A 114,351-nucleotide genomic window follows, 5' to 3' on the forward strand; every position below is an offset into this window, starting at 1 on the left:
TCCTGCACAGCAAACAGATCCTGCGCGACTGCATGGCCGGCATGGTTCCCGACGAGGTCCTCAACCGCCCAAAGATCGGCTTCAAGGTGCCCGTCGCCGAATGGTTCCGCGGGCCGATGAGCGATTATGTACGGGACCATCTGTGTTCGTCCCATTCGGTCATCCGTAGCTATTTGAGCGCCAAGAAGCTGGACCAGATTGTCAGGGAGCACGCCGAGCGCGCCGCGGACCACGAAAAACTGATATGGGCGCTTTTGAACCTGGAGATATTCCACCGCGAATTCGCGCTTGGCCCGCCGCAGTGACGACAATGAAGGACAGCGTCAGCGCTTGACCGATCGCGCCTCCGACGCGACCGATCTCCAGACATCGCAGATCGCGTCGACAAACGGTGCAAGCTCAAGCCTTTCCCGGTGCACCGCCATGGCGGCGGCGCCAAGCCGCGCGCGCAGCGCCGTATCCTCGACCAGCCGAGTTAACGCCTCGGTCAACGCCGCCACATCGCCGGGCGGCACCAACAGACCGGATTGTTCGTGGGTGATGATGTCCTCGACCGCGCCAACCGGGGTGGCCACGACAGCCAGGCCGGCCGCCATGCCTTCGATCACCGACATTGGCAGATTTTCGGCGAACGAGGGGAGCACCAGAATATCGGCCGAAGCGATCAGTGATGCGACCTCGTCAGGTCCCACCCAGCCCGGAAAAGCAATACGGTCGGCAATCCCTAGAGCGACCGACCTCGCTCGTGCCGGCTCGACCTCACCATCGCCGGCGATCGTGGCACGCCAACCCCTGAGATGTTTCATCCGCTCCAGCGCCTCGCCCAACTGCGGCACGCCCTTTCGCTCGCCGATGCGGCCGAGGAACAGGATGTGCACGTGATCGCCTCCGCCGACATGCGCCAGGGAAGGAACTGCCGTGGCGTTGGGAACGATGACAATATTGCCGCCGTTCGCCGGTGCCCGGCTGGCGACGAAATCGCGCCAAAGCCCCCCCAGGACAATCACCCGGCCGGCATGCTCGAACAGAGCCCTGATACGGCGGCTCATGAAACTATGATCATCTTTCCAGAATGTCTGATACTGCGCCCCATGCAGATGAAGGACATATGGTATCGACAACAGCCTGGCGCAGGCGGCGATCATCATCTTGCGATAGGTGCTGCCGGAGACCGATATATTGATGTGAATGACGTCGGCGCGTCTGTCGAGGCGGGCCGCAAGCATCCGCGCGCAAAAACCAAGCATGTAGAAGATCGAAAGCCCGACATGTCCCGGGCCACGGCTGGAAAGAAAGCGCAGATCGATGTCGGCGATCTCTTGCCGTTCGAACTCCTGCTTCAGCGCCCCCATGATCCGGTCGATGCCGCCTTGTCCCGAAACGCCCGAGGGCGTTGCGACCAAGACATGTATTTTTCTATTGTGGGCGAGACGCTGCAACATGACACCATTTGGATTGCGGATGCCGGGTGACCCTAAAGCAAACGTTCCAAAAAAGGTTTACGACAAATCTTTTGGTTCAAACTGTATCCGTTCACCCTTTGCCGTCATCATGCTGGAATTCCCGTCGGTCAACGATTAATCGACGGCAAATTTTCCGGGAACAACCCTTTGCTGCTCCGTTCCACACTCATCTATGGCCCAGCTATTCTGCTGACGCGGGTTTCCGCTCTGCTCCTGCTGGTCGTCATGACGCGGCTGATCGACCAGACGGAGTATGGCCTGCTGACCCTGGTGGTCACCGTGGGCGAAATGACGGATGTTGCCGTTACCAACTGGCTGCGCATTGCCTTGTTGCGGCTTGGCGGAAAAGGCGACGTCAGCCGTGGCAGCCTGATGCTTGCCGGACAGGTATTGCTTGTCACCACGGTGCTGGCCCTGATCATATCCGTGATCGCCTCGGCGGTGATCGTGCCGGAGCGCTGGATCGAATTTGCAATCGCCGTCTGCAGCTATCTGATTGCCGGCTCCATCAGCCGGTTCGCGTTGACGGTGCTGCAAATGCAGCAGCGTCATTCCCTCTATTCGATGCTTGAATATCTGCGCGGCCTGCTGCAACTCGCCTTGCCGATCGCCGCCATCCTTATCTTCCAACGCTCGTTTCTGACGGTATCGCTCGGCTCGAGCCTCGCCGTGCTGATTGCCGGCATCGTGGCGTGCGTGGTGGCATCCGGGCGCGTTATTGGCGGCCCGCCGCGCTTCACCCACAAGGAGTTTTTTGCCCTCGGCGTGCCCCTGGTCATCATGGCGCTGGTCGGTTTCGGTCTCAACAGCGCTGAACGCGTCTTCCTCAAGCTCTACTACGATGCCGGCGCGGTGGCCGTCTTCGCAGCCGCCTACGCATTGGCTCGGCAGCCGATCGATATGGTCGCCAACGCAATCAACATGGGCGCATTTCCAGAAGTGGTCAGCCGCTTCGACGAAGAGGGATCCGAGGCGTCCGGGCGGTTGTTGTCGCAACTCATGGCCTTGATGATACGCCTTTGCCTGCCGGTCGCAGCAATGCTTATCGCGCTCAGCGGCGACATCACGCGACTCCTGCTGCCCGCGGAATATCATGGTCGCTTCGGCCTGCTGTTCCCGATCATCGCCTTCAGCGTTCTTTGTGCCAATCTCACAAGCTTCGTTTATGGCGTCGTGGTGCACGCACATAAGCGGCCGTGGTTGCTGATCATCGCCAATTCCTTCGGCTCGGTGGCAACGATTTCACTGTCTTTTCTGTTGATTCCCACCATGGCGGAGGTTGGCGCGGCGTTGGCGTTGGCGGGCGGATCGCTGGCAGGTCTTGCAGCCTGCATCGTCATCGCCGAGAGGCTCACGCCGGTGCCGGTGCCCTGGCGCGACATCGCTGTCTCAATCATAATTTCTATCTGCACCGGATTGGCCGCCAGCCTCGCCAGCACTGCGCTGGGCTATATGCCGGCGATCTTTCCGCTCGCGGCGGGCGGCGTCGCCGGCGCTGCGGCTTTCCTGGGACTGACCTGGTTGTTTCACCCCGCGGCCGTGACGCATTTCATCGGCAAGCTAAGGGCACGGCTCCGGATCGCATAAATCCCGCGCTATGAGGCATGCTTGTCTGAAAGTCGCGAGCTTACGGATTGACGTTTCGGCGTCCCCGGCGAGACCAGAACTCACGCCACAGCAGCAGTGCATAGGCGGTGTTGGTATCGTAGTAGCGGCGCCACAAGCGTCGCGGCTCCTGCGCCACGCGAAACAGCCACTCCAGGCCCGCCGCCTGAACCAGTCTCGGTGCCCGGGCGACCTTTCCACCATAGACGTCGAAGCTGCCGCCCACGCCCATGACGAAACTCGGAGCGAGTACGTCGCGATAGCGCTTGAGAAAGCGCTCCTTGCTCGGCGTCGGCATCGCCACAAACAGACAGTCGGCACCTGAAGCGTTGATGGCCTCGACGATCGCGGCCTCTTCCTCCGCCTTGAAATACCCATTGCGCCGGCCGGCAATGGCCAGGCTCGGATGATCTCTGGCAAGTCGGCTTTCAACTGCGTCGAGAATGTGCTGTTCAGCGCCCAGAAGGTAGGGGCGATAGCCACGCCTGGCGCACAGCGCAAGCAGGTTGATCATGACGTCGACGCCGGTCACACGCTCCGGCAACTCGACGCCGCAGAGCCGCGCGCCCCAAAGCACGCCTTTGCCGTCGACATTGACCATATCCGCCCCGACGACATCCTCGCGCAGTTCGGCATTCTTGCGCATGTTCACAAGCTTGGCGACGTTCACGACAACATGATGAAGCGGTCGCCGCGTCGCCATCGCCTCGTCTGCGATGGCCAGCGTCTCGGCCATGGTCAGCGCATGGATGGTCGCACCGAGAAACTCGCGGCGGCGTGATGCCAATAGAGAGTGTTGCGCCCATGCCGGGTCATGCGAGTTCATGCCGCTTCTCCGGTGCGAGCGAGAGACTGCGAGCGTTCCATTTCGGATTTCTTGCCTTCGATGCGGGCGTCGGGCTTGCGCGCCTTGCGCCAGGTCCACAGGCCCCGTGTGTCGACGAGCTTCTTGTCCTTGAGCGCTTCGGGATCGATCAGATTGAATTGTCGATGGTCGACCAGCAGGACGACGATATCGGATTGGTCAATAGCGGAAAGTGCATCGGTGAACATGACGCCGCTGCCCTCGAGCTCGTGTGGCAACTGACGCGCATTGGGCTCGGCAGCGACGATCTTGATATTGGGAATCTTGGACAGAAGCTTAACAACCTCGACAGCCGGGCTCTCGCGCATATCGTCGATATTGGGTTTGAAGCTGAGGCCAAGACAGGCGATCGTCTGCTTGCGGGTCGGGTCGAGCAATGCCTCGATGTCCCTGACCACCGACAAGGGTCGCTCGGAATTGATGCGCCGTGCCGAACTGATCAGCCGCGTATTGTTCGGTGCGGCGTCGATGATAAAATACGGATCGATCGCAATGCAGTGGCCGCCCACGCCCGGGCTCGGCTGCAGGATGTTCACGCGAGGATGCCGGTTGGCGAGATCGATTACCTCCCAGACATTGAGCGACAGATCCTGGCACACCGCCGCAAGCTCATTGGCGAAGGCGATATTGACATCGCGGAACGCATTTTCGGTCAGCTTAACCAGTTCCGCGCTTTCGGCCTGGGTTATGAACAGGTCGCCGGCGACGAAGCTTGAATAGAGTGCCGCTGTCCGCTCCGAAGACTTTCGGGACAGTCCGCCGATCGAGCGATCATTGTTGATCAGCTCGGTCAGCACCTTTCCCGGCAGCACGCGCTCGGGAGAGTAGGCGACCAGGACGTCAGCTTCCTCGCCATGCGCGACGGGAAATTTGAGATCGGGTCGCAGTTCCGCGAGCAGCGCTGTCATGACGCGCGTCGTGCCGACCGGCGATGTTGATTCCAGCACCACCAGGTCGTCCCGTTTTAGCACCGGAGCGATGCTTCGCGCTGCCGCAAGCACGTAGCTGACATCCGGCTTGCGGTCCGGGGTGATCGGAGTTGGAACGGCGATAATATAGGCATCGGCCGGCTGAGGCGTGCTGAATGCCTTGAGCTTGCCATTGGCGACGACTTTCTGGATCAAACCATCCAGGTCCGGTTCGATGATGTGAATTTCGCCGCGGTTGACCTTCGCGACCACCGCCTCGTTCACATCGACACCGATGACATCGAGTCCGCGGCTGGCAAAAATGGCACAGGTCGGCAGGCCGATATAGCCCATGCCGATAACGGAAACGGTTTTGATTTCAGCCATGATTCAGCAATTCCTCAACGATCCGGCTCGCAGCTTGGCCATCGCCGTATGGGTTGTGCCTCTCCGCCATGCCGCGATAGACGCTCTCATCATCGAGCAGGCTATTGGCATTGGCCAGAATTTTTTCGATATCGGTGCCGACCAGCCGGGCAGTACCAGCGGCGATCCCTTCGGGTCGCTCCGTGTTTTCCCGCATCACCAGCACCGGCTTGCCGAGTGAAGGCGCCTCTTCCTGCACGCCGCCGCTGTCGGTCAACACCAGGTAGCTCTGTTTCTGCAGGTACAGGAATGGCAAATAGTCCTGCGGGTCGATCAGGTGGATGTTCGGCACCGTCCCGATTTCGGCGTCGACCACGGAGCGCACATTCGGGTTGGGATGGACCGGGTAGATGATCTGCACATCCCTGCGCGCCGACAATGCCTTCAGCGCGGTGCAGATTCTCTGGATGCCGCCATCGAAATTCTCACGGCGATGACCGGTGACGAGGATCATTTTCTTGGTCGGATCGATGAAGGGGAAACGAGCGGCGAGCTCGGCGTTCATCAGCTTGTCGGCATCGATCTCGCTGGAGAAATGCAGCAGCGTGTCGATCACGGTATTGCCGGTTACGAAGATGGTGTTCGCAGCCTTTCCTTCGGCGATGAGATTGTCGCGCGCCTCGGTGGTCGGCGCAAAATGCCAGGTGGCGATGTTGCCGGCAATCTTACGGTTCAGTTCCTCCGGAAAGGGAGAGTTGATGTTGTGGCTGCGCAATCCCGCCTCGATATGGGCAACCGGAATGCGCTTGTAGAAGGCAGCTAGAGCCGCGGTCATCGCGGTGGTTGTGTCGCCCTGGACGATGACGATGTCCGGCTTCGCCTTCTCCAGCACCCCCGCCATTCCGAGAAGCACGCGCGAGGTCACGTCGAACAACGTCTGACCTGGCTGCATGATGTTGAGATCGTAGTGCACCGGCAGGCCCGTCAGTTCAATGACCTGATTGACCATCTCGCGATGCTGGCCCGTCACACATATTTCCGTGGTGAAGCCTGGATGGGCGAGCGCGGCCCGCGCCACCGGAAAACATTTGAGCGCCTCCGGCCTCGTGCCGAACACGATCAGCAGTTTTCGCCTTGAGGGCAAGTTCGGATGTGAAACGGCGTTCATGGTTGACCCTGGTCACCGAAAGCGTGGGCGCCCGGCTGACATGTGCTTTCAGCCTAACAATAGCGCCCTGAACCGCCTTCGTATTCAAAAAAATTAACGTATGATTAACGCTAGAGTCCGCAGCCCCCCTTGGGCAACCCTTGCCAGGAACTGTGGGGAAAGATACCAGAGCAAAGCCATTTTTTGCTTTAACGAGAATAACTTGGGTTGACTAATATTTTAATCATCGGCCACGCCGTCGCATCCCGGCGCTGGGAAAATGAGCTTTTTAAGCGGTTGGATGCGGCAGGTTACGTGGTCTCGAGTTGCAACGCGCCGGCGGCGGCGCCAACCGCTCGGGGGCTGGACACTGTCTTGGCGATCGAGAGCCGGCGTTTCGGTCCCTCGCTGGCGGGCCGGTCCGAGCCGTTGCCGCCCATCGATCGCGGCCCTCCGGACCTCGTCATAGATCTCACTGCCAGCGCAACGGGGCAAGACGCGCCAGTCCTGAGGCTCGAATTTTGCGGTCGCAACAGCTTTCCAGCCGGCGTTGCCGCAATGTTGGCGAGCGGACAATTGCCTGAACTTGGCGCTCGCCTCGATGGCGTTGTCGTGGCCCAGGCTAGACCGATGCTGGCAGACAGGCTCTGGCTATCTCGAAGCTGCAACGACCTGCTCGCCGGCGCCATGTCGCTGATCATGCAAACCGTAGCCCGCTTCTTTGCGGGCAAGCTTGTGCCGGTAAGCGACAACCCGGTGCCGATCCTGAAGAACGACAGTTTTGTTCGACACTATGTGCCCTTTTTTGGCAGGGCTTTGATCGATCGCGCCGTGCAAAAAATCAGGCGGGGACGACGCCCCTTCTATTGGCAGGTCGCCTATCGGGTGATCGACGGACCAGGCATCGCCGAAACCGGGCAACTCGACGGCAAACCGTTCACAGTCCTGCCGGACGATGGCCAACGCTTCTATGCCGACCCGTTCGTCTTCGAGGTCGACCGCCGCCATCATCTGTTTGTCGAGGAATTTCCCTACGCGACGAGTCGCGGCGTGATTTCCGTCGCCGAGCTCGGTGACGATGGCACTTTCGGTGTTCCAAGGGTTGTATTGGAGGAAGCGCACCACCTGTCGTATCCGCAGGTGTTCGCACACGATGGCGAGATTTTCATGATCCCCGAAAGTGGTTCGGCTCGCGAACTTGTGCTCTATCGCGCCGCGCAGTTTCCCGACCGCTGGGTCCGCGACACGGTGCTGATGGCGGACAGGGATTTCAACGACGCGACGCTGCTCGAATCCGACGGTCGCTTCTGGCTGGTTGGAACGGAGCGGTTCGGCTACGGCAGCGCGTCGGACACGATGGCGGTCTATTGCGCACCCTCGCTGCGCGGGCCATGGGTCGCCCATCCGCTCAATCCCATTGCCGTCGATCATTCGGCCACCCGGCCGGGCGGCGCCTTTATCCACCACGACGATGCCCTGGTGCTGCCGGTGCAGAACGGATCGAGGGCCTATGGCGGTGGTCTGGGGCTGATGCGGCTTGAGCGACTCGACGCGTCCGATGTCCGTTTTGCCTCGCCCCGGCCGATCGGCGCGGGTCCGGCATGGGCACGCACGGGCATTCATACGCTTAACCGCGCCGGCAATGTCGAGGTCGTGGACAGCGCGGGCTGACTGAAGCGCTGAAAGCCGTGAGCGTCCCGTTGCGTGGCCTGCTTATTTGTTCTCCGTGGCAATATGAGGAAGCGGTGTGTTTCTCGTCTTCCTTCTGCCGTTCAGGGTCTGAAGAATCGGCTTCTCGATCATCTCGTAAATCACCAGACTGACGAGGCAGGCTGCCACGATGCTGACCACCGACACCAACAATACCGTTGTCGGATGCTCGTATCCGACGGTGCGTCTGGCCAGGTACGCCACAGCGCCGATCACGAAGATATGCGACAGATAAAGCGCGTAGGAAGCGTCGCCCAACTGCTCGAGAAGGCTCCAGTGCTTGAGTTTCGGCTCCAGAATGAGGCTGAGATGAAGCAGGCCCGCCGCCCACATTGCTTGTCCCGCGAAGCTGATCTGACCCAAGAGCGGCGTACCGTCATCGACGAATGAAAGCACCACGCCTGCAGCGGTCATTACGCCGAATATCCAGGCATGGCGTATGTCGGAAGTGAAATCACCGTCCAAATAGCGCCGCCCTATCCACATGCCGATTACGAATGCCACCGGAGAAGGGTTGAGATAGAACTGGATAACAGGGTTGGTGGGAGCCAGCCACAGCCCGGCTATCCACATCGCAATGAAAAAGACCGTCAGCACAAATACGCGCGAGGTCACGGACAGGAATGCGAACACCGCAAAAGCGATATAGAAAAATACCTCGTAATTGAGCGTCCAGCCGAGTGAGAGGATTGGACTGGCGCTATCCCGTCCAGGCGCTTCGTGAACAATGAAGAGGAGCGACTGAAGATAGTGGGGCCATGTAAAGACGGTCTTCTGGAAGAGACTTGGCGCGAGCGCCGCCAGAACCGCGGCGAGGCTGGTGAAAAGCCAGTAAAGGGGGATGATCCGGATTGCTCGGCGTTTCAGGAAGGTGGCAGCGGAAAACGGACCATCTCCCGTAATATGGACCATTATGAAACCGCTGATGACAAAGAACAGAACGACGCCCAGGCGGCCCGCCGTCACAATAATCAGATTGTCCACGCCAATCTGATAGGAAAAGGCGTGTGCGAACAGAACCAGCAAGGCGGCGCAGGCGCGAAGATACTGAATCGAATAGAATTTCTTCACCTTGATCTCCTGCGCTTTGCCGGCGCCTGATGCCATTGTGCCGTCCACAGGCAGCGCGTCGGGCGCCGTGCAAAGCATCGCCATCAATACGACCGGCCAATTAAGTGTGGGTTACCGAGTTCACGAAATAGCGTAAATCCGGCTGCCGATGCATGTCACGCAAGTGCATTGCGTGCATTCGTTCCCACGCGGCGCACTTTGGTGAGATTTCAATGAGCGGTGTCCGGCTTTTCGGCAAAGCTGACATGTGGCGACCCATGCCCGGCATCGCCACTGTTAAGATCGGGTTATCCATATTCCTTTACGTTCGTCCAGGAAAATGTACCCGGGGGCGCGTGCGTCCCCTGCCATCTCAATCGCAAGCCGCAACGCTGGTCGGATAATCGTGAGTGTCACCCCCACAGAGCAACAGTTCGTGACCGCGCAGGCCAGCCGCCAAGACGCCCTCACACTCCTGTTCTTTCTCCTCGCGGCCTTCGCTTTCCTGCTCCGCTCGACCATCTCTCCGCAGTTGATGAATATGGTGATGTCCTATTCGACGGAGGGGGGTCGTTTCCCGAAAAGCTGCATATCGGGACCTATGCGATCTTTCTGCTGCTTGTCGTCATCGCCACGACCCGGCCAATTCGGCTCGAAGGCGATGAAGTCAGGCTGTTCAAGGCGACATTGTTATATTCGCTGCTGCTGTTGTGGCTGGTGCCTTATCTCTTCGTGATAGGCCGTGCCGGCTCGGCCGGCTTCATAATCGATTCCTATCTGGTCTCTTGTGCCGCGGCGATGATCATGCTTGCCCTGGGTGACCATGTGCGCAGGGCGCTTGGCAATGTCATCGTCGGCATGATCGTCCTCAGCGCCATCATCGGAACGATCGAGGCCGTCACCCAGCATCGATTCCTGCCCTATCCCCTCGTTGAGCTGGACTTTCGGCCGATCGGACTGTCGGCCCATCCGCTGGCGCTGGGCGCGCTTTGCACCACCGCCATAGGTTTCGTTGCATTGACGCGGTGGCGTATCTGGGTGTGCGCGCTTTGCATCTTCATTATCTTCATCGGCACGGCCGCTTCGGGCGCGCGCACCGCCCTGCTGCTCGCTTGCGGCGAGATCCTGTTCCTGCTCGTGTTCCTGCCTTGGCCGGACTTGTCACCCAGACATCAACGCCAGGCCAAACTCCTGGTGCTGATGCTGACGCTGGCCGGTGGCGCCATAATGATTGCGATACTCTTTTCGGCGGGGCTACTGAACCGCTTCAGCAACACGCTCTTTGATCAAAATTACGACGCGCGCGTCAAGATCTACGATGTATTCAAGTTTGTTGAATGGAGGGACATCCTGCTTGGCATGAATCCCAACGAGTTGTTGAAGATCGTCAACGAAAAGCTCAACCTCCCCTTCATCGAAAGCACGCCGGTCGTTCTTACGCTTTTGTTCGGCCTGCCGATCGCCCTGCTCTTCGCCTTTGCTTTCTTCCGGTTCCTTTTCAAGCTCCTGCGCAATACGCCTCGGGCCGCCCATATCGCAGCGGCCGCGTCCATTCTCGCGGCATTGTCAAACAATGCCCTTTCTTCGAAGGCGCCGGATATCATGCTGCTCGTCATCTTGTTGCTCGCTTATCGAAAGCCGGATGGGCGCCAAACCGGCACGCCCCTTCAAGGCCAACCAGCATCAACAGCGACATGACGCCAAGCCCGCTCCTTGCGGGTGCCCTCGCGACGACCTCTTGTATTTCCATTTGAAACGCCTGCACGCTTTGCCAGGCTACGACGGGCGTGGCAGAATACCGACCAAGGGTGGATAGATCGCTGTTCCGGAACGCGCCTGACACGCCTGGAAAATGAAATGTTAACGATGTTTCCGTAAAGCAGGCTGTGCGTATTGAATATTAAAGGGTTAGCATGATGTCCGCCGCTTCCGGTCCTCCTCCAGCCGCGGCCGCCGCCGGCATTAGCCCCTATGAACGGATCGAAAATGCGCGGCGCGCCAGCAGGCCAAAGCCGCAACAAACCGCGCCGATCATGGCACATGCGGCGGCACCCGCTGTAACGTCGGCCCCTGTAACGTCGGCCCCTGTAACGTCGGCCCCTGTGTCGCCTGCACCCGTGGCGCCGCCTGTAGCCGAGCCCGTCACGACGGTGACGCTCAACAAGATCGGAACCTTTCTCGAACTCGATTTCGGGCGTCTGTTTGTCTGGCTGCGCGCCGGCCTCGCTCTGGTATGCCTGCTGGCAATAGCCGGCGGGATCATCGGCGGTGCCTACGCTCTGCTGAGCAAGCAGCGCTACACCGTGACCACGGACATCCTCATCAATCCCGCCAATCTTCAGGTTGTTCCGAATGATCTTTACCCGCAATCGGCCCAGGTCGATGGACAGCTGCTCAGCGCGCGCAGCAAAGAGCGCATCTTGACCTCGGGCAGCGTGCTTTCACGTGTTGTAGACGATCTTGACCTGGCCAGTGACCCGGAGTTCTTCGACGCGGACCGAAGCCGCACAGGGACGGACGGCGCCAAACCCGACCCAAAGCTTACCGCCCTGAAGAACCTGGCGGAACGGGTTAGCAGCATCGCGGATGAAAAGTCGTTTGTCACGACCTTGATGGTATCGGCGGAAACCCCCGCTAAGGCGATCCTGATTTCGCAGGATATCGTCAAGACTTTCCAGGAAGAGCTGGCCAGCGCCGAGGCTTCCGGCGCCAGCCGTGCCGCGGCCGCGCTGGACGGGCGGCTGGGCCAGCTCAAGAGCGATGTGCAGGCGGCCGAAGAGAAGGTCGAGGCCTATAGGCGCAGCCACAATCTGGCCACCAGCAATGGGCAGCTTGTTTCCTCGCAAACCATGACCCAGCTCAACGGCCAGATCGTGGAGACGCAATCGCGCGTCATCGCCGCGCAGGCAAGTTACGACGCCCTGCTTGCCGCCGGCGCAAACGGCACCAATTCCGGTCCCGCCACGTCGGAGGCGCTTGTGGCGCTGCGCGCAACGGCCAACGGCCTGCGCCAGCAGATCGATTCGCAGTCGATGACCTTTGGCCCCCGTCATCCGTCGATCGTCAGGCTTAAGACGGAGTACAACACGGTCAGCGCGCAACTCAGCGCCGAATACGCGCGCACCCTGCGCTTGGCGAAGGTCAATCTCGATGCCGCCAAAACCTCGTCGGCCTCCCTCAATGCCAAGATGAATGACTTGAAGGGCAACGTGTTCTCGGATAGCGATTCCGAGGTCGCCTTGCGTGAGCTTGAACGTGACGCCGCGTCGAAGACGGCTATCTATGAGAGCTTCCTGTCGCGGGCACGCCAGATAACCGAGCGCGAACAGATCGACAGCACCAATGTGCAGGTGATTTCCACCGCAGTGCCGCCAAAGGGCCGTTCATGGCCCCCGCGCACCGTCGTGATGATCGGCCTGGGGGCCATTGGCGGCATGATCCTCGGCATGTTGCTCGCCATTACCCTGGGTATCGTGCGCGACATGCGGCTTCCGCCGAACCGCCCGGATGTCATTGCCAGCCGCGCCTGAAATGGCGAAGCGGATTGTCTTTCACATTGCCAGCCTCAGGGGCGGCGGCGCCGAGCGTGTGTTCGTCCTGATTGCGAACGAGCTGGCATCGCGCGGCCACAACGTCACGCTTTTTACCTGGAACGCGCAGGGGCCCAATGCCGCCCTGCTTTCGCCTGCCGTGCATCTGGTCGATTTCGGCCTCCCCATTCGCGGCGAGGGTTATGGCAAGTGGGCGACATTGAAAGGCATCGTGCGAAGCGCGGGCCTGCTTGGCCGCCTTTCTCCCGACGCGATCTACAGCGCCCCGGAATTCGCCAATCTGGTCGTGGCGCTGGCGCTTTCCCTCGCGCGAAGCAGGGCGCGGTTCTTCCCGAGTTTCCACGCCGCCGCCTCATTGCCTTCCGGCAGCCTTGGCGCGAAAATGGCGGTCTGGCTTTCGGCCCTGGTTGCGGCCCGCGCCACCAGGGCCATCGCGGTTTCTGAGGGTGTCGGCGGCGATCTTGTGGCCCGAGGCTTCCCGAAATCCAAGGTCGTGGTCATCAACAACCCGCTGCCGCCGGCTGCGGCATCCCAGCAACGCTCCTACGCCTGGCAGGCAGAGCTCGCGGCGATGGGCGACGGCCCCGTCATCATCACCGCCGGACGCCTGGTGCCGGTTAAGGATCATTGGACGTTGCTGCGGGCCTTCGCTGTGCTGCGCGCCGGCCGCCGGGCCCGGCTTGTCATCTTCGGCGAGGGTCCGCTGGCCGACGAGCTGCGCGCCTATGCCGAAGAATCCGGTATCGGCGCAGACGTTCTGTTTGCGGGCTATGTCAATGATCCGGCGGCCTGCTACGCCGTAGCTAACTTGTTCGTCCTATCATCGACCAGCGAGGGCTTCGGCAATGTTCTGGTCGAGGCCATGGCAGCGGGGATTCCGGTGGTCTCCACGGACGCGCCGCACGGCCCGCGCGAAATACTTGATGACGGCCGCGTCGGCGCCCTGGTGCCGGTCGGCGATGCCGGGGCCCTGGCAGTGGCGATGGCCAGAATGCTCGACCAGCCGACAACCGCCGCGATCCTGAAAAGCAGGGCGGCGGATTTCGAAATTGAAAAGATCGGAGACCGGTACGAGGCGTTGCTCTGAATTAGCGCATGGATCGGCTTGCGGCGGCACAGGAATTCGCCATTGATGGGACAGGACGCCGCCAACATAGGCCGGTTACTCCCAATCCAATCATGATCTTTAACATCAATTTACCCGGAGTTGGTAACAACAGGGAACCCGCGTTTTATCCTCAGGATAGGGATTTTCCTTGCCGCAGCATCACAGCCTTCCTGCCGGCCGTGCAAACGATCGCAATTGGCTGCGATTGCACCGCTTCATGCGGGTTGAGCTGGAACTCGCGCCTGACGTCCTGGTGCCGCGAGCCGAAACGGAACTGCTTGGCCGAACGGCCGCGGCCATTCTTGGCGAACAGGCGCACGAAACGATCCTGATCGACATGTGCTGCGGCAGCGGCAATCTTGCCGTGGGCATCGTCAGCGAATGTCCTCGGGCTCGGGCATGGGCGGCGGACCTGACCGACAGCACGGTTTCGCTTGCCCGCCGCAATGTTGTGCGCCTCGCCCTGCAGGACAGGATCAAGGTCCGGCAAGGCGACCTATTTGCCGCGATCGAGGGTGACGGCCTCCACGGCGCTGCCGACATGGTTGTGTGCAACCCGCCCTATATTTCCTCATCCCGTCTCGATAGCGAAAGCGCGCATCTGTTGGAGAACGAACCTCGGGAAGCTTTCGACGGCGGCCCTTACGGTATTTCGATCCTCCAAAGGCTGGTCCGGGATGCCGCAGCTTTCCTCAAGCCAGGCGGATGGCTGCTGTTTGAGTTCGGCGAAGGTCAAGATCGGCAGATAGCAACCCTTTTATCGAGAACGAAATCCTACGAAACCCCAACCTTTGCCGTGACGGCCGACGGCCAGCCCCGTGTCGCCATGGCGCGCAAACATGGTGGCCGGGTTCCCGGAACCGGGAGCCCGGCGTGAGCGTCGTCCGCGCCCTCGATCAGGCCGACCTTGCGGCCGTCGCGGGCATGTTTCAACGCATGCTGCGCAAGAAGCGGGGGCCAGCGCCGGCCTCCCTCGTCGATTACATGAGGCGGTTTTATCTGGACGCACCCGACTGGGGCAGCGGGCTCCGTTCGCTTGTCCATGTCAATGACGCCGGCCAGGTTTCCGGCTTCGTCGGCGTTCATGCGCTGCCAATGAAATTCAACGGCCGGCAGCTCTACGCTGCCATCTGCAGCTCGCTGATGGTCGAGGATCACGAGACCGATCCGATGGCCGGTGCCCGCCTGTTGAAGGCCTTCCTCGATGGTCCGCAGGACATCTCCTTCAGCGAAACCGCCAATGATACGTCCGTGAAACTGTGGACGCGGCTTCGCGGCGTAGTGCTGCCGCAATACAGTCTTGACTGGGTTCGCGTGATGCGGCCGGCGACCTTCATGCTCAGCCTTTTTGCCAATCACATGAAGCTTGCCTGGATGTTCAACCCGCTCGCCCGGATGGTCGACCGGCTCTACCTTCGCAAAATGGAGGGCGGTCAACGACGCTGGACCGGCGTCGTCGCCAACGCATCGAGCCGGGGGGCATTTCGGACCTCCGAGATCGACAGCGGCAGCTTTGCGGGGCTGCTGGAGCCGCTTTGCGCCCAGTTTCCGCTACGTCCGCAGTGGGCGGAAGGTCAGCTCAACCATATTCTGGGCGATGCGGCGCAAAAGCCGGATTTCGGAGAGCTTGTCTGCGTGTCGGTGGCATCGCCGAACGGCGCCAATGTCGGCGCTTTCGCCTATTACGCGCGACCGGACGGGATCGGCCGCGTGCTGCAGGTCCTCGCTCTTCCCGGCCAGGCCGGGCCGGTGATCGATTGCCTGGTCGAGCATGCCGCCCGGCGCGGTGTCTCCGGCTTGCGCGGCCGCGTCCAGCCCGCGCTTCTGGAGGCCATGCTTGTAAGACGCATAGCCTTCATACCGGTCGCCTCGACCGTCGTGCATTCACGCGATCCCGAGCTTCTCGATGCCATGAAGAACGCGCAGGTCTTTCTGAACGGGCTTGCGGGCGAGCAGTGGAGCCAGTTGATCGGCGGCCGCTTCACCTGAAGCGTTCCGCCTAGAGCAATTCCAGGAAAGGGTGCGCGGTTTTCCGTCCGAATCGCGTAAAAACAAGAGCTTAGAGCGCCTCGCATGAAATCGGGTTCATGCGAGGCGCTCTAAGTTTTTCTTTGATGCATGTCGTATCGCAGAACCGGATCACTTTTGCTCGATATGCATCAGGTCAGGAGCCGACTTCGTCCACGCCGCCAACGAGCTGCGGGCGCAGGTGCAGATAGCGCGTTGCCTTTCGCTTGGCGGCGATGTCGGCCCAGACGCGTTCGATCTGTGAGGCGGTCAATCCCGCCGCTTGCCCTACCACCTCGGCGGACACGCCGTTGTTGAGGCCATAGAGACACAGATCCATCCGATCGTAAGGCAGGGAAAAGTAGAATTCTTCCTGCGTCTGCGCCAGCGAGTAGGTGTCGGTGGTCGGCGGCCGGTTGCGGACCTCTTCCGGAATGCCGAGATAGGCGGCTAGCGCATAGACCTGCGTCTTGTAGAGATGCGCGATCGGCTTGACGTCGGCGGCGCCGTCGCCGTTCTTGACGAAGAACCCCTGGTCGTATTCCAGCCGGTTCGGTGTGCCGAGCACGGCGAAGTTCAGCCGGTCGGCATGATAATATTCGAGCTGCTTGCGGGTGCGCTGCTTCATGTTGGTGGCGGCAACGATGCCGAGATAGACCGCCACCGGCATCCGCAGTTTCGTCTGCTTGCCTTGCGGGTCCTGCACCACCAGCGAGGAGATGTTGTAGCCCTCGCCTTCGAGCACGTTCGCGATCACGATCTTTGAGGCCCAGCCCTTGCCATAGTCCGGGACCATTTCGCGGATGAAGGCGTCGCGGCGTTCATAGCAGCCCATTGCCCGCAGGGTCGGCCCGATATCCTCCACAACGGCCTCGACGCCGAAAGTGTCGGCGACCAGATGGCCGAGCCGCAGGCTTTCGGGGTCGGAATCGCTTTCCGGCATGAGGACGCACAGCACATTCTGGTGGCCGACGGCCCGCGCGGCCAATGCAGCCGAAACGCTGGAATCTATACCGCCCGAAAGACCGAGCACGAGGCCGCGCTTGCGAATGCCGCGCAACTGCTCGCGCACGGCCGCCACGATCCTGTCCGTTTCGGCGGCGGGATCGATGGCCAGGGCTTGCGTGAAGGCCGGCGCATCCTGGGTTGAGCCGATGTTCATTGCTCGGCCTCCATCATCTCAGCCGCGAGCCGGCGGCTGACCTTGCCCGACTCCGTCTTCGGTAATTCGCTCCGGAACTCTATGATTTTGGGGACCATGAAATCCTCCAGGTGGCGCGCGCAGTGACGAATGATGTCCTTTCCGCCAAGCGCCGGATCGGACCGCACGACGAGCGCGCCGATCGCATGCCCCAGCACCGGATCCGGCACGCCGACGACCACCGCTTCCGCGATACCTGGATGGGCGTGGAGCACGGCCTCCACCTCCTTGGGGGCGACCTTCTCGCCACGCGTCTTGATGATGTCGTCCTTACGCCCGACAAAATAGAGAAAGCCGTCCTCGTCGGTCTGGAACAGGTCGCCCGTATAGAGCACCTTTTCCCAAGGGTTAGGCCCCGGCCGGAGCGCTCGTTCCGTCGCGGCCTTGTTGCGCCAATAGCCCTGCATCACGTGCGGACCGCGGATGACGAGCTCACCCGCCACGCCCGCCGGCACGCGTTGTCCAAGGTCGTCGACGACAAAGGCTTCCGTGTTGGGGATAGCTATGCCGACCGACCCTGGCCGGCGGTCAAGTTCCTCGGGTGGCAAATAGGTGCAGCGCTTGCATTCGGTCAGCCCATACATCGAATAGATCCGGACGCCGGGCAGCAGCGAGCGCAGGCGTTCTATGTGGGCTGGCGGCAAGGCGGCCGCGGTGTTGGAAATATAGCGGAGGCTGGGCAGGAAACCCGGCGCCAGATCACGCATCTGCAGGATCATCGCCGCCATGGTAGGCACCAGCGGAAGGCCGGTGACGCCCTCTTTGCGGATGCGTTCGAAGATCTCGTGCGGGAAGGCGAAGGACTTCTCGAGCACCAGCGTGGCCCCGAGCCTGACTGCAATCAGCAACTGGTAGAGGCCATAGTCGAAGGCAAGCGGGAGGACGTTCAGTATGATGTCGTCCGGCGCGTTGCGCAGATAGGTGGCGATCGACCCCGCGGCAGCGTCGCAATTGCGATGCGTCATCATCACACCCTTGGGCCGGCCGGTCGAACCTGACGTGTAGATCAGCATCGCAAGGTCGACGTCGATGCCGCGATGGTCTACCTCCGCGCCATCGAACGTCAGGCAGTCAGTCAGGGACGCGGCCCCTGCCGGGCATTGCCCATCGGCCCCAGGAGTGGAAGCCACGAAGATGCCGGTCTTGCCTTGCGATGCGCAGGCTTCGGTGACCACGGGCATCAGCTTCGCCTGCGTCAGGACCGCCCTGGCGTCGCAATCGGCGATGATGTAACCGAGCTTGTCGGCCTTTGTGGAGGGGTTGATCGGACTGAAGGTCGCACCTGCCTTGAGTGCGGCAAAGATCGATACGGCGGCCTCCCAGCAATTGTCCATGAAGATCAGGACGCGGTCGTCGCGCCTGATCCCATTCATGAAGAGAGCGGTGGCCAGCCGGCTCGAAAGGTCGTCGAGTTCTTCGTAGCTCAGCTTTTTGCCCCTGGTGACCAATGCCGTCTTGGCCGGGTGGGCAGCAGCCTTCGCCACCAGAAAATGCTCGATCCGCACTGGACGTTCCTCGCCGTTGGCGCTTACGCTGCCAGTGTTTGTGCTCTCGCCTCGATGAAGGACGAGATGCGGTCAAGCGAGTCCAGGTTGGCCGGAACGATGTCGGCATCCACCATCGCGATGCCGAAATTGTCCTCGATGAAGGCCACCAGCTCAAGCACCGCAGTCGAGTCGATAATGTCGTTCTCAATCAGCGAGGCTGAATCCGACAGTTTGTGGGAGGTGTCGCCGAACAGGAAGTTGTCGACGATAAAGCTTCTGACCCTGTCCTTGATTGCCGTCATCATGTCTTTCCTTTTCCTCGCCGTCTCAGGCCGCTCTTACCGCGCCGACCGCTTGGCCGGCGAAATTCTTCTGCCACAGCTGCGTCGACAGAATGCCGACGAAGGCGGCGTTGTCGCGAAATCCGGTCGCGGTCTCCATGCGGCATTTCTCGTGGAGCTTGGCCACCGCCTTGGCGTTGAACAGGCCGCCGGCGGTAATGCTCGCCTCGCCCAGGCAGTCACGAACATAGTCTAGTTCCTCCGCCCCGACGAAGGAGCGGGCTTCCGGGGCGCGGTAAGGTTGCTTGGTGCGTTTGCCGATTGCCGCCGGAAGGTGGTGCCTGGCCACCTTGCGCAATATGTGCTTCTCCATCAAGCCTTTCAGTTTCATCTCCGGCGGAAGTCTTGCCGCGAACTCTACCACGCGATGATCCAGGAAAGGAAACCGCCCTTCGATGCCGTGCGCCATGGCCATCCGATCGCCTTGGCTGGAGAGGATGTAGCCGGGCAGGAGGAAGCGGGTTTCGAGATATTGCGCCTGATGCAGCGGATGCCATAGGGAAAACGCCTCGGGCAGGCGGCTGGTCAGCTCTTCAGCTGCGTCATAACCCTTCAACGTCGCGCGCAGGTCGCCGGAAAAGAAGATTTTCGCCGCCGCCGTGGTCTTGAAGCGTGGCCGATGCGAGAACAGCGGATCGTCGAGGGCAGCGTTGCTGGTGCCGAAGAAGGCAGCCAGATACTCCACCGATTGCTGTTGCAGGCCCGGCAGATACGGGTAAAGCCGGCGGAACAGCTGCGGCCTTATGCGCGATGTGGGCTGCCGCCCGCAGAACCGGCGGACACGCGCCTCCTTGAAGACGTCGTAACCGGCGAAGACCTCGTCGGCGCCTTCACCCGTCAGCACCACCTTCAGGCCGGCCTGGCGAACCAGGGCGGACAATTTGTAGAGTGGCGCTGGCGCCGTGCGGATGATCGGCCGCTCGGCAAAGCGGATGACCTCAGGAAAGACGCTGGCGATATCGCGGGTGCCGCATTCTATGGCGTGGTGGCGCGTGCCGAGCGCCGAGGCCATTTCGGTCTGAAAGGCGCTTTCGTCATGCTCGGCGCTGTCGAAGGTTACGGAAAATGTCTCCAGTCTCCGAGGAGTCATGCCGGCGGCAAGCGCCGAAACGAGCGACGAATCGAGCCCTCCGGAAAGATAGGAACCGACCGGCACGTCGGCCCGCATGCGAAGCCTCACCGCATCGGTCAGAAGGGCTTGCAATTCCTCTGCCGCGTGGTCCTCGTTCGTGATCTTCGACGGCTCATCACGATGCGGATAGTCCAGGTGCCAGTACCGTCTGACCGTGACCTGCCCCTGCGTCGCGATCATCACACTTGCCGGTTCCAACTCGTGGATATTGCGGAACGCCGTGCGCGGAGCGATCGGCGCCCACAGCGTAAAGATCTGATCCAGCGCAATCGGATCAATTTCAGCGGAGACGCCCGGGACCGTCAACAGAGCTTTGATCTCCGAGGCAAAGTAAAGCACCCCGTCCTTACTTGTGTAGAAGAGCGGCCGGACACCCATCCGGTCTCGTGCAAGCACCATTCGTCGCTGCCGATTGTCCCATATCGCCAAGGCGAAATCACCGTTCAGGAGAGACAAGCAGTGTTCGCCCATCTCCTCATAGAGCTGAAGGATGACCTCTGTGTCGCTCGACGTCCGAAAGTGTCGGCCCTTGGCGATCAGCCCTTCGCGCAGTTCTATGTAGTTGAAAATCTCGCCGTTGAACGCAATCGTCAAATTGCCGGCCTCGTCGGACATCGGTTGCTGGCCGTCTCCGATGCCGATCACCGACAGCCGCGCATGCCCGAGCCCGGCATCGGGTGCTACGAATTTCCCTTGCTCATCCGGCCCACGATGGGCAATTGCGGCTACCATGTGCGTGAGCAAAGCTTCCGCATCCCGGATTGACCCGAAATAACCCCCGAATCCACACATCCCTTGAACTCATATTGAACGCTAAGGTACGGAACATAACCTCGATAGTGGCATCTGAGGTTAATCCGATAATTTCACCGAGCATGTGGTTAACAAGAAGTTTGCCACGATGTGGTCTCCCGTGGCTAGGACACGATGGCTCTCCATCACCTCGCGTTGCGTGTGTGGAAAACAATTTTGAGGCCGAGCCCTTCCAGGGCGTGCGGCCGTAATAGCCGGAACGATAGCCCAGGCGCTCCAACGTGGCGAACCGCCCTGGATACAAACGGACCGCGCAACGTGCTGGCGATCTTGAGGCAAATTCAACCGCAGGCTGCCGGGCTGACTATTATTGCGGTAGGTTTTTCAACGGTTGCAATGGCTTAGCGTTTTCCGACACGCCCTAGGCGCGAACGGACCAGAGCGTTTCCAAAAAAGTGTGACACGGTTTTCTCTGCAGAAGCGCGCGGCGCTTCTCAAGCAATTTGCCTCGAAATCAAGAGATGACGGGGGTTTCAACGTGTCTGTGGAACGGTTGATCGCTCTAGGCCTTTTGTCCGGGTTGGCATGGCTGGACGCGGGCGGCTAAGGCTGGAAATGTGATTGCACGTCTTCGCTGCCGGGGGGCTGGCCGGAGGACGAGGAGGATGGCGCTGAATTTCGAATATATTGCCGGCCATCCGGCGCTGCACCGTCATGTCGAGGCGCAGTCGAAGGCGCTGCTGCATATCTATGAAACGAGCCCACGCTTGGCCGCCGTATTCGCCACGCAACAGCGCTGGCTGCTGGCTCACACCGGCCTAGCCCTGCATTTCGCCCGCGACCCGCGCGATCCCCGCACGGAACTGACACTGGCCCGCTTCATCGATGCAGTGCTTCACTATTCCGTCGCCAGCCGCAACACGGCTGAAGCCTTCATCAAGGAGATGCTGCACTATCACATCATCGAATACCTGCCGCACACCGGTGATGGACGAGCCCATCCCTTTCAGGTGACGGCAGCGACGCTGAAGGAATTCGATGGCTGGGTGGTTGCGCATCTGCGCACGCTCGACGGTCTCGACAGCGGCAACCGCCTCGCCGCGTTTCTCGAGCAGCACGGCATGATTGCCAGGCTGCAGCCGATGGTGGCGGAAGGCCTGCTCTCCTCCAACCCTGTGCGTGAGCCCAAGCAGACGTTTTCGCTGTTCATCTGGCTCAACAATGGCGGCATCGTCATGGATTGGCTGATGTCCGGCATCGATCCCGACAATGCCGCCCTCGACCGGATCCCGACCAGCGTGGTTTCGATCGGCGAATTCGCCAGTTGGCTAAAACTCTCGCGCACCCATCTTGCGCGCAAATTGCGCGACGCCGAAAAGCTCGGCAGCGTCGGCTGGCTGGGCCGGCGCGGGCATTCCGTAATGTGGGTCTCGAACAGCTTCTACCAGGAATACATGACCGTGCAGGCCGCCAAACTTGCCGTCATCGATGCCGCGTTCGAAGCCTGCCGACCGGCGTCGCCGCACGCTGGCTGAACGTTCGGCGCAGACGCTGTTGCGCAGCCGATCGTGTCGACCGCGAGGACCCGTCCGGGCGCATGGCCGAGGTGGCCTTTCCGCCGTCGGGATACGGACATCTGGACAGCGGGGGCGAAGCCTGAAAGCGGAACGATCCGCGCGAGCGGCAGCGATCCGCCCGACGGGTTCGGGTGGATCAACTGGTCAAAAGCCGGGCGCAGCATCTCAATCGATGTCGAATGACACGCCCTGCGCCAGCGGCAGCGCCTTGGAATAGTTCACCGTGTTGGTGGCGCGGCGCATATAGGCCTTCCAGGCATCGGAGCCGCTCTCGCGCCCGCCGCCGGTTTCCTTCTCGCCGCCGAACGCGCCGCCGATCTCGGCGCCCGACGTGCCGATGTTGACGTTGGCGATGCCGCAATCCGAACCATCGACGCCGAGGAAGCGCTCGGATTCCTGCAGGTCGCGGGTGAAGATCGACGACGACAGTCCGGCGCCGACCGCATTGTGCTCGTCGAGCACGGCATCGAAATCGGAATATTTCATCACGTAGAGGATCGGCGCGAAGGTTTCTTCGGTGACGGGAGCCACCTGCTTCGGCATTTCGACCAGCGCCGGATGCACGTAATAGGCATCGGGATGGCCATTCTCGACCCGCGAACCGCCGGTCAGCTTGCCACCGTGAGCGGTGGCTTCCTTGAGCGCCTTCTGCATGGCGTCGAAGGCCGCCTTGTCGATCAGCGGCCCGACGAGCGAAGACGTCTCCAGCGGATTGCCGACCGAGACGCTCTCATAGGCCTTCTTCAGCCGCGGCAGCAGCGCGTCATAGACGCTGTCATGCACGAACAGGCGCCGCAGCGTCGTGCAGCGCTGGCCGGCGGTGCCCATGGCGCCAAAGGCGATGGCGCGCAGCGCCATGTCGAGATCGGCGGTCGGGCAGACGATGCCGGCATTGTTGCCGCCGAGTTCGAGCACGGCGCGGGCAAAGCGCTTGGCCAGACGCGGGCCGACATCCCGGCCCATGCGGGTCGAGCCGGTGGCCGAAACCAGCGCCACCTTCGGGTGGTCGACCAGGATCTCGCCGACGGAGCGGTCGCCAATCAGCACCGGTGCCAGGCCCTGCGGCGCATCCGCGCCGAAGCGCTTGACCGCGCCGGCAAAAATCGCCTCGCAGGCGAGCGCCGTCAGCGGCGTCTTTTCCGAGGGCTTCCACACCACGGCATCGCCGCAGACCAGCGCCAGCGCCGCGTTCCACGACCACACCGCGACCGGGAAGTTGAAGGCCGAAATGACGCCGACGACGCCGAGCGGATGCCAGGTCTCCATCATGCGATGTCCCGGACGCTCGGTGGCGATGGTCAGACCGTAGAGCTGGCGGGAAAGGCCGACGGCGAAATCGCAGATGTCGATCATTTCCTGGACTTCGCCGAGGCCTTCCGACGGGATCTTGCCGACCTCGATCGACACCAGCCGGCCAAGCTCGGTTTTGTGCGCGCGCAACTCCTCGCCGAGCAGCCGCACCAGTTCGCCGCGCCGGGGACCCGGCACCATCCGCCAGGCCTGGAACGCCGTGTGCGCGGCATCGATGGTCTTGGCCGCATCGGCCGGCGAAATCGTCTTCAGCGCCGCGATCTGTTCACCCGTCACCGGGCTGCGCACGACGAGGTCGCCGCCGGTCAGCGCGTCCTTGGCCACACCCAGTTTCGCCAGAAGTTCGGCCGTTTCCTTCGCTATCGTCATTTTTATCCCTTTCAGATCCGCTCGCCGTCATAGGGCGGCGGTCGAGCCTTGGCGCCATTATCGCCCGCATGCCGCAGGCGCTGTCATGGCGTGCCATTACTCGTTTCAGGGGAAAATCGCCACCCCGGCATGGTCCAAGCCGGGATTGCACGATTGAGCCAGAGGAGAAACAGGCTTAGTGCGCTGTCTTCGCCGGCGCCTTCACGGCTCCGTCTCGCATCAGCCGGTCGATATGCATGCGGATATGGGCGGCTTCCGCTGCCGTGTTGGCCAACGCAATGGCGCGATCGAAGGCGACACGCGCCTCTTCGCCACGGCCGAGCTGCATCAACAGACCGCCCTTGAGGCCGAAGAAGTGGAAATAGCCGGACAGCCTCTCGCCTAGCGGCTCGATCATGGCAAGGGCAGCTTCCGGCCCGCGCACCTTGGCGACCGCAACGGCACGGTTCAGCGTCACCACCGGCGAAGGTTGCATCGCCTCCAGCAGGCTGTAGAGCAGGTCGATCTCTGTCCAGTCGGTCTCCTCGGGGGTTGCCGCCCGCGCATGAAGGGCGGCGATCGCCGCCTGCACCTGGTAGGGTCCGGGCTTCTGGTGGCGCAGGGCCTTGTCGACCAGCGCCAGGCCTTCGTCGATCATCTTGCGGCTCCACAGCGAGCGGTCCTGGTCGTCGAGCAGCACGATCTCGCCATTCTCGTCGAAGCGGGCCGGCGCGCGCGCATGCTGCAGCAAAAGCAATGCCGTCAGGCCCATGATCTCCGGCTCGGTCTGGAACAGCCGCAGCAACAGGCGAGCCAGCCGGATCGCTTCCTCGCAAAGCGGCGCACGCGCCGGCGCCTCGCCGCTGTTGGTGGAATAACCTTCGTTGAAGATCAGATAGACCATGGCGGCGACGGCGGCGAGCCGCTCCGAGCGCTCGACCGCGCCGGGTGTCTCGAACGGCACGCCGGCATCTGCAATGCGCGCCTTGGCGCGCGTGATGCGCTGTTCCATGGCGCTTTCGCCGACCAGGAACGCACGCGCGATCTGCTTGACGGTGAGACCGGAGACGATGCGCAGCGCCACCGCGATCTGCTGCGTAGGCGGCAGATCCGGATGGCAGCAGATGAACAAGAGCCGCAATATGTCATCGCGGTAGTGCGCGCCGTCCAGCCGTTCGGCGATATCGCTCTCGGCATCTTCCAGGTCCGAGATCTGGTCCTCTTCCGGCATCGGCGCCTGCTTGGCGCGCTTGCGCACCGCGTCGATGCCGGTGTTGCGGCCGACAAAGATCAGCCAGGCCGCAGGATCGCGCGGCGGCCCGTTCTGCGGCCAGTTCTTGAGTGCCCTCAGGCACGCGTCCTGGAAAGCTTCCTCCGCCGTATCGAGATTGCGGAAATAGCGCAGCAGCGCACCCATAGCCTGCGGGCGGGCAGCGCTGATCGCCGAGCTTATCCAGGCGAGGTCTGTCATGTGGCTACTCTGGTTGGGTTGAAGACGGAAACCGGTCGGATCTCATAGGATCCGCCGCTGGGATTAACCTCGGAAAGCTCGCGCGCGAAGTCGACGGCTTCGTCGAGATCGGCGCATTCCAGCGTGTAGAAGCCGAGGAACTGTTCCTTGGTCTCGGCAAACGGGCCGTCGATGACGACCGATTCGCCCTTGACCTTGCGCAGCGTCGTCGCGGCGGTGGTGGGCAAAAGCCGCGCCACCGGCCCAAGCCGGCCGGCTTGAGCATATTTTTCCTGCACATGCATGAGCTTTGCCATGACCTCGTCATCCTGTGCCTTGCTCCAGGAGGAGACGACATCTTCGGAGGCATAGCAGAGGATAGCGTAGAGCATGGGACGTCCTTTTCTGTCTCAAAGGACGAAACAGTAGGGCCTGTGCCGACATGGCGTCGACAAAAAAGTTACGCCATTTTTGTCAGCCTTCGCTTGCCTTCAACCATCTCAGCACAAGAGCCTCTTCATCATCGAGACCGTCGATCGCTCGCTTGCGCTTGTTGGCCTCGGTCATTTCGCTAAGCAGCCGCCCTTCCACCCAGGCTTCGAAAACCTGTGGATGGATGTAGCATTTGCGGCAGACGGCGCGTGTGTTGCCGAGCCGCTCGGCCACCTTGTCGATGACCGCGTTCATCACACGCTTGGTCTGCGCCTGGCTTTCGGGAAGCTCCGTCCGCGCAAACAGCGACGCGGCATGGATGGTGCCGCCCCAGGTGCGGAAATGCTTGGAGCTGAAATTGGCGCCGATCGCGTCGCGGATATAGCGGTTGACATCGTCGGAGCGCACTCCATGCCTCTCGCTATCCTCGTCGAGATATTGGAACAGTTGCTGCCCCGGAATATCCTGCGCGCCGCGCACGACCCGGGCGATGCGGCGGTCGACCAGCTTCAATTTCCATTCCTTGCCGGACTTGCCCTTGAAGGCAAAGCGCAGGCTCGATCCCTTGATGTCGACGTGGCGGTCGCGTAGCGTCGTCAGCCCAAAGCTCTTGTTGTCGCGGGCATAGGCGGCATTGCCGACCCGGATCATCGTGTTGTCGAGCAGCCAGACAATTGCCGCCACGACGCGCTCGGCCGGCAGGCCACGGCGGCGCAGATCGGCATCGATCCGGCGGCGCAGCTCCGGCAGGCTTTCGGCAAAGGCGACAAGGCTGGAGTATTTGGCGCCGTCGCGCTCGGCGGCCCACAGCGGATGGTAGCGGTACTGTTTGCGCCCGCGCTGGTCGCGGCCGGTCGCCTGGATGTGGCCGGCGGGATCGGGCGAGATCCACACATCCGTCCATGCCGGCGGAATGGCCAGCGCCTTGATGCGGGCAATGGCTGCCGCGCCGACGGCCTGTCCTTTCGCGCCCTTGTAGGAAAAGCCTTCGCCCGCCTTCAGGCGCCGGATCCCCGGCTCGCTGTCGCTGATATAGGTGAGCGAGGCCTGTTCGGCAGCGGTCTGCGCGCCGTTCTTCGGCGCTCCATCGTCCCCCCGTCCGGCAGCCGACCGGCCGGATGGCGTCCCAGATTTGTCAAGCATGCCCGCTCCACGAAATTTTTCTCGTAGATAAGCGCTAAGCCGACTGCTGGTTCCACCCCGTTGCTATGGAATGTGGTCGGGTCCACCAATGGTGGCACCAGCCGGCACGGCCATCCAGAGGCCGCCATCGTCGACGTGAGGCGGATGGTAGTCGCGCCCGGGCGGAATCTGTTCGAACACGGCCCCTGCCTCATCGGCAAGGTAGTCATAGCCCACATCCTGCAGGAGCCCCTTTGGATCAAGGTGGTGGTAGAGATTGCGGCGGGCGATCCGCCGCTTCGGCTCCATCATCTTTAAATGATAGAGGTTGAGCCCGCTGTTGCGGGCCTTGAAACCAAGATCGGGAGGATACCAGAGCCCGTGCAGGTCCTCTGGTCGGTACTTCGCCGGATCGTAGGCTCTGAACAGACGATACTGGAACTTTTCGGCCCACAGCCCGTCGACCCGGTACTCAGTCGGCGAATACAATTCGCGGAGCCGGAACCCCCAGGCCATGCGCCTGTAATCCCCCGTCAGCTGTCCGATCCGCTCCGCGGTACCGCGTTCCAGCCGCTCATCGGGATCAATAGCCAGGATCCAGTCGGCGGCAGCTTCATGCGCTGCGTCGAGCAAGATCCGCCGCCGCTGCGGCTCGCTGCTGAACACGCCGGTCGCCCCGCGATCGTCATAGGCAATCCAGCCGTCAACGACCGGATCGATATTGGTGATCAGATCGGCAACCAGATGCGCGTCATAACGATAGCTGAAAACTGCGACCGTTCTCTGGCGCGTCCAGAACAGTCGGCTCCGTCGCCAGCGTCGAGGCTTGATTTGGCTCGTTATCATTTTCTTGTTGCCGCTTTCACGCGATTTCGCACGCCAATATAGACACCCACGGATTTGACCAGCAGGGCAAGCCAGACAATTGGCATCGACATCATCGCGAAAGTTCGATCCCGATCGGAAAGCCCGATCTTCGCCAGCTTGCGGGCATTCCGCCGATCGCGAAACGTGTCGCGAAAACACCGAAACGGAGTGTTCAGGGCGGACGCTGCGAGGTAATCGCCGCGGCGACAGCCGCGCCTGTACTGATCGGCAAGCAATCTGGACAGCCGGGTTTCGTTGCGATGAACGGTTTGCACCTTAGGCTCCCAGACCGGCTGCAGTTCCTGCGGCAGCCGCCCCAGAAATTCGGTGTCTTCGGCAGCAGGCATGGTTTCATCGAACAAGCCATATTCATCGAACAGCCGCCGATCGAACGACACGCCGTAACGCAGCGCACGATCCGACGGCAGACCGGGAAGCCGTCGCATGAACATGATCAGATGAGCCGCACAGGCGATCAGATTGCGCGGATGGCTATTCACCATCGCGCTCGCCACGGCGCGGTCGCCAGCCAGATGCCGCTGCATCCGTGCCTCGGCCCAGCCCGAACAGGCGAGGCAATCATCGGCAAGAAAGGCAACGAAAGGCGCTTTGGTGGCCGCAATGCCGAGATTGCGGGCTGCGCCGACAAACAGCCTTCGACCGACCTCGATCACTGGCACCTTGACCCCGGCGCCGGTCAGCAGCGCCAGGACCTCGCCTCCGCCCGAGTTGACCACCATGATCTCGAGCGGCGCATTCTGATCAAGCAGGGATGTCACCGCCTCGACGATTTGAGCCGGCGCGCGATAGCCGATGACAATGACGGCAAGCTGCGGCGGGGCTGATTCAGGCACGTTGCAACTGGACGCGCGGAGAGGAAAACCAGCGCCGCAGCGCCAGCTTCAGCTGGTAGCGCCTGCAACGCCAGGTGTTCGACCGCACCTTCGGCGCCGCCGCCGCGATCCTCAGGAACCGCGCCGCCGTCTCCAGATCGCCGCGCGCATAGTGAACCCTGGCGATCTTGAGGGCGACCAGCCCCTCCCTGGTTTTTAGCGACGATAGTGGGATGCCACAGTCAGTCAGCTCGCGCAGCGCCAGCCGCCAGTCGAGAAAGCGGCGCACCGGCCTGGTGATGAAGCGATCATCGGAACGCACTGCCGAAACGTGGTAGATCATGACGGGATGCACGATCAGGGCAAGCGACGCCCTGCCCATCAGCCTGGACCAGAACAGCGTGTCCTCGTCATAGGCAAGCCCGGTCGGGAAGCGCGTGTCGCCGACGACGCGCCGGGAAACCAGCGCACTGCCCACGGCGATCGAGCGAATGTGACCTTCCAGATAGGCCGAGGCATTGGCTACACCATCTTCTATGTAGCCGGCTGGAAGCTTGAGGTTCCGGTTCTCGCCATCGGTGCGCCGACGGTAGGCGCCGATCACCATGTCGGCGGCCGGCTGCGCCCCCGCCCGGACCAGCATCGACCGCAGCCCGCCCTCCAGATGCAAGTCGTCGGCGTCGATCAGGTAGATCCAGGAGCATTGCGCCTGCGCCAGCGCCACATTGCGGGAGCCGCCCGCGTCCCGGCAGTTGCTCATGAGCACGCGCAACGGCAACGAGAATTGCGTGGCGGCATTCAGCGCGGCTTCTGCCGTCCCGTCCGAGGAGGAATCATCGACCAGCAGCACCTCGCCGATAACCTCGGCTTCGGAACGAAGCGAGGCCAGCGTGGCCGCTATGGTTGCCGCCGCATTGTGCGCCGGGATGATGACACTGATTGCCGTCAATACCGAACTCCGCATCAGCATGCCTGCCGACCGATCCTCCCCGAAGGTTTCAACCGAGCATAACGGGCAGCGCCGTTGTTGAGAAGCTGTGCTTCGAGGCTGTCAGGCCTTCTCAAGCGCGACCGGAATGACGTCGACGGCCTGGTCGCCGACCTGGCCGCCGGTGGTTTTCAGCACGCCGACGATCGGAGCCACGTCGGAATAGTCGCGGCCATAGCCAACGGTGATGTGGTCGTTGCTGGCCCGCATGCCATTGGTCGGGTCGAATTCCTGCCAGCCGGCATCGCGCCCACACCACACCTTGACCCAGGCATGCATGGCATCGGCGCCTTCGAGCCGCGGCTTCCCTTTCGGGGGAATGGTGCGCAGGAAGCCGCTGACATAACCCGCAGGAATACCTAGCCCGCGCAGGCCGGCGATCATGATGTGGGAGAAGTCCTGGCACACGCCCCGCTTCAAACGGAAGGCATCGCTGGCCCCGGTACGCACCGTGGTCGCTTCCCCGTCATAGGTGAAGTCGCGGTGGATGCGGTTGCACAGATCGATGGCCATGCCGACCGTCGAGCCGCCGGCGCTGTCGCGGGCATAGGCGGTGATCGCCGCATCGATGCCGGCATGATCGCTGGCGGCGAGAAAGTGATGCGGTGCATCCGGCGCCAGTGACCGTACGGCGCCGAGTTCTTCCCGCAGGCGCTGCAGATCGGGCGACACGTCGAGCCCAGGCTCCGGCCGTGACACCGACACGCGCGCGCTCATTCTGATGTCGAGCCCGTCATGGACGTCGCGAAAGGCGATCGCGGTGACATTGTTGCCGAAGAAATCGGCAAAATCCGTGCGCTCCGATGGGGTCGGCACAAACGAAAGCGAGGCCGCGATCACGCGCTGCACGCCGGCAATGGTCGGCGGCAATACACGCACCTGATGCCGGCTGCCACCGGCCGCGGCGTCATAATCGTAGCTGAGATGAAGCCTGATATCGTACAGCATGTTAACCGAAATACGCTTTAGCCAGGCTGCTATAGAGGTTGCCGATCTCAGTTGCGAGATCGTCCAGCACCTCCGCCGACATCTCCGATGGCTCCATGACGGCAATTGCCGTGTTGAGCTGCAGGATTTCCTTGGCCGCGACCGACATATGCCCCTCCGGCCCAACCGATGGCAACAGGCCGATCTCCGCCTTCAGCCGTTCGAGCTGGAACAGGATCGAGCGCGGGTTGAGTGGGTCGAGCGCCAAGAGGTCGATCACCGTGCGCCGTCCGGCCCGCACCGGATATTGCCGGCGGTGGGTCATGACGCTGTCGCCGATCTCCAGCATCATGTCGAGCGAGCCGTCCGGCGCACCGGACCTTGTCAGTCGGGCTAGCGTACGGGCGATCTGGATGCCGCGCTCGATCCGCCGGCCGATCTCGAGGAAACGCCAGCCGGTGAAACGGTACATATTCTCGTGCAACAGGCCAGAGAAACCGGCGAGCTTGCGCAGCATGACCGTCATCGCCCGTGTCGCGTCGTCACCCGGCGCCACCGTGGTGGCGAACTGATGAATGGTCTTCGACAGGTCCTTCAGCGCCAGCCAGCCATCGGGCGAAAAGCGGTCGCGGATCTGTCCGGCGCTGTAGACGGCGCTGTCCAGCGTGCCGATCAATCCGGGCGGAATGGCCGCTTCGAGATCGATGCCGAAGGGTTCGAGATAGTCCCTTATATCGGCGAGCAGCAGCATGTCAGGATCGGATGTCTCGGCCAGCCGCACATGATAGGCGCGCAGGATGCGAACCGTATCCTCCGAGCGCTCGATATAGCGGCCGAGCCAGGTCAGGTTTTCCGCCGCGCGGCTGGGCAGGCTCCCCGGCATGGTGCGGACGAAGCTGTCATGCTCCTGCGGCAGCAGCGTCTCGCGCTCGACCGACCGGTCGCTGACCACCCAGACGTCGGCCGCCTGGCCGCCGCGCTGCATGGCGATGGCCGTCGGGTCGAGCGAAAGGCCGACACGGGCGAAACCGCCCGGCATTACCGTCCAGCCATCGGGCGTGCGCGCCAGATAGACGCGCAGGCTTGCCGGTCGCGGTTCCAGCCAGCCGCCGACATAGACCGGCGTCGTCGACAGCGTCACCGCTTCCTGGCCGACGAAACCGCTGCCATCGCTCTCGATGCGCGCGATCAGCGCGATGCGTTCCTCCGGCGTCAGTGCCGAACCGAGCCTGGTCTGGCCGTCATCCTCGAAGGCCAGCCGCGTCGACAGCGCCGGACCGATCACCATGCGATCGATGTTGGCAAGCACATGGGCCCGTTCGGTTGCTTGCCCGCACCACCAGGTGGCGACGCTTGGCAACAGAAGTTCTTCGCCGCGCAATGCGCGCGAAATCTTCGGCAGGAAGGCGAGCAGCGCCCGGGTTTCCATTAAGCCCGACCCCAGCGCATTGACCGTAGACACGGTGCCGCGGCGGATCGCCTCGACCAGCCCCGGCGTGCCGATATGCGAGTCCGACCTCAGTTCCAGCGGATCGGCAAAGGCGGCATCGAGCCGCCGCCACAGCACGCTGATCGGCATCAGCCCCGAAACCGTGCGCACCATCAGCTTGCCGCCGGAGACGGTCAGATCCTCGCCCTCGAGCAGCATGATGCCGAGATAGCGGGCGATATAGGCGTGCTCATAATAGGTCTCGTTGAGCGGCCCCGGCGTCAGAATGGCGACGCGGCCGTCATTCTCCTTCGCCATGCCGATCAGCGCATCGCGAAAGCGGCGGAAGAAACCGGCCAGGCGGTGCACATGCATCTCGCCATAGACGTCGGACAAAGCCCGCGTCGTGGCGACGCGGTTTTCCAGCGCAAAGCCGGCGCCCGACGGCGCCTGCGTGCGGTCGCCCAGCACCCACCAGCTTCCATCCGGCCCACGGCCGAGCTCGAAGGCGCAAAAATGCAGGAAATGACCGCTGGCCGGCATGGTGCCGACGACGGGGCGCAAAAATTCGGGGCTCGCCGCAATCAGGCCTGCCGGCAGGATTCCCTTCTCGATCAGCCGGTTCGGGCCATAGATATCAGCGACTATCTCCTCGAAAAGCTCGGCGCGCTGGACGAGACCGGCGCTGATCCCGGCCCATTCCTTGTCTTCGATCAGCAGCGGGATATGCGCCAGCGGCCATTCGCGCTCATTGGCGCCGGCCTTGTCATAGACGCGGTAATAAACCCCGGCGTCGCGCAGATACTGGTCGGCGCGGGCAAAGCGCTGGCCGAGCTTTTCCGGGCCTAGTTCCTCCAACGCCTCGATGAAGGGTGCCCAGGCCGGACGCGGACGGCCCGAAGCATCGACCATCTCGTCGACGACGCCGTCAATCGGCTGGTAGTGCTCCAGCAGACTGTGCCTCAGCGGCTTGCCGCGTATCTTTTTCTGATTCCCCTTTGCCATCGCTGATCAGAGTCTTGCTGGCCGCCTGAGGTCAAGGGTCATGGGGAAGTCTTCAGAGGCTTCTTCATTGCGCAGCACATAGGCCGACGGCGTATGGCCGCGCGGCTCGAAGCGGGCGAGACGCCTCGCCTCGGCCTCATTGCCGTTGACCGGGAACGTGTCGTAGCTGCGCCCACCTGGATGCGCGACATGGTAGACGCAGCCGCCCACCGCCCGCCCCGACCAACGGTCGTAAATGTCGAAGACCAAAGGCGTGTTGACCGGCAGCGCCGGATGCAGGCCCGACGAAGGCTGCCAGGCCTTGAAGCGCACACCCGCCACCGCGACCTCGCGATTGTCGGTGACCTTCATCGGCACGATTCGGCCATTGCAGACAATGGCATGACGTTCCGGGTTGAGGCCTTCGGTCCTGACCTGCAGCCGTTCGACCGAGGAGTCGACGAAGCGCACGGTGCCGCCGATGGCGCCTTGCTCACCCATCACATGCCACGGCTCCAGCGCCTGCCGCAGTTCCAGCTTGATGCCGGCATGCTGGACTTCGCCGCAGAACGGAAAGCGGAACTCCAGCTGGGCATCGAACCATTCCGGCCGGAATTCGAAACCGTTGAGCTTGAGGTCGTCGAGCACGTCGAGGAAATCCGCCCAGACATAATGCGGCAGCATGAAACGGTCATGGAGCGAGGTGCCCCAGCGCACGAAGCGGCCATCAAGCGGGTTCTTCCACGCACGGGCGATGATGGCGCGCACCAGCAATTGCTGCGCCAGCGACATGCGCGCATTGGGCGGCATCTCGAAACCGCGGAACTCGACAAGCCCAAGCCGGCCGGTCGGGCCATCGGGCGAAAACAGCTTGTCGATGCAGATTTCCGAGCGGTGCGTATTGCCGGTGACGTCAGTCAACAGATTTCGGAACAGTCGGTCGACCAGCCAAGGCAGCGGTGGGTTGCCCTGGCCCGGATGCGGCACCTGCGCCATCGCGATCTCGAGTTCGTAAAGCGAATCGTGCCGCGCCTCGTCGAAGCGCGGCGCCTGGCTGGTCGGGCCGATGAACAGGCCGGAGAATAGATAGGACAGCGACGGGCGCCGCTGCCATTGTAGCACCAGGCTCTTCAACAGATCGGGCCGGCGCAGGAACGGGCTGTCATTGGGCGTTGCGCCGCCGACGACGACATGGTTGCCGCCGCCGGTACCGGTGTGGCGGCCATCGATCATGAACTTGTCGGCGCCAAGCCGTGTCTGCCGTGCTTCCTCGTAAATCGCCGTCGTCGTCGCCACGCAGTCCTGCCAGTTGGCAGCCGGATGGATGTTGACCTCGATGACGCCGGGATCGGGTGCCACCCTGATGACGTTGAGGCGCGGATCGTGCGGCGGTCCATAGCCTTCGATATGCACGGGAAGGCGGATCGCCTTGGCCGCGTTTTCTGCGGCTGCGACGAGCTCGAGATAGTCTTCCAGCGCCTCGACCGGCGGCATGAATACGCACAGCCTGCCATCGCGCGGCTCGACCGAAAGTGCTGTACGCACAGCGCCGCCGATCTCGGTGATCTCCTGTTCGACCCTATCCTGCTGGCCGGTCGTCGCCGTGAAAGAAATCGCCTGCTGGCGTCGCGCCATCTCGTCGGCGCCTTCCAGCTCGGCCGGAGCCGGTTCTGGCAGTATGGCTTCCCGCGCCGGCAGCGGTCCACGCGGCAGCGACGGATCGACCGGCACGATATAGGGGAACTGCGCCGGCGGCACATAGGGCAGCGTGCCCAGCGGCAGGCGGTAACCGACAGGGGAATCGCCCGGCACCAGGAACAGCCGCCCGCGCCGCGTCTTCCACTTCTCCGAGCGCCAGCGCGGGTCCGAAGCCTGGCTGTTCCAGCGCTGCACCGGCAGCACGTAGCCGGACGGCCTGGTCAGCCCGCGCTCGAACACTTTCGCCATGCGGCTGCGCTCTTCCGGGTCTTCCAGCTTGGAGTTGGACGGATCGACATTGTCGGGCAGCTTGCCTTCCTTCAGCAGCCATTCGGCCGGGTCCTCATAGGCCTCGCTGACCATCGCCTTGTCGATGCCGAGTTCGCCGGCGATTGCCGTCAGCAAGCTTTCGGCTTGCTGCGGCCCGACCTCCGCATCGCTCTTTTCGTGTGCGATCAGCGACGGATCGCTCCACACCGGCTGGCCGTCGGTGCGCCAATACAGCGAGAAGGTCCAACGCGGCAGGCTCTCGCCCGGATACCATTTGCCCTGGCCGTAGTGGAGGAAGCCGCCCGGCGCGAAGCGTTCGCGCAATTTGCGGATCAGCGCATCGGCCTTTTCGCGCTTGGTCGGGCCGACGGCGGCGGTGTTCCACTCGGCGGACTCGAAATCGTCGATGGAGACAAAGGTCGGCTCGCCGCCCATGGTCAGCCTGACGTCGCCCGCTTGAAGTGCGGCGTCGACCTTGTTGCCCAGCGCATCCAGCGCCTGCCAGCTTTCGTCCGAGAATGGCTTGGTGATGCGCGGATGTTCGGCGATGCGGTCGACACGCATGTCGAAGCCGAATTCGACATTGGCGAAGCTCGCCATGCCGGAAATGGGTGCGGCGTTGCGGAAATGCGGCGTGGCCGCCAGCGGCACATGGCTTTCGCCGGTGAGCAGGCCGGACGTCGGATCGAAGCCGATCCAGCCGGCGCCCGGCAGATAGACCTCGCACCAGGCGTGCAGGTCGGTGAAGTCTACGGCGGTCCCGGCTGGGCCATCGAGCGCGACCAGATCGGGCTTCAGCTGGATCAGATAGCCGGAGACGAAACGAGCGGCGATGCCGAGATTCCTGAGGATTTGCACCAGCAGCCAGCTCGAATCCCGGCACGATCCCTTTTTCGCGGCCAGCGTTTCCTCCGGCGAGAACACGCCGGTTTCCATCCGCACGATATAGGCGATTTCGCGCTGCAGCCGCGCATTGAGGTCGACGACGAAGTTGACGGTGTTGGTGGCGCTACGGTCGATGTTTGCGAGGAAAGCAGACAGCAGCGGCCCCGCCGGCTCCGGCGTGCGGTAGATGGCGAGATCGTCCCTGATGTCTTCGGGGTACTCGAACGGGAAGGTCTCGGCCGATGGTTCGACGAAGAAATCGAACGGATTGTAGACCGTCATGTCGGCGACGAGGTCGACCTCGATCTTCAATTCCGTCACCGGTTCCGGGAAGACGAAGCGGGCGAGGAAATTGCCGTAGGGGTCCTGCTGCAGATTGACGAAGTGGTTCGCCGGCCCGACCTTCAGTGAATGGCTGAGCACCTTGGTGCGGGAATGCGGTGCCGGCTGCAGCCTGATGACCTGGGGCCCGAGAACCACCGGCCGGTCATATTTGTAATGGGTCAGGTGGTAGACGGCTGCCAGTATTGCCATGGGGCCCCGGAGATCGGCGTTTCTTCAGCCGAACCCTGACACATCTATTGGCCATTCTCCAAGCAGAGATGTTGCGCTGCACCTAAATTAAGCAGCCGAAGCCGGCTACGCTGTGTCGAGATTCAGGTCAGGCCGAGTCGAAAATGGCTGATACCGAGAACCGGAGCAGAGCGTACTTTTCGTACGCGAGCACCGGAAGCGCAGGCATCGGCCATTTGCAGGCCGGCCTCACCTGAACATCGGCCCAGCTTTAGAAAAACGCCTGTATCCCCGTCTGAGCCCTGCCAAGGATCAGCGCATGCACGTCATGCGTACCTTCATAGGTGTTGACCGTCTCCAGGTTCTGCGCGTGGCGCATAACGTGGTAGCCGATCTGGATGCCGTTGCCGCCATGCATGTCGCGGGCCTGGCGGGCGATGTCGAGCGCCTTGCCGCAATTGTTGCGCTTGACGATCGAGATCATTTCCGGGGCCATCTTGCCTTCATCCATCAGCCGCCCGACGCGCAGCGAGCCCTGCAAGCCGAGCGCAATCTCGGTCTGCATGTCGGCGAGCTTTTTCTGGAACAGCTGCGTGCCGGCGAGCGGCTTGCCGAACTGCTTGCGGTCGAGTCCATACTGCCGGGCCCGGTGCCAGCAATCCTCGGCCGCGCCCATCGCGCCCCAGGAAATGCCGTAGCGGGCGCGGTTGAGGCAGCCGAACGGGCCGCCGAGGCCCTTGGCGTTGGGCAGCAGCGCGTCTTCGCCAACCTCGACGCCTTCCATCACCACTTCGCCGGTGATCGACGCGCGAAGGCTGAGCTTGCCGCCGATCTTCGGCGCCGACAGCCCCTTCATGCCCTTTTCCAGCACAAAACCGCGGATTTCGTCCTTGCCGTTGTCGCCCTTCAGCTTCGCCCAGACGACGAACACATCGGCGATCGGCGCGTTGGAGATCCACATTTTCGAGCCGGAAATCCTGTAGCCGTTCGCGGTCTTCTCGGCCCGCGTCTTCATGCCGCCGGGATCGGAACCCGCATCCGGCTCGGTCAGGCCGAAGCAGCCGATCCATTCGCCCGAGGCCAGCTTCGGCAGGTATCTCTTGCGCTGTTCTTCCGAGCCATAGGCATGGATGGGGTACATCACCAGCGACGACTGCACGGACATCATCGAGCGGTAGCCGGAATCGACACGCTCAACTTCGCGCGCCACCAGCCCGTAGGTGACGTAATTGGCGCCGAGCCCGCCATATTCCTCGGGAATGGTGATGCCGAGCAGGCCGGCCTCGCCCATCTCACGAAAAATGCCGGCGTCGGTCTTTTCCTCGAGATAGGCCTCCTCGATGCGCGGCGCGAGCTTGTCGGCGGCAAAGGCGGCTGCACCGTCGCGCACCATGCGCTCATCCTCAGAAAGCTGGTTCTCGATCAGGAAAGGATCTTCCCAGACGAACGCGTTCTTGTCGGCGGCCATGGCTTCGCTCTCTCCCAAATCTTGAAGTGCTCGGGCTTATCCGCCTTCGCTTCGGAAAAATCAAACAAAATTGCATCACCGATCAATGAGGTTTAGTAATGGATAATGAACGTCCAACGCCGGCTTTTGCCCAGCACCAGCGCCCTTGCCGCCTTCGAGGCCGTGGCCCGCCTTGGCTCCTTCACCGCTGCCGCCCAGGAACTCGATTTGACCCAAGGGGCCGTCAGCCGCCAGATAGCCCTTCTGGAGGAACAGTTCGGCCGCCGGCTGTTCGAGCGCGACAGCCGCAATGTTCGGCTGTCCACGGCGGGCGAAATCTATGCCGAAGCCGTGCGGGCGGCACTCGGGCAATTGCGCGACGCCGCGCTCGGATTGATGAGCAATCGGCATAGCGGCATGCTGAACCTCGCCATCCTGCCGACCTTCGGCACGCGCTGGCTGATGCCGCTGATCCCGGATTTCGTCGCAGAAAACCCTGACATCACCATCAACTTTGTCACCCGCATAGGCCGCTTCGACTTCGCCCGCGAGCGGCTCGACGCCGCCATCCATCATGGCCAGCCGGACTGGCCGGACGCCGATTCCACATTGTTGATGCGCGAAACGGTGATGCCGGTGGTCTCGCCAGACTTCCTTGCCAGCCGCGACATCACTGCTGCGGCCGACATCAGCCGCCTGCCGCTGCTGCACATGGCGACGCGTCCCGGGGCCTGGGGCGAATGGTTCGAGGAACAGGGCTTGAGCGCACCGATCGGACCCGGCATGCAGTTCGAGCAATTCGGCACCGTTGCCCAAGCCTGCATGGCGGGGCTTGGCGTCGCGCTCCTGCCGCAAGTTCTTATCGCCGGCGAATTGCAGCGCGGTCAGCTCGTGCCGGCGCCGGGACAGCCGATGCAAAGCCGCAGCGCCTACTACCTCGTCGTCCCGAACGACAAGCGCGGCCACCCGCCCGTCGTCAGCTTTCGCGACTGGCTGCTGGGCCAGGTTGAGAAGGAACCGGCCGTTCTGGCCTGGTAGCTACTTCCGCTTCATCGGCTCGGTTTCCGGCTGGAAGCGCAGCGTTTTTGCGACTTGCGTTCGGCAACTTTCGCATCGAGCTTGCTTTTGATCCGGGCGAAAGCCTGGTCTCCATCGACCGAACTGCCACTCGCCATGCCCCCGTCCCAAAGACGCCCCAACTCTTGGACACTCACTTTCTCGAAACTTGCCATATCGCGCGTATCTCCACACAAGGATGGTAGATAACGCTCTAGCGATTGCAAGGAACCATTCGAGGCTACTTCCGCTTCAAGGCATCGGCCAGCGCCGCACCAAACGCACCCTGCGCCGGCTGCTCCGGCTGGCGCCGCGGCATCGGCGAAGGTTGCGCCGGCTTGCCGCCGCCATTGTCGCGCGGCCCCTTCGGCGTCCCGCCCTCGCCGCCGTCCTTGCGCATGGACAGCGCGATGCGCTTGCGCTTGATGTCGACATCGACGACCCGCACCTTCACCACGTCGCCGGCCTTCACCACCTCATGCGCGTCCTTGATGAAACGATCGGCCAGTTGCGAGACATGCACCAGCCCGTCCTGGTGCACGCCGATATCGACGAAGGCGCCGAAGGCAGCGACATTGGTGACGGTGCCTTCCAGAAGCATGCCGGGCTTCAGATCCTTGATGTCGTCGATGCCATCGGCAAAGGTTGCGGTCTTGAAGCCGGGGCGCGGGTCGCGGCCGGGCTTTTCCAGCTCGGCAATGATGTCGCGCACCGTCGGCAGGCCGAACCGTTCGTCAACGAAGACGCGCGGATCGAGCGCCTTGAGCGCGGCACTGTCTCCCATCAGCGAGCGCACATCGCGACCGCAGGCGGCGACGATCTTCTTGGCCACGCCATAGGCTTCCGGATGGACCGACGAGGCGTCGAGCGGCTCGCTGCCATTGGCAATGCGCAGGAAGCCTGCGGACTGTTCGAACGCGCGCGGTCCGAGCCGCGCTACCTTGAGCAGCTCCTTGCGGCTGGCGAACGGCCCGGTCGCATCGCGATGCGCGACAATGGCGTCGGCAAGCGAAGCGCCCAGGCCTGACACGCGGGCCAAGAGCGGCGCCGAGGCGGTGTTGAGATCGACACCGACGGCATTGACCGCGTCCTCCACCACCGCTTCCAGCGAACGGCCGAGCCGATACTGGTCGACATCGTGCTGGTATTGGCCGACGCCGATGGATTTCGGCTCGATCTTGACCAGTTCGGCGAGCGGGTCCTGCAGGCGCCTGGCGATCGACACCGCACCGCGCAGCGACACGTCGAGCCCGGGAAACTCAGCCGCCGCTGTCGCCGAGGCCGAATAGACCGAGGCGCCGGCCTCGCTGACGATCACCTTGAGCGGCTTTGGCCCACCATCCGAAGGCATGTCGGACAGCATGTCGGCGACCAGCTTTTCAGTCTCGCGGCTGCCGGTGCCGTTGCCAATCGAGATCAGCTCGACCTTGTGCAGGCGGATGAGCTTGGCGAGTTCCGCCTGTGTGCTGCGCACATCGTTCCGCGGCGGAAATGGATAGACCGTCGTCGTCGCCAGCACCTTGCCGGTGCCATCTACCACCGCGACCTTGACGCCGGTGCGGATGCCGGGATCGAGTCCCATGGTCGGCCGCGAGCCGGCGGGTGCTGCCAGAAGCAAATCCTTGAGGTTGCGTGCAAAGACATGGATCGCCTCTTCCTCCGCCCGCTCGCGCAGATCGCGCATCAAATCGAGCGTCAGGTGCAGCGAAAGCTTGATCCGCCAGGTCCAGCCGGCGACTTCCATCAGCCAGCGGTCGCCCGGCAGGCTGCCGCCGATGGCGTAGGCATTGGCGATCATCCGCTCGACCGGCTTCACCGGCGAGGCATGGTCGGCATCGACCTCGATGTCGAGCGACAACACCTCTTCGTTGCGGCCGCGCAGCATGGCCAGCGCACGGTGGCTCGGAACATTTGCCCAACGCTCGACATGGTCGAAATAGTCGGAGAATTTCGCCCCGGCCTCCTGCTTGCCGTCGACGACACGGGCACGCATGAAAGCGCGCTCCTTCATGTAGGTTCGCAATTTGCCGACCAGATCGGCATTTTCCGCAAACTGTTCCGACAGGATGTCGCGTGCGCCTTCCAGTGCGGCCTTGGCGTCGGCCACATCCTCGGTCACATAAGCCAGCGCCGCCTCGGCGGGCACCAACGACCGGTTGGCCAAAATAGCCTCCGCCAATGGCCCCAGCCTGCGCTCCCGGGCGATCTCGGCCTTGGTGCGGCGCTTGGGCTTGTAGGGCAGGTAGATGTCTTCCAGTTCAGCCTTGGTGGCGGCAGCCACAATTTTGGCCTCAAGTTCGTCGGTCAGCTTGCCCTGCTCGCGAATCGAACCAAGGATCGTATCGCGCCGCGCATCGAGCTCGCGCAGATAGGCCAGCCGCTCGGCAAGGTCGCGCAATTGCGTGTCGTCGAGCCCGCCGGTGACCTCCTTGCGGTAGCGCGCCACGAACGGCACCGTCGCGCCCTCATCGAGCAGCCCTATAGCTGCCGATGCCTGCTCCGACCGCGCCCCGATCTCTGCCGCGATGATGGATGCGATGCGTTTGCTGTCTGCTGCCATGCTGGTCCCTGTCGCAAAGAGCGGCGACCATAGGCGCTGATGTCCGTCCCGCCAACCGCAGTGTTCTCAAGCGTCAAAGAGGTCCACAGGAAAGCGCCTTGCTTTGGCTCGTCCTCAGACCATCCCGCTCAGCGCCTCGAAAAAGGCAACGATCTCGCGTTCGAGCGGATAATCTTCAGGCACCGGCTGCGACCCCATTTTTGCAATCACCACTTCCGTCTTCGGGTTGACGTAGAGCCATTGGCCGTGGATGCCGATGCCGCAGAAGGCGCCGTTTGCCGCCCCCGTCTGGTACCATTTGTTACGGTAACGGCCCTTTGGGAACAGATGCACCATTGTGCCGCGCTGCCAGGCCTCCGCGCTGCCGCCGGCAACGGTCGTATCGCGCACCCAGCCTTCTGGCACGATGCCGCGGCCATTGGCCGTGCCGCCCTGCCGCATCATCTCGCCGATACGCGCCAGGTCGCGCGGCGTCACCGAAATGCCGCCGGCGGTGCGCGCCGTACCTTCCATGTCGACGCCGATCGAAGCCTCGCTGACAGCACCCAGCGGTAGCCACAGTTTCTCGCGCATGAGGTCCGGGAAGCGCTGGCCGGAAGCTCGTTCGAGCAACAGGCCGAGCAGATCGGAATTGGGCGAACGGTAGCGGAAGGTTTTGCCGTGCGGTTCTTCGAGCCGCTGCAAGGTCAGAATGAATTCGCGCAAGCTTTCAGTGCCGCCGCCCGGATTCCACAGCGTAGCGCGACGGTAACGAGCAAAGGCGCTTTCGGGATCGAGATAGGCCTCCTCGAAGTCGAGGCTGACGCTCATATCGAGCACATGCCGGCAGCTTGCATCGGCATAGGCCGAACCGGCGGCTTCCGGAATGTACTGGGTCACCGGCGCTTCCGGGTCGAACACGCCCTCGCCTTCCAGTATTCCGGCGATGATCGCGGTGACCGATTTGCTGATCGAAAAGATGATGTGACGGGCGCCGAAATCCATATTGGGCGCGAACCAGTCGCCGATGACCTTGCCAGCCTTCATCACCGTCAGCGCGTCGCTGCTCGAACGTGTGAGGAATTCGGCCACCGTTTCCGGGGCGCTGGCGATCGAAACCTTTTCGCCGAGCAGGCCGCTCAGGTCCCGCACCGGCGCTTCGACGCTTCCCGGCGTCGCCGCCACGGGAGCGGTCGGCACCAGCTCGCCAAGGTTCTGGAACGACCAGCGGTTGAACGGGCTTTCGCGCCAGTTGGAGAGCAGCACCTCATTGCGGGCAAAGCCGTAGCGGGTCTCGAACGCAGTCTTGCCGGTCATGAACGTTTCCTCAGAGGGATGGTTTGTTGTGGGTCAACCAAGCGCCTTGGCGATGGCGTGCACCGCCTTCAGCGTTGCCACCGAATAGGCGACATTGCTGAAATCCGGATAGGTCGAAAGCTTGACCACGACCATGCCGGTGTCCCAGTCGATATGGATCATCTGCCCGAACACGCCTCGGCACATCAAAGCGCGCGTGCGCGGATTCTCGATCCAGAACTGGTTGCGATAGCTGCCCTCCGGCAGGCTCGGATTGAAGTCCGGCCCATGCTTGCCGTTGCGCGTCGCCTCGATCCAGTCGGCCGGCACGATGCCGCGGCCCTTGTCGAGGATCAACTGGCCGAAGCGGGCGTAATCGCGCAGCGTCGCGTTGAAGCCGCCATCGGCCAGCGCATAGCCGGCGCTGTCGACCGTGAAGCAAGCGCTTTCGTCGGCGCCGAGCTTCTGCCACAGCTCCTCGGACACCAGCTGCGCCAGACGTTTACCGGTGACCCGCTCCATGATGAAGGCAAGCACGTCGGTCTCGATCGAGCGGTACTCGAACGCGGCGCCATGCGGCCGCACCTTGTCCTTCAGCTGCAGGATCAACTCGAACAGATGCGGCGGCCATTGGAAATCCGGATCGCTGTCCGGCGGCACCGGCTTCCAGCCCGTGGCGACATCAACCTGGCCGATGTCGGAGTAACGGTCGGTGTATTCCTCGGAAAACCGCACGCCGGTGGTCATATCCAGCACATGCTGCACGCTGGCGCCGTCCCAGCCGGTCGCGCCGAGCTCCGGCAGATAGGCGCTCACCGGTTTGGCCGGGTCGATCAAGCCGCGCCCAACCAGAATACCGAACACGGTGCCTGTTACCGACTTCGCCATCGACTGCGACAGATGCAGCGTGCGCTCGGCCATGCCGTTGAAATAGCGCTCATAGGCGACCTTGCCGTCTTTGAGCACCAGGAAGCCGTCCGTGTAGGTCTCGTCGAGCAGGCCAACGAGCGTCGTCGGACGGCCCTTGCTGTCTTCCACCGGCAGCGCGTCGAGATCGGTCTCTGCGCGCTCAAGACGATGGCGATGGCCATTACCGCGCCAGACCTCGATGGTCGGCAGGAATTCGCGGATGTGTTGGAAGGCCCAGCGATTCCATGGCGGCCGGTCCCAGTCGAGCTTCGGCAGCACCATTTGAGGCGGCGAGCCCTGCATGATCGACGGCCGCGGATCGCTGTTGCGATAGGAGTCCATGAAAGCCATTCCGGAAAAGAAAAGACCCGGCGGCGCATGCCGCCGGGTCTGTCAGACTGCGGTTATTTCTGCAGTTCGGTCCAGATCTTGGTGTAGATGTCCTGGATCTCAGGCGCGCACATCTTCTGGAATTCGCCTTGTGCCTTCGCAGCCTCCGGAATGACGACTTCCGGGGCATCCTTCATATCGGCCGGCATGTACTTGTCCGAGCCGGTAATGGCGTTTGCGTAGCGATGGAAGGCCGAGAGGCCGGCCGCGTTTTCCGGATCCATGATGAAGTTCTGGAACAGCTTGGCGTTCTCGACATTTTTGGCTTCCTTGAGAACGACGACGTTATCGCTCCACAGGCCGTAGCCTTCCTTCGGATAATTGTAATGGATGGCCGGATTGGCCAGCCGCTGACGCAGCGCCGAACCGTTCCAGTCGCTGGTCGCCTTGAAGTCGCCGGCGCCCATCTTTTCGATGGTGTTGTATTCCATGGCGATCCAGTTCGGCTTGGCCGCGACAAGCGTGTCGCGCACCTTCTTCAGCACCGTCTTGTCGTCGGTGCACTGCTGGCCGCCGACATATTTGATTGCCGCGAAGATAACGTCATTCATCTCGGGAACGACATTGGTCTTGCCCTTCAGCTCGTCCGGCGTGTTGAAGATGATGCCCCAGCTGTCGGCTGGTCCCTTGTAGGCATCGGTGTTGACGACGACGCCGACGGTGCCCAGCGCCCACGGCACGGAATATTTGCGGCCGGGGTCGAAGTCTGGATTGGCCCATTCCGGCGCCACGTTCTTGAAGTTCTCCATCTTGCCCGGATCGGTCTCCTGCACGAGGCCCTCCTTGATCCAGATCGGCACGTAGGTTTGCGACGGAACGGCGATGTCGAAGCCGGTGCCGCCCTGGCGTACCTTGGCGAGCGCCGTATCGTTGGAATCGTAATCGGTGATGGTCACCTTGACGTTGTATTTGGCTTCGAATTTCTTGATCACGTCGGGGCTGGTATAGTTGCCCCAATTGTAGATGTTCAGCTCGCCATCGGCGCTGGCCAGGCTCGTCGTTGCGAGCAGCGCCAACCCGATGGCGGCTGTCGTTGTTTTCCAGTTCATGGTTTTAGCTCCCATTTGTCGGTTCAGTCTCTTTTCCTGCTGACGAAGAAAAACAACGTGACGATCGCGACCGAAAGCAGCAGGAAGGCGGTCGATATCGCGTTGATCTCAGGCGTGATGCCGCGGCGGATCTGGCCGAGCATGTAGGTGGGCAGCGTATCCTGGCCGCCCGATTTGACAAACTCGGTGATGACGACGTCATCGAGCGAGATGACGAAGGCCAGCATCAGTCCGGCCAGTATGCCGGGCCACAAAAGCGGCAGCGTGATGCGGCGGAAGGTCTTCCACGGCGTCGCGTACAGATCGGCGGCCGCGCGCTCCAGCGTCAGGTCCATGTTTTCCAGCCGCGCCCGGATCGGCAGATAGGCGAACGGGATGCAGAACGCCGTGTGCGCGGCGATCAGATAGCCAATGCCGGAATAGCCGGTGAAGATCTTGATGCGCGAGAAGAAGATCAGCAGCGCCACGCCGGTGACGATCTCGGGCACCATCAGCGGCTGGTTGATCGCCGCATATTTGAAGGTGAGGCCCGGATAGGACGCGGTGCGCGTGGTGGCGAGCGCGGCCATGGTGGCAAAGATTGTCGACAGCACCGCAGCGACGGCGCCGATCTGGAACGAGCGTAGCGTCGCGTCGATAACTTGCACGTTCTGCCAAGCCGACTGGAACCAGCGCATCGAAAAGCCGCCCCATTCCGACGTCGAGTTCGCCGCGTTGAAGGCATAGGCGACCAGCACGATGATCGGCAGATAGAGCACGATAAAACAGGTCGCAGCGATCACCGTGAAGCCGGTCTGGTGCTTGATGGAAAAGTTCTTAGCCATGCCGCGCCCCCGACTTGCCGGCATTGCGCACATAGGCAAGCAGCGCCACCATGACGATGATCATCACCGTGATCGACAGCGCCGAGCCGAGCGGCCAGTTGCGGCCTTGGCCGAACTGCAATTCGATCAGGTTGGACAGCATCATATTCTTGCCGCCGCCAAGCACGCTCGGCGTCACATAGGCGCCAAGGGCTGGAATGAAGACCAGGATGGAGCCGGCAATGACGCCGGGTTTGACCAGCGGGAAAATGATCTTCCGCAATACCTTGAATCGGGTCGCGTAGAGGTCGTAGCCCGCCTCGACGAGGCGAAAATCAAGCTTCTCCATGCTGGCATAGATCGGCAGCACCATCAGCGGCAGATAGACATAGGCCATGCCGATCAGAATCGCCGTGTCGGTGAAGAGGATCTGCACCGGCGCTGAAACGATACCAAGCTTGATAAGGATGGTGTTGATGATGCCTTCGTTGCGGATGATCTGCAGCACGGCGAAGGTGCGGATCAGAAGGTTGGTCCAGAACGGAATGGTGATCAGGAACAGCCAGAGATCCCTGGTTTTCTCGCTGCGCGTCGCCATGAAATAGGCGGTTGGAAACCCCAATGCCAAAGTGGCGATCGTCGTTATCACCGCCAGCTTGATCGAGCGCCAGAAGATGGTGACATGCGCTGCCGCAAGCGAAAGCGTATCGTCGAAAATGTCGCGTTCCATGAACACCGACAGCCAGGCATCGGGCGAAAACTGCCACTTCACATCGCCATAGGGGCCAGGCGTCAGGAACGAGTAGATCAGCACGATCAGCAAGGGGCCGGTCGCGGCGAGGAAGATCACCAGCAAGGCTGGCGCTGACAGCAGCCACCGGTCGCGCACATCGCGTCGCTCCGCTGCCTTGGCGACTTGTTCCGCGGTCGCCATCATCAGTCCTTCAGCACTTGCGCGGCGTCGTTGCCGATCATGATGCCGATCTGGCCGCCCTGCACGAAGCCGTCACCGGCGCCGCGGCTGTTCTGACGCCGCACGATGAACGGCTCGCCACCGGCAAGGCGCAGATGGAAGTGCGTGTCGGTGCCGAGATAGACGATGTTTTCGACGGTACCGGACAGCGAAGCGCTCGGGCTGGCCGTGCCCAACTGCGCATGCTCTGGACGCACGACGATGGTGACCTTGCCGCTGGGGCTGAAGCCTTCCGGCAGCGAGGCTGGGATTTCCACACCAGACGGCAGCTTCACCGTCGCCCGGCCACCAGTCGCGCTAACCACATCCGCCTTGAGGAAGTTCGACTCGCCGATGAAGTCGGCGACGAAACGCTCGGCCGGCCGGTCGTAGATGTCGCGCGGCGAGCCGACCTGCAGGATCTTGCCCGACGACATCACCGCGATGCGGTCCGACATGGTCAGCGCTTCCTCCTGGTCGTGGGTGACGAAGATGAAGGTAATGCCGGTCTCGTGCTGCAGCCGCTTCAATTCGATCTGCATTTCCTTGCGCAGCTTGTAGTCGAGCGCCGAGAGCGGTTCGTCGAGCAGGAGCACCTTGGGCTGCGGCGCCAGCGCCCGGGCGAGCGCCACGCGCTGCTGCTGGCCGCCGGAGATCTGGCTGGTTCGGCGACCCGCCAGCGCCTCCATCTTCACCAGTTTCAGCATCTCGGCGACGCGCGCCTTGATCTCGGCCTTCGGCTTGCCCAGCATTTCCAGGCCAAAGCCGATATTGTCGGCGACCGTCATATGCGGGAACAGCGCGTAGGATTGGAAGACGGTGTTGACCGGCCGCTTGAAGGGCGGCAACGGCGCGATGTCCTGGCCGTAGAGGAGGATTTCGCCGGCGGTTGGAAAGTCGAAGCCGGCAATCAGCCGCAGCAACGTGGTCTTGCCGCAGCCGGATGGTCCCAGCAGGGTGAAGAACTCATTCTCGCGGATGGATACCGAGACCGTATCGAGGGCAGCAACCTGCCCCTCACCCGATCCGAAAATTTTACTGACGTTTACGACTTCAATTGCATTCCGATCCGGTTTTTCCGGCACGATACGCCTCACTGTTGACCCCGCTCTTGCTGGCGGAATTTTTCCCCTGTTCGATGTGACCACACGGCCGGTAGGTTGGCAAGTCCGGCATTGAATCACAGTTCAGTCGGTCATTTCGTCTTGCAAGCGGCAAGCTGTGCAAGCCGCATGCCATTGTCAGGCCTGGTAGATGACCTTGCCACCGCAGACCGTCGTCACCGGCCGCAGCTTGTGTAGATCGGCCGGCGCCGTCTTCTCGATATCGGCCGACAAAACCACCAGATCCGCCATATAGCCGGGTTTCAGAACGCCTTTGCGATGCTCGGCGAATTCGGCATAGGCGCCCTCGACCGTGTAGGCGGCCATCGCTTCCTGCAGCGAGAAACTCTGGTCAGGATCGCCTTCTGCCCATGGTTTGCGCTGCACTGCCGCCTGAATGCTCAGGATCGGGTCGATCGCCGCCACCGGCCAGTCCGAGGCGAACACGACATGGGCGCCGGCGCTTTTCAGGGTGCGCCAGGCATAGCTCAGCGGCCAGCGGGCCGGCCCGATGCGTGACACCGTCGGCTCCAGCGGAAAATCCATGGCGCCGGGCGGATGCGACGGCTGCATCGAGGCGATGACGCCGAGTTCGGCAAAACGCGGCACGTCGGCTGCTGTGGTGACCTCGATGTGCTCAACCCTGTGCCGGCTGTCGCGCTTGCCATTGACCTTCTGCGCCGCCTCGTAACCGTCGAGCACTGCGCGCACCGCGCCGTCACCGATCGAGTGCACGGCGATCTGCAGCCCGCGTTTGTCGATAGCCACGGCGAGATCGATAAATTGCTGCGGCGTGAACAGCGGCTCGCCGACCCAGTCGGGACGATCCGCATAGGGTTCGACCATAACAGCGGTCCAGGAATCGAGCACGCCGTCATAGAACACCTTGACCATGCCCGATGACAGCCACTCACTGTGGTAGCGCTCGGCCATGACGGACGCCTTCTCGAGCATGTCGAGTGTCATGAAATTCTTGTAGTGGAACGGGATCTTGACGCGGCAGGGCAATCCCTCCTCGGCCTCGATCTCGGAAAGCAGTTCGAGCTGATAGAGATTGCCGTCCATGTTCTGGATCGAGGTGATGCCGTGGCGCGCGCACCATGCAAGCCCGCGCCGCATGATGTCACGGTCAGCGGCCCGCTCGGCGGCCGACGGCATTGGGTCGGGCTCACCGCCGGTCGACAGCCCCAGCCGCACCCGGCTTTCGCCGGCAAGGTCGAGCACCGGACCGAAGGCCTCGCCCTCGCGCAATTCGCCCGCGGCCAGGCCGTCGCCACCCATCACGATCTCGTTGCCCGGACCGAGCGTGCGTCCCTTCAGGATGCCGGCTATCTCCAACGCCTTGGTGTTGGCCCACATCGTATGGTGGTCGGGCGCTGCCATGCAGAAGGGGCGGTCGGGCAGGATGGCGTCGAGATGATGGCGTGTCACCCGCTCGTCGCCGAGCACGGTGTAGTCGACGCCCTGGCCCACAAGCATTTTCGCCTCGGGCCGCGTCGTTGCGTAGTCGCGGATGGCGCTTTGAAGCGCCTCGAAGCCATGGATACCGCCGAGTTGAAGATGCGCGAGCTCGGCCCCTCCCGAGAACAGATGCATGTGGGCTTCGATGAAACCGGGCAGGACCGAACCGCCCTTGGCGTCGATCACCTCTGTGGTCGTTCCCTTGAGTTTTTCGATGGCGGCGTGGTTGCCGATGGCGATGATGGCGCCGTCCTTGACGGCAATCGCCTCGGCGGCGGGATTGTCATCGTCCATGGTCCGCACGCGACCATTGATGACGATCAGATCAGCATTTTGACCCGCACCCGTGACAGACATCGCGACTCCGCGCTTTTGACGACTGGCTGAGACCGACAACCCTCTTGTCCGACAAGCTGCCACTCCGCTGGAGCGGCGTTATCGGACGAAAACTGATGCCAGTGCGCTGCTTCGAAATTCCCCTTGTGATCTCTCAAAACAGCGTGGATAGAAGAATGCGACTAATTATTCGCGTTTGTCAACGTGCCGAATTTCGAATGTATTGTGGACAACACACCACGCCAATGTTGAGACCGGGACCTGTGTTGAAACCGGCAGGGAACGAAGGCATCAATCCGTGAAGCGCAGTCTCAGCCGCGAAACCAGGATGGCGCTCGAACCGCGCAAGCAGCCGCGGCAGGAACGGTCGAGCAAGGTGGTCGACCGGATACTCGACGCGGCTTTGATCCTGACGCGGGAGCAGGGAACCAAGACGCCGACGACGCTCGCCATTGCCCGGCGCGCGGGCCTGTCGGTCGGTTCGGTCTACCAGTACTTTCCCAACAAGGAAGCCATTCTCCTCGACCTCGCCCGGCGCTGGCTGTCGTCGTTTCCCGAGGTGATCGCCAGGCGCATCGAGGTCACCCCACCCACCAACCGCGACGAGTTTCGGCAGGAGGTGCGCAAGCTCTTCATCGATACCTCCAGAATATATCTCGAAAACGCCACCCTGATGCCGGTGATCGAGGCGATATCCGGCAATGCCGACCTCAGGCCGATCCAGGACGAATATGACGAGCAGATCATCGCGCTTTACGCCGCGTGGCTGCAGCATGTGAACCCGGCCCTTGAAGACAAGATCGCCAGCCGACTCGGCGTGCTGATGATGGATGTCGGGCACGCCTGCCGGCTTGTGGGGTTGAAGCGGGATCGCAAGACATACGACCTCATCGAGGACGATGTGGAAAGAATGTGGCTCGCTCTGGTCACCCCCTATCTCAACCTTGACTGATTTCGCTATTTCGAGAGGAAATTCATGAAGACTGTCTATTCGCCGCTTCATGCCGGCCATGCCGGCCAGATGGAACTGGTCACGTCGGCAATCGTGCCGGGTTTCGAAAAGCCGTCGCGGGCCGAGTTCATCAAGGCGCGGGTCGAGAGCGAGAAGCTGGGGCCGATCATCGGACCGGTCGAGCACGATCTCACAGCCGCCAAGCGCATCCACAAGGCCGACTATATCGACTTCCTGCCAACCGTCTGGCCGGCGTGGAAGGCCGCCGGCCTCGATGGCACGGCGATGCCCTTCACCTGGCCGACGCGCGGCCTGCGCGGCGACGTGCCACCCAAGCGCGTCGACGCCTTGCTCGGCTACTATTCCTTCGACGCCGGCGCCACCTTCGTCGAAGGCACATGGACCGCGATCAAATCGTCCTATGACGTGGCGCTGACGGCGGCGGCCTTGGTCAAGGGTGGTGAGCGGTCGGTCTTCGCGCTTTGCCGCCCGCCCGGCCATCACGCCGGTGCCGGGTTCATGGGCGGCTACTGCTACATCAACAATGCTGCGGTCGCCGCGCAATGGTTCCTCGATCAGGGCGCAAAACGCGTCTCGATCCTTGACGTCGACTATCACCACGGCAATGGCACGCAGGAGATCTTCTATGAACGGGCCGACGTGCAGGTTCTCAACCTGCATGGCGATCCCATGGTGGAGTATCCGTTCTTCCTCGGCCATGCCGATGAACGCGGCGCCGGCGCCGGCGAAGGTTTCAACGTCAATTATCCCATGCCCTTCGGCACCAATTGGGACGCCTGGAACGCCTCGCTGGAGGATGCCTGCGTCAAGCTCGCCACCTACGCCCCCGATATCGTCATCGTCTCGCTCGGCGTCGACACCTTCGAGAAGGATCCGATCAGCCAGTTCAAGCTGAAAAGCCCGGACTATCCGAAGATCGGCCGGCGCATCGCAAAGCTCGGCCTGCCGACGCTGTTCGTGATGGAAGGTGGCTATGCCGTCGAGGAGATCGGCATCAACGCCGTCGGCGTGCTGACCGGCTTCGAGGACAAGTAGGAAAGCAATTCCAGGATAAGTGTGAGGCGGTTTTCCGGCCGGAATTGCGCCAAGGAGATATGGGGCGGCTCCGGCCGCCCCGACCATCTAGGCGGCCGCAGCCGGGTTGGGTGCAACCACCGGAACGGCTGGCCTTCGCGACCGGCCGATGCGGTAGACAATCACCGCCGCAATCACGCCTGCCGCCAGGATGGCGAGCGCCAGCAACGGCCGGTACCAGAACCAGGCAATCGCGATCGTCACCGTGCCGACCAGGATCGCCAGAACGAAGGCGATGATGCCGGTGCCCATCCGCGCCATGCTGCCGAGGAAGGGTATGACGTCGAGGATCACCCCGATCGGGCTGAGGAACAGCGCAAAGCCTATAGTCAGCAACAGCAAGCCGGCGCCGCGCAGCAGCCAGGTGATCAGCGTGTTGGCGCTGACCGCGTCGGCGAACATCTTTTCGGCCGGGACGTTGCCGGTATCGACCATCAGCAGCGCATCGCCGGCTTGCGTCTGGTAGGGCTCGAAGCGGCTGCCGGCCTGGCGCGCGATGATACTGATCACGCCCAGCGGCGCCAGTTCGTAGCCGATGCGATAGTCACCCAAAGCGGGCGTCGTATTGTCATTGCCGAGAAAAATCTTGCCATCGACGATGCTGAGCGGTTTCGTTCCGGTATAGGCAGCCTTTATCGCCGCCGACTGGTCGGCTGAGAGCGAATAGTCCTTGTCACCCTCGATACGGTCCAGCACCGGCGTATCGAGATCGAAGGCGACAAGCTTGCCCTCAGGAATCTGGAAGGTCCGGCCGTGGATTTCCATCGGCGGATTCTGGTGGCCGTCCGGCTTCTTGAAGTCCGACGAGTCGATCTGGCTGTCGTCCCACACCTTGGAATAGCTGTAGGTGGTCACCGTCTCTTCGCCACCGCCGAGCTTCTTGGTCGTCTCCGACTTGGACTCTTCCTTCCACTGATACATCTCGACACTGCGCGACAGCCGCAGCCCTTGCGTGGCGATGCCGAAATCCGGATCCGCCAGGCCGCTGTCCGCCGTCACCAGTCCGCTGACATGAACCAGCTTGCCGTCATTGGCGGTATCGACGCTGTCGGCGCCGACCGAAACCACCGCTCCAGAACCTTCGGCCAGCGAGCGCGCCGTCTGCACGGCGCGGCCTTCGTTCCAGAACAGCCCGATCACCATCAGCACGATCAGGATAAGGCCGAAGATGACCCCGCCGACCGCGCGCTTGATCCGCCCGAACCACGAGACGGACGTTACTTCCCGAAATGAATCGCTCATCGTTTCCCCCGAAACAAAGTTATCCCAAAATTACAACGCCGCCGGCGGCTGCGCGTTTAGCCCGTCAATCGGCGTGGATCTGCGCGCCGCAATCCCTTTCGCCGGCGCAGGCGTGCACCGCGCGCGTCGTGCCGCCATCCCAACCCGCCACGGCGAGGCAGACAGCGGCGCCTGGCGATTGCCCCCGAGAAGATCGAGCGCCCGCATCGCCGTCTCTTCACCAGCCTCGTCACGCTTGACGATCTCGACGTCCTTGAGGCCGATCGCGGCAAGCTGCGGCATCACCACATCGGGGTCGCCCGCCACCACGATCAGCGACGGATCGAGCGACGCCAGGGCCAGCGCCTGTTTCTGAACCGCATCGAGCGTCAGCTTTGTGCGCGCCGCCATGCGGGTTTGCTGGTCCTCCAGCGTCGATCCGCTGCCGACCGCGCCAATCAGCGAGGAGAACAGACCAGCCGACGTCTCGGCCGATCCAGCCAGCGCCCGGCGATAGACAGTCACCGTGCGGTCGACTTCGTCCTGCGCCACCGGCAAGGTGGTCAGGCCGGCAAATCCTTTCAGGATTTCGGTAATCGCCGGCCCGGTGTTGGCGCGCTCGACGGTGGTTGCCACGACCAATCCCGAGCCGGCCTTCATCGGGCTCATCAGATAGCTCGACACGCCATAGGAGTAGCCCTTCTCCTCGCGGATCACCGAATTCAGCCGGCTGGAGAAATCGGCGCCAAGCAGGTTGGAGACCGCGGTCGATTCAGCGCGCTCGCTCTCGTCGGTGCCGGGCGCCGGCCGCGCCACGAACAGCGCCGACTGGCTGGCGCCGGGTTCGGGCACCAGCAGCACTTTCTGTCCCCCGTTGAAATGCGCCGCCGGCGACGGCTCGACGGCATAGCCGGCGGTGTCGCTTGTCCACGCGCCGAATGCTTTTTCAAGGCTGGCGGCGACGGTCGCGACCGGCATCGGGCCGACGCTGTAGAAGGTCACCGCCTTCGGCGTGAACTCCGCCTTGAATGCGTCCCTCGCCTCGTCGAGCGAGATCGAGGCCAGCGCCTTTGCCGACCAGTCCACCGCTGCCTTGCCCGGCACCTGCGGGATCAGCGTCGCCTTTGCCATGCGGCCGGCAACGCCGGGCAGATCCGCCTCGCGGCCGTTTAGCCAGTCGACTGTCTGCGCCATCAGCACCGTCCATTCGGTCTTGTCGAAACGAGGCTTCAGCACCGCGTCGGCGAGCAGGCCAATACCCTGGTCGAGCTTTTCCGGCGGCACGCCAAGCGTCATCATCGTGGTCAGCGTTCCGGCCTGGTGGCCGACGCCGGCGCCGATGTCGCTGGCCGCCTTGGCGAAATCAGCCGAGCCGCGATCGGCGGCCCCGCGTGTCGCCATGCTTGCTGCAAGCTCCAGCAATCCCTCCTTGCCTTCCGGCACGCTGTTCCAGCCGCCGGCGGCACTGGCCGCGACATACACCATCGGCGCTTCCGGCATTGTGTAGTGGACGAGTTTGATGCCATTCGAGAGCGTCGCCGTTTCCATGGCGGGCAGTGTTGCCGAAGGCGCTTGCTCGGCCGCATGCTTCGGAATGTCGATCGCCGCTCGCTCCGGCGCGGTGAACGGCTGCGGTGTGCCGGACGAGCCGATCAGTGCATCGGGATAGCCGCCGCGCGGGCCGGGCTTCAGCACCAGTATGCTGGCGTCTTCCGGTTTCAACAGCCGCTTCATCGTTGCCTCGACATCCGCCACGCTGGCGTCCTTCACCCGCGGGTCGTCGACCAGCGCGCTCTGCGCATCGCCGAGCACGTCGGCATTGTAGGAGACGACGCCGGCGCGATCCTTCAGTGCTTCGCTGCCGAGCCGCGCTGCCTGCAAGATGCCCGTGCGCGCACGCTCGACATCGACCGGATCGAGCGGGGTCTTCAGGAAATCCGCAAACGCCGTTTTCATCGCGCTTTCCAGCGCTTCCGGCGCCACACCTTCGGCGGCACCCGCCTCGAACGTAAAGCGGCCACCGAGCAGACCGCCGGTCCAGCTCGCGCTGGCATAGGTGGCAATGCCCAACTGCGAAACCAGCCGGTTGCGCAAAAACCCATATTCGCCGTTGCCGAGCAGTTCGGCGGCAATGCTGAGCGCACCATTGTCGGGCGACTGCGCCACCGGGCCACTGAAGCCGACCACGACGATGGGGCTTGGCACACGATCCTCGAGCACCAGCTTGAGCCGGGCCTGCGTCGGTGCCGGCACCGCGGGCCGCGCCACATCGGCGCCGCGCGCCACGCGGCCGAACGTGTCGGCAATCAGCGCCTTGGTGTCGTCGATCTCCAAGTCACCGACCAGCACCAGCACCGCATTGTTGGGCAGATAGTAGCTGTTGAAGAAACCCCTGACATCGTCGAGCGTCGCCGCATCGAGATCGGCGACCGAGCCGATGACCATGCGGCTATAGGGATGCGGCTTCGGGAACAAGCCGGACCAGAAAGCTTCCCAGCCGGATGCGCCGGCCTTGTCGAGCACGTTCTGGCGCATCTCGTTCTTGACCACCGAGCGCTGCAGATCGAGCTTGGCCTGAGTCACCGAGCGGCCGAGATTGGCCATGCGGTCTGCCTCAAGCGACAAGATCATCGGCAGTGACGACGACAGCCCGTCGACATAATAAACCGTGCCGTCCTCGGTGGTCCAGGCATTGATCTCGTTGCCGAGTGCGGCGTGCGCGCCGAACACGTTCGGCCAGGCCGGCGTGCCGGAAAACATCAGATGTTCGAACAGATGCGCAAAGCCCGAGCGTCCCGCGGGTTCATTCATCGACCCGACGCGGTAGCGCAGGTTCATCACCACCTTCGGCACGCGATGGTCGGGCACCAGCACCACCTGCAGCCCGTTGTCGAGCGCATAGGTAACGGTCGGCTCAGCCTTGGCGGGCGCTGCCATGCCGGCAAGAACCGCAAGCACCACCGTGAACGCCAGGAAAACCTGCTTCATCATGACCCCCGATGCTGATGGCCGCGAGCAAGCGCCGCCAAATCCGCCGTATGACCGAAGGGATGCCCACCCCTCCCGGCTGCCGAGACCCTATCGGAATCGATCGGCCCTCGATACGGCAGTATCGCAACACCCTCTGGCTTTTTCGTGTCGGCGTTTCAGGCCTTTTGCGGCGGAAAAGGCCGCGAAAGCCGCCCCTGAGTCGCTTGAGTCCAATAATATTGATTTTGTCAAATCGCGTTTGATGTCGGATTCATCTGCGGGTAGATTAGACCCGAATCAGCCGGTCCTTGGGGGGCGCGGCAACCACCCAAAGTCTCAAGTTCCGGCCAATGACCGGCACCAGACGCGGACGGCTTCGCGTTCCCTGAATGGATTCGGCGATCAGCGCGACCGCCGCGCCGTGTGAGTGCTTCGTAAACGTGATGCGTCTTCAAGTTCGGCCGCTGCCAACCCCAGCGTCCGGGCTCAAGAAAAGACTCCGGCCATGACATACAACCAAAGCATCCAATGAGCAGTTCCGCCGCGCTTCTCCAATCCGATACGTTAGGCTCGCGCCTTGAATCGCGCGGCGATCTCACCTCCTTTTTCATGCAGCTTGCCGCCGAGATCGGCGCCGACAGCTACATGCTCGTCGCCATCGTCCACGACCAGGATCGCAACGACGCCCGCATCGTCTCATCCAACTGGATCTTCGACGCCATTGAACTGATCGGCAAGCGGCTGATCGCCGGCCTTGCCCAGGGACCGCTGACCGTTGCACCTGGCATCCGCCCGAGGCCGCTGGTCGCCGCCGCGGCGCCCGACGCCGGCGGACTGCTCACCGGCGAAGAGGCGCGCCTGCTCGACGTGCTTGGCCATGCCGAAGTCTATTCACTGCGGCTCAATGTCGGTCGCCAGCGGCTGTTTGCGCTTTTCTCGGCGGCCGAGGCCGGCAGTATCGACCAGCCGGCGCTGATGAAGGCTCAGTTGAAGTGCTGTTACGCGCTGTCCGCCATCCCGCAATTGATCGCCGCCGCCGCCATGCAGGACCCGCTGTCCGACCGTGAGCGCGAATGCCTGTTCTGGGTGTCTGAAGGCAAGACCACCGATGAGGTCGCGGTGATCCTCGGGGTCTCGTCCAACACCGTCAACAGCTACATCACCCACGCCATCCAGAAATTCGCGGCCTCGAACCGCGCGATGGCCATCGCCACGGCGATCAGGAGCGGCATCATTTGAAACACGCTGACATCAAGGCGGCGGCCGAAGCCCTTTTCAACGAGCAGCGCAATCCGTTCGGCGCCTTCTCCATCGGTTCCGAGACGCACCATGCCGTTACCATCCCGGACGCGGTGCGCCGCTGCCGCTGGATCGCCGTCGACATCAACGCGTCGGCGTTTGGCCTCTATTTCGTCAGCCCCTCCCCGGAACGGGCGCGCCTGGTGCCGAGCTTCGATTCCGACTATCCAGCCACTGCTGTTGCGACCAAATTCATCGCCGGCGCCAATGGCGAGGAGATGGTTCGCCACAGCGGCGCCTCGACAGCGCCGCGCTGGTGGGCCGATGACGGCATCGCCGGCTCGGACGCCGTCTTCAAGAACCTCGCCTGGGCGGAGCGGACGGCGCCGCTGGCGCCGGGCACCAACGGCATTGCCTTTCCCGTCCATGCCGATCGCGGCCATTGCGGGCTGGTGGTGTTCCTCGGCTCGACGATCGCTCTGCCGGAGGACACGCTCTACGAAATCCACGCCCGCTGTTTTTCGCTGTTCGCCGCCGTCGCCCGCATTCGTCCGAACGATGCCGGCCGGATGCGGTCGATCTCCAAGCGTGAACTGGAGTGCCTGAAGCTGACCGCCAACGGCAACACCAGCGAAGAGATCGCCAGGCTGCTGAAGCTGTCGGTCCACACCGCCAACCAGTATCTCACCCAGTCGACGCAGAAGCTCAACGCCGTCAACCGCAACCAGGCGGTGGCCAAGGCGCTGCGCCTGGGTCTGATCGAGTGATCAAAGCCGCGTCCGGCGATTGGGATAAGACAAAAGATCAGCGATAGGCGAGCGGCTCGGTCCGGCGAATGCGCGCCTCTTCGATGACCGTCTCCAGCAAGGCGGTGTTGTGCTCGGGGTCTTCGCCGGGCTTCTCGAACGACACATAGTTGACCGCGACCGAAGACCTCTCCTCGCTCAGCGTCAGCTGGAAATAGACGGTGACGCCCGGCGGCCGAAGCTCGAGATCGAGCACGATGCGCGGGCTGCCGCTCCAGTCGACATGTGCCTCTCCGCCATGGCCGAGCCTGAGCGTGCCCGGCAGGAAAAAAAGCTCCACAGCCGAATCCACCAGATCCGACAGGCAAGCGAAATGCTCGAGCCGGATGAAGGCGATGTAGTCGGCGACGTCGATCAGCCGCAACTCGTCGACCACCTGCTCGATGGCCTTGGCGACAATGAGTTCGCGGGATTTTGCGTGCGGTTGGCGGTTCATGAAATTTGTCTCCGCTCAGCCTTTTTTTTTGGAGTAGACGATCCGCACCAGTTCGGCGACGGCCTGGTAGAATTGCGACGGGATCACGCTATCAACCGAAACTTGCTTGTACATGGAGCGGGCAAGCGCCACGTCCTCGAAGATCGGGATGTTGTGCTCCTTGGCAATCTCGCGAATCTTGAGCGCCACCAAGTCCTGGCCCTTGGCCAGCACCAGGGGTGCTGAATCCTCGTCGCGGACATATCTGAGCGCGATGGAAAAGTGCGTCGGATTGGCGATGATCAGCGTCGCGCGCGGCACGGCCGTCATCATCCGCTTGCGCGCCCGGTCGCGCGCCAGCGAGCGCAGCCGCGACTTGATGATCGGGTCGCCCTCGGACTGCTTGAACTCGTCCTTGACCTCCTGCTTGGTCATCCGCAGATCCTGCTTCCAGTGGAAGCGCGACCAGACGACGTCGACCGCCGCGATCAGCCCCATGACGAAGACGATCGCCACCAATATGTCGACGGTGATGCTTTTGATGACGAGGCCGAAAGCGACGGGGTTGGTGATCATGCCGGCCAGGAGCTGGCGGTAGTCCTGCGATAGCGTGAAGTAGAGCACGATGCTGGCGAAGCCGAGCTTGCCCAGCGACTTCAGGAACTCGACCCAGCCCTGAATGCCGAACATCCTGGTCCAGCCTTTGGCTATCGAGATGCGCGACAGTTGCGGCCGGATCCGCTCGCCGACGACTTGCGGCATGTTCTGCAGCACCGAGGCGCCGATGCCGGCCACCACCAGCAGCGCCAGCAGGCTGACAACGGCATGGCCGATCTCCATCATCACGGTCTTGTAGAGCGCGATGACGTCGGTCTCGGTGTCCATCGGCCACGCCTCGGGCTTCTCCAGGAACATCGACAGGAACATGCCGAGATTGACGACCGCGTCCTTGGCGTAGAAGACGGTGAACACCAGTATAGCGATGAAGGACGCCAGAAGTGCGGCCTCCCTGGAATGGGGCAGCTTGCCCTGTTCGATGGTGTCGCGGATCTTCTTTTCGGTCGCGTCTTCGGTTTTGGAGTCTTTGTCCGCCGCTTCAGCCATTGTGGGGTCTGTTGCTCAGCGTCAGGCCGCTTCGCTCTGCTGCGATGAAGGGAGTTCAAATGCCCCCTCTCGCGACAGCCGGATTGTAGCCACGGCAACGGTCTTGCGCGCCGTCATGATGTCGGCAAGCTGGATACCTTCCGAGCCTTGGCCGAGCTCGGACTCGATCATGCGCCGCGACCGGGCGCCGATCGCCGACAGCACCGACTCCGTCAATGCGGGCGCCGCACCGCGCAGCGCCAGCGTGATCAGTTCGGTCGACAGCCCGTCGAACAGAAGTACCCTCGCCTTCTGCGTCAAAAGCGGCAGATCGTCGAAGGCAAACAACCTGGAGCGGACACCGCCGAGGTCCGGCGTGCCGGCCTCTTCCAGATCCTGCATGACCTCTTCCAACTGAGGCTTGTCCATCTCGTTGAGCATACTGGCGACGCGCGCCTGTCCCGCCGAGATGTCCTTGGTCGCAGTCTGCGCCAGCACGCTGGCGCGCAGCTGGTTCTCGATGATCCTGGTCGCCGCGTCCGGAATGGTCGCCATCGTCACCATGCGCTTGATGATCTGGCTGCGCATCGGCTTTTCCATGGTCAGCAAAATGTTGGCGGCGGCCTGCGGCGCAAGCTTCGACAGCACCATGGCCGCGGTCTGGGGATGCTCGGCGGCAAGGAACGTGCCCAGACGCGTCGGCTCGAGCTTTTCCAGCTCCGGCCAGATCGGCGGTGGTCCTTCCGGCGCAACCTCGAAGCGCTTGTCGCCCATGATGGCGCTCATCTCTTCGGGCGACAGCGATTCATTGAGGATCGTGTCCATCCGGTCGGCGGAATCGAGCAGGCCCGCGCCTTCGGTGAACTCGGCCTCGAATTCGGCGACGATGCGTTCGAGGTCGCTTTGCGGAATGGTGCGCAGCAGCCGCGCCCCTTCGATCAGCGCCTTCAGTTCTTCCTGTTTGAAGAATTTCAGCAGCCGGCTGGCCGAAGGCTTGCCCATCGCCACCAGGATGGCGGCGGCCTTTTGCGGGCGCGTGAGCGTCACCGGCGTCGTCATGGCATAAGCTCCGATCGCTGCTGAGACCGCATGTCGTCTAATCCTCAGGCGCTCTTGGCGGCAGCGATAATTTCGGTCAGCCTGATGCCGAAGCGCGACGGATCGCTTTCCAGCACGGTGATCTCGCCGCGCGCGATCTTGCGGCCGTTGACCACGACATCGACCGGTTCGCCGATGCGCCGGTTGAGCGCCACCGTCGAGCCCTTCTGCAGCGCCATCAGGTCCGACACCGGCATTTCCGTACTGCCGAGGATGATCTGCACATCGACCGGAATGCTCATGATGATGTTCGAATTGGCGCCGGACGTGGCAGCCCGCAAGGCGGCGTCGGGGCGCTTTTCCTCCTCCTGGAGGACACCGCGCAATTCCTCGATGGCGCGGTCGAGCTGTTCGTCCGGCTGGTCGATATTGGCTTCCACCTTGGTCTTGGCCATCAGTCGTCTCCAAATGCTTGGGCTTGCCCGGCGTCAGCCCGGCATGAGCCCATCGATAAAATCCTGACCGGCATCGTAAGGATGCCTGATCCGGACGGTGTAGTTCTGCCCGAGTTTACCGAATTCGCAGACAAACAGCGTCTTGTCGCGCGCGCTCAGCTTGGCCTGCGACTGCGCGGTTTCCTCGAACTCGATGATCTGGCCCGGCTCGAAGCCGGCGAGGTCGCCGAGCGTCAGGCGTTCCAACGGCATGGTCGCTTCGAGCATCACCGTCGAGCGCATCACCTCTTCGGAAAAACGTGCCCGCCAGTCGGAGGTCGTGCCTTCGCTGTCGTGGACATCGGCGATACCGCGTGTGGCCAGCAGGATGCGCTGCGGGATCATCACCGTGACCGTTCCGCTGTCGGTCGGCGTCGAGATGCCGAAGACGATGCGCACCGCCGCGCCATCGCGCAGCACGCGGCGCTTGGCTTCGCTGCCCGAAAGCGCCCGCGGCACCGGCAGCCGCAGCTCGAGCGAGCGCCGGCCCGATCCGTTCAACGCCTGCGCAACTTCCTGGAAGACCGTGGTCGCGACATCGGTCTCGATCTGCGACAGAGCGCGCTCGATCGGCGAAACCGGCTGATCCGGATCGCCGCCGAACAGCGCGCACACCATCACGGCGATGGCCGGCGCATCAGCCACCAGCGTCATCGCATCCGAAGACGTCGGCGATGCTATGATGGCCATGGCAAAGGCATCGCCGGCATTCGTGCGGGCATCGGGAACACGGCTGATCTCGACCGCGCGCAGGTCGACGGTGACCGGTGCGCCGAGTTCGCCGGCCAGGCTCTTCTGCAGCAGCGGCAGGGCGCGCTCGCCCATCGAGCGCCCGGTGCCGATGACATGAGCGGCCTCACCGCTGTCACCGACCAGACGCTCAATGATCAGCGAGCGGGCTTGCGAGGGGCTGCCAGGACTTGTCATGACGGCGTGCGGTCCTGTCTGTCGTCATGCATGGCTCAAGCCGCTTTCTTCTCGGCGGAAGCTGTGTTCATCGTGCTTTGCTCGACGGCATCGATCGTCGGCCGCTCATAGGACGAGATGGTCTTGCGACCGAACTCGATGGCCACCTGCGGCAGGGCGCCGTTCATGTAGGCAAGCAGCGTCTGCTTGACGATGATATAGAGGCGGTTCTTCTTCTCGCGCACCGTCTTGATCTTGGTGGCGACCGGCCCGACCACCGCATAGGACAGGAAGATGCCGAGGAAGGTTCCGACAAGGGCAGCGCCGATCAGGCCGCCGAGGATTTCGGGCGACTGGTCGAGCGCGCCCATCGCCTTGACCACGCCGAGCACGGCGGCGACGATGCCGAGCGCCGGCAGACCATCGCCCACCGCCACCAGCGCATGGTAAGCCTTCATCTTGTCGGACTTGATGGTCTGGATTTCCTCGTCCATCAGCGCCTCGATCTCATGCGAGCGGGCATTGCCGATGATGATGATGCGGCAGTAGTCGCAGATGAAATTCGTCAGGTCGTGATTCTTCAGCACGGTCGGGAATGCCTGGAAGATCGCCGATTCCTCCGGATTGTCGATATGTGCCTCGACCTCGCTGCGCGACTTCGAGCGCAGTTCGCGCATCAGGCTGTGCAGCACGCCCAGCGTCTCCAGATAGTCGCGCTCCTTCGGCACCGCCTGCTTGAACGCTTCGAGGATACCCCTGCCGGTGTCCTTGACCGTCTTCATCGGGTTGGCGACGAGAAAGGTTCCAAGTGCGGCGCCACAGATGACCACCGCTTCCCAAGGCTGCATCAGCACATGCAGATGGCCGCCCATCGCCATGAAGCCGCCGAGAACACAGCCGAGCGTCACCACAAGTCCGATCAGAATGCCCACGCCAGATCCTTCCGCATCACGTCAGGCCTAACCGATAGCCCCCGTGCCTTGTGTGAGGCTTGAATCATGCAAGGTGAAGCGATTCAGCCTCGCGCAAGCAAGTCCGCATAGTCTTGCTTTTGAAGCTGCGACCGGAGGCATGTCGTGTTGAGCACTTTTACCAGCTACCAGCTCATCGCCAGGGACATCCCCAAGGCGATCGACCGCATCGAGGCGGAGCCGATCACCAAGCGCGACACCGACTGCTATCTCGCCAACATCGGCAGCGTGAAATCGATCGACGATTTCGTCAAGAACGACCGGCTGTTCAAATATGCCATGAAAGCCTTCGGTCTCGGCGACATGGCTTACGCCAAGGCCTTCATGGTCAAAGCGCTGAAGGAAGGGGTGTCGGATTCCGACAGCTTCGCCAACAAACTGAGCGACAAGCGTTATGCCGAGTTCGTGTCGGCCTTCAATTTCGCCGCACTTGGCGCTAATGCCACGAGCTACAATTCGGCACAGCAGGGCGTGACCAACAATTACGGCCTCCAGGTCTCGGTCGGCCCTTCGCAGAACGGCTTCACCTACTACAAGGGCGAAACCTCGTACTACCTGAGCAACATCTCCAACGTAAAATCGATCGACGACCTGATGGGCAACGATCGCCTGCTCACCTATGCGATGGCCGCGTTCGGCCTGGACGCCGACGCCGAGCCGGCTGCGACCGTGCGGGCCATGCTGGAAGGCGGCGTCACCGACCCGAACAGCCCCGCGAACACGTCGACAAACAAGGGCTATGCGGCTTTCGTCGCGGCTTTCGACTTTGCCCAATATGGCGACCAGGCTACGGCGCGCGACGCCGTCCAGCAGGCGGTGCCGAAGGCTGTGATCGGCGGAACCGGACTGTTGCTCGTCAAGCCGACCGCGCAATACATCAAGGGCGAGGCCGACTACTACGCAGCCAACATCTCCAAGGTGAAGTCCATCGAAGACCTGCTGAAGGACAAGCGCCTGCTGACCTTCGCCATGGCTGCCTATGGGCTTGATGCATCGACCCAGACGACGAAGCAGATCCGCACCATGGTCAATGGCGGCGTCACCGATCCGTTGAGTCCCGCCAACCTGTTGACCGACAAGAGCTACGCCAACTTCGTCAGCGCCTTTGATTTTGCCCAGTATGGCGATCAGACGACCACGCGCGACGCGGTGCTGAAGACCACGCCGAAGCTCTACACGACCGAGTCCAGTCTTGGCCTCATCAAGCCGAATGCGGACGCCGTCCAGGCCGAGACCAGCTACTACCTCGCCAACATCACCAAGGTGAAATCGGTCGACGACCTGATGGCCGACAGCCGCCTTTATAACTATGCTCTGTCCGCAAGCGGGCTCGATCCGGCGACCACCAACAAGGATCTCGTCCGTGATGTCCTTGAGGGCGGTGTCCGCGATCCCGCCAGTGTCGCCAACAAGCTCTCCAACAAGGCCTATGCCAGGCTCGCCACCTCGTTGAATTTCGAGGCCTACGGCGAAGCGGCAACGACCCGCAGCCCGTCGCAGCAGCCGGTGGTCGACAAATACATGCGCCAGACCCTGGAAGAAGACGCCGGCAAGACCAATGAGGGCGTGCGGTTGGCGCTCTATTTCGAGCGCAAGGCCTCGACCATCACCAACTGGTACGACGTGCTGGCCGACACGGCCCTGGCCAGCGTGGTACGCACCGCCATCGGCCTGCCCGATTCCTTCGCTGCCGCAGATATCGACAAGCAGGCGCAGGCCTTCGAGGCAAAGCTCGACCTCACCGATTTCACCGACCCGGCCAAGCTCGAGAAATTCCTCACCCGCTTCACCAGCCTTTGGGAAATCAATCATCCGACCTCGACCGCCCAGACATCGATCGGTGTGCTGTTTGCGCAGCCGACCACCGTCGGCATCTCGACCGATCTGATGATGGCCATGCAGAAACTGAGATTCTGAGAACACCATGCAGGACAGCCTTTACGTCGCCCTTTCCTCGCAGATCGCGCTTGAGCGCCGTCTCGACACCATCGCCGATAATGTCGCCAACGCCTCGACCATCGGCTTTCGCGCCACCGGCGTGAAGTTCGAGGATGTCGTCTCCGGCAGCGGCCCCAAATCGGTGTCCTTCGCCTCCTCCGGCAAGACCTATTTGTCCGGCGCGCATGGCGCGATGACGCAGACCGGCAACCCGTTCGACTTCGCCGTCCAGGGCGATGCCTGGTTCGGCATCGACACCCCGGCCGGCACCGTGATGACGCGCGATGGACGTTTTTCGATGAACGAGAACGGCGAGTTGATGTCGCTCGAGGGCCATCCGGTGCTGGATGCCGGCGGCGCGCCGATCCAGCTTGACCCGCGCGACGGTCCGCCCAAGGCGGGCGCCGATGGCTCGCTGCGCCAAGGCGACAAGCTTGTCGGCGCCATCGGCCTGTTCAATTTCGACCCCGGTCCGAACTTCGTCCGCTACGGCAATTCTGGCATCGTGCCCGCGCGTGCGCCGGAGCCGGTCACCGACCGTTCCGATCTCGGCGTCGCGCAGGGCTATGTCGAGGAATCCAACGTCAATCCGGTGCTGGAGATGACGCGCCTGATCATGGTCCAGCGCGCCTTCGAGAACACGGCGGCGCTGATGCGCCAGACCGATGCCTCGACCGACGACGCCATCAAGACGCTCGGCTCCAAGTCGTAGCAGCATGTCGAGCAGCAAATCATCGATACGCGCGCTTGAACGGCAACCGGAGACAGCACCGGAAAACCGGCTGGCTGCGCTGGAGCGGATCTGGCGCCGCTTCGATGACACCGAGACGTTGCTGCGGCGCGGCGGCCGTGTTTCGGAGGTTTCGCCAACGCATTACAAGGTGCGCGGCCTGTCTGAAGTCGCCAGGCTTGGCGACCTCGTCGAACAGCGCGGCAATGCCGGCACGCGCCGCGGCGAGATCGTCAGGATCCGCCGCGACGAAGTCGTCATCGCCCCTTTCGAACGCAGCGCCGACGCCGGCATCGGCGACGCCGTGTTTCGCCGCGGCCCGCTGACGGTAACGCCGCATGCTTCGTGGCGCGGGCGCGCCATCGACGCGCTGACCCGCGTCATCGACGGCGGCCCGCCGCTGATCAGGATCGGCGAGGCTGCGAGCGGCGACGGCACAACGCCCGGCGCCATGGCGCGGCAGCGCGTCGGCACCGCCTTCACGACCGGGGTCAAGGTGATCGACATCTTCACGCCGCTCTGCCTCGGCCAGCGCCTCGGCGTCTTTGCCGGTTCCGGCGTCGGCAAGTCGACGCTGCTCGCTATGCTGGCCGGCGCCGACGCCTTCGACACCGTGGTGGTGGCGCTGATCGGCGAGCGCGGCCGCGAGGTACGCGAATTCCTCGAAGACACGATCGGCGCAGAGAGCATGGCCAAGACGGTCGCCGTCGTCGCCACCAGCGACGAGAGCGCCATGATGCGCCGGCGCGCGCCGGATACCGCCATGCGCGTTGCCGAACATTTTCGCGACCAGGGCCATCGCGTGCTGCTGGTGCTGGATTCGATTACCCGCTTTGCCCATGCGCTACGCGAGGTGGCGACCGGCACCGGCGAGCCGCCGGTCGCCCGCGGCTATCCCGCTTCGGTTTTCACCGATCTGCCGAAGCTGCTCGAACGCGCCGGACCTGGCGCTGAAGGCCCCGGTATCAAAGGACAGGGATCGATCACTGCCATCATCTCGGTGCTGGTCGACGGCGACGACCACAACGACCCGGTTGCCGATTCGGTACGCGGCATCCTCGACGGCCATGTCGTGCTCGACCGCGCCATTGCCGAACAGGGCCGCTACCCCCCGGTCAATCCGCTGTCGTCGATCTCGCGCCTCGCCGACAAGGCATGGAGCCCCGAGCAACGCATGCTGGTGACCAGGCTGAAATCGATGATCTCGCGCTTCGAGGACACCCGCGACATCCGCCTGCTCGGTGCCTATCAGGGCGGCGACGCCGAGCTCGATGTTGCCGTGCGCCAGGTGCCGCTGATCTACGAGGCGCTGACGCAGTCGCCCAGGGATCGCGCCTCGAGCGACGCATTCTCCGACCTCGCCCGTCATCTGAAAGGCAAGCAAAGTGTCGATGCAGGAGACTGAGCTTCAGTACACCGAGCGGCTTTTGCGCGAGATGATCGCAGAGGCCAGTGCCGCCGAGGAAGCCCGGGCCAACGAAGCGAGAGCTGTCAGGGCAAAGGCCGATCTCGACAAGGTCGCCAAGGCTGAGGCCATTCTGGCCAGGGCCGCCAGGCCATTCTTGCCCAGGGCAGCCAGCGTAGTCGAGTCCACTGTGCCTCGCTTGGCCGAGCCTGCCTTGCCCAGCGTCGTCAAGCCTGCATTGCCAAGGACCTCTCGCGCCGGCCCCAAAGAAGCGATCGAGACCAGTCGTGACTCGCTTCTTGACGGGCTGTTCCCGGTCACCGAATGGCCGCAGCCGCCAAGGCCGCAATATCCCAGGCTCGACAAGAAATCCGACCGCCGCAGCGATATCGTCTTTGCCGCGCTCGGCATCACGCTCGGCCTGATCTGCGCGCTGTTTCCCTGGTATATCTTCTTCAATCAGGACCAGTTCGGCGTGCAGGCGATCAAGTTCGGCGGCAGCGGCACCAATGCAGGGCGGGTCAGCGGCGGTTCGCAGATGGAAAACAGCGGTCAGCCGCTGACGGCAAACGATGTTCCCGATGTCGACCTGTTCGCCACCGGCACGCTGCAGGACCCCGAGGACAAGACCCAGTCTCCCGGCGTCGACGAGCAGCCCTTCCCGGCGGATCCCAAATTTCGCATGGTTCATGCCGCCAATGGCCGCGCCATGATCGAGGACGATGCCGGCCTGTGGATTGTCCAGCGCGGCTCGAAGCTGCCCGACTCCAGCGTCGTCTCGTCGATCGAGCAACGCCGCGGCAAGTGGGTCATGGTCACCAGCACCGACCAGGTGATCGAACTCTCCAAATAGCGGCACACCGGCTTACGCCTGGCCCTCGCAAGGTCCGCGCAAGACTGGCAGCCTAGTCTTGTTCGTACCAGCCCGGAGATCCCCATGGAGCCCGTCAATCTTTTCGATCTCGCCGCCAAACAGTCGCAATGGCTGTCGGTGCGCCAGTCGGCCATTGCCGGCAACATCGCCAACGTCAACACGCCCGGCTACACGGCCGGCGATGTCGAGCCGTTCGAGAAGGTGCTCGACCGCACGGCAGTGTCGCTGACCGCCACCCAGGCAGGCCACCTCGGCACTGCCGCCACCAATGCCGGCTTCACGGTCAAGCCAGAAGAGACGACCGGCGCCATCATGCCCTCGAAGAACACGGTGGTGGTCGAGAACGAACTGATGAAGGCCGGCGAGGTCCGCCGCTCCTTCGAGCTCAACACCGCGATCGTCAAGGCCTTCCATTCGATGATGATGATGGCGGTGAAGAGCTGACAATGGACGCCTTGACCTCAGCCCTCAAGATCGCCGCGTCCGGCCTCAGCGCCCAGTCTGACCGTTTGCGCGTCGTTTCGGAAAATCTCGCCAACGCGCAGTCGACCGGCAACACCCCGGGCGCTGACCCCTATCGCCGCAAGACCATCAGTTTCGTCTCGGAACTCGACCGTGCCTCGGGTGGCACGACAGTTGAGGTCAACTCCATCGACCGCGACCCCAGCGACTTTCCCGTCGAATTCCAGCCCGGCAACGAGGCCGCCGACGACAAGGGCTACGTCAAGATGCCCAATGTAAACGTGCTGGTCGAGATGGCCGACATGAGCGAGGCCAACCGCTCCTACGAAGCCAACCTTCAGGTCATCAAGCAGGCGCGTGATCTGATCTCCATGACCATCGACCTGATGAGGAACCAGTAATGATCAGCGGCATTGGCGGTATCGGATCGCTTCCCCTCAAGCCGGAGATCGGTGGCGCCGATACCACGACCGACCTGTTCCAGGGCACCAAGGCGCCGATGGCCGGCAGCGAAATCGGCACCACCTTTGCCGAGGCGCTGAGCCAGGCCGCCTCGAAGACCGTCAACACCTTGCAGAATGCCGAGCAGGTGTCGATCCAGGCACTCAGGGGCGACGCCGATACCCGTCAGGTCGTCGACGCCGTCATGAGCGCCCAGCAGGCCCTGCAGACCACGATCGCCATCCGCGACAAGGTCGTCTCCGCCTATCTCGAAATCAGCCGTATGGGCATCTGAGGAGAACTTGCCGTGAAAGCACTCGCCATCGCAGCGACCGGCATGAATGCCCAGCAGACAAATCTGGAAGTCATCGCCAACAACATCGCCAACATCAACACCACCGGCTACAAGCGCGCGCGCGCCGAATTCTCCGACCTGCTCTACCAGGTCGACCGCACGCAGGGCGTGCCCAACCGCTCCAATTCATCGCTTGTGCCGGAAGGCGTGTCGATCGGCCTCGGCGTCAAGACGACGGCGGTGCGCAACGTCCATACCCAGGGCGAACTGACCTCGACCGGCAACAGTTTCGACATGGCGCTGACGGGCCGCGGCTGGTTCCAGATCGAGGGCGGCGACGGCGGCACGCTCTACAGCCGCGCCGGCGCCTTCAACACCAACGCCACCGGCCAGCTGGTGACCGTCGACGGCGCCAATGTCATCCCGGCCATCACCGTGCCGACCGATGCCATCGAAGTTGTCGTCAACAAGACCGGCCAGGTCTTTGCCCGCATCGACGGCCAGACCGACCTCCAGCTGCTGGGCCAGCTGCAGCTCGCCAACTTCGCCAATGAAGCAGGCCTCGCGCCGCTCGGCGACAATCTGTTCCAGGAGACGCCGGCCTCCGGCCCGGCCAATGTCGGCGTGCCCGGCGATCCCGGCTTCGCCTCGGTGGAGCAGGGTTATCTCGAGGCCTCCAACGTCGATCCGGTCAAGGAAATCACCGAGCTGATCTCGGCGCAGCGCGCCTATGAGATGAACTCCAAGGTCATCCAGGCCGCCGACGACATGGCCTCCGTCGTGTCCAAGAACATCAGGTAAGATTTGATGGTCTCTCCGGCCTTCCGCTCCGCGCTTTGCCGCACCGCGCTGATCCTGGCGCTGGTGGCCGGCAGTGTGCCGGCGTTTGCCCAGGAGAGCGCAGACCAGCAGACCACCACTCAGGTCGCGAGCAGTCAGGCAACCGGCGAGATCGTTCTGATCCCCAACCGGGTCATTTATCCCGGCGAGATGATCGACACCGGCGTGCTGAAACCGGTGACGCTGCTCCCCGGCAAGCACAGGCCAGATGCGGTCGCCACGCGGGCCATGGAACTCCAGGGCAAGGTCGCCAAGCGCACGCTGCTGCCCGGCCGCTATATCCCGGTCGCCGCCATCCGCGACGCCTGGCTGGTCGAACAGGGTGCCGCCGTGCAGGTCTATTTCATCGCGGGCGACCTCACCATTTCGGCCACGGCGGTGTCGCTGCAGCCGGGTGCCGCCGGCGATTTGATAAAGGTCCGCAACACAGACAGCGGCAAGATCTTTTCCGGCACGGTGATGGCTGACGGCACCATCCGGGTCAGCGCGTCATGAGACGCGGAGCTGCCCTTCTGCTCGCGGCCGTTGTCGGCCTGCAGCCGGCGCTGGCCGACGGTCTTACGCCGAAGCAAAAGCGCGATCTTGCCGGCCAGAATGGCGGCGCCTTTGTCGATCCCGAATACGATCCGGCCACCACCAACCGCATGTTCAGGGTCTCCAACGGCCCAAGCTCTCTGCCACCCGGCCAGGTCGCATCGCGCATCAAGGACATTGCGCAGCTGCAGGCTTCGCGCGACAACCAGCTCGTCGGCTACGGCCTCGTCATCGGCCTCGCCGGATCGGGCGACAGCCTGCGCAATTCGCCCTTCACCGAACAGTCGATCCGCGCCATGCTCGAAAATCTCGGCATTGCCACCGAAGGTGGCAGCGCGCGGGCCAAGAACGTCGCCGCCGTCATCGTCACCGCCAACATGCCGCCTTACGTGCAGTCTGGGGCCCGCATCGACATCGACGTCTCCTCCATGGGCGACGCCACATCGCTTGCCGGCGGCACGCTGATAATGACGCCACTGAAGGCGGCCGATGGCGAGATCTATGCTGTCGGGCAAGGCTCGGTCATCGTTTCCGGCTTCACTGCCCAAGGCGATGCCGAAAAGCTGACGCAGGGCGTGCCGACGGCCGGCCGCGTGCCCAACGGCGCCATCGTCGAGCGCACTGTGCGCGCCGAATTCGAGGACCAGGCGCTGCTCACCTTGCAATTGCGCAACCCCGATTTCTCCACTGCCGTCCGCATCGCCGACGCCATCAACGGCTACACCTCGCAACGCTTCGGCATGCGCGTGGCGGCGGAGCGCGATGCACGTACCGTGCAGATCAGGCGGCCGAAGAATGTTTCGGCGGCGCGCTTCTACGCCGAGATCGAGAATTTGGTGGTCGAGACCGACACGCCGGCACGCGTCGTCATCGACGAACGCACCGGCACCATCGTCATCGGCAACGAGGTCAAGATCTCGCGGGTGGCGATCAGCCACGGCACGCTCACCGTGCGCATCACCGAACAGCCGAAGATCGTCCAGCCGGAACCGTTCTCCAAGGGCATGACAGCGGAGGAACCCTTCACCACCATCGATGCCACGCGGCCTGACGCCCGCGTCAATGTGCTCGACGGACCGAACCTCGAAACGCTGGTGTCGGGCCTCAACCGTCTCGGCGTCAAGCCGGACGGCATCATTGCCATTTTGCAAGGCATCAAGTCGGCCGGCGCTTTGCAGGCCGATCTGGTTCTCCAATAGGCCATGCCGATGATCGATTTCTTTTCCCAAAAGCAGCACCGCCGAAGCGCAGCCTTGGCAGCTTGCGTCATCGCCGCCACCGTCCTTGCCGGCGGCACTGTTCGCGCGGAAGAAGCGGTGCGGCAGGTTCTGCCTGGCGGGCAACAGCCGGCGGCAATGCAGCAGCTGGTCCGCGAGAAGGTGCCCGATGAAAGCGAGATCCAGCGCTTCTGCTCCAACATCGCCGACGCCGCCCGCGACCGCCGTTACGCGCTGCAGGCCGAAGAGTTGAAGCAGTTGCAGGCTGGCATCGACCAGCGCATGAAGGCGCTGGACGACAAGCGCGCCGAATACGAGCAATGGCTGAAGCGGCGTGAAGTTTTCCTGGCCCGCGCCGAGGATGGCGTCGTCAAGATCTATGCCGGCATGAAACCGGATGCCGCGGCCGAGCGCCTGGCCATGGTCAACACCGATCTCGCCGCCGCCATCCTGATGAAACTCGATTCGCGCAAGGCCGGCGTCATTCTCAACGAAATGGACCAGAAGGCGGCAGCCACGCTCACCGGCATTATGGCCAGCGCGGCGCGAAGGGTAGACCCGTCATGAAGTCGCATATACTCGCCCTGGTCGCCACCGCTTCACTTGCCGGCTGCGCCTCCGACCCCAGGGAGATCGGCAGGGAGCCGGCGCTGTCGCCGGTTGGCACCGGCATTACCGGCAGCGTCAATGCGCCCTACTCCTATCCCGAAACGCCACCCGCGCCAGTGAAGAAATTCTCGCTGTGGGATGATCGCCAGAGCCGGTTGTTCACCGACCCACGCGCGCTGCGCGACGGCGACATCCTCACCGTCAGGATCAAGCTCAACGACAAGGCCAACTTCAAGAACCAGAACGACCGCAGCCGCACCGCCGGGCGCAAGCTCGGTTATGACGTCAACCTCGGATGGGAAGGTGCCACCACCAGCGGCAAGGGCGACGCGGGGCTGAGCTCCACCACCGAAACCAATGCGGACGGCGAAATCAAGCGCTCGGAGAACCTCGAGCTCAACGTCGCCGCCGTCGTCACCGAAGTCCTGCCCAACGGCAATCTGATGATCCGGGGCTCACAGGAGGTGCGCGTCAATTACGAGCTCAGGGTGCTGACCATCGCCGGCATGGTGCGTCCATCCGATATCGGCGCTGAAAACACCATCTCTTATGAACGCATCGCCGAGGCGCGCATCTCCTATGGCGGCCGCGGCCGCGTCAGCGAAATCCAGCAGCCCGCTTACGGTCAGCAGATCCTCGACCAAGTCCTCCCCTTTTAGGACTGGAGAACGGCGCCGTGGCAAATGTCGAACAGGTTCAGCAAAAAAAGGGCCCGTCGCTTGTCATCCAGCTTGCGATGCTGCTGGCGGTGACGGGCGCCGCGATCGGCATGGGCTGGATGTCCGGCGGCTATCTGAAGGGCGTCGGGGGACCGGTGCCTGTGCCCGCCGCACCGGAGAACCAGTCCAATGCCGAGCAACCGAGCAAGGCGGCCGAACATGCTCCCGGCACCGGGCCGACGCTTGTCCAGCTGGCGCCGATCACCACCAATCTGGCTTCGCCTGCTGACACCTGGATAAGGCTGGAAGCGTCGGTGGTCTACGATGCGCCGCAGCCGCCGGAACTTACCGAAAGCATTCACCAGGACCTGCTTGCCATGGTCCGCACCCTGAAGATGCATCAGATCGAAGGCGCCAGCGGCTACCAGCATTTGAAAGCCGACCTCGAGGAGCGCGCCGCAATCCGCAGCGGTGGCCATGCCAAACAGGTTCTGATCAGGACATTGCTGCTCGAATGAGAAAACTCGTCCTCGCCGCCGCGATCGTCGTCGCCGCCACCTCTGTCGCCGCCGCCCAGCAGCTCGATCTCGGCGGCATCGGCAAGGCCGACGGCGCCACCGTCGGCTATATCATCCAGATGTTCGGTCTGATCACCGTGCTGTCGGTGGCGCCGGGCCTGTTGATCATGGTGACGAGCTTCACCCGCTTCGTCATCGCCTTCTCGATCCTGCGCGCCGGCATCGGCCTGCAGTCGACGCCGGCCAATCTGATCCTGATCTCGCTGTCGCTGTTCATGACCTTCTACGTCATGGCGCCGACCTTCGACCAGGCCTGGAACACCGGCGTCAAGCCGCTGATGGACAACCAGATCAGCCAGACCGAGGCGTTCGAAAAGATTTCGGACCCGTTCCGCACCTTCATGCTGCACAATGTCCGCGACAAGGACTTCGACCTGTTCGCCGATCTCGCCCGCGAACGCGGCCAGGTCGTTGCCAGGGACACCGTCGACCTGCGCATCCTGGTGCCGGCCTTCATGATCTCCGAAATCCGCCGCGGCTTCGAGATCGGCTTCCTGATCGTGCTGCCGTTCCTCGTCATCGACCTGATCGTCGCCACCATCACCATGGCCATGGGCATGATGATGCTGCCGCCGACCGTCGTTTCGCTGCCCTTCAAGATCCTGTTCTTCGTCCTCATCGACGGCTGGAACCTGCTTGTCGGCAGCCTGGTGCGCTCCTTCACCTGACCGTCCGCGCGCCCTTGGCGCCTTGCTAAAATTTTATGCAATATATTTCCGGTTAACCGTCCCGTTTAGCCCTTTGGTAGGGACTTGCCCGCATATTGCTCGCAGATGGCGGGTGATCGGGTCTCACGATCATTGGCATGATGCCGCTCCGTCATACCGGAAAAGCCGGTATGTCAAAAACACCCTGTAAAAATCAAGGTACGAGTAGCCATGTCCAGTATCATGACGAACGCCTCGGCGCTGACCGCGCTGCAGAGCCTGAACAACACCAACAAATCCCTCGAGCAGACGCAGGCCCGCATCTCGACCGGCTACCGCGTTGCCACCGCTTCCGACAACGCCGCTTACTGGTCGATCGCGACCTCGATGAAGTCCGACAACAAGGCCAACTCGGCCGTGCAGGACGCCCTCGGCCTCGGCGCCGGCAAGGTTGACACCGCCTACACCGCCATCAACGACGTCAAGGACCAGGTCGACCTGATCAAGACCAAGCTGGTCACTGCCCGCAGCGCCTCCAAGGAAGACCAGCAGAAGATCGCGACCGAAATCAACGCCATCCAGGCGCAGATCAAGTCCTCGGTCGCCAACGCCAACTTCGCCGGCTCGAACCTGCTGCAGAACGACGCTGCCGCCGCGTCCGACCTGAAGATCGTTGCCGCTTACAACCGTACCGGCGCGACCGTCACCATCGACACCATCGACGTCAAGGCTGCCGATACGCAGGTTCTCGATGTCGCCGGCACGGGCGGCATCGTCGGCGGCCTGCTCGCCGCTGCCTTCTTCGACCCGAGCACCACGGCGGTTACCCCCGCCGCCATCGACACCGCGCTCGGCACTGTTGAAACCGCGCTTGCCAAGCTGTCCACCGGCGCTGCCTCGCTCGGCGCCGCCAAGTCGCGCATTGACACCCAGAAGAGCTTCCTGTCGAACCTGTCGGACTCGATCGACAAGGGCGTCGGCGCTCTGGTCGACGCCGACATGAATAAGGAATCGACCCGTCTGCAGGCCCTCCAGGTCCAGCAGCAGCTCGGCATCCAGGCGCTGTCGATCGCCAACGGCAACTCGCAGTCGATCCTGTCGCTCTTCCGCGGCTGATCTCTCGACATTACGACTGACACCATCCGTCGGGCCGCGCCAACAGCGCGGCCCGATTTCTTTTTGCGGCTGTTGATTTTCTTGCTAAATGGCTGCCGATTTTTGCTCTTGGCCAGCGCCCTGAATGGCTTGGTTTAACAGGCCGTTAACCATATCCCGGTAGTCATGGTTAACCATTCCATGGCGGGCAGACCATACGGTCGATGGGCTTATGCCTACCCCCTTGATGAAGTTGTCCGGCGTGTTCGGGACACGCCAGTGTTTTAAAAGGGGTAAATATCTTGGCTAGCATCATGACGAACGCTTCGGCTCTGACCGCGCTGCAGAGCCTGAACAACACCAACAAGCAGCTTGAAACCACCCAGTCACGCATTTCGACCGGCTACCGCGTCGCCACCGCCAGCGACAACGCCGCCTACTGGTCGATCGCCACCACGATGAAGTCCGACAACAAGGCGCTTTCGGCCGTTCAGGACGCGCTTGGCCTCGGCGCCGGCAAGGTCGATACCGCCTACACCGCCATCACCGACATCAAGGACCAGGTCGACCTGATCAAGGCCAAGCTGGTCACTGCACGCAGCGCCAGCAAGGACGACCAGCAGAAGATCGCGACCGAAATCAAGGCCATCCAGGACCAGATCAAGTCGTCGGTCACCAACGCCTCCTATGCCGGCTCGAACCTGCTGCAGAACGACGCTGCTGCGACCTCCGACCTGAAGATCGTCGCGTCCTATAACCGCACCGGCACGACCGTCGCCATCGACACCATCGACGTCAAGGCGGCCGACACGCAGGTTCTCGATCTTCCTGGCACTGGCGGCATCGTCGGCGCTCTGCTGGCGACGACCTTCTTCGATCCCAGCACCACCCAGGTCCTCCCGGCGGCCATCGACACCGCACTCGGCGCCGTTGAAACGGCGCTTGCCAAGCTGTCCACGGGTGCCGCCTATCTCGGCGCCGCCAAGTCGCGCATCGACACCCAGAAGAGCTTCCTGTCGAACCTCTCGGACTCCATCGACAAGGGCGTCGGCGCGCTGGTCGATGCCGACATGAACAAGGAATCGACGCGGCTGCAGGCACTCCAGGTCCAGCAGCAGCTCGGCATCCAGTCGCTGTCGATCGCCAACGGCAACTCGCAGTCGATCCTGGCGCTGTTCAAGCAGTAAGCTGAACGCTGCTCCTCCCCTTGAATTAAGGGCCGCGCCGACGGCGCGGCCCTTTCGCTTTGTGGCTGTGTTTTGACGCATGTCGTTGACCCGGAACCGCTGCACACTTCCGGGCGACATGCTCTATCATCTTCGCACAAGCTTCGCGGTCTAGTGTTCCACGGAATATCATGCTGGGAGCGCTTGAATCGTGCCGCAACAGATCCAGAGCATCATCTCGAATCTCAGGGCATTTGGCGTCAGGCGCCTTGCCATGCTGGCCGGCATTGCCGCGCTGGTGATGGCCGTCATCGGCATCGGCTCGGTCTATCTCAACCGCCCGGCCTATGAGACGCTCTATGTCGGGCTCGATCGCTCCGACGTGAACCAGATCGGCCTGGTGCTCGGCGAAGCCGGCATCGGCTTCGACGTCGGCTCCGACGGCACCTCCGTGCTGGTGCCGGCCGGCACAACCGCGCAGGCGCGCATGCTGCTTGCCGAAAAGGGCCTGCCGACCAGCGCCAATGCCGGCTACGAACTGTTCGACAATGTCGGTTCTCTCGGGCTGACCTCCTTCATGCAGCAGATCACCCGCGTGCGCGCGCTGGAAGGCGAGATCGCCCGCACCATCCAGTCGATATCCGGCATCAAGGCCGCCCGCGTTCACATCGTCATGTCCGAGCGCGCCAATTTCCGCCGCGACGAACAGCAACCCTCCGCCTCGGTGGTCATCCGCTATTCCGGCATCGACGCCGAAAAGAGCGCCATGTCGATCCGCCATCTCGTCGCCGCCGCCGTGCCGGGCCTGTCGGCCGACAAGGTTACCGTGCTCGATTCCAACGGCAACCTTCTCGCCGCCGGCGACGATCCCTCCAACACAAGTGCTGCCCGCACGCTCGGCGTCGAGCAGACCGTCGAGGCGCAGATCGGCGACAACATCCGCCGCGCGCTGACGCCTTATCTCGGCCCCGACAATTTCCGCGCCAGCGTCAAAGCCGACGTCAATACCGACACCCGCCAGACCGAAGAGACAATCTTCGATCCGGAGTCGCGCGTGGAGCGTTCCGTGCAGTCGGTGCGCGCCAACGAAAACAGCAATCAGAGGCAGGCCTCGACCCCGGCCACCGTCGAGCAGAACCTGCCCGAGACCCAGGCGACCAGCACCGATGGTCCGCAGACGTCATCGGCGAACGACCGCAAGGAGGAGATCACCAATTACGAGATCAACTCCAAGAAGATCGCCACAGTCTCGAACGGCTATTCCGTTACCAAGATGTCGATCGCCGTCGTCGTCAATCAGCAGCGGCTGATGACCATCCTCGGCAAGGACGCAACGCCCGAGCAGATCGCCAAGCGCGTTGCCGACATCCAGAAGATGGTGGCCTCGGCCACCGGCTTCGACGACAAGCGCGGCGATATCATTGATGTCTCGGCGGTCGAGTTCATCGACGGGCTGGACGGCGAGCCGGTCGAACAGCCGGGCATAATGGCGTCGATCGGAACCCATGCCGGTACGATGATCAACGCCGGCGCGTTCATCGTCGTGGTGTTCCTGGTCGCCTTCTTCGGCCTGAGGCCAATGGCCACCGCGCTGAGCGCGCGGCCGACGCCGGCACTTGCCGGTCCGAGCTTCGACGACGTCCAGCGTTCACTGCCGACACCCGAAGCCGCCGGCGCCGAACCGGCGCCGGCTGCCTTGCCCGGCAGCCGCCCAGGCCCGACTCCACTCGACGATCTTCGTCAGAAGATCAGGCCGGCGCCGCAGGAGCGGCTTGCCCGCATGGTCGACATCAATGAGGAGCGCACCGCGCAGATCCTGCGCAAATGGGCGGCCCAGGAAGCAGCGGTATAGACCATGGCCTCGGCAGCGCTTTTCGACCTTTTGCCGGATTTCGGCGCACGCAGCCAGCGTGCCGGCCAGCCCTCGCTCGCGGCCATGGCCGAGCCAAGGCCGGAGACGTCGGCGCCGCAGGCCGACATCGGCGCGCTGATCGCCGAAGCGGTCATCGATGCCGAAGCCGCCCTTGAAGCCCGCCTTGCCATCGCCCACCAGGCAGCGCTCGAGGCACAGAGACAGGCCAACGCCGATGAAGCAAAGGCCTTTCTGGAAACTTTCGGCGGCGATGTCGGCGCGGTCGTCACTGCCCGTATCGAGATCATGGAGGCCAAGGTCAGCGACCTCGTCGGCGCCACCATTGCGCGCATCATTGGCGGCCTTGTCAGCGACGATCTGCAGAAGCGTTCGCTGGAAGCCCTTGCCGGCACGATCCGCGAAGCCGTCGGCGACAGCGAGGCGGTGCGCATCGCCGTGCGCGGACCGCTGTCATTGTTCGAGACGCTGAAGGCTTCGCTCGGCCCACGCGCGGCCAATCTCGATTTCGTCGAGGCACCCGGCTTCGACCTTACCGTCGCCATTGACGAGGCGGTGTTCGAAACCCGCATTGCCGAATGGTCGGCCGCCTTGTCCGAGGCCCTATCATGAGCGAGGGCCCTCTTATGAACGAGTGGACGTCATGAGCGTTGCCGACGCCGCTGAGCCCAGGCACGAGATCATCATCGTGCGGCGCAATCACGACGACCACGACGACGCCCACCATGGCGGCGTCTGGAAGATTGCCTTTGCCGATTTCATGACCGCCATGATGTGCTTCTTCCTCGTCATGTGGCTGATCAACGCCGCCAACGAGCAGACCAAGGCGGCGGTTGCCAGCTACTTCAATCCGGTCAAGCTGGTCGATCGCAACGCCAGCCGCAAGGGCCTCGAAGATCTCGGCGATGGCCCGAGCAAGGTCGGGCTGACGGCGGACGACCCGCGGGACAAGACCAGCAAGGCGGGACAGGACGGCATCGGCGGCGCCGGCACCTCGGACAAGAAGCAATCGAAGGAATCGGCGCCGAAGACCGATCTTTCCGACGAGCATCTGTTTGCCGATCCCTATGCGGTGCTGTCGGAAATCGCCACCGACACCGGCGTCATGCAAAATGTCAGCGAGAAGGGCGATGGCGGCGCGCAGGCGTCCGGCCCGGCTACCGGCGCATCCGGTGGCCAATCCTACCGCGACCCGTTCGCGCCGGATTTCTGGTCGCAGCAGGTGGCTGCACCAGGCGCCGAAGCCACCGCCGAACGCAGCAAGATCGAAGGCGATCCGCTGAAGCCGGGTGACAAGGCGGCACAGACGCAAGTGGCGGAGGTGAAGGCCGTGCCGGCCGCGCCGCCAGTGGCCGCGGCGCCGCTCGAGCCGCTGGCGAAATCCGTTTCCGATAAGCCACTGACCAAGGCTGAAGCCAAGGCAGAGGCCAAGGCTGAAGCAGCGAAGGCCCAGATTGCAAAGGCCGAAGCTGCCGAAGCACAACCCGCACCCAAACCCGAAGCCGCGGAAAAGGCGCCGACGGCCGCCACTGTTAGAGCCGCGGCGCAGGTCAAGCAGGAACTGGCCGAGGCCTTCAAGCCAGGCGACAAATTGCATAATGGCGTCTCCGTCGAAGCCACCGACAAGGGTGTCGTCATTTCGATCACGGACCAGTTCGATTTCGGCATGTTCGAGATCGGATCGGCGGTGCCTAGGCGTGAACTGGTGCTGGCGATGGAAAAGATCGGCCGCATCGTCAACGAGCAGAAAGGCACGATCAGCATCAACGGCCACACCGACGCGCGGCCGTTCCGCAGCGACACTTACGACAATTGGCGGCTGTCCACGGCGCGCGCCCATTCCGCCTATTACATGCTGGTGCGCGGCGGCGTCGACGAGCGCCGCATCACCGAGGTCGCCGGCTTCGCCGATCGCGAGCCGAAAATTGCAGCCGACCCGATGGCGGCCGCGAACCGCCGCATCGAAATCCTGATGGCGACCGACGGATGAGGCGCGCCGCGATCATCGGCCGCGCCGTCGGGCTGCTGCTGCTGAGCGCTGTCCATCCGCCATCGGCCTTCGCCGAGGACGGCTTGCAGCCCTATCAGCTGGTGCGCTCGCTGCAGCTTGTGCAGGACCGCATCGCCGCCGGCGATCACGCCGCGCTGCCGATGCAGGCCAAGCTGCTCGAAATGGCCGACACAAGGCTGCGCGCGGCGGACGCAGATGATTTCAGCGACCCGAAGAATTTTCGCGCCTTGCTGGTCTATGGCATGAGTGGCGGCAACCCCGTCACCGTCGAGGCGGCGGTGTCGCGCGCCAAGACCGACCCGCAAAGCCTGACCATCGCCAAGGGCATTGTCGATTATCTGAACGGCCGGCAGGCGGCTGCGATCGAGGCGCTGAAGCCGATCGATCCGATGACCCTGCCCCCCGATGTCGGTGCCTTTCTGGCGCTGGTCAAGGGCTCGCTTCTCGCCACCGAGCAACCGGTCAGCGCGCTTGCGCTGCTCGACGATGCTCGCCTGCTCAGCCCCGGCACGCTGGTCGAGGAAGCAGCGCTGCGCCGCTCGGTCGGCATCGCCGCCGCGCAAGGCGACGGTGCGCGTTTCGCGCTTGCCTCAACCCAATATGTCGAAGACTACCTCTATTCGCCCTATGCCAGCCAGTTCGCCGACGCATTCGTCTCCGGCGTCATCACGCTGCACATGGCAATCAGCCAGGACAAGCTCGCCGACATCACCGCAATGATGGATCCCGAGCGCGAGAAGGTGATCTATCTGCGCATCGCCCGCCGCGCCGCGATCGACGGCTTTGCCGATCTCTCCGCCTTCGCCTCGGCCAGGGCTGAACGGGGCCGCGACGGCATCCACAATCAGGACGATCCGCGCGCCCAGCTCTATTCCAGCCTGTCCACGGTAACGTCCGGCACCATCGGCGAGGTCCGCGCCAAGCTGGACAAGATCGATCGCAACCAGCTTTCGCAAAGCGACCGCGACCTGCTCGATGCCGCGCAGGCCGTGGCGGGTGAAGTCATCGCCCCGCCGGCGCCGTTGCCTGCCGAAAAGCCCGCACCTGCCGCGGCCAGGCAGGAGCCGGTTAAGACCGCGGCAGTGGAAAAACCCGACGAGCCAGAGCTGCCGCCGGTCGAAGGCGCGATGCCGGAACAGCCAGCCGTCACAACATCGAGTGAACCGGCAGCAACCGACCGACCGAAGGCGGCAAGTGAACCGGCCGCGCAGGCACCAAGCACGCCAGAGGCAAAGGCGGCGGAAACGCCTGCAGTCGCCTCGGCCAGCGATGCGGCTCCGGTCGTGCCGGCATCGGTGCCGGCCCCCGCCGCAGTAGAGCCTACCGATCCCACCGACGCCGCCATGGCGAGGACGCGTCGCCAGCTCGATTTGATCGACCAGATGCTTGGAGCAGCCCCGAAATGACCACCAATGTTGGCCAGGCCCTGCCGGCTCCCGCGCACGCCGGATCGAAGCAGTCGGCCTCAAACGCCAAGGGCGGCGACAAAAGCTTCGGCGACATGGTGCGCGGCGACGACGATGCGCCGACACCGATAGGCCAGGGAGCAATTGAGGCCGCATCGCACGAGCCGCATTGGGCCAAACGCAGCCCTGCCGGTCCCGGCAAAAGCGAAATCCCACACACCCAGTCTGGCAAAACGGGGACGAAATCCGCTGCCGGCAAGGCCGCAAAAGAACATGCCGATAGTGGCCCGGACAAACCATCCAAGGACGCTGAGGTGGCCGGACGAGACGCGGATGCAGGATCGCTGCAGGATCATTTGCCACTGGTGCTGGCGTTGCACGATATCAGGCATTTCTCAATGGTCCGGACAAGCGGGAACGGCATCGCGACGAATGGACAGACTGGGCAACCGGCGCCCGCTGGCGAGGCCATTTCTGCACAGACGTCGCCTCTGAAGAGACACCGCGCAGCGTCCGGCATTGACAACAGACTCGACACGACGACGCGACCGGAACGGGCCAAGCCCGGTACCAGCGTTTCCGCACAGGATCAGGGGCAAAAGCTGCCCGCGATCGGGCTCCAGTCCGGCAAACTGCCGCACCAGGATGGTCCGACGCCTCCTCTACCGGCGGACCAGACGGCAAGCGACGTTTCGGCACCCGCGGCAAAACGGTCCGCGCCGTCGGCGAAGTCCGTCGATGGAGCCCATTCCGCGGCATCGTCCACACAGGGAAAACAGCCGCCATTCGCTGCGCGCGTCGACATTGTCGCCGAACAGAGCTTCCCCGCGCCCGCGCATAGTCCGATAAACCAAACGACTTCGGCGCTTATCGACGCGCTGGCTTCGGATAACGGCCTGCGGCAAGCGGTTTCGACGCCGTCGACGACCGCCCAGACGGCCGGTTCTGTTGCCGTTCCGACACATATATTGAAGATCGAGCTTCACCCGGCAGAGCTCGGCATGGTCACCGCCAGTCTCAGGCTTTCCGGAGAACAACTTTCGATAGAATTGAAGCCCGAAACCCATGAGGCTTACCGCCGTCTCGCCACCGACAGCGACGCCATCGTGAAGTCGTTGCGCGGGCTCGGCTTCGATGTCGACAAGGTCACCATCCTGCAACCCTCGATAGCGATCCACGCAGCGGCCCGCAGCGATGCAGCGAACTCGCATCCAATGCCGCAAGGCCGCGACCAGTCCGCTTTTCAGCCCGGAAACTCGAGCGGCAACAATACGGGTTCGGGCGGCCAGCAGTCGGGAAGAAACCGCAATGACGATGCCCAGGAATTCGGCCGCGCTGGCGCGCCTGCTCGCGAGCGCGCTGGCGACGATATGTTTATCTAGCCTCGCCACCAAGCCGGCCACCGCCGCCACCAACCCTTGCGAGCCCGAGATCTTGCGTGCCGCCGACCGCTATGGCGTGCCCGCCGGCATCCTCTATGCGGTCGGGCTGACCGAGACCGGCAAGAAGGGTAGCTTGCAACCTAACGCATTGAATATAGAGGGAAAAGCGGTATTTCCAAGGAGCCGCACTGAGGCCCTGGCCGCCTTCGAAGCAGCCCGACGTGAGGGCAAGACGCTGATCGACCTCGGCTGCATGCAGATCAACCATCACTATCACGCCGCGCATTTCCGCAGCGTCGACGACATGCTCGACCCGCGCCAGAATGTCGACTATGCCGCGCGCTTCCTGGCCAGCCTGCATGCGCGTCATGTCAGCTGGTCGATGGCCGTCGCCCGCTACCACGCCGGCCCCGACAATGACCCCGCGCAGAAATTCTATGTCTGCCGCGTCATCGCCAATATGGTCGCCACCGGCTTCGGCAAATGGACCCCGAGCGCCCGCAACTTTTGCAACCCTTAGGTGAATCATCTCTTGCGAACGGCTGCAAATCCACGCCCGGCGGGTGACGTGCCACGTCACCCGTTCGGCAACCAACGATACAACCTCCTGATTGCGGTTATTTCGAAACTCGAAATAACTCCCAAGAAAATAGCTACAAGAAATGATGGTTGTTCAGGATTCCCGGCACCGGTTACGGCTCTTCCCACGGGGCAGATGATCTGATTCGGAGGCGGGGCCGATGATTGTAATCGTTGACGAGCGTGAGCTCGTAACTGAAGGCTATAATTCACTTTTCGATCGTGAGGGCGTCGCCTGTGCAGGCTTCGCGTCCGGTGAATTCGGCGAGTGGGTGACATCGGCCGCCGACACGGATTTGCGATCGGTCCGAGCCTTCCTCATCGGCGACTGCCGCGAAGGCACCATCTCGCCACGCCAGATCCGCGACCGCACCGGCGCTCCGGTCATTGCGCTGAGCGAACAGCACTCGCTCGAGAATACGCTGCGGCTGTTCGAGAGCGGGGTCGACGACGTCATACGCAAGCCGGTCCATATCCGGGAGATCCTGGCCCGCATCACCGCCATCCGCCGCCGCGCCCATGAGGACGTCAGCTACACCGAGATCGGCGCCATGCGCATCTTCATGGATGGCCGCGATCCCGAGATCGATGGCCAGCCGCTGCCTCTGCCGCGCCGCGAACGCCGCATCCTCGAATATCTGGCGAGCAACCGCGGACGCCGCGTCACCAAGACCCAGGTCTTCAACGCCATCTACGGCATCTTCGACGAAGAGGTCGAGGAGAACGTGGTCGAGAGCCACATCTCCAAATTGCGCAAGAAACTGCGCGAAAAGCTTGGTCAGGACCCGATAGATTCCAAGCGCTTCCTCGGCTACCGGCTGGTGTTCTGATGCCGGTCTGCGCCAGCCTCGCGCAAGACAAAAATTATATCCTCGCGACCACTGACATGGGCCCAACGATGTTGGGCATTGAGGAGACGTTTCGATGAGCCTTTACGGAATGATGCGGACCGGCGTTTCCGGCATGAACGCGCAGGCCAACCGCCTTTCGGCGACAGCCGACAACATCGCCAATTCCGACACCACCGGCTACAAGCGATCCTCGGCCGAGTTTTCGACGCTGATCATGCCGCAGGTCGGCGGCGCCTATAATTCCGGCGGCGTCAACACCACCATCCGCTCGGCCATCAGCGCCCAGGGCGTGCTGCAGTACACGACTTCGGTTTCCGACCTTGCGGTCAACGGCAACGGTTTCTTCGTCGTCCAGGACCCCAGCGGAACGCCTTTCCTCACCCGCGCCGGCGCATTCGTTCCCGACGCTCAGGGCAGACTGGTCAACGCCGCCGGCTACCAGCTGATGGCCTACAGCTACGCCAACGGCACACCGGCTGCCACCGCCAACGGTTTCGAAGGGCTGGTGCCGGTCCAGATCTCCGACCAGGAAATGACCGCGACGCCCAGCACCGCGGGCAACTTCAACGCCAATCTGCCGGCCGGCGCCACGCCGCCCGCCGGTCCGCTGCCGTCCACCAACAGCCCGACGGCGGAATACACGTCGAAATCCTCGATGGTCACCTACGACAATCTCGGCAACAAGAAGCTGCTCGACCTCTATTTCACCAACACCGGGACCGGCACCTGGTCGGTCTCTGTGTTCGACCAGTCCCAGGCGACGCCGGGCACATCCTTTCCCTATACGGGCGGCGCGCTGGCCACGGCCAACCTGACCTTCGACACCACCACCGGCAAACTCACCGGCGCCGTCGATTCGATTACCATCCCCGTACCGGGCGGTGCGTCGCTCGACCTCGATTTGTCCAAGCTGACTCAGCTCGGCACCGGCTTCACGGTCTCCGAAGCCAAGGTCAACGGCAACGCGCCCAGCACGATCGAAAAGATCCAGATCGGCGAGGACGGAGTCATTTACGCCCAGTATCAGGACGGCTCGACCAAGCCGCTGTTCAAGATCCCACTGGCCGACGTCCAGAGCGCCGACAACCTCACCGCACTGCCTGGCAATGTCTATGCGCAGTCCACCGACTCCGGCACCGTGCGCATCGGCTTCGCCAATGAAGGCAAGCTCGGCAGCATCATCTCCGGCGCGTTGGAAAATTCCAACGTCGATATCGCCGAGGAATTGACCAACATGATCGCGGCGCAGCGCAGCTACACCGCTAACTCGAAAGTGTTCCAGACCGGTTCCGACCTCATGGATGTCCTTGTCAACCTGAAGAGATAAACGACGGGCGCCAGGGGAATGAACCCAAACCAGAGCAGCGCGGTGCGCGGATTTCGAATTCAAGGCCACACCGGCAAACCGGCCGGGGTGGTCTGGAATTTCAGGTTTCCGAACGCCGACGCCGCCGACAGGGCAGAGACGTCATCCCCTCCCCACTGGCCTCGTGAAAGACCCGCATGTCGCTGACTTCCGCATTGACCATAGCCCAACAGTCGCTTCAGACCACATCGAAGCAGACCAGCGTCCTTTCCCGCAATATTGCCGACGCCAGCAACCCCGACTATGCCCGCCGCACGGCGGTCGTCGTCAGCAGCGCGCCCGGCGCCCGCTCGGTCGAGATCCAGCGCGCCACCAACGCCCTGCTGTTTCGCCAGAACCTTAGCGCGCAATCGGCATGGAGCGGCCAGAGCACGCTTTACAGCGGAATTGACCGCCTCGCCGTTGCCGTCAACGGCGTCGACAACGCCTCCTCTGCCTCGACCGCGATCGGCAAGCTGCAGAACGCGCTGCAGCTTTACGCCGCTACGCCATCCAACCAGAACCTCGGCTCCAGCGTCATCGACGCGGCCCAGCAGGTGGTGCGCGCTCTGAACGACGGCACCAACGCGATCCAGGATTTCCGCACCCAGGCCGATGGCGAGATATCAACGGCGGTTAACGATCTCAACTCGCTGCTTAGTCAGTTCCAGGACGCCAACAAGGCGGTCATCTCCGCAACCCGTTCGGGTACCGACGCATCCGACGCGCTCGACCAGCGCGACGCTTTGCTGAAGAAGATCGCGGACTATGTGCCGGTGTCGACCTTCACGCGTGGCGACAACGACATGGTCATCACCACCAAGGATGGCACGACACTGTTCGAGACCATTCCGCGCTCGGTAAGTTTCACCCCGTCGGCGGGCTACACGGCCGGCACACCAGGCAACACCATCTACATCGACAATGTGCCGGTCAGCGCCGGGGCTGGCGGCAACACCAGCGCCGACGGCAAGCTCGCCGGGCTCATCACCTTGCGCGACGGCGTCGCGGCGACGATGCAGAGCCAGCTCGACGAAGTGGCGCGCGGCCTCATCACCGCCTTTGCCGAAACAGCACCTTCGCAGCCCGACCGAACCGGCCTGTTCACCTGGTCGGGTGCGCCCGCCATTCCGGCCGCCGGCACGCTGATCGACGGGCTTGCCGGCTCGATCAAGGTCAACGCCGCAATGGACTCGAGCGTCGGCGGCAATCCGGTGCTGCTGCGCGACGGCGGCGCCAATGGTGCGGCCTATATCGCCAACACTGCCGGCAACGCCTCCTATTCGCAGCTCTTGATCGGCTATGGCGACAAGCTCGACAAGCCGATGCCTTTCGACGCTGCGGCCGGCATCACCGTCACGTCCAGCGTGTCCGACTACGCCGCCAATGCCATTGGCTGGTTCGAAGGCCAGCGCCAGCAGGCCTCGAGCAACGCCGACGCCAAGGAAGCGCTGGCATCGCGCACCGCCGAGGCGCTGTCCAACGACACCGGCGTCAATGTCGACCAGGAGATGTCGCTGCTGCTCGACCTCGAACACACCTATCAGGCCTCGGCGCGCATGATGAAAACCGTCGACGACATGCTGTCGGCCCTGCTCGATGCCGTGGGATAAGCCATGAAAGCCACATCCGTCTCCTCAGCCGCTCTCTCCAACGCCGCGCGCTATCAGCAGATGCGCATGCAGGCCGAACTGGTCAAAGCCACCAAGGAATCGACGACCGGCACCGTCGCCGATGTCGGTCTGGCGCTCGGCGCGCGCACCTCGCAGGCGGTCACCTTCTCGCGCGACCTCGACCGGTTGAACGTCATCATCGATTCCAATTCGCTGGTCACCGCGCGGCTGTCCTCGACGCAGGCTGCGCTTGGCCAGCTTTCCGACACTGCGCAGAATTTGCTGACCGCGCTGACCGCCGCCGGCAATTCCTCGAGCACCATCACGCAGCAAGCCGGCAAGGCCGCCGTGCAGCAGATGACCTCTATCCTCAACGCCAGCGTCAACGGCGAATATCTGTTTGCCGGCACCAACACCGACGTCAAGCCGATCGACGATTTCACCGCCGCCGGCTCGCCGGCCAAGGCGGCGTTCGACGCTTCCTTCTCGTCGTATTTCGGCTTCACGCAGACCGATCCGCTCGCCGCCAACATCACCGCCGCCCAGATGGACGGCTTCATCACCAGCAATGTCTTGCCGCAGTTCATGGGCTCCGGCTGGCAGGCCAACTGGTCGAACGCCACCGACCAGCAGATCGTCAGCCGCATTTCGCTGGGCGAAACCACCCAAACCTCGGCCAGCGCCAATGACGACAGCATCCGCAAGCTCGCCATGGCTTCCGCCCTGATCACCGGCCTGCTGTCCGGCAATATCAGCCAGGCGGCGAAGACCACCGTTGTCGGCCGCGCCCAGGCGATGGTCGGCGAGGCGCTGGGCGGGCTAGGGCAACTGCAGGCCGAGACCGGCCTTGCCGAGAAGCGGGTCTCCGACGCCAGCGACCGCATGAAGACGCAGGTCGACCTGTTCGAGCGCCATATCCTTGATCTGGAAGGCGTCGACCCCGCCGAGGCAGCCACCCGCGTCGCGGATCTGACGCAGCATATCGAGACGTCCTTCGCGCTGACCGCGCGCCTGCAGCAGATGAGCCTGCTGAACTACCTGACCTGACAATCTCAACCGCAACGGTAGAGCCAAACGATGTACCAATTCTCCTACGCCGACATCCAGACCGACTCCGTTGCCGATGCGAAAGATCGCGAGCGGCAGCTTTTGACCCGCTCGATCGAAATGCTGGCGGCGGCGGCGGCGGTCGGCCACACCTCGATGGAGGCGGTCGAAGCGCTGCACTTCACCAACCGGGTCTGGACCACCTTCGTCGAGGATCTCGGTTCCAGCGACAATGTCCTGCCCAAGGAACTGCGCGCCAACCTCATCTCCATCGGCCTGTGGCTGCTGCGCGAGGCCGAGGACATCCGCCAGGGCCGCACCGACAATTTCGAAGGGCTGATCGAAGTGTCCCAGATCATCCGGGACGGCATTCAATGACCAACACGCTGAAGATATCGCTGAAGCCGAACGAGAAGATCTACATCAACGGCGCCGTCATCCGCGTCGACCGCAAGGTCACCGTCGAGCTGATGAACGACGTACAGTTCCTGCTCGAGAACCATGTCATCCAGGCCGACGATGCCTTGACGCCGCTCAAGCAGCTCTATTTCATCCTGCAGGTGATGCTGATGAACCCGGCCGGCGCCATCGAGGCGCGCGCCATGTTCCGCCGCTCGCTGCCCTTGCTTTTGGCAAGCTTCGAGGATGAGCAGATCAGTGGCGCGCTGAAGCAGATCGACCGCATGGTCGGCGAAGACCATATCTATGAAGCGCTGAAGGCTATCCGTGCGCTTTATCCGCTCGAACGCCGCGCACTTGGCGGCAATGACGATGTTCAGGGTGCGAAGCGCCCGCTGGCCGTGGGAGCACAATACTGATGAATGTGGACATGACGACGACGATCCCCACGGGCGCCAACCAGGGCACCCAGCAGACGTCGAAGACAGCGGTCGACTACCAGTCGTTCCTGAAGCTGTTGATCGCCGAGATGAAGAACCAGGATCCGACGAAACCGATGGATTCGACGCAGTATGTCGCCCAGCTCGCCACCTTCTCGCAGGTAGAGCAATCGGTGCAGACCAACACCAAGCTCGACCAGATCATGCAGTCCTCGGCGCTGTCGCAGGCCGATGCCTTGATCGGCCGCTCGATCACCTCGGCCGACGGCAAGACGACCGGCGTCGTGGCCTCGGTCAAGCTTGCAAGCAACGGCGTGATCGCCGTGTTGCAGAACGGCACCGAAGTGCCGGTCGGCGCGGGCGTTTCGATAAAGCCGGCCAGCTAGACAGTTCCATAGAGGCGCGCTCACATGAACGAGGCCGACGCACTCGACATCGTCCAGTACGCGGTATGGACGGTGCTTGTTGCTTCCGCGCCGGTGGTGCTGGTCGCCATGGTGGTCGGCATCGGCATTGCCCTGATCCAGGCCCTGACCCAGATCCAGGAAATCACCCTGACCTTCGTGCCCAAGATCGTCGCCATCATGCTGGTCGTGGCGCTGACCGGTCCGTTCATCGGCAGCCAGATCTCGGCCTTCACCAACGTCATTTTCGAGCGCATTGAAAACGGGTTCTAGGCAGCGCTTGCAGGCGGCTGTGTTCCGGCTAGATTGCAGGCCATGACTCAGGCAGAACTCACCGGCAGGCCATGTGCGGAATAGCCGGCGTCTGGCGCAAACGAAACCCGATCGACGCCAACGACCTGTCGGATGTCGCCAGCATGATGCAGGCGTTGGTACATCGCGGCCCCGACGATCATGACAGCTGGCACAACAATCGGCTGGCGCTCGGTCACCGCCGACTTACCATCATCGATCCCTCGCCCGCCGCCCGTGAGCCGATGCTGACTTCTTCCGGCGATGGCGTTCTCGTCTACAATGGCGAGGTCTACAATTACCGCTCGCTGCGCGAAACGCTGCAGGCGCAAGGCGTCGTCTTTCGAACCATCTGCGATGCCGAAGTGGTTCTCGAAGCCTTGCATCACTGGGGCCCCAAAAAAGCCGTGCCGCTGTTCGACGGGATGTTTTCCTTCGCCTATTTCGACGCTCGCAGCAGTGCGCTGTGGCTTGCGCGTGACCGTCTTGGAATCAAGCCGATGTCGGTGGCCGACACGCCGGAGCGAATCCTGTTCGCCTCGGAGGACAAGGCGATCCTCGCCTGCGACGGTTTTCCGCGCGACATCGACAGCCGCGAGATCACCTTGCGGCTTGCCTGGCAGAGCCGCGATTCCAGCTACAGCCTGTTCGACCGCATCGAGCGCCTGCCGCCCGCCGGCCTGTGGAAGATCACCGATGGCGTTATCGAGAAGCGCCGCTTCTGGCATGTGCTGGACGTGCTGGAGACCGCGCGCATTACCGGCGATGCATCCGCTGATGCTGAACACATGGCGACGCTCGAGGCGTTGCTCAAGGACAGCGTCGGACTTCACTGCATCGCCGATACCAGCGTTGCCACCGCCTGCAGCAGCGGTGTCGATTCCGGCCTGATAACGGCGCTGGCAAAGCGGTTCAGGCCGGAAGTCCACGGTTATGTCGTCGACCCGCAGCTCGGCAACAGCGAGGCCGAAGACGCCGAACGCACCGGCCGCCATGTCGGCGTGCCCTTGCGCCGGGTGCCGGTCGACAGGAACCGGTTTTTCGAACTTTGGCCAAGGGTAATCTGGCATCTTGAAAGCGATGGCTGGCACGCCAGCCATGTCGCACTGCTGGCGCTTGCCGAACGATGCCGGGCCGATGGCGTCAAGGTGCTGCTCACCGGCGAAGGCGCAGACGAATTGTTTGGCGGCTACCCCTTGCAGGCCTTGAGCATGAAGAAGTGGCGTTCCTGGTCGTGGCCCCGGCGCCTGGTCCATTCGAAGCGCTCGCTCGACCGGAGATTCGAGCAACAGCGTCATGCCCCCTACAAGGTCTCGGCTGGAAGCCACTCACAAATGGATCGCAGCATGGTCCTGCGTGCTTTGTCGCCGGAGCTGAATTTTCTGCAAACCGAGATCTTCGACCGCCTGGAGCCGGTTATGCCGCCCGCGGATCGCGCCTTTCTCGGTAGTTGCCTCTACGACCTCTATTCGCATCTGCAGGACATCCTGCACCGGCACGACCGGCTGAGCATGGCGGCGTCCGTGGAACTGCGGGTCCCGTTCCTGGAAAACCGCCTGATCGACTTCGCCATCCATTTGCCGAGGCGGCAGAAATACCGCGACAAAACAGGAAAATGGCTTTTGCGAAAGGTCGCTGAAAAGCATATTCCGCGCCAGAACGTCCAGGCGCGCAAGATCGGCTTCGAGATGTCGTCGCAATTTTCGGCCGGCACGGAGACTTTGCTACGCGGCGGTTTCCTGCGCGATGCCTTGAAATGGCCCGCCGCGAATTTGGAGGACATGGTCCAGTTGGCGCGGCGCGAGCAACCGTCCAGGCTGCGGCTTGTCGGCATGGAGCTTTTCCTGCGCCTTCACGCCGGCGGCGAGACGACAGGCACGCTGACCGAAGCCTTGCATACCGCTGCCCGGGACAGAAGCTGACTTCGCGCGCGGCCGACAGCCCCGCGCAGTGGACCAATGAGAACATCGCTCTGGGTAGCGGACCATTCCCGGCTGACGTATTTTCGCCTTGCTATCCTGTTGTTGGACCATGATCTTTTTCGAAGACGCGTTCGCCCTTTTGGATGTCGTGCTCTATTTCAAACGGATGCCATGATTGTCGTCCCCGCGGACGAAACCAGCACGTTAAGGTGGGACAGGTCTGATGATCGATGACGAGCCGGACAGCGAACGCGTTTCGGCGCTGGCGCCGTTCCGGCACGGCATCTTCCGCGCCGTCTGGTCGGCCAGCCTGGTGTCGAATTTCGGTGGCCTGATCCAGGGCGTCGGCGCCGCCTGGATGATGACCACCATCGCCACCTCGCCCTATCAGGTGGCGCTGGTCCAGGCCTCGGCCACTCTGCCGATCATGCTGTTTGCACTCGTCGCCGGCGCCATCGCCGACAGCTTCAACCGGCGCAAGGTGATGCTGATCGCCCAAATCTTCATGCTGGTCGTCTCTGCACTTCTAACGCTGTTCACCTGGAACGGCTGGATGACGCCGTGGACGCTGCTTGCCTTCACCTTCCTAATCGACAGCGGCACGGCGCTCAACAACCCGTCCTGGCAGGCATCGGTCGGCGACATGGTGCCGCGCAACAAGCTGCCGGCCGCGGTTGCACTCAATTCACTGGGCTTCAACCTGACACGCAGCGTCGGCCCGGCGATCGGCGGCATCATCGTTGCCGCCGCTGGTGCGGCTGCTGCGTTCGCCGCCAATGCGCTGAGCTATATAGGTCTCATCATCGTGCTCTTCCGCTGGAAGCCGGAGCTGCCGGTCTCGACGCTGCCGCGCGAGACGCTGGGCGCCGCCATGGGCGCCGGCCTGCGCTATGTCGCCATGTCGCCCAACATCGGCAAGGTGCTGGTCAGGGGCTCCGCCTTCGGCTTCAGCGCCGGCGCGGTTTTGGCGCTGCTGCCGCTGGTGGCGCGCGACGTCGTCAAGGGCGATGCCTTGACCTACGGCATCATGCTCGGCGCCTTCGGCATCGGCGCCGTCGGCGGCGCGCTGATAAGCGTGCGTCTCAGACAATTGCTGTCCAGCGAGACGATGGTGCGGATGGCCTTCGCCGGCTTTGCCGTCTGCGCCTTCAATGCCGCCATCAGCCTCAATGCCTGGCAGACTGCGGCGGGTTTGCTCATCGGCGGCGCCTGCTGGGTGATCGCGCTGTCGCATTTCAACGTCACGGTGCAGATGTCGACGCCGCGCTGGGTCGTCGGCCGGGTGCTGTCGGTCTACCAGACGGCGACCTTCGGCGGCATTGCGCTGGGCAGCTGGATCTGGGGCGTCGTTGCCGATGCGCATGGCGCCGAAACCGCGCTGATTGCGGCGGCCATCGCGATGCTTGTTGGCGGCGCCATCGGCCTGTTCCTGCCGCTGCCGCAGCAGACGACTCTCAACCTCGACCCGCTCAACCGCTTCAAGGAGCCGCATCTCGGCCTCGACCTGAAGCCGCGCAGCGGCCCCATCGCCATCATGATAGAGTACATTATCCGCGACGAAGATGTACCCGAATTCCTCGCCACCATGGCCGAGCGCGGGCGCATCCGCCGCCGCGACGGCGCCCGCAACTGGACGCTGGCTCGGGACCTAGAAAATCCCGCAGTCTGGATCGAACACTACCACACGCCGACCTGGCTGGAATACATCCGCCACAACCGGCGCGCCACCCATGCCGACGCCGTCGTCGGCGAGCGGGTGCGGGCGCTGCACAGCGGCGACGAACCGCCGCGCGTGCGCCGCCTGATCGAGCGCCCGACGACCGCCGGCACCGCGCTGGTCTCGCCGAAGGGGCCGATCGATCACTGAGCTCGCCATAGCCGTAGCGCCGGTCAGCCGGCGCTCTGGATCATGTAGAGCTTGCGCGTGGTCTCGCGTATCAGCCACTCGCCCTTCCAGCCCTGCGGCAGGACGAGGAGATCGCCCGGACCGAGTTCCCGCACCTCGCCATCGATGCGGCTCAGTTCCACGCGCCCCGAAATGATGTGGCAGATCTCCGACGAGTCCGAACGATCGGCGGTGAAGCGGCCGGGCGTGCATTCCCAGATGCCGACATCGACAGTCCCGTCAGGCGATTGAAAGAACGAGCGCACGGCCTCGACCTGATCGCCTTCAATCGAGCTTGGCTTAGGAGAGAACGCGCCGATCTCGGCCTTGGCGAGATCGTGGAAGGTCGAAAGATCGATCAAGTCTAGCTCCATGGATAAGAGCAATTCCAGGAAAGGGGTCTGCCCCGGAATTGCGTGAGAACAAATGGCTTTAGTGGCCGGTGATGCTGTCGGCCAACGCGGCCAGCTTCGAGGTGCGCGCAAGCCCTGCCGCCTCGCGGCCATCGGCAATGCGATAAAGCTGGTACATCGAATGCACGCCCAGCCAGCGGAAGGGCTCCGGTTCCCATGGCCTGACCTTGCGGTTGACCCAGGGCAGCTTCGTCAGCTCGGTGTTTGCCCCGAGAACAAGGTCAGCCAGCGTGCGCCCTGAAAGGTTGGAGCTGGACACGCCGAGGCCGACATAGCCGCCGGCCCAGCCGATGCGGGTCGCGGGATCGAGGCCGACCGTGGTGCACCAGTCGCGCGGCACGCCGAGCACGCCGCACCAGGCGTGATCGATGCGGCATCCCTTGGTCTGCGGCAAGAGCGTCGTCAGGATCGTGTGCAGCTGGTCGATCGTGGCCTGCTGCGTCTGGCCGTTGACGTCGGTGCGCGAGCCGTAGCGATAAGGCACGCCGCGTCCGCCCATCGTGATGCGTCCCTCACGCGTGCGCTGGGCATAGCAATAGGCATGCGCCGCATTGCCGAGCAGTTCGTGCCCTTCCCAACCGATGTCGCGCCACAGGTCGGCAGGCAGCGGCTCAGTCACGATCTGCGCGCTGTTGAGCGCCAGCCAGGTCCGCTCCTCGCCGGGGATGCCTGATGTAAAACCCTCGGTCGCGCGGATGATCGTCTCCGCCTGCACCGTACCGCGGTCTGTCGTCACGCTGCCCTTGGCGATGCTTGTCACCGTCGTCTTCTCATAGATCGGCACGCCCAGCCGCTCGACGGCATCGGCAAGCCCGCGCACCAGCTTGGCCGGCTGCACCCGCGCCTGGCCATGGACGACGAAGCCGCCCATGACGTTACGGATGTTGATGCGCGTGCGCGTTGAGGCGGCGTCCAGCATCTCGACGCGGTTCGGGTCGACATCCCAGGAACGGATCGTCTCGCATTCTTCGCGCACGCGCTCCAACTGCGCTGCGTTGGTGGCCACCGTCAGATTGTCGACGCGGCGAATGTCGGCGTCGATGCCTTCCTCGGTCGCGACCCGGATCACTTCATCAACGCAGCCTGCCATCGCCGCCTGCATCGCCATCACGCCTTGGCGGCTCGATGTCTTGAGATATTTTTCGCGCGACCAGCTGAAGCCGCCCGACAGCCAGCCGCCATTGCGCCCCGAAGCGCCGAAGCCGGCAAATTTGCGCTCGACGATCACGACGCGCAGCGATGGCTTCGCCTTTTTCAGATAGTAGGCGGTCCACAGGCCGGTATAGCCGGCGCCGACAATGGCGACATCGGCCTCGATGTTTCCAGGCAAGGACGGGCGCGGAACGGGAACCGCCCCCAGATCCGCATACCAGAACGATATGTCGCCGTTGCGCTTGGCTTGCATGGAATGACTTTCAGATGGGATCAGGCCAGATGGGATCAGGCCAGATGGAATCAGGTGAGTGTGGTGTCGGCGCTTGCGTCGTCCGCGAGCAGCTTGGCATCGCTGCCGTCGAAGCAGAGCTCGACCTTGTCGCCGAGGCCAAAACTCTCGCCGGTCAGTGGTGAGCGCACGATCGCGGCCGAGCCGTCGGCGAGCTTAACTTCGTACTTCGATTCCGAGCCGAGATAGATGGCTTCCGCGATCGTCCCCGACAGGCGGTTGGCGCCATTGGCAGCACTTTGGCCGGCTCTTCGGATCGCGAGCTTTTCGGGACGCAGCAGCATCACCGGACTGGCTTCTCCCGACAGCTTACGCGGTACCGTCACCGTCTCGCCGGCGATGCTCAGCGCGGTGCTGTTGCCATCGCTGCGCGCCTTGCCGCGCAGCACGGTGGAATCGCCGATGAAGCGGCCGACGAACAGCGTTGCCGGCTCGTCATAGAGCTGGCGGCCGGTGCCGACCTGCTCGATGCGCCCGCGGTTGAACACGGCGATGCGGTCCGACAGCACCAGCGCCTCTTCCTGATCGTGCGTGACATAGACGAAGGTGGTGCCGAGTTCGCGATGGATGCGCTTGATCTCGAGCTGAAGCCATTCGCGCAGCTTCTTGTCGAGCGCGCCGAGCGGCTCGTCCATCAGGAGCAGCGGCGGGTCGAAGACGATGGCGCGTGCCAACGCCACGCGCTGCTGCTGGCCGCCCGACAATTCGCTGGGATAGCGATGCGCGAAATCGCCCATCTTGACCATGTCGAGCGCCCTTGCCACGCGTGTCTGCCTCGTCGCCTGGTCGACGCCGCGAAGCGTCAGCGGATAGGCGACGTTGCGGCCGACGCTCATATGCGGGAACAGCGCGTAATGCTGGAAGACGACGCCGATGTTGCGCTTGTGCGCCGGCACGCCGACGACGCTTTTTTCCCCGACCAGAAGCTTGCCGCTGGTGACATCGGTGAAACCGGCAATCACGTTGAGCGTCGTCGTCTTGCCCGAGCCGCTGGGGCCGAGCAGCGTCATGAACTCGCCGGGCTCGATGCGCAGCGACACGCCGTCCAGCGCCTTGAAGCCGCCATAGGCCTTGCTGATCGCTTCGAGATCGATCGCCGCGCCCTTGCTTGTCGGCTTCGGATTCATTGGCGTCCTTTCCGCTCGCGGCCAAGAAGGAGCATGCCGCCGCCGATCAGGACCGTGGTCGCGAAAAGCAGGATCGTGCCGACAGCCGCCACCGTCGGATCGGCGTCGCGCGTGATCGAGGCAAAAATCTGCACCGGCAATGTCTTGAGATAGGGGTTCGTGATGAACAGCGACACGACAATCTCGTCGAACGAGGTGGCGAAAGCGAACAGCAGGCCTGAGAGCACGCCCGGCGCGATCAGCGGCAGCGTCACCGTGCGAAACGTGGTCAGTGCGCCGGCGCCCAGGCTCGCGGCGGCTGTCTCCAGCCGGCGGTCGAACACTTCGAGACTGGCCGAGACCGCGATCAGCACGAAGGGCAGCGCAAGGATGGTGTGGGCCAGCACGAAGCCGAGCAGCGTGCCGACGAGCTGCGTGTCGAGATAGACGGCATAGATGCCGATCGCCAGCACCACGCCCGGCACCACCATCGGCGTCAGCATCAGCATACGCAAAAGGTTCGCCGGCCGCGCCTTCATGCGGTCGAGGCCGAAGGCGGCAAGCGTGCCGAGCACCGTTGCCAGGACGGCAACGATGGAGGCGACTTTCAGCGAGTTCAGGAAGCTGTTCGACCAGTCCGGATTGGTGGCGAAATTCTGGTACCACTGCCAGGAAAAGCCTTGCGGCGGAAACGCCAGCGATTTGTTTTCGTTGAACGACATCGGCACCACGACCAGCGTCGGCGCCACCAGCCATATCGCCACCAGCAGGCAGACGAGCCCGAGAAGAACGCGGGTGAGCGGCTTCATCTCCATCAGCGCCGCCCCGCTTCCCGATGACTGGACCGCATCACAGGTGCTGCCAGCGCCAGCAGCACGAAGGTGGTGACCAGCAGAACGACGCCCATGGCGCCGCCCCTGCCCCATTGCAGCAGGCTGAGCACCTGCGTCTGCACCAGCGTCGACAGCATGGTCGAGCGCGGGCCGCCGAGCAAAGCAGGCGTGATGTAGAAGCCGAGCGACAGGATGAAGACGATGATCGCGCCGGCATAGACGCCGGGCAGCGACAGCGGCAGATAGACGGTGAAGAACGCGCGCGACGGCCGCGCACCGAGGCTTTGCGCCGCACGCATCAGCCAGAGGTCGATGCCTTGCATCACGGAATAGAGCGGCAGGATCATGAACGGCAACAGCACCTGCGCCATGCCGATGACCACGCCGGTCTGGGTGCGGATCAGCTTGACGCCGCCGAACCCGACCGAGCGCAGCAACGAATTGATGACGCCCGAATCCTGCAGCAGGATCACCCATGACAGCGTTCGCACCACACCACTCACCCAGAACGGGATCAGCACGCAAAGCACAAGCACCAGCCGGACGCGCGGCCCGACCGCGGTCATCAGATAGGCATAGGGATAGGCCGCGATGACGCAGACCAGCGTCACCCAGGCCGAAATGACGAAAGTCCGCTGCAGCACTGTCAGGTTGACCGGCGCGCCGAAGAACCAGGCATAGTTCTGCAGCCCCCACTCAGGTTCCGACAGGCTGCGCAGCACGATGGTGAGCAGCGGATACCCGATCACCGCGACGAGCAGGATGAGCGCCGGCGCCGTGAGCGCGAACGGCCGCCATGCCCGACCCGGCCGCGCATGGGCGGCGGGTTGGGCGATGGGTTCGGACGCGCTCACGGCCTGGCTCTCACTTGGCTGTTCAGTTGCCTGCCATCAGCGCCGACCACTTCTCCTGCGCCACCGGGAAGTTCTCGACCCAGAACTTGATGTTCTGCTTGTAACCCTGCTTCTGGCGCTCGGGCGTGTTGGTCAGGAAGGCGGCGACCGACGCATCGACCTTGGGCTGCGCGTCATTGTTGATCGGCGTATAGGAGGTCTGCTGCGCCAGGATCTCCTGCGCCCCCTTGCCGAGATAGGCATTGAGCAGCGCATAAGCCGCATCCGTATCCTTGACGCCGACCGGAATGGTCATCTGGTCCATCACCACCAGCCAGTCCTGCCAGGCCGGCGCATATTTGGCGCCGTTCTTCACCGCCGTCATGGCACGTCCGGTCCACATCATCAGCATGTCGGCTTCGCCAGATTCGGCAAGCTGCTGCGACTCAGCGCCGGTCTTCCAATAGATCGTGTCGGGACCGAGCTTGCGGATGACATCGATGGCCTTGTCGATGTCGGCCGCCGTCATCGCCTTCGGGTCGCCGCCAGACGCCTTCAACGCCTGCTCCAGCAGGCCGCCCGTCGGGTCGCCCGAACCGTCGAGCGCGCGCGTGCCGGGGAATTTTGCCGTGTCGAAGAAATCGGCCCAGTTCTTGGGCGGGTTATCCCCATACTTCTCCTTGTTGTACATCAGCACGACGCCGTAGTTCATGGCCGGCACCGAGCATTCGCCGACCTGGCCCTCGGGCACCTTGGAGACGTCAAGCTTGCTGAAATCAAGCTTCTGGAACAGCTTGCCGCAATAGACGTAAGGCGGTAGGTCGGCGGTGTCGACGACGTCCCAGGTGACGTTGCCGGATTCGACCTGCGCCTGCAGCTTGGCGATCTCTGTCGGCCCGTCATTGAGCAGCGTGGCGCCGGACTTTTCGACGAACTCCTTGAGCGCGGCGGCCTGGCCGTCCTGGTAGATGCCGCCATAGGAGACGAGCGTCAGCGTCTTGCCCTTGAGCGAGCCTTCCTTGACCTCACCCGCGACAGGCTTTTCCTGCGCGAACGCTGCGGTTGCCAGAACGCCGAGCGCCAGCACGGCGCCAAGGCCAAGATGTCTTGTTTTCAGCATGATTATTGTTCTCCCATTTGACCCGCATGGATTGAACCTACCTGGCTGCGAGCGGTTTCCAGGCCCTGTATTGATCGAGTTCGGCGCGCACCGAAGTCGGTGGCGCAATGATCCACATCACCTCGGCTCGGCCACTGCCGATGTTCTCTGAGCGATGTGCTGTCGATGTCGCGTATTCGATGCTGTCGCCCTCTTCCAGCACATGCCTGACATCGCCGAGCGAAACCTCGACGATGCCGCGCAGCACGACGAGCATCTCGTGCGCGTCGCCATGGGTGTAGAGCGCTGGGCCGGTCGAGCCGCCGATTTCGAACTCGCCGACATAGACTTCCATGTCGCTTAAAGGGGGACGCGAGAGCAGCATCTTGCGGCAGCCGTCGCTGGGCGGCAGGCTCGGCCGCTCGCTGCGCAGCAAGACCCCGCGCTGCCCGGCGGCACTATCCTCGAACAGCATCGCCACGCTCACCCCAAGCGCCGAGGCCATCTGGTTGAGCGAGGCGGTGCTGGCGCCGGTCAGGCCGCGCTCGAGCTGGCTGATGAAGCTGGCGCTGGTCCCGGTCAGCTCGGCGAGTTCGCGCAGCGAAAGCCGCCGGCCGAGACGCAGGCTCTTCAGCCGCTGGCCCAGCATCTGATGGGCATGCGTCGCCGTCGAGGCGACGCCATTCTTGACCGGAGCCTGGTCGGTGCTCATCCCGTCTTTTTCTCCCACTGAACAATTTGTACAGTGACACTGTACACGTGGCAAGCGCCGAGTAGGGACATTTAAGATGCCGGCCGAGGCCTAGTCTTCGCCCGACAGGTCGCGCCGCGCCTTGTCGAGTTCCTCGGCGTAGCGCCGTATCAGATGGCCCTCGGTCAAAAGCCCGACAACGGCCCGGTTGTCGAAATTCTCGACCACCGCCAGTTCCTCCGCGACGGCGCGCTGGATGGTTTCGGCGGTGGACTGGACGTTCATGGTCGGCACCAGCACCGCATGCCGGAATTTGGCCGGCGCCAGCACCGGCGTCTCACCATCGAACGGATCGCTGTGCAGTTCGGCGACGATCAGCACGCCGACATAATGCCGGCTGCTTGCGGCGCCATTCTGGCGCTGAGGCGCAGTCAGGCTTGCCGCCCCGCTTCAATTCCCCGCGAGCGTGTCGAGGTATATGAGCGATCGCTTACGCAATCGACGCAGCTGTGTTATTTTTGGCCGTCTCCATTTCCCTCAAGGAGGAGAAGATGAGTGCGCGGGGATTTTTTTCATTAGCTGTTGGCATGATTTTTTTGAGCTCGTCTGCGGTGAGCAATTCAAGCATGGATATGCCGGTTAGGTCTGTTGTGTCACACCCGATGTCTCTTTTTTGGCGGGAGGCAATCCGGAAAACCAAAGCCGGCCGGCAAAGGAATTTATCCAGACTGCACAACAAGATGTTTGCTGTCCTGGCTACCCTTGGTATCGCAATTCGACGAACACCTGCTACGGCAGCTATGAAGACTGCCACGATACCGATGGCGGCGGATGGTCCTGCAGACAGGTCAACGCCTGCTAGACTTTCTTGGGCCTACGCCTTCTTGACTGTGCCCGGTCCTCAGATCGGCTTCGGCTCGCCGGCCTCGTAGAGCATGAGGTTGCGCTCGCCTATGCCGAGCGATGCCCAGCTCGCCCGCCAATCGGCGATGTGAGGCGAGCGGAAATGCGCGTCGAGCGCGGCCCTGTCGCTCCACACCTCGATTACATGGATGAGCCCGGCGTCGAGCACGTCCTGCGCGTAGGAGTATTCGATGCAGCCGGGCTCCGCCCAGCTGCCCAGTATCATGCGCCGCATGGCCGGCCTTGCCTCGTCGAGCCGTTCCGCCGGCAAGCGAATGGTGCCGATGATCACCAGCATGATCTCTCTCCTCAAGGCCTCTGTCGTCCTGGCAACTAACCAGTCCTCCCACCCTCGCGCAAGCTTGACCGGTTAGGCTCGAAGGGCTGTCGCGTGCTCGGCAGGCTTGTGATTGGGGACGACATGGCAGTCAGCGAAAGCTTAGCGACAGGAACAGTGGCCAAGAACGGCCGCGATGTCTTCTTCGCCATCGGCATCGTCATCATCCTGGCCGTGCTGTTCCTCCCGATCCCGGCCTTCCTCATCGACATCGGCCTCGCCTTCTCGATCGCATTGTCGGTGCTGATCCTGATGGTGGCGCTGTGGATCCAGCGGCCGCTCGATTTCTCGTCCTTCCCGACCGTGCTGCTCATCGCCACCATGTTGCGGCTGTCGCTCAACATCGCCACCACGCGCATGATCCTGTCGCATGGCAATGAGGGCACGCACGCCGCCGGCTATGTCATCGCCGGCTTCTCCAAACTGGTGATGGCCAGCGATTTCGTCATCGGCCTGATCGTCTTCATGATCCTGATCGTAGTCAACTTCATCGTCATCACCAAGGGCGCCACCCGTATTGCCGAAGTCGGCGCCCGCTTTACCCTCGACGCTATCCCCGGCAAGCAGATGTCGATCGACGCCGACCTGTCCGCCGGCATGATCGACGACAAGACAGCGCAACTGCGCCGCAGAGAACTCGAGGAAGAATCGTCCTTCTTCGGCTCGATGGACGGCGCCTCGAAATTCGTGCGCGGCGATGCCATTGCCGGCCTCATCATCACCGCCATCAACATCGTCGGCGGCATCGCCATCGGCTACATCAGGCACGGCATGGGCATGGGCGAAGCCGCCGATGTCTTCATCAAACTGTCGGTCGGCGACGGCCTGGTCACCCAGATCCCGGCGCTGATCGTTTCGCTCGCCGCCGGCCTGCTTGTGTCCAAGGGCGGCACGCGCGGCTCGACCAACCAGGCGGTGTTCGGCCAGCTCGGCGCGCATCCGCGCGCGCTCTATGTCGCGGCCTCGCTGCTCGTCCTGCTCGGCCTGATGCCCGGCCTGCCGTTCTTCCCGTTCTTCACGCTAGCCGCCGGCATGGCCGGCCTTGGCTACGTCATCCCGATGCGCGCCAACCGCGAGGCTGCCGCCGCCGAAGCGATCAAGGATCTGGAGAAGGCGAACAAGGTCGAGGAAGAGAAGAACTCGGTCAAGGCTTCGCTGACCACCGCCGAGATCGAGCTTCTGATCGGCAAGCAGCTGTCGACGCGGCTGCTGGTGTCGCATCAGGAACTGGTGTTCCGCATGGCCAAAATGCGCAAGAAGTTTGCCACGCAATACGGCTTCGTTGTGCCGGAAGTGCGCGTCGCCGACGATTTCGGCATTCCGCCGAAGAGTTATCAGATCAAGGTCCACGGCACCGTCGTCGCCGAATACCAGATGCGCGTCGGCGAGATCATGGTGCTGCTCGGCAACCGGGATTTGCCCGACGTTCCCGGCGAGGAAATCCGCGAGCCGGCCTTCGGCATGCGCGCCTTCTCGGTGCTGGAAACCTTCGCCGAGGATCTGAAGCGCGAGAACTATACCTTTGCCGACAACATGTCGGTGCTGCTCACGCATTTGTCCGAGGTGATCCGCAACAACCTGCCGCAGCTTCTGTCCTACAAGGACATGAAGGCGCTGCTCGAGCGGCAGGATCCGGAATACCGCAAGCTCGCCGACGAGATCTGCACCTCGCACATCTCCTATCCCGGCCTGCAGGCGGTGCTCAAACTGCTGCTGGCCGAACGCGTATCGATCCGCAACCTGCATTTGATCATCGAGGCTATCGCCGAGATCGCACCGCATGTGCGCCGCACCGAGCAGATCGTCGAGCATGTCCGCATCCGCATGGCCCAGCAGATCTGCGGCGATCTCTCCGAGGGCGGCATGCTCAAGGTGCTGCGGCTCGGCAACCGTTGGGATCTCGCCTTCCACCAGAGCCTCAAGCGCGACGCCAAGGGCGAGGTGCGCGAATTCGACATCGACCCGCGCCAGCTGGAGGAATTCGGCCAGGACGCGACCAAGGCGATCCGCAAGCATCTCGAGACCGGCGAGCGTTTTGTCCTCGTCACCGCGCCCGATGCTCGGCCTTATGTGCGCATGATCATCGAGCGCCTGTTCACGACGCTTCCCGTTCTCTCCCATGTCGAAATCGCCAAGGGCGTCGAGATCAAGGTGCTCGGGACGATCTCGTGAACATACTGTCGCAAGGCGTCGTCATCGCCGCCTTCCTCGCCTTCTGTCGCATCGGCGCCTGCTTCATGCTGATGCCGGGCCTGTCCAGCGCCCGCGTGCCGATCCAGGTTCGGCTGTTCGCGTCGATCGCCGCCACCGGTGGCCTGCTCGCCTTCCTGTGGGACAAGATTTTTCCCTTCGTCGATGCGCGTCCGCAGGTGCTGGCGCCGATGATCATTTCGGAACTTTTGGTCGGCGGGCTGATCGGCGCCATGACCAGGCTTTACATGGAAGGGCTGCGCTTCATGGGCTCGGCCATTGCCATGCTGATCGGCTATGGTGGCACCGGCGGCCCGGCGATCGAGGAGCCAGAGCCGCAGGCGGCCCTCGCCGCCATCATCTCGTTTTCAGCGTTGCTGCTGCTCTTCGTCTTCGATTTCGACCACGAGATCATCCGCGCTCTGGTCGCCTCCTACACGGTGGCGCCGGTCAACGTCTTCTTCAACCCGCAGGCCGCACTGGTCGATCTCACCGACACGGTGTCGGACGCCTTTTTCCTGGTCATCCGGCTCGGCAGCCCGTTCATCGCCTATGCCATCCTCGTCAATTTGACCATCGGCTTCGTCAACAAGCTGACGCCGCAGATTCCGGTCTACTTCATCTCGCTGCCTTTCGTCATCGCCGGCGGCATGATCATCTTCTACTTCGCCATCGGCACCATGCTGTCGCTGTTCGTCGACGGCTTTGTCGATCTGACGCTGGCGAGGTGAGATGAGCACGCGCAAGGAACGGCTGAAGAAACTGGTCAAGGTGCAGGAGCAGCTGAAGGCCCTGCACGAGACGCGCCATGCGGCCTTCCTGGCGGCGGCCGCAACCGCCGAGACCGAAGCCAGGGAACTTGTCCAGCATTTCGACGCCGATCAGTCGCTGGCGGTGCTGTTCCCTGACCTCTACCATCGCCGCATCGCCAATGCGCTGGTCCGGCAGGAAGCGAGCTTGGAAAGCGCCAGGCAGGAGGTCACGCTCATCGCCACTGCGACGGCGCGCACCAACATGGTCGAGCGCGCCTACAAGGACGTGCGCCGACAGGACGAACGCGAACGCTCCGACCGCGACCGGCTCGATCTGATCGCGCAGAAGCGCGGGCAGGAATAATCGAAAGTTAAAGCCGCGTCACTTGCGGACGGCGTTCGGTTTCGTTCCGTGCGGCGGGCTGTATTGGGTGTACGGCGCCATGTTCGGCCTCTGCGCCTACGCCACCTACGATCTGACCATGGCGACGCCGGCAGCGCCCACCGCAAACGACCAGATCGCATCGACCCAGCCGGACTTGCCGCTGCTGATAGCAATGGCCCAGCATCCGGCGAAGGATTTCAAACCGGCAAGCCTGCCACAAGCTTGTTGCGGCATGGTCGCTCAGGAAACCCGGCAAAGAGGCGGACTTTCTTGGCGATTTCTCCACCCAGCGACATCGTTCTCGATGTTGCCCGAGCCGTCGACCCGACGGATATCGAGGCTGCCCGTGCCGCGCTGGCCAAGCGGGCCAACGGCGTTGGCGGCGCCTTTTGGTCGACATGGCGGCTTCGGTGGATACCGGCTCGATCTTGTCGCGTGCCACGGCCGACAAGGCCGCGGCAGGCGCCGATCCCGCGGGAAAATTCAAGAAGTTCGAGGCCATGGTCTTGCAGACCTTCATCCAGAACATGCTGCCCAAGGACACAGAGGGCGTCTACGGCAAGGGGCTGGCCGGCGACATGTGGAAATCGCAGCTTGCCGAGCGTGTCGCCGACGTCATGGCCGAGCGCGGCGGGATCGGCATCGCCAAATCGCTGCTCGCCGACCACTACAAGGACGGCAAGCGAACCGGGCCGCACAAGACCGAGATCGACCAGCAGACCCGGCTGTCCACCTCGCTGGTCGAGGAATTGCAGCGCAAGGCCGCACGGTCGATGACCGGCGACGAGACGACCATCAAGACCGAAATCAAGATCTAGACCAGGATTTTCAATGGCCGATTTTTCAAAATACTCTTCCAACCTGCCGGCGCGTACGTCCGAAGCGCCGATCCCGTTTGCACGGCCGGGCAACCTTGCCGCCATCATCGGCCGCATCGAGGAAGCGGTCGAGGAAGAGACGGCCGGTTTGAAGAACGACACCAGCTATGACCTCAAGGCCTCCAACGCCCGCAAGAGCCGCTACCTCTATGAGCTGACCCGCGCCATGAAGGGCGCCAACGAGGTCGAATTCCTGGAACAGCATCGCGACAGTCTGGCGCGGCTGCGCCAGAAGCTCGCGAAAAACGAGGCTGCAATCCTCGCCCACCTAAACGCGGTCAACGAAGTCGCCACGCTGTTGAAGAACGCCATTCAGCGCGCCGAAGCCGACGGCACCTATTCGGCCGGCGAATTCGGTTGGGCGAGCTGATGATCTCGGCAACAGGCGGGAACAACCGGTGATCAAATTCATCGCTGCCGCGATCTGGATCTGCGCCGCCACGCTTGGCGCGGTGTTCTATTCGTTCCAGGCGGCCGGTGAGCGCGGCGTCGGCGAGACGCCGAAACCGATGCTGGGTGGCCTCGACTACGTCAAGACCGACATCATCTCGGTGCCGCTGATCCGCGATTCCAAGATCGACGGCTATTTCCTCACCAAGCTCGTCTACACGGTCGAGCCGGCCGAGATAAAGAAGATGTCGATCCCGGCCGAAGCGCTGATGACCGATCAGGTCTATTCCTATCTCTACTCCAATCCTCAGATCGACTTCACCAAGAAGGAAACCATCGATCTCGATGCCTTCCGCAAGGCCATACGCGACACCGTCAACGCCCGCGTCGGCGCCGACCTGGTGCATGAAGTGCTGATCGACCAGGTCAACTTCCTGACCAAGGACGAAATCCGCGACAACGCCATGCGCCGCCGCAAGGATCCGGCCACGCCGACCGAACCGGCCCCGGCGGAATCGGCCCAGGCCGAGGCGGCGAAGCCCGCTGCTGAACACTAACCTTCGTCGCAGGGCGAATGTTCTCTGCCGCATTCCTTCCGACTGAAACGAGATGACGCATCGCGCGTTGACGTTTACGTCAACTCGAAGCTATATGCGCCAAGCGACCAGGATCGCGGTACGCGCGAGACAGTGACTTCGGCGGAGGCCGGTCACTGAAGCGCGGCAAAACGCAACGAGACCAGGAGAACAGTCATGAGCGTTCAGGACATTGCCGAGAAGATGAGGTCGCGCGTGGCGAGCGCCGGGTTCGAACATTCCGTGAAGTTCGATACCGGCAGCAACGGCGTCATCGTCATCGACGGCGCGACCGTCTCAAACACCGATGCGCCGACCGACTGCACCATCAAGCTGTCGCTCGACGATCTGGATTCGCTGATCGCCGGCGACCTCAATCCGACCATGGCGTTCATGTCCGGCAAGATAAAGGTCGAAGGCGATATGTCGGTCGCCATGGCGCTCAGCCAGCTGATCGGCTGAGCCCTTCGCAAAAACAAAACGCCGCCCTCGCTGAAATGCAAAGGACCGGCGGCGTTTGTTTTTGACCAATCAGGCGGCCAGCGAGAGCCTCTGTGTCTTGAGCTTGCGACCTGCAGCCTTCAGCGTGCCATGCGCGCCGTCGAGCGCACCATCGATCAGTTCCAGCGCGAGCAGGCGGTGCCGCTCGTACGGACCAGGCATGGCTAGCGCGCCGGTCTTCTCCGCCGAAAAGCCGAAGCGACCGTAATAAGGCGCATCGCCGACCAGCAGCACCGCGGCATGGCCGAGACGCGCGGCCTCGGCCAAAGCATGGCGCATCAGCGCCGAGCCGATGCCGGCGTTCTTCAGCGCCGGATCGACGGCGAGCGGTCCGAGCAGAAGTGCTCCCGGGCCGCCCTCGCCCAGACGTACGTCCCACAGCCGCACCGTGCCGGCAACCGCGCCGGCGGCATCCCGCACGACAAAAGCGAGACCTTCGGAAGGCCGGCGGCCACGCCGCAGCTTCTCCGACGATTTCTTGCGCCGCATCGGCCCCATGGCGCGATCGAGCAACGCTTCACGCGATCCAATGTCTGCCGCAGTTTCGGCGACGACAACAATGGCGCGGGCAATCTCCCCCCTCGAGGGGGAGATGTCGCCGAAGGCGACAGAGGGGGTCGGCACGACCTGACGCGACACCGCGTCGTGGACGAGGGATGCCGGCGCTTCACGCGAGACGACCCCCTCTGGCCTGCCTGCCATCTCCCCCTCAAGGGGGGAGATTCCCACGGCACCGTCAATGTAATTTACAATGTCCATTTCCGCGATCCTTCACGAGCGGAGCTTGTTCCACAGGCGAACCCGGGCGGACGCAAACGTCCGCCTGGGGTGATCTGAAGGCCGAAGCCGTCAGATCACGTAGGATCGGAGAGGCTCGAAGCCGTTGAAGGCGACCGCCGAGTAGGTGGTCGTGTAGGCGCCGGTGCCTTCGATCAGCACATCGTCGCCGATGGTCAGCGACAGAGGCAGCGGATACGGCGTCTTCTCGTACATCACGTCGGCCGAATCGCAGGTCGGGCCGGCGAGCACGCAAGGTGCGGTCTCCGAACCGTCATGGCGGGTGACGATCGGATAGCGGATCGCCTCGTCCATCGTCTCGGCCAGACCGCCGAACTTGCCGATGTCGAGGAACACCCAGCGCACATTGTCGTTTTCGGCCTTCTTCGAGATCAGCACGACTTCCGACTTGATGACGCCGGCATTGCCGACCATGCCGCGACCCGGCTCGATGATGGTCTCAGGGATCGCATTGCCGAAATGCTTGCGCAGCGCCGAGAAGATGGCCTGGCCATAGGCCTGGGCCGCCGGCACGTCACGCAGATAGCGCGTCGGGAAACCGCCGCCCATATTGACCATCTTGAGGACGATGCCTTCATCGGCGAGCGTGGCGAACACCTTCTTGGCGTCGGCCAGCGCACGGTCCCACGCCGTCAGGTCGGTCTGCTGCGAGCCGACATGGAACGACACGCCATAGGCGTCGAGGCCGAGCGTCCTGGCATGGCGCAGCACGTCGACGGCCATCGCCGGCACGCAGCCGAACTTGCGCGACAGCGGCCACTCGGCGCCTTCGCCGTCGGTCAGCACGCGGCAGAACACGCGGGCGCCGGGAGCGACGCGGGCGATCTTGTCGACTTCCTCGACGCAATCGACGGCAAACAGCCGAATGCCGAGCTGGTAGGCGCGTGCAATGTCACGCTCCTTCTTGATGGTGTTGCCGAAGGAGATACGGTCCGCCGGCGCACCGGCGTCCATCGCCATCTCGACCTCGGCAACGGAAGCGGTGTCGAAGGATGAGCCCATCGCAGCAAGCAGGCGCAGGATTTCCGGCGCCGGATTTGCTTTCACCGCATAGTAGATCCGGGAATCGGGCAGCGCCTTTTCGAAGGCGCGAAAATTGTCGCGCACGACATCGAGGTCGACGACGAGGCAGGGGCCGGACGGACGTCGGGTGGCGAGGAAGTCGAGGATGCGCTGAGTGGCCATCGGGGTCTCTCCATTAACGCCTTGCGGCGCGCAATAAGGCTGCGGACGCGGGCTCTCGGCCTCGCGACGCGCGGTCAAACAAAGGCGGGACGGAAATTCATGGAACCAGCCGGTGGAGACCCCGGAACCATGAAACGCCGTCTCGCGGCGGTGAACCTTGGCCTTGCCCGGCCTCGGTTCGCTTTGTCTGCCTTGGCTTGGATGGGAGACCCGTCCGCACTGCCGGCAATGAAGGTGTGCCTCTTCAGTAACCCCGGTCTTTGGACGACCGGCAGAACACCAGAAAGGCCCGCACCGTCGTTGCTTCAAGGTGTCCTCGGGCTGGCGGTTGGCCGCTAGACCGACTGGAGGGGTTAGCTCCAGTTACCTTACCGATTTCCCTCACCATTCGAGGATCGGCGGACACCCACAGGCACGTGCGACTTTGGGCAAGCGCGATATAAGATCGAAAGATTTCACAATCAATAAAAATCGTATCCCAGGTTGTAAAATTTCCGGCATCGAACAATGCTGGGCCTACTGTATACGGATATCGAACGATGCCAGGCACGCACGGCCCGCTCAACGCCTTTCTTGACCTGCGCCGCATGCCGGTCGCCAATGCGGAACTGGGGCCGCTGGCCGGGCTCAGGCTGGCGGTAAAGGACATTTACGACGTCGCCGGCTACCGCACCGGTTGCGGCAATCCGGTGAAGTTCGACGAGGCGCATGCCGCGTCCAGCACGGCACCGGCCGTGCAGATGATTCTCGACGCCGGCGCGCGCTTCATCGGCAAGACGCAGACCGACGAGTTCGCTTTCTCGCTGATGGGCCAGAACGCGCATTTTCCGTTTCCGGTGAACCCGGCCGCTCCCGATCGCGTCACCGGCGGTTCCTCGTCAGGCTCGGCGGCGGCGGTGGCCGGCAAGCTTGCCGATATCGCTACCGGCTCGGACACCGGCGGCTCGATCCGCGCCCCGGCGAGCTTTTGCGGATTGATCGGGCTGCGCACCACGCATGGCCGCATTTCGCTCGAAGGCACGATGAAGCTGGCGCCGAGCTTCGACACATTCGGCTGGTTCGCCGACGACATCGAGACCTATGAGACGATCGGCAAATTGCTGCTCGGCCGCGACCCGCATCCGTATCCGCTCACCCGGCCGCTTTCGATCCGCTGGCTGGACGCTTTCGTGGCCGGCCCCGCTGAGGCAGCCGAATATGCCAGGATGAGAGCGCTGGCCGCCAGTCTTATCGGTGAGCCGGCGCCGGAAGAGTACAGCTTCGCCTCCTTCCCCGACGAGCTCTACTGGTGCTTTCGCCGCCTCCAGGCCGCCGAGGCCTGGCAGCAGCATGGCGCCTGGATCATTTCTGGCGAGCGCGATCTCGGGCCGGGCGTCGAGGAGCGCTTTGGTTTTGGCCGCACGATCGACGAAAAGACCGCGCGGGCCGAGGCGGTGCGCCGCCTGACGTTCCGCTCCGAGCTAGCCGCGCTGCTCGGCCAGGACGGGTTTCTTGTCCTGCCCACCGTTCCAGGCCCCGCACCTCTGGTCAAAAGCGAGCCGCAGCAGCTCCAGGCCTACCGCGAAAGGGCCTTGCATCTTTTGTGCCTTTCGGGTCTGTCAGGCTTTCCGCAAATCACCCTGCCGCTGGGCTCGGTTGACGGTGCCCCTTTCGGCCTCTCGCTGCTCGGCCCTCCCGGCAGCGACATTGCCCTGATACGGCTCGGCCGGCGAATTCTCGATGCGGCACGAAAGGCCTGATGATGGATACACTGACCCGCATGCGCGCCTTCATCGACGTCGTCGAGGCCGAAGGCTTTTCGGCGGCCGCGCGCAAGATCGGTCGCTCCAAGGCGCTGCTGTCGAAATATGTGCGCGAACTCGAGGACGAACTCGGCGCGCTGCTGCTCAACCGCACCACGCGGCAGTTCTCGTTGACTGAGGCTGGCCATACCTATTACAGCCGCGCTTCGGAAATCGTGCGCGAGGTCGACAGCCTAGCCGACGCCGTGCGCGAATCCTCCGGCGACGTGCGCGGCAGGATCAAGCTCTCCGCGGCGCGCACCTTCGCCGACGCGCCGATAGGCCAGTCGCTCATCGACTTCGCCAAACAGCATCCCGACATCGTGCTCGACATCCATCTCGACGACCGTTTTGTCGATCTGGTCGAGGAAGGTTTCGATCTTGCCGTGCGCATCTCGCGCCTGGAGAACTCATCGCTGATCGCCCGCCGCCTGGGGCCGTTTTCGATCAAGCTTTGCGCCTCGCCGGAGCTGATCGCCAAGCACGGCAAGCCGACGCGCCCGCAGGATCTCGCCAACTTGCCCTGCATCGTCGACACCAATGGCCGCTCGCTCGCCAACTGGCGCTTCAGGGGCGATGGCGAGGAGTCAGTCAGTGTCAACGTATCGGGTCCGATCGAGGTCAACAGCCCGATGGCCGCGCGAGCCGCCGCCGTGTCCGGTCTGGGCTTCACCATCCTGCCGGATTTCATCGCCGCGCCCGACCTCGCATCCGGGCTGCTGGTGTCCTTGCTCGACGACCGCATCCAGTCGGGCAGCGGCATTTTCGCCGTCTACCCGCACCGTCGCTATCTGCCGGCCAAGGTCCGTGTCTTCGTCGATTTCCTGGTGCAATGGTTCAAGAACCGCGAGAGCGCTTGAGCCGGTCCTGCCGTGCCGCGGTCCCAATTTCGCCCCGTTTCTGGTAACCTCTCGAAATCTCTCCGAGGCCGATGGAACAGCGACCGAGAATGCATCTGAAACGGCACGCAATCATGCTGGCTTCGGCCCTGGCGACGACTTTTGCCTCCGTCGGAGCGGCTGGCGCGCATCCTCATGTCTTCGCCGAGGCCCGCCTCGACGTGATCCTCTCGCCGGATCACCAAAGTGTGAAAGCGCTGCGTCACCTCTGGCGTTTCGATGATCTGTTTTCGAGTACGGTGATGATGGAGTTCGACAAGAACTCCGACCTGAAGCTTGACGACAAGGAGCTGAAGGATGTCGCCGACACAGTTCATGCCTCGCTGGCCGAATTCAACTATTTCCAGCTCGTCACCGTCGACGGCAAGGACGTGCCTATGACGCCGCCACCGCATCTGATGGCCAATTTCGACAACGACCAGTTGATCATCCTGTTCGAATCCGAACCCAAGGTGCCGATCAAGCTCGCCGGCAAGATCGATTTCGGCGTCTACGATCCAACCTTCTACACAGCGATCGACTTCACCGAGGATAGCAACATCACGGTGGAAGGCCTGCCCTCGAACTGCACCAAGAGCGTCATCCGGCCTGATCCAGACGAGGCGATCAAGGAAAACCAGAAGACCCTGACGGACGCGTTCTTCAACGACCCGACAGGCACCGACATGAGCAAGATCTTCGCCACCAAGCTCGAACTGAATTGCCCGCCAGAAGGATAGATCCGGTGATGAAACCGTCCCTGCGTTTGGCATTCGGCCTCGTGGCCGCTGCCCTGCTGATGACGCACTTTCTCGGGCAGGCCCATGCCCAGAGCTCACTCGGCATCGGCGTCAATGACGGCATGGCGCCCACCACCGGCCCGTTCGCCCACATCCTGATGTGGATCAATCTGCGCCAGCAGGAATTCTACCGCGCACTGGCCACGGCGATGAAAGCAATGCGCGAGGACGGCAGCAAGATGTGGCTGCTGATCGGCCTGTCCTTCGCCTACGGCATTTTCCACGCCGCCGGCCCCGGCCACGGCAAGGCGGTGATCTCGTCCTACATGGTGGCCAATGAAGTGGCGCTCAGGCGCGGTATCCTGCTGTCCTTCGTCTCGGCGCTGCTGCAGGGCCTGACCGCGATCCTGGTGATGCTGCTTGCCTATTTCGTCCTGCGCGGCACCGCGATCTCGATGACCGACGCAGCCTGGTTCATGGAGATCATGAGCTATGTCTTCGTCACTCTGTTCGGCGCCTGGCTGCTGTGGCGCAAGCTTAGGCCCACGGTCCAGCGCTGGTTCGGCAGGGCGCCCGCCTACAGCCTGTCGGCAGCCCACGCCGGTCATTCCCATGGCGGCCATTCGCATGCCGCTCACAGCCACGCGGCGCATGCGCATTCGCATGCCTTGCATGTGCATCACGACCATTCGCATGATCATCACGATCACGCTGCGCACGACCACGACACGCACGATCATTCCCATCACGACCACGCTCATCACGATCACGCCGCTCACGATCACCCAGCCGGCGAGGTCTGTGATACGTGCGGCCACTCACATGCGCCCGATCCGGCGCTGCTGTCGGGCGACCGCTTCGACTGGCGCACGGCCTGGTCGGCTGTAGCCGCCGTCGGCATCCGCCCCTGCTCCGGCGCGCTGATTGTGCTGAGCTTCGCTTTGCTCAACGGCCTGTGGCTCGGCGGCCTGCTGTCGGTGCTGGCGATGTCGATTGGAACCGCCATCACAGTCTCGGCGCTGGCAACGATCGCAGTCACCGCCAAGAACTGGGCGGTCTATTTCGCCGGCGATGGCCGCATGGGCAATCGCATTCACACATTCGTCGAGATCGGCGGCGCCACCTTCGTCTTCCTGTTCGGACTGTTGCTGTTGTCGGCGAGCCTGTCCGGAGCTGTGTGACCTCGGCGGGTCAGGCCTGACCCGCGATCATTCCGCCCAGCTCATCCTCGATATGAGCGCGGATGATTTCATCGAAACTGTTTTCGGCGCTGAAGCCGAGGTCCCTTGCACGGCGCGCCTCGAAGCGCGTCGGCCAACCCTTGACGATCGCCCAGATCGTTTCGTCGGGCTCCTCACGGATCAGGCTCGCCACCTCGGCGCCTGCAGTGCGCTCCAGCGCCTCGATCTGCTCGCCGACGGTGACGGCAACGCCGGGCATGGTGAGGTTGCGGCGCGGCCCGACAGCGGCACCGTCGAGCCCGGCGGCATGGATCAGGAATCCGACCGCAGAGCGCGGGCTGGCATGGGTGTGCAGCACCGAGCGCGGCACCGGCAGGATCGCCTCGTGGCCGCTCAGCGGCTCGCGGATGATGCCGGAGAAGAAACCTGACGCCGCCTTGTTCGGCTTGCCGGGCCGCACGCAGATGGTCGGCAGCCTTATGCCGATGCCGTCGAAGAAGCCGCGCCTGGAATAGTCGGCCAGCAGCGCTTCGCTCATCTGCTTCTGCGTGCCGTAGGAGGTCAGCGGCGTCGGGTGGAAATCGTCCGGGATCACATCCGGGAACGGCGCGCCGAACACCGCGATCGACGAGGTAAAGACGAGGCGCGGCGAAAAGCCCGCCAG

The 114,351-nt window shown here is 63.1% G+C and carries 106 protein-coding genes (2 of these 106 running past the window's edge); 57 read left to right on the forward strand and 49 right to left on the reverse strand.

Annotation, left to right across the window (positions count from 1 at the left end; genetic code table 11):
• Positions 1-305: the final stretch of an asparagine synthase (glutamine-hydrolyzing) gene (gene asnB / locus NLY37_RS16555; protein ID WP_023741022.1), read on the forward strand. 1,585 nt of this gene lie to the left of the window's left edge; the window shows 305 of its 1,890 coding nt (coding positions 1,586-1,890); its start codon lies off the left edge, out of view; it ends in the stop codon at positions 303-305.
• 18 nt (positions 306-323) lie between these two features.
• Here asnB (NLY37_RS16555) and NLY37_RS16560 read toward each other — a convergent pair whose 3' ends face one another.
• A complete protein-coding gene (locus NLY37_RS16560) occupies positions 324-1,442 on the reverse strand; it encodes a glycosyltransferase family 4 protein (RefSeq protein WP_023671802.1) in 1,119 nt (372 codons plus the stop codon).
• Between the two features lie 168 nt (positions 1,443-1,610).
• On the opposite strand from NLY37_RS16560, the gene NLY37_RS16565 reads away from it, so the two are divergent.
• A complete protein-coding gene (locus NLY37_RS16565) occupies positions 1,611-3,050 on the forward strand; it encodes a lipopolysaccharide biosynthesis protein (protein ID WP_023671801.1) in 1,440 nt (479 codons plus the stop codon).
• 40 nt (positions 3,051-3,090) lie between these two features.
• Here the strand turns inward: NLY37_RS16565 and NLY37_RS16570 are convergent, their stop codons facing one another.
• From NLY37_RS16570 to wecB, 3 genes are read right to left on the reverse strand one after another with little or no spacing between them, the layout of a single operon-like run.
• Positions 3,091-3,894: a WecB/TagA/CpsF family glycosyltransferase gene (locus NLY37_RS16570; protein WP_023713989.1), complete on the reverse strand. Its 804-nt coding sequence runs from the start codon at positions 3,892-3,894 to the stop codon at positions 3,091-3,093.
• On the reverse strand, positions 3,891-5,228 hold the full coding sequence (gene wecC / locus NLY37_RS16575; protein ID WP_023683437.1) for a UDP-N-acetyl-D-mannosamine dehydrogenase: 1,338 nt from the start codon (positions 5,226-5,228) through the stop codon (positions 3,891-3,893). Before wecC ends, NLY37_RS16570 begins: the two co-directional genes overlap by 4 nt.
• Positions 5,221-6,375: a non-hydrolyzing UDP-N-acetylglucosamine 2-epimerase gene (gene wecB / locus NLY37_RS16580; RefSeq protein ID WP_023741020.1), complete on the reverse strand. Its 1,155-nt coding sequence runs from the start codon at positions 6,373-6,375 to the stop codon at positions 5,221-5,223. Before wecB ends, wecC begins: the two co-directional genes overlap by 8 nt.
• A 609-nt stretch (positions 6,376-6,984) precedes the next feature.
• On the opposite strand from wecB, the gene NLY37_RS16585 reads away from it, so the two are divergent.
• Positions 6,985-8,025 (forward strand): glucosamine inositolphosphorylceramide transferase family protein, encoded by a 1,041-nt coding sequence (locus NLY37_RS16585; RefSeq protein WP_023741019.1) that lies wholly within the window; start codon positions 6,985-6,987, stop codon positions 8,023-8,025.
• A gap of 42 nt (positions 8,026-8,067) precedes the next feature.
• Here the strand turns inward: NLY37_RS16585 and NLY37_RS16590 are convergent, their stop codons facing one another.
• Positions 8,068-9,171, reverse strand: coding sequence for an acyltransferase family protein (locus NLY37_RS16590; protein WP_196813675.1), 1,104 nt, complete (start codon positions 9,169-9,171; stop codon positions 8,068-8,070).
• 183 nt (positions 9,172-9,354) lie between these two features.
• Between NLY37_RS16590 and NLY37_RS16595 the strand changes: the two genes are divergently transcribed.
• The 5 genes from NLY37_RS16595 to NLY37_RS16615 all read left to right on the forward strand — a co-directional run bounded on the left by NLY37_RS16595 (position 9,355) and on the right by NLY37_RS16615 (position 15,762).
• Complete coding sequence (locus tag NLY37_RS16595; RefSeq protein ID WP_286440086.1) at positions 9,355-10,812, forward strand: VpsF family polysaccharide biosynthesis protein; 1,458 nt, start codon at positions 9,355-9,357, stop codon at positions 10,810-10,812.
• A gap of 218 nt (positions 10,813-11,030) precedes the next feature.
• Positions 11,031-12,644, forward strand: coding sequence for a GumC family protein (locus NLY37_RS16600; protein ID WP_031197769.1), 1,614 nt, complete (start codon positions 11,031-11,033; stop codon positions 12,642-12,644).
• A gap of 1 nt (position 12,645) precedes the next feature.
• A complete protein-coding gene (locus tag NLY37_RS16605; protein ID WP_023741017.1) occupies positions 12,646-13,752 on the forward strand; it encodes a glycosyltransferase in 1,107 nt (368 codons plus the stop codon).
• A 169-nt stretch (positions 13,753-13,921) separates the two neighbouring features.
• Positions 13,922-14,650 carry a N5-glutamine methyltransferase family protein gene (locus NLY37_RS16610; protein ID WP_023741016.1) on the forward strand — a complete coding sequence of 243 codons (729 nt, stop codon included), beginning with the start codon at positions 13,922-13,924 and terminating at the stop codon, positions 14,648-14,650.
• On the forward strand, positions 14,647-15,762 hold the full coding sequence (locus tag NLY37_RS16615) for a hypothetical protein (RefSeq protein WP_023733411.1): 1,116 nt from the start codon (positions 14,647-14,649) through the stop codon (positions 15,760-15,762). Before NLY37_RS16610 ends, NLY37_RS16615 begins: the two co-directional genes overlap by 4 nt.
• Positions 15,763-15,937: 175 nt before the next feature.
• Here NLY37_RS16615 and nadE read toward each other — a convergent pair whose 3' ends face one another.
• The 4 genes from nadE to asnB (NLY37_RS16635) are packed head-to-tail and all read right to left on the reverse strand — an operon-like array spanning position 15,938 to position 20,733.
• On the reverse strand, positions 15,938-16,942 hold the full coding sequence (nadE, locus tag NLY37_RS16620; protein WP_023741015.1) for an NAD(+) synthase: 1,005 nt from the start codon (positions 16,940-16,942) through the stop codon (positions 15,938-15,940).
• Entirely contained in the window at positions 16,939-18,486 is a 1,548-nt protein-coding gene (locus NLY37_RS16625) for a class I adenylate-forming enzyme family protein (protein WP_023741014.1), read from the reverse strand. The genes nadE and NLY37_RS16625 overlap by 4 nt, the downstream gene beginning before the upstream one ends.
• Positions 18,487-18,509: 23 nt before the next feature.
• Complete coding sequence (locus NLY37_RS16630) at positions 18,510-18,773, reverse strand: acyl carrier protein (protein WP_023741013.1); 264 nt, start codon at positions 18,771-18,773, stop codon at positions 18,510-18,512.
• A 22-nt stretch (positions 18,774-18,795) separates the two neighbouring features.
• Positions 18,796-20,733, reverse strand: a complete 1,938-nt coding sequence (asnB, locus tag NLY37_RS16635) for an asparagine synthase (glutamine-hydrolyzing) (protein WP_023741012.1) — start codon at positions 20,731-20,733, stop codon at positions 18,796-18,798.
• A gap of 626 nt (positions 20,734-21,359) precedes the next feature.
• Here asnB (NLY37_RS16635) and NLY37_RS16640 point away from each other — a divergent pair.
• Entirely contained in the window at positions 21,360-22,229 is an 870-nt protein-coding gene (locus NLY37_RS16640; RefSeq protein WP_023683449.1) for a hypothetical protein, read from the forward strand.
• Positions 22,230-22,436: 207 nt separating this feature from the next.
• Here the strand turns inward: NLY37_RS16640 and amaB are convergent, their stop codons facing one another.
• The 11 genes from amaB to NLY37_RS16695 all read right to left on the reverse strand — a co-directional run bounded on the left by amaB (position 22,437) and on the right by NLY37_RS16695 (position 37,796).
• Entirely contained in the window at positions 22,437-23,951 is a 1,515-nt protein-coding gene (gene amaB, locus NLY37_RS16645; RefSeq protein ID WP_023671784.1) for an L-piperidine-6-carboxylate dehydrogenase, read from the reverse strand.
• Positions 23,952-24,126: 175 nt separating this feature from the next.
• On the reverse strand, positions 24,127-25,401 hold the full coding sequence (locus NLY37_RS16650; RefSeq protein WP_023707663.1) for an RNA polymerase sigma factor: 1,275 nt from the start codon (positions 25,399-25,401) through the stop codon (positions 24,127-24,129).
• Entirely contained in the window at positions 25,398-25,772 is a 375-nt protein-coding gene (locus NLY37_RS16655; RefSeq protein ID WP_023671781.1) for a YciI family protein, read from the reverse strand. The genes NLY37_RS16650 and NLY37_RS16655 overlap by 4 nt, the downstream gene beginning before the upstream one ends.
• 82 nt (positions 25,773-25,854) lie before the next feature.
• The gene (locus NLY37_RS16660) at positions 25,855-26,955 is read right to left on the reverse strand and encodes a DNA topoisomerase IB (RefSeq protein WP_023741011.1); all 1,101 of its coding nucleotides are present in this window, start codon (positions 26,953-26,955) and stop codon (positions 25,855-25,857) included.
• A gap of 63 nt (positions 26,956-27,018) precedes the next feature.
• Positions 27,019-27,780: a hypothetical protein gene (locus NLY37_RS16665; RefSeq protein ID WP_023686315.1), complete on the reverse strand. Its 762-nt coding sequence runs from the start codon at positions 27,778-27,780 to the stop codon at positions 27,019-27,021.
• A complete protein-coding gene (locus NLY37_RS16670) occupies positions 27,777-28,655 on the reverse strand; it encodes a glycosyltransferase family 2 protein (protein WP_023741010.1) in 879 nt (292 codons plus the stop codon). The genes NLY37_RS16665 and NLY37_RS16670 overlap by 4 nt, the downstream gene beginning before the upstream one ends.
• Positions 28,648-29,583 (reverse strand): glycosyltransferase family 2 protein, encoded by a 936-nt coding sequence (locus tag NLY37_RS16675; protein ID WP_023741009.1) that lies wholly within the window; start codon positions 29,581-29,583, stop codon positions 28,648-28,650. The genes NLY37_RS16670 and NLY37_RS16675 overlap by 8 nt, the downstream gene beginning before the upstream one ends.
• A 102-nt stretch (positions 29,584-29,685) precedes the next feature.
• A complete protein-coding gene (locus NLY37_RS16680; RefSeq protein WP_023683456.1) occupies positions 29,686-30,570 on the reverse strand; it encodes a transglutaminase family protein in 885 nt (294 codons plus the stop codon).
• Between the two features lies 1 nt (position 30,571).
• Entirely contained in the window at positions 30,572-32,983 is a 2,412-nt protein-coding gene (locus tag NLY37_RS16685; RefSeq protein ID WP_023741008.1) for a circularly permuted type 2 ATP-grasp protein, read from the reverse strand.
• A 6-nt stretch (positions 32,984-32,989) separates the two neighbouring features.
• Positions 32,990-36,349: a transglutaminase family protein gene (locus tag NLY37_RS16690; RefSeq protein ID WP_023741007.1), complete on the reverse strand. Its 3,360-nt coding sequence runs from the start codon at positions 36,347-36,349 to the stop codon at positions 32,990-32,992.
• Positions 36,350-36,599: 250 nt separating this feature from the next.
• Complete coding sequence (locus NLY37_RS16695; RefSeq protein ID WP_023696881.1) at positions 36,600-37,796, reverse strand: acyl-CoA dehydrogenase; 1,197 nt, start codon at positions 37,794-37,796, stop codon at positions 36,600-36,602.
• 105 nt (positions 37,797-37,901) lie between these two features.
• On the opposite strand from NLY37_RS16695, the gene NLY37_RS16700 reads away from it, so the two are divergent.
• Entirely contained in the window at positions 37,902-38,813 is a 912-nt protein-coding gene (locus NLY37_RS16700) for a LysR family transcriptional regulator (RefSeq protein ID WP_023696882.1), read from the forward strand.
• An 11-nt stretch (positions 38,814-38,824) separates the two neighbouring features.
• On the opposite strand, the gene NLY37_RS16705 is transcribed toward NLY37_RS16700, so the two are convergent.
• The 9 genes from NLY37_RS16705 to NLY37_RS16745 form a co-directional block, all read right to left on the reverse strand.
• Positions 38,825-39,007, reverse strand: a complete 183-nt coding sequence (locus NLY37_RS16705) for a hypothetical protein (protein ID WP_023714001.1) — start codon at positions 39,005-39,007, stop codon at positions 38,825-38,827.
• A 65-nt stretch (positions 39,008-39,072) separates the two neighbouring features.
• Complete coding sequence (locus NLY37_RS16710) at positions 39,073-41,391, reverse strand: Tex family protein (RefSeq protein ID WP_023741006.1); 2,319 nt, start codon at positions 41,389-41,391, stop codon at positions 39,073-39,075.
• Positions 41,392-41,505: 114 nt separating this feature from the next.
• The gene (locus NLY37_RS16715) at positions 41,506-42,687 is read right to left on the reverse strand and encodes a serine hydrolase domain-containing protein (protein WP_023686323.1); all 1,182 of its coding nucleotides are present in this window, start codon (positions 42,685-42,687) and stop codon (positions 41,506-41,508) included.
• Positions 42,688-42,720: 33 nt separating this feature from the next.
• A complete protein-coding gene (locus NLY37_RS16720) occupies positions 42,721-43,917 on the reverse strand; it encodes a serine hydrolase domain-containing protein (RefSeq protein WP_286440093.1) in 1,197 nt (398 codons plus the stop codon).
• A 62-nt stretch (positions 43,918-43,979) separates the two neighbouring features.
• Positions 43,980-45,014: an ABC transporter substrate-binding protein gene (locus NLY37_RS16725; protein ID WP_023741004.1), complete on the reverse strand. Its 1,035-nt coding sequence runs from the start codon at positions 45,012-45,014 to the stop codon at positions 43,980-43,982.
• Positions 45,015-45,037: 23 nt separating this feature from the next.
• Positions 45,038-45,838, reverse strand: a complete 801-nt coding sequence (locus tag NLY37_RS16730) for an ABC transporter permease (protein ID WP_023671766.1) — start codon at positions 45,836-45,838, stop codon at positions 45,038-45,040.
• Entirely contained in the window at positions 45,831-46,751 is a 921-nt protein-coding gene (locus tag NLY37_RS16735; protein WP_023691712.1) for an ABC transporter permease, read from the reverse strand. The genes NLY37_RS16730 and NLY37_RS16735 overlap by 8 nt, the downstream gene beginning before the upstream one ends.
• Before the next feature lie 2 nt (positions 46,752-46,753).
• On the reverse strand, positions 46,754-47,854 hold the full coding sequence (locus NLY37_RS16740) for an ABC transporter ATP-binding protein (protein ID WP_023691713.1): 1,101 nt from the start codon (positions 47,852-47,854) through the stop codon (positions 46,754-46,756).
• Between the two features lie 156 nt (positions 47,855-48,010).
• Positions 48,011-49,690, reverse strand: a complete 1,680-nt coding sequence (locus NLY37_RS16745) for an amidohydrolase (RefSeq protein WP_023741002.1) — start codon at positions 49,688-49,690, stop codon at positions 48,011-48,013.
• A 277-nt stretch (positions 49,691-49,967) separates the two neighbouring features.
• Here NLY37_RS16745 and NLY37_RS16750 point away from each other — a divergent pair, with 277 nt between their 5' ends.
• Complete coding sequence (locus tag NLY37_RS16750) at positions 49,968-50,621, forward strand: TetR/AcrR family transcriptional regulator (RefSeq protein WP_023686329.1); 654 nt, start codon at positions 49,968-49,970, stop codon at positions 50,619-50,621.
• Between the two features lie 24 nt (positions 50,622-50,645).
• Positions 50,646-51,677 carry a histone deacetylase family protein gene (locus NLY37_RS16755; protein WP_023741001.1) on the forward strand — a complete coding sequence of 344 codons (1,032 nt, stop codon included), beginning with the start codon at positions 50,646-50,648 and terminating at the stop codon, positions 51,675-51,677.
• 87 nt (positions 51,678-51,764) lie between these two features.
• Here the strand turns inward: NLY37_RS16755 and NLY37_RS16760 are convergent, their stop codons facing one another.
• Together NLY37_RS16760 and NLY37_RS16765 are read right to left on the reverse strand one after the other, a co-directional pair.
• On the reverse strand, positions 51,765-52,958 hold the full coding sequence (locus NLY37_RS16760; RefSeq protein ID WP_023741000.1) for a TMEM43 family protein: 1,194 nt from the start codon (positions 52,956-52,958) through the stop codon (positions 51,765-51,767).
• Positions 52,959-52,988: 30 nt separating this feature from the next.
• Positions 52,989-55,928 (reverse strand): M16 family metallopeptidase, encoded by a 2,940-nt coding sequence (locus NLY37_RS16765; RefSeq protein WP_286440095.1) that lies wholly within the window; start codon positions 55,926-55,928, stop codon positions 52,989-52,991.
• Between the two features lie 507 nt (positions 55,929-56,435).
• Between NLY37_RS16765 and NLY37_RS16770 the strand changes: the two genes are divergently transcribed.
• Together NLY37_RS16770 and NLY37_RS16775 are read left to right on the forward strand one after the other, a co-directional pair.
• Positions 56,436-57,146, forward strand: a complete 711-nt coding sequence (locus tag NLY37_RS16770; RefSeq protein WP_023671758.1) for a helix-turn-helix transcriptional regulator — start codon at positions 56,436-56,438, stop codon at positions 57,144-57,146.
• Positions 57,143-57,913, forward strand: coding sequence for a helix-turn-helix transcriptional regulator (locus NLY37_RS16775; RefSeq protein WP_023740997.1), 771 nt, complete (start codon positions 57,143-57,145; stop codon positions 57,911-57,913). Before NLY37_RS16770 ends, NLY37_RS16775 begins: the two co-directional genes overlap by 4 nt.
• A 37-nt stretch (positions 57,914-57,950) precedes the next feature.
• Here NLY37_RS16775 and NLY37_RS16780 read toward each other — a convergent pair whose 3' ends face one another.
• Genes NLY37_RS16780 through motA form a run of 6 tightly spaced genes read right to left on the reverse strand, consistent with a single transcriptional unit; the run spans position 57,951 to position 62,820 of the window.
• Positions 57,951-58,388, reverse strand: coding sequence for a BspJ family T4SS effector nucleomodulin (locus tag NLY37_RS16780; protein ID WP_023671756.1), 438 nt, complete (start codon positions 58,386-58,388; stop codon positions 57,951-57,953).
• A gap of 15 nt (positions 58,389-58,403) precedes the next feature.
• Entirely contained in the window at positions 58,404-59,471 is a 1,068-nt protein-coding gene (gene flhB / locus NLY37_RS16785; RefSeq protein WP_031245956.1) for a flagellar biosynthesis protein FlhB, read from the reverse strand.
• Between the two features lie 21 nt (positions 59,472-59,492).
• Positions 59,493-60,509 carry a flagellar motor switch protein FliG gene (locus tag NLY37_RS16790; protein ID WP_023740996.1) on the reverse strand — a complete coding sequence of 339 codons (1,017 nt, stop codon included), beginning with the start codon at positions 60,507-60,509 and terminating at the stop codon, positions 59,493-59,495.
• 44 nt (positions 60,510-60,553) lie between these two features.
• Entirely contained in the window at positions 60,554-60,943 is a 390-nt protein-coding gene (fliN, locus tag NLY37_RS16795; RefSeq protein WP_023671753.1) for a flagellar motor switch protein FliN, read from the reverse strand.
• A gap of 33 nt (positions 60,944-60,976) precedes the next feature.
• Positions 60,977-61,909, reverse strand: a complete 933-nt coding sequence (locus NLY37_RS16800) for a FliM/FliN family flagellar motor switch protein (protein WP_023740995.1) — start codon at positions 61,907-61,909, stop codon at positions 60,977-60,979.
• 35 nt (positions 61,910-61,944) lie between these two features.
• Positions 61,945-62,820 (reverse strand): flagellar motor stator protein MotA, encoded by an 876-nt coding sequence (gene motA / locus NLY37_RS16805; protein WP_023671751.1) that lies wholly within the window; start codon positions 62,818-62,820, stop codon positions 61,945-61,947.
• Between the two features lie 144 nt (positions 62,821-62,964).
• On the opposite strand from motA, the gene NLY37_RS16810 reads away from it, so the two are divergent.
• From NLY37_RS16810 to NLY37_RS16965, 32 genes are all read left to right on the forward strand, one after another.
• Complete coding sequence (locus NLY37_RS16810; RefSeq protein ID WP_023740994.1) at positions 62,965-64,776, forward strand: DUF1217 domain-containing protein; 1,812 nt, start codon at positions 62,965-62,967, stop codon at positions 64,774-64,776.
• A gap of 7 nt (positions 64,777-64,783) precedes the next feature.
• Positions 64,784-65,509, forward strand: a complete 726-nt coding sequence (flgF, locus tag NLY37_RS16815; RefSeq protein WP_023671749.1) for a flagellar basal-body rod protein FlgF — start codon at positions 64,784-64,786, stop codon at positions 65,507-65,509.
• 4 nt (positions 65,510-65,513) lie between these two features.
• Positions 65,514-66,932, forward strand: a complete 1,419-nt coding sequence (fliI, locus tag NLY37_RS16820; RefSeq protein WP_023740993.1) for a flagellar protein export ATPase FliI — start codon at positions 65,514-65,516, stop codon at positions 66,930-66,932.
• A complete protein-coding gene (locus tag NLY37_RS16825; protein WP_031245955.1) occupies positions 66,919-67,785 on the forward strand; it encodes a hypothetical protein in 867 nt (288 codons plus the stop codon). Before fliI ends, NLY37_RS16825 begins: the two co-directional genes overlap by 14 nt.
• Before the next feature lie 84 nt (positions 67,786-67,869).
• The gene (gene flgB, locus NLY37_RS16830) at positions 67,870-68,250 is read left to right on the forward strand and encodes a flagellar basal body rod protein FlgB (protein WP_023683310.1); all 381 of its coding nucleotides are present in this window, start codon (positions 67,870-67,872) and stop codon (positions 68,248-68,250) included.
• 2 nt (positions 68,251-68,252) lie between these two features.
• Positions 68,253-68,669, forward strand: coding sequence for a flagellar basal body rod protein FlgC (gene flgC, locus NLY37_RS16835; RefSeq protein ID WP_023686341.1), 417 nt, complete (start codon positions 68,253-68,255; stop codon positions 68,667-68,669).
• The gene (gene fliE, locus NLY37_RS16840; protein ID WP_023737680.1) at positions 68,669-69,004 is read left to right on the forward strand and encodes a flagellar hook-basal body complex protein FliE; all 336 of its coding nucleotides are present in this window, start codon (positions 68,669-68,671) and stop codon (positions 69,002-69,004) included. The genes flgC and fliE overlap by 1 nt, the downstream gene beginning before the upstream one ends.
• A gap of 12 nt (positions 69,005-69,016) precedes the next feature.
• Positions 69,017-69,805: a flagellar basal-body rod protein FlgG gene (flgG, locus tag NLY37_RS16845; RefSeq protein ID WP_023673650.1), complete on the forward strand. Its 789-nt coding sequence runs from the start codon at positions 69,017-69,019 to the stop codon at positions 69,803-69,805.
• A 6-nt stretch (positions 69,806-69,811) separates the two neighbouring features.
• Positions 69,812-70,339: a flagellar basal body P-ring formation chaperone FlgA gene (gene flgA / locus NLY37_RS16850; RefSeq protein WP_023740991.1), complete on the forward strand. Its 528-nt coding sequence runs from the start codon at positions 69,812-69,814 to the stop codon at positions 70,337-70,339.
• Positions 70,336-71,577 carry a flagellar basal body P-ring protein FlgI gene (locus NLY37_RS16855; protein WP_023740990.1) on the forward strand — a complete coding sequence of 414 codons (1,242 nt, stop codon included), beginning with the start codon at positions 70,336-70,338 and terminating at the stop codon, positions 71,575-71,577. Before flgA ends, NLY37_RS16855 begins: the two co-directional genes overlap by 4 nt.
• Before the next feature lie 3 nt (positions 71,578-71,580).
• A complete protein-coding gene (locus NLY37_RS16860; RefSeq protein WP_031195437.1) occupies positions 71,581-72,162 on the forward strand; it encodes a MotE family protein in 582 nt (193 codons plus the stop codon).
• On the forward strand, positions 72,159-72,863 hold the full coding sequence (gene flgH / locus NLY37_RS16865) for a flagellar basal body L-ring protein FlgH (protein WP_023673654.1): 705 nt from the start codon (positions 72,159-72,161) through the stop codon (positions 72,861-72,863). Before NLY37_RS16860 ends, flgH begins: the two co-directional genes overlap by 4 nt.
• A gap of 17 nt (positions 72,864-72,880) precedes the next feature.
• Positions 72,881-73,381, forward strand: a complete 501-nt coding sequence (locus NLY37_RS16870; RefSeq protein WP_023673655.1) for a flagellar basal body-associated FliL family protein — start codon at positions 72,881-72,883, stop codon at positions 73,379-73,381.
• On the forward strand, positions 73,378-74,109 hold the full coding sequence (gene fliP, locus NLY37_RS16875; protein ID WP_023686348.1) for a flagellar type III secretion system pore protein FliP: 732 nt from the start codon (positions 73,378-73,380) through the stop codon (positions 74,107-74,109). Before NLY37_RS16870 ends, fliP begins: the two co-directional genes overlap by 4 nt.
• Before the next feature lie 210 nt (positions 74,110-74,319).
• Entirely contained in the window at positions 74,320-75,204 is an 885-nt protein-coding gene (locus tag NLY37_RS16880; protein ID WP_023683303.1) for a flagellin N-terminal helical domain-containing protein, read from the forward strand.
• Between the two features lie 281 nt (positions 75,205-75,485).
• Complete coding sequence (locus tag NLY37_RS16885; protein WP_023683302.1) at positions 75,486-76,370, forward strand: flagellin N-terminal helical domain-containing protein; 885 nt, start codon at positions 75,486-75,488, stop codon at positions 76,368-76,370.
• A gap of 190 nt (positions 76,371-76,560) precedes the next feature.
• A complete protein-coding gene (gene fliF / locus NLY37_RS16890; RefSeq protein WP_023740988.1) occupies positions 76,561-78,201 on the forward strand; it encodes a flagellar basal-body MS-ring/collar protein FliF in 1,641 nt (546 codons plus the stop codon).
• Positions 78,202-78,204: 3 nt separating this feature from the next.
• Entirely contained in the window at positions 78,205-78,831 is a 627-nt protein-coding gene (locus NLY37_RS16895; RefSeq protein ID WP_023701073.1) for a hypothetical protein, read from the forward strand.
• Between the two features lie 31 nt (positions 78,832-78,862).
• Complete coding sequence (locus NLY37_RS16900; RefSeq protein WP_023740987.1) at positions 78,863-80,209, forward strand: MotB family protein; 1,347 nt, start codon at positions 78,863-78,865, stop codon at positions 80,207-80,209.
• Positions 80,206-81,636 (forward strand): MotC family chemotaxis protein, encoded by a 1,431-nt coding sequence (locus NLY37_RS16905; protein ID WP_023740986.1) that lies wholly within the window; start codon positions 80,206-80,208, stop codon positions 81,634-81,636. The genes NLY37_RS16900 and NLY37_RS16905 overlap by 4 nt, the downstream gene beginning before the upstream one ends.
• Positions 81,633-83,018 carry a flagellar hook-length control protein FliK gene (gene fliK, locus NLY37_RS16910; protein ID WP_023740985.1) on the forward strand — a complete coding sequence of 462 codons (1,386 nt, stop codon included), beginning with the start codon at positions 81,633-81,635 and terminating at the stop codon, positions 83,016-83,018. The genes NLY37_RS16905 and fliK overlap by 4 nt, the downstream gene beginning before the upstream one ends.
• Positions 82,951-83,538, forward strand: a complete 588-nt coding sequence (locus NLY37_RS16915; RefSeq protein ID WP_023740984.1) for a transglycosylase SLT domain-containing protein — start codon at positions 82,951-82,953, stop codon at positions 83,536-83,538. The genes fliK and NLY37_RS16915 overlap by 68 nt, the downstream gene beginning before the upstream one ends.
• A gap of 220 nt (positions 83,539-83,758) precedes the next feature.
• On the forward strand, positions 83,759-84,427 hold the full coding sequence (locus tag NLY37_RS16920; protein ID WP_023740983.1) for a response regulator transcription factor: 669 nt from the start codon (positions 83,759-83,761) through the stop codon (positions 84,425-84,427).
• Positions 84,428-84,521: 94 nt separating this feature from the next.
• Positions 84,522-85,775: a flagellar hook protein FlgE gene (locus NLY37_RS16925; protein ID WP_023691731.1), complete on the forward strand. Its 1,254-nt coding sequence runs from the start codon at positions 84,522-84,524 to the stop codon at positions 85,773-85,775.
• A 176-nt stretch (positions 85,776-85,951) separates the two neighbouring features.
• Positions 85,952-87,406, forward strand: a complete 1,455-nt coding sequence (flgK, locus tag NLY37_RS16930) for a flagellar hook-associated protein FlgK (protein WP_023686357.1) — start codon at positions 85,952-85,954, stop codon at positions 87,404-87,406.
• Positions 87,407-87,409: 3 nt separating this feature from the next.
• On the forward strand, positions 87,410-88,453 hold the full coding sequence (locus NLY37_RS16935; RefSeq protein ID WP_023740982.1) for a flagellar hook-associated family protein: 1,044 nt from the start codon (positions 87,410-87,412) through the stop codon (positions 88,451-88,453).
• A 30-nt stretch (positions 88,454-88,483) separates the two neighbouring features.
• A complete protein-coding gene (flaF, locus tag NLY37_RS16940) occupies positions 88,484-88,831 on the forward strand; it encodes a flagellar biosynthesis regulator FlaF (RefSeq protein WP_023671893.1) in 348 nt (115 codons plus the stop codon).
• Positions 88,828-89,271, forward strand: coding sequence for a flagellar biosynthesis repressor FlbT (gene flbT, locus NLY37_RS16945; RefSeq protein WP_023671894.1), 444 nt, complete (start codon positions 88,828-88,830; stop codon positions 89,269-89,271). The genes flaF and flbT overlap by 4 nt, the downstream gene beginning before the upstream one ends.
• A complete protein-coding gene (flgD, locus tag NLY37_RS16950; protein ID WP_023671895.1) occupies positions 89,271-89,678 on the forward strand; it encodes a flagellar hook assembly protein FlgD in 408 nt (135 codons plus the stop codon). The genes flbT and flgD overlap by 1 nt, the downstream gene beginning before the upstream one ends.
• Before the next feature lie 24 nt (positions 89,679-89,702).
• On the forward strand, positions 89,703-89,969 hold the full coding sequence (gene fliQ / locus NLY37_RS16955) for a flagellar biosynthesis protein FliQ (protein WP_023671896.1): 267 nt from the start codon (positions 89,703-89,705) through the stop codon (positions 89,967-89,969).
• Between the two features lie 71 nt (positions 89,970-90,040).
• Positions 90,041-91,909: an asparagine synthase (glutamine-hydrolyzing) gene (gene asnB / locus NLY37_RS16960; protein ID WP_286440097.1), complete on the forward strand. Its 1,869-nt coding sequence runs from the start codon at positions 90,041-90,043 to the stop codon at positions 91,907-91,909.
• A 223-nt stretch (positions 91,910-92,132) separates the two neighbouring features.
• On the forward strand, positions 92,133-93,776 hold the full coding sequence (locus NLY37_RS16965) for an MFS transporter (RefSeq protein WP_023671898.1): 1,644 nt from the start codon (positions 92,133-92,135) through the stop codon (positions 93,774-93,776).
• Positions 93,777-93,799: 23 nt separating this feature from the next.
• On the opposite strand, the gene NLY37_RS16970 is transcribed toward NLY37_RS16965, so the two are convergent.
• The 9 genes from NLY37_RS16970 to NLY37_RS17010 all read right to left on the reverse strand — a co-directional run bounded on the left by NLY37_RS16970 (position 93,800) and on the right by NLY37_RS17010 (position 101,414).
• A complete protein-coding gene (locus NLY37_RS16970; RefSeq protein ID WP_081725355.1) occupies positions 93,800-94,168 on the reverse strand; it encodes a cupin domain-containing protein in 369 nt (122 codons plus the stop codon).
• 58 nt (positions 94,169-94,226) lie between these two features.
• The gene (locus NLY37_RS16975) at positions 94,227-95,612 is read right to left on the reverse strand and encodes an NAD(P)/FAD-dependent oxidoreductase (protein WP_023740980.1); all 1,386 of its coding nucleotides are present in this window, start codon (positions 95,610-95,612) and stop codon (positions 94,227-94,229) included.
• Positions 95,613-95,662: 50 nt separating this feature from the next.
• Positions 95,663-96,778: an ABC transporter ATP-binding protein gene (locus NLY37_RS16980; RefSeq protein WP_023686365.1), complete on the reverse strand. Its 1,116-nt coding sequence runs from the start codon at positions 96,776-96,778 to the stop codon at positions 95,663-95,665.
• Positions 96,775-97,572: an ABC transporter permease gene (locus NLY37_RS16985; protein WP_023740979.1), complete on the reverse strand. Its 798-nt coding sequence runs from the start codon at positions 97,570-97,572 to the stop codon at positions 96,775-96,777. Before NLY37_RS16985 ends, NLY37_RS16980 begins: the two co-directional genes overlap by 4 nt.
• Entirely contained in the window at positions 97,572-98,444 is an 873-nt protein-coding gene (locus tag NLY37_RS16990) for an ABC transporter permease (protein WP_023740978.1), read from the reverse strand. The genes NLY37_RS16985 and NLY37_RS16990 overlap by 1 nt, the downstream gene beginning before the upstream one ends.
• A gap of 22 nt (positions 98,445-98,466) precedes the next feature.
• Complete coding sequence (locus NLY37_RS16995) at positions 98,467-99,543, reverse strand: extracellular solute-binding protein (RefSeq protein ID WP_023728389.1); 1,077 nt, start codon at positions 99,541-99,543, stop codon at positions 98,467-98,469.
• Between the two features lie 37 nt (positions 99,544-99,580).
• Positions 99,581-100,234 carry a helix-turn-helix domain-containing protein gene (locus NLY37_RS17000; protein WP_027049833.1) on the reverse strand — a complete coding sequence of 218 codons (654 nt, stop codon included), beginning with the start codon at positions 100,232-100,234 and terminating at the stop codon, positions 99,581-99,583.
• A 90-nt stretch (positions 100,235-100,324) separates the two neighbouring features.
• Positions 100,325-100,594: a hypothetical protein gene (locus tag NLY37_RS17005; RefSeq protein ID WP_023740977.1), complete on the reverse strand. Its 270-nt coding sequence runs from the start codon at positions 100,592-100,594 to the stop codon at positions 100,325-100,327.
• Between the two features lie 520 nt (positions 100,595-101,114).
• Positions 101,115-101,414, reverse strand: a complete 300-nt coding sequence (locus NLY37_RS17010) for a putative quinol monooxygenase (protein WP_023691739.1) — start codon at positions 101,412-101,414, stop codon at positions 101,115-101,117.
• Between the two features lie 123 nt (positions 101,415-101,537).
• Between NLY37_RS17010 and flhA the strand changes: the two genes are divergently transcribed.
• The 7 genes from flhA (at position 101,538) to NLY37_RS17045 (ending at position 107,085) form a co-directional block, all read left to right on the forward strand.
• Complete coding sequence (gene flhA / locus NLY37_RS17015) at positions 101,538-103,625, forward strand: flagellar biosynthesis protein FlhA (RefSeq protein ID WP_023740976.1); 2,088 nt, start codon at positions 101,538-101,540, stop codon at positions 103,623-103,625.
• Entirely contained in the window at positions 103,622-104,374 is a 753-nt protein-coding gene (fliR, locus tag NLY37_RS17020; protein ID WP_023740975.1) for a flagellar biosynthetic protein FliR, read from the forward strand. Before flhA ends, fliR begins: the two co-directional genes overlap by 4 nt.
• Position 104,375: 1 nt before the next feature.
• Positions 104,376-104,759 carry a hypothetical protein gene (locus tag NLY37_RS17025; RefSeq protein ID WP_023740974.1) on the forward strand — a complete coding sequence of 128 codons (384 nt, stop codon included), beginning with the start codon at positions 104,376-104,378 and terminating at the stop codon, positions 104,757-104,759.
• A 419-nt stretch (positions 104,760-105,178) separates the two neighbouring features.
• A complete protein-coding gene (locus NLY37_RS17030) occupies positions 105,179-105,598 on the forward strand; it encodes a rod-binding protein (RefSeq protein WP_502882111.1) in 420 nt (139 codons plus the stop codon).
• A gap of 13 nt (positions 105,599-105,611) precedes the next feature.
• A complete protein-coding gene (locus NLY37_RS17035) occupies positions 105,612-106,028 on the forward strand; it encodes a hypothetical protein (protein ID WP_023740972.1) in 417 nt (138 codons plus the stop codon).
• Between the two features lie 28 nt (positions 106,029-106,056).
• Entirely contained in the window at positions 106,057-106,605 is a 549-nt protein-coding gene (locus NLY37_RS17040) for a hypothetical protein (protein ID WP_023683275.1), read from the forward strand.
• A gap of 195 nt (positions 106,606-106,800) precedes the next feature.
• Positions 106,801-107,085: an SCP2 sterol-binding domain-containing protein gene (locus NLY37_RS17045; protein WP_023695725.1), complete on the forward strand. Its 285-nt coding sequence runs from the start codon at positions 106,801-106,803 to the stop codon at positions 107,083-107,085.
• A 69-nt stretch (positions 107,086-107,154) separates the two neighbouring features.
• Here the strand turns inward: NLY37_RS17045 and NLY37_RS17050 are convergent, their stop codons facing one another.
• Both NLY37_RS17050 and odc2 read right to left on the reverse strand, forming a co-directional pair.
• The gene (locus NLY37_RS17050; RefSeq protein ID WP_023740971.1) at positions 107,155-107,826 is read right to left on the reverse strand and encodes a GNAT family N-acetyltransferase; all 672 of its coding nucleotides are present in this window, start codon (positions 107,824-107,826) and stop codon (positions 107,155-107,157) included.
• Between the two features lie 147 nt (positions 107,827-107,973).
• A complete protein-coding gene (odc2, locus tag NLY37_RS17055; protein WP_023671923.1) occupies positions 107,974-109,107 on the reverse strand; it encodes an ornithine/lysine decarboxylase in 1,134 nt (377 codons plus the stop codon).
• A gap of 539 nt (positions 109,108-109,646) precedes the next feature.
• On the opposite strand from odc2, the gene NLY37_RS17060 reads away from it, so the two are divergent.
• From NLY37_RS17060 to NLY37_RS17075, 4 genes are all read left to right on the forward strand, one after another.
• On the forward strand, positions 109,647-110,846 hold the full coding sequence (locus tag NLY37_RS17060) for an amidase (RefSeq protein ID WP_023740970.1): 1,200 nt from the start codon (positions 109,647-109,649) through the stop codon (positions 110,844-110,846).
• A gap of 2 nt (positions 110,847-110,848) precedes the next feature.
• Complete coding sequence (locus tag NLY37_RS17065) at positions 110,849-111,748, forward strand: LysR family transcriptional regulator (protein WP_023671925.1); 900 nt, start codon at positions 110,849-110,851, stop codon at positions 111,746-111,748.
• Between the two features lie 89 nt (positions 111,749-111,837).
• Positions 111,838-112,506 (forward strand): DUF1007 family protein, encoded by a 669-nt coding sequence (locus tag NLY37_RS17070; protein ID WP_023671926.1) that lies wholly within the window; start codon positions 111,838-111,840, stop codon positions 112,504-112,506.
• 8 nt (positions 112,507-112,514) lie between these two features.
• Positions 112,515-113,687, forward strand: a complete 1,173-nt coding sequence (locus NLY37_RS17075) for a nickel/cobalt transporter (protein ID WP_502882112.1) — start codon at positions 112,515-112,517, stop codon at positions 113,685-113,687.
• 10 nt (positions 113,688-113,697) lie between these two features.
• On the opposite strand, the gene denD is transcribed toward NLY37_RS17075, so the two are convergent.
• On the reverse strand, positions 113,698-114,351 hold the 3' portion of the coding sequence (gene denD, locus NLY37_RS17080) for a D-erythronate dehydrogenase (RefSeq protein ID WP_023740968.1). Its footprint extends 330 nt past the window's final position; 654 of the gene's 984 nt are visible here — the last part of the coding sequence; its start codon lies off the right edge, out of view — the gene reads right to left on this strand; its stop codon occupies positions 113,698-113,700.

This window comes from Mesorhizobium sp. C395A, from assembly GCF_030323205.1.
Lineage (GTDB): Bacteria > Pseudomonadota > Alphaproteobacteria > Rhizobiales > Rhizobiaceae > Mesorhizobium.

What these genes read in the sequence shown, in the direction of transcription:
- NLY37_RS16560 (WP_023671802.1), bottom strand. Translation starts at nt 1,442, where the DNA reads ATGTTGCAGCGTCTCGCCCACAATAGAAAAATACATGTCTTGGTCGCA.
- NLY37_RS16570 (WP_023713989.1), bottom strand. Translation starts at nt 3,894, where the DNA reads ATGAACTCGCATGACCCGGCATGGGCGCAACACTCTCTATTGGCATCA.
- wecC (WP_023683437.1), bottom strand. Translation starts at nt 5,228, where the DNA reads ATGGCTGAAATCAAAACCGTTTCCGTTATCGGCATGGGCTATATCGGC.
- wecB (WP_023741020.1), bottom strand. Translation starts at nt 6,375, where the DNA reads ATGAACGCCGTTTCACATCCGAACTTGCCCTCAAGGCGAAAACTGCTG.
- NLY37_RS16585 (WP_023741019.1), top strand. Translation starts at nt 6,985, where the DNA reads ATGCTGGCAGACAGGCTCTGGCTATCTCGAAGCTGCAACGACCTGCTC.
- NLY37_RS16590 (WP_196813675.1), bottom strand. Translation starts at nt 9,171, where the DNA reads ATGGCATCAGGCGCCGGCAAAGCGCAGGAGATCAAGGTGAAGAAATTC.
- NLY37_RS16600 (WP_031197769.1), top strand. Translation starts at nt 11,031, where the DNA reads ATGTCCGCCGCTTCCGGTCCTCCTCCAGCCGCGGCCGCCGCCGGCATT.
- NLY37_RS16605 (WP_023741017.1), top strand. Translation starts at nt 12,646, where the DNA reads ATGGCGAAGCGGATTGTCTTTCACATTGCCAGCCTCAGGGGCGGCGGC.
- nadE (WP_023741015.1), bottom strand. Translation starts at nt 16,942, where the DNA reads ATGAACATCGGCTCAACCCAGGATGCGCCGGCCTTCACGCAAGCCCTG.
- NLY37_RS16630 (WP_023741013.1), bottom strand. Translation starts at nt 18,773, where the DNA reads ATGATGACGGCAATCAAGGACAGGGTCAGAAGCTTTATCGTCGACAAC.
- asnB (WP_023741012.1), bottom strand. Translation starts at nt 20,733, where the DNA reads ATGTGTGGATTCGGGGGTTATTTCGGGTCAATCCGGGATGCGGAAGCT.
- NLY37_RS16640 (WP_023683449.1), top strand. Translation starts at nt 21,360, where the DNA reads ATGGCGCTGAATTTCGAATATATTGCCGGCCATCCGGCGCTGCACCGT.
- amaB (WP_023671784.1), bottom strand. Translation starts at nt 23,951, where the DNA reads ATGACGATAGCGAAGGAAACGGCCGAACTTCTGGCGAAACTGGGTGTG.
- NLY37_RS16650 (WP_023707663.1), bottom strand. Translation starts at nt 25,401, where the DNA reads ATGACAGACCTCGCCTGGATAAGCTCGGCGATCAGCGCTGCCCGCCCG.
- NLY37_RS16655 (WP_023671781.1), bottom strand. Translation starts at nt 25,772, where the DNA reads ATGCTCTACGCTATCCTCTGCTATGCCTCCGAAGATGTCGTCTCCTCC.
- NLY37_RS16660 (WP_023741011.1), bottom strand. Translation starts at nt 26,955, where the DNA reads ATGCTTGACAAATCTGGGACGCCATCCGGCCGGTCGGCTGCCGGACGG.
- NLY37_RS16665 (WP_023686315.1), bottom strand. Translation starts at nt 27,780, where the DNA reads ATGATAACGAGCCAAATCAAGCCTCGACGCTGGCGACGGAGCCGACTG.
- NLY37_RS16680 (WP_023683456.1), bottom strand. Translation starts at nt 30,570, where the DNA reads ATGCTGTACGATATCAGGCTTCATCTCAGCTACGATTATGACGCCGCG.
- NLY37_RS16685 (WP_023741008.1), bottom strand. Translation starts at nt 32,983, where the DNA reads ATGGCAAAGGGGAATCAGAAAAAGATACGCGGCAAGCCGCTGAGGCAC.
- NLY37_RS16690 (WP_023741007.1), bottom strand. Translation starts at nt 36,349, where the DNA reads ATGGCAATACTGGCAGCCGTCTACCACCTGACCCATTACAAATATGAC.
- NLY37_RS16695 (WP_023696881.1), bottom strand. Translation starts at nt 37,796, where the DNA reads ATGGCCGCCGACAAGAACGCGTTCGTCTGGGAAGATCCTTTCCTGATC.
- NLY37_RS16700 (WP_023696882.1), top strand. Translation starts at nt 37,902, where the DNA reads ATGAACGTCCAACGCCGGCTTTTGCCCAGCACCAGCGCCCTTGCCGCC.
- NLY37_RS16705 (WP_023714001.1), bottom strand. Translation starts at nt 39,007, where the DNA reads ATGGCAAGTTTCGAGAAAGTGAGTGTCCAAGAGTTGGGGCGTCTTTGG.
- NLY37_RS16710 (WP_023741006.1), bottom strand. Translation starts at nt 41,391, where the DNA reads ATGGCAGCAGACAGCAAACGCATCGCATCCATCATCGCGGCAGAGATC.
- NLY37_RS16715 (WP_023686323.1), bottom strand. Translation starts at nt 42,687, where the DNA reads ATGACCGGCAAGACTGCGTTCGAGACCCGCTACGGCTTTGCCCGCAAT.
- NLY37_RS16720 (WP_286440093.1), bottom strand. Translation starts at nt 43,917, where the DNA reads ATGGACTCCTATCGCAACAGCGATCCGCGGCCGTCGATCATGCAGGGC.
- NLY37_RS16725 (WP_023741004.1), bottom strand. Translation starts at nt 45,014, where the DNA reads ATGAACTGGAAAACAACGACAGCCGCCATCGGGTTGGCGCTGCTCGCA.
- NLY37_RS16730 (WP_023671766.1), bottom strand. Translation starts at nt 45,838, where the DNA reads ATGGCTAAGAACTTTTCCATCAAGCACCAGACCGGCTTCACGGTGATC.
- NLY37_RS16735 (WP_023691712.1), bottom strand. Translation starts at nt 46,751, where the DNA reads ATGGCGACCGCGGAACAAGTCGCCAAGGCAGCGGAGCGACGCGATGTG.
- NLY37_RS16745 (WP_023741002.1), bottom strand. Translation starts at nt 49,690, where the DNA reads ATGTCTGTCACGGGTGCGGGTCAAAATGCTGATCTGATCGTCATCAAT.
- NLY37_RS16755 (WP_023741001.1), top strand. Translation starts at nt 50,646, where the DNA reads ATGAAGACTGTCTATTCGCCGCTTCATGCCGGCCATGCCGGCCAGATG.
- NLY37_RS16760 (WP_023741000.1), bottom strand. Translation starts at nt 52,958, where the DNA reads ATGAGCGATTCATTTCGGGAAGTAACGTCCGTCTCGTGGTTCGGGCGG.
- NLY37_RS16765 (WP_286440095.1), bottom strand. Translation starts at nt 55,928, where the DNA reads ATGATGAAGCAGGTTTTCCTGGCGTTCACGGTGGTGCTTGCGGTTCTT.
- NLY37_RS16770 (WP_023671758.1), top strand. Translation starts at nt 56,436, where the DNA reads ATGAGCAGTTCCGCCGCGCTTCTCCAATCCGATACGTTAGGCTCGCGC.
- NLY37_RS16780 (WP_023671756.1), bottom strand. Translation starts at nt 58,388, where the DNA reads ATGAACCGCCAACCGCACGCAAAATCCCGCGAACTCATTGTCGCCAAG.
- flhB (WP_031245956.1), bottom strand. Translation starts at nt 59,471, where the DNA reads ATGGCTGAAGCGGCGGACAAAGACTCCAAAACCGAAGACGCGACCGAA.
- NLY37_RS16790 (WP_023740996.1), bottom strand. Translation starts at nt 60,509, where the DNA reads ATGACGACGCCGGTGACGCTCACGCGCCCGCAAAAGGCCGCCGCCATC.
- fliN (WP_023671753.1), bottom strand. Translation starts at nt 60,943, where the DNA reads ATGGCCAAGACCAAGGTGGAAGCCAATATCGACCAGCCGGACGAACAG.
- NLY37_RS16800 (WP_023740995.1), bottom strand. Translation starts at nt 61,909, where the DNA reads ATGACAAGTCCTGGCAGCCCCTCGCAAGCCCGCTCGCTGATCATTGAG.
- flgF (WP_023671749.1), top strand. Translation starts at nt 64,784, where the DNA reads ATGCAGGACAGCCTTTACGTCGCCCTTTCCTCGCAGATCGCGCTTGAG.
- fliI (WP_023740993.1), top strand. Translation starts at nt 65,514, where the DNA reads ATGTCGAGCAGCAAATCATCGATACGCGCGCTTGAACGGCAACCGGAG.
- NLY37_RS16825 (WP_031245955.1), top strand. Translation starts at nt 66,919, where the DNA reads ATGCAGGAGACTGAGCTTCAGTACACCGAGCGGCTTTTGCGCGAGATG.
- flgB (WP_023683310.1), top strand. Translation starts at nt 67,870, where the DNA reads ATGGAGCCCGTCAATCTTTTCGATCTCGCCGCCAAACAGTCGCAATGG.
- flgC (WP_023686341.1), top strand. Translation starts at nt 68,253, where the DNA reads ATGGACGCCTTGACCTCAGCCCTCAAGATCGCCGCGTCCGGCCTCAGC.
- fliE (WP_023737680.1), top strand. Translation starts at nt 68,669, where the DNA reads ATGATCAGCGGCATTGGCGGTATCGGATCGCTTCCCCTCAAGCCGGAG.
- flgA (WP_023740991.1), top strand. Translation starts at nt 69,812, where the DNA reads ATGGTCTCTCCGGCCTTCCGCTCCGCGCTTTGCCGCACCGCGCTGATC.
- NLY37_RS16855 (WP_023740990.1), top strand. Translation starts at nt 70,336, where the DNA reads ATGAGACGCGGAGCTGCCCTTCTGCTCGCGGCCGTTGTCGGCCTGCAG.
- NLY37_RS16860 (WP_031195437.1), top strand. Translation starts at nt 71,581, where the DNA reads ATGCCGATGATCGATTTCTTTTCCCAAAAGCAGCACCGCCGAAGCGCA.
- flgH (WP_023673654.1), top strand. Translation starts at nt 72,159, where the DNA reads ATGAAGTCGCATATACTCGCCCTGGTCGCCACCGCTTCACTTGCCGGC.
- fliP (WP_023686348.1), top strand. Translation starts at nt 73,378, where the DNA reads ATGAGAAAACTCGTCCTCGCCGCCGCGATCGTCGTCGCCGCCACCTCT.
- NLY37_RS16880 (WP_023683303.1), top strand. Translation starts at nt 74,320, where the DNA reads ATGTCCAGTATCATGACGAACGCCTCGGCGCTGACCGCGCTGCAGAGC.
- NLY37_RS16895 (WP_023701073.1), top strand. Translation starts at nt 78,205, where the DNA reads ATGGCCTCGGCAGCGCTTTTCGACCTTTTGCCGGATTTCGGCGCACGC.
- NLY37_RS16900 (WP_023740987.1), top strand. Translation starts at nt 78,863, where the DNA reads ATGAGCGTTGCCGACGCCGCTGAGCCCAGGCACGAGATCATCATCGTG.
- NLY37_RS16905 (WP_023740986.1), top strand. Translation starts at nt 80,206, where the DNA reads ATGAGGCGCGCCGCGATCATCGGCCGCGCCGTCGGGCTGCTGCTGCTG.
- fliK (WP_023740985.1), top strand. Translation starts at nt 81,633, where the DNA reads ATGACCACCAATGTTGGCCAGGCCCTGCCGGCTCCCGCGCACGCCGGA.
- NLY37_RS16915 (WP_023740984.1), top strand. Translation starts at nt 82,951, where the DNA reads ATGCCCAGGAATTCGGCCGCGCTGGCGCGCCTGCTCGCGAGCGCGCTG.
- NLY37_RS16920 (WP_023740983.1), top strand. Translation starts at nt 83,759, where the DNA reads ATGATTGTAATCGTTGACGAGCGTGAGCTCGTAACTGAAGGCTATAAT.
- NLY37_RS16925 (WP_023691731.1), top strand. Translation starts at nt 84,522, where the DNA reads ATGAGCCTTTACGGAATGATGCGGACCGGCGTTTCCGGCATGAACGCG.
- flgK (WP_023686357.1), top strand. Translation starts at nt 85,952, where the DNA reads ATGTCGCTGACTTCCGCATTGACCATAGCCCAACAGTCGCTTCAGACC.
- NLY37_RS16935 (WP_023740982.1), top strand. Translation starts at nt 87,410, where the DNA reads ATGAAAGCCACATCCGTCTCCTCAGCCGCTCTCTCCAACGCCGCGCGC.
- flaF (WP_023671893.1), top strand. Translation starts at nt 88,484, where the DNA reads ATGTACCAATTCTCCTACGCCGACATCCAGACCGACTCCGTTGCCGAT.
- flbT (WP_023671894.1), top strand. Translation starts at nt 88,828, where the DNA reads ATGACCAACACGCTGAAGATATCGCTGAAGCCGAACGAGAAGATCTAC.
- flgD (WP_023671895.1), top strand. Translation starts at nt 89,271, where the DNA reads ATGAATGTGGACATGACGACGACGATCCCCACGGGCGCCAACCAGGGC.
- fliQ (WP_023671896.1), top strand. Translation starts at nt 89,703, where the DNA reads ATGAACGAGGCCGACGCACTCGACATCGTCCAGTACGCGGTATGGACG.
- asnB (WP_286440097.1), top strand. Translation starts at nt 90,041, where the DNA reads ATGTGCGGAATAGCCGGCGTCTGGCGCAAACGAAACCCGATCGACGCC.
- NLY37_RS16965 (WP_023671898.1), top strand. Translation starts at nt 92,133, where the DNA reads ATGATCGATGACGAGCCGGACAGCGAACGCGTTTCGGCGCTGGCGCCG.
- NLY37_RS16970 (WP_081725355.1), bottom strand. Translation starts at nt 94,168, where the DNA reads ATGGAGCTAGACTTGATCGATCTTTCGACCTTCCACGATCTCGCCAAG.
- NLY37_RS16975 (WP_023740980.1), bottom strand. Translation starts at nt 95,612, where the DNA reads ATGCAAGCCAAGCGCAACGGCGACATATCGTTCTGGTATGCGGATCTG.
- NLY37_RS16980 (WP_023686365.1), bottom strand. Translation starts at nt 96,778, where the DNA reads ATGAATCCGAAGCCGACAAGCAAGGGCGCGGCGATCGATCTCGAAGCG.
- NLY37_RS16985 (WP_023740979.1), bottom strand. Translation starts at nt 97,572, where the DNA reads ATGGAGATGAAGCCGCTCACCCGCGTTCTTCTCGGGCTCGTCTGCCTG.
- NLY37_RS16995 (WP_023728389.1), bottom strand. Translation starts at nt 99,543, where the DNA reads ATGCTGAAAACAAGACATCTTGGCCTTGGCGCCGTGCTGGCGCTCGGC.
- NLY37_RS17000 (WP_027049833.1), bottom strand. Translation starts at nt 100,234, where the DNA reads ATGAGCACCGACCAGGCTCCGGTCAAGAATGGCGTCGCCTCGACGGCG.
- NLY37_RS17010 (WP_023691739.1), bottom strand. Translation starts at nt 101,414, where the DNA reads ATGCTGGTGATCATCGGCACCATTCGCTTGCCGGCGGAACGGCTCGAC.
- flhA (WP_023740976.1), top strand. Translation starts at nt 101,538, where the DNA reads ATGGCAGTCAGCGAAAGCTTAGCGACAGGAACAGTGGCCAAGAACGGC.
- NLY37_RS17025 (WP_023740974.1), top strand. Translation starts at nt 104,376, where the DNA reads ATGAGCACGCGCAAGGAACGGCTGAAGAAACTGGTCAAGGTGCAGGAG.
- NLY37_RS17030 (WP_502882111.1), top strand. Translation starts at nt 105,179, where the DNA reads ATGGCGGCTTCGGTGGATACCGGCTCGATCTTGTCGCGTGCCACGGCC.
- NLY37_RS17035 (WP_023740972.1), top strand. Translation starts at nt 105,612, where the DNA reads ATGGCCGATTTTTCAAAATACTCTTCCAACCTGCCGGCGCGTACGTCC.
- NLY37_RS17045 (WP_023695725.1), top strand. Translation starts at nt 106,801, where the DNA reads ATGAGCGTTCAGGACATTGCCGAGAAGATGAGGTCGCGCGTGGCGAGC.
- NLY37_RS17050 (WP_023740971.1), bottom strand. Translation starts at nt 107,826, where the DNA reads ATGGCAGGCAGGCCAGAGGGGGTCGTCTCGCGTGAAGCGCCGGCATCC.
- odc2 (WP_023671923.1), bottom strand. Translation starts at nt 109,107, where the DNA reads ATGGCCACTCAGCGCATCCTCGACTTCCTCGCCACCCGACGTCCGTCC.
- NLY37_RS17060 (WP_023740970.1), top strand. Translation starts at nt 109,647, where the DNA reads ATGCCAGGCACGCACGGCCCGCTCAACGCCTTTCTTGACCTGCGCCGC.
- NLY37_RS17065 (WP_023671925.1), top strand. Translation starts at nt 110,849, where the DNA reads ATGGATACACTGACCCGCATGCGCGCCTTCATCGACGTCGTCGAGGCC.
- NLY37_RS17070 (WP_023671926.1), top strand. Translation starts at nt 111,838, where the DNA reads ATGCATCTGAAACGGCACGCAATCATGCTGGCTTCGGCCCTGGCGACG.
- NLY37_RS17075 (WP_502882112.1), top strand. Translation starts at nt 112,515, where the DNA reads ATGAAACCGTCCCTGCGTTTGGCATTCGGCCTCGTGGCCGCTGCCCTG.